The following is a 112,408-nucleotide window of genomic DNA, read 5'->3' as shown; positions in this document are numbered from 1 at the left end:
TCCCATCGGCCTGGAACAAGTGCTGATGGACGTACCCCTGGGCCGCTACGAGCTCGAGAGCGGGCAGAACTTCAATCGCCGGTTCGTCGACCTGAGCGAAGAAATCGGCAACGAGATCGAAGAGCTGCTGACCCAGGATCCACAACACAACCTGATGCTGATCCGCACCAGCCTGCGCGACGCCCTGGCCCGACAGACCGCCAGTACGCAACTGCAATCCCTGCGCCTGGTGCTGCAACGGCTGGCCTGCGACGCCGACATGGTGCTGGACCTGCATTGCGACTTCGAAGCCGTGGCCCACCTCTACACCACGCCCGAGGCCTGGCCCCAGGTCGAGCCGCTGGCCCGCTACATCGGCGCCGAGGCCTGCCTGCTGGCTACCGACTCGGGGGGCCAATCGTTCGACGAGTGCTTCACCCTGCTCTGGTGGCAGCTCAAGGAGCGCTTCGGCGACCGGTTCGAGATTCCCCTGGGCAGTTTTTCGGTCACCGTCGAATTGCGCGGCCAGGGCGACGTCAACCACGGCCTCGCGAGCCTGGACTGCCAGGCCCTGATCGAATACCTGATCCGCTACGGCGCCATCGAGGGCGAGCCGATGCCTTTGCCCGACCTGCCTTACCCGGCCACGCCCCTGGCCGGCGTCGAGCCGGTGGCGACGCCTGTCGGCGGGCTGCTGGTGTACAGCGCGCTGCCCGGCGAATACCTGGAGGCCGGGCAACTGGTGGCGCAAATCATCGACCCGGTCAACGACACCGTCACCCCCGTCCACTGCCGCAATGCCGGGCTGATGTATGCCCGCTCCCTGCGTCGCATGGCCACCGCCGGCATGGTGATCGCCCATGTCGCCGGCACCGAGGCCTACCGCAGCGGTTACCTACTTTCGCCTTGAGGATGCATGCTCCATGTACAAACTGACCATCGAAGGCCTGCACAAAAGCTATGGCCAACATCAGGTGCTCAAAGGCGTTTCCCTCAAGGCCAGGACCGGCGACGTCATCAGCCTGATCGGCGCCAGCGGTTCGGGGAAAAGCACCTTCCTGCGCTGCATCAACTTCCTGGAACAACCCAACGACGGCGCCATGAGCCTGGACGGCCAATCGATCCGCATGGTCAAGGATCACCACGGCATGCACGTGGCCGACCCGAACGAACTGCAACGCATCCGCACGCGCCTGGCCATGGTGTTCCAGCACTTCAACCTGTGGAGCCACATGACCGTACTGGAAAACATCACCATGGCGCCACGCCGGGTGCTGGGGGTCGACAAGCAGGAGGCCGAGGCCCGTGCCCGTCGCTACCTCGACAAGGTTGGCCTGCCGGCGCGGGTCGCCGAGCAATACCCGGCGTTTCTTTCCGGCGGCCAGCAACAGCGGGTGGCCATCGCCCGGGCCCTGGCGATGGAGCCGGAGGTGATGCTGTTCGACGAACCCACTTCCGCCCTGGACCCCGAGTTGGTGGGTGAAGTGCTGAAGGTCATCCAGGGCCTGGCCGAAGAAGGTCGGACCATGATCATGGTGACCCATGAAATGAGCTTCGCCCGCAAGGTCTCGAACCAGGTGCTGTTCCTGCATCAGGGGCTGGTGGAAGAAGAAGGCGCGCCGGAAGACGTGCTGGGCAATCCCAGGAGCGAACGACTCAAGCAGTTCCTCAGTGGCAACCTGAAATAACCCTCGGCGTAGCTGAATCGAGGGGCCAGCTACCGCTCTTGTGGCGAGGGGATTCATCCCCGTTGGGCTGCGCAGCTGCTCCTCAGTCGATCGCCTCGGTGCGTCTGGCAAATCATTCCTGAGCTTTCGGGCTGCTTCGCAGTCCAGCGGGGATGAATCCCTCGCCACAGGGTTCTTTAAAACCTTTCATAGCCCGCCGTGGTCTCTGAAGAAGGACTTTCAGGACGCGCGCGGCAGGCATGGCGACATCCAACAATTTCGCAAACCAGTGGTTCGGCGCCCGCGGCTGGAAGCCGTTCGCCTTTCAGAAACAGGTATGGGCCGCGGTAAAACGAGGCGACTGCGGGCTGCTGCACGCCAGCACCGGCGCGGGCAAGACCTACGCGGTATGGTTTGCCGCCCTCGATCGTTTTGCCCATCCGGCACCGCCGCCGGATAAACCTCGCAAACGCAAGCCACCGGCCGAACCGCTGACCGTCCTGTGGATCACGCCCATGCGGGCGCTGGCCGCCGACACCGGCAAGGCACTCGAAGCACCGCTGGCGCCGCTGCAGATCAACTGGAGCGTCGGACTGCGCACCGGGGACACCAGCGCCAGCGAACGGGCCCGCCAGGGCAGGCGCCTGCCTACCGCGCTGATCACCACGCCTGAAAGCCTGACCCTGCTGCTTGCCCGGGCCGATGCGCAAGCCGCCGTCTCGACCTTGCGCATGGTCGTAGTGGACGAATGGCACGAGCTGCTCGGCAACAAGCGCGGCGTGCAGCTGCAGCTGGCTTTGGCGCGCTTGCGGCACTGGCACCCCGGACTCATCGTCTGGGGGGTGTCCGCCACCCTCGGCAACCAGGCCCACGCCGAGCAGGTATTGATTCCCCAAGGCAACGGGGTCAGCGTGCAAGGAGCCAACGCCAAGGCATTGCAAGTCGACACGCTGATCCCTCCCGCCCTCGAACGGTTCCCCTGGGCCGGACACATCGGCCTGAAGATGCTGCCCCAGGTCGTCGCCGAAATCGAGGCCAGCAGCAGTTGCCTGGTCTTCACCAACACCCGGGCCCAATCGGAGATCTGGTACCAGGCCTTGCTGGAAGCCAGGCCCGACTGGGCCGGCCTGATCGCATTGCATCACAGCTCGCTGTCCCGCGAGACCCGGGATTGGGTCGAACGGGCCCTGAAGGACGGCCAGCTCAGGGCCGTGGTATGCACCTCGAGCCTGGATCTGGGGGTGGATTTCCTGCCGGTGGAGCGGGCGCTGCAGATCGGCTCGGCCAAGGGCGTGGCACGGCTGATGCAGCGAGCCGGACGCTCCGGCCACGCGCCGGGCCGGACCTCGCGGGTCACCCTGGTGCCGACCCACAGCCTGGAACTGATCGAGGCGGCCGCCGCCCAGGATGCCGTGGCGCAACGGCGCATCGAACCTCGGGAATCGCCCCACAAGCCTCTGGATGTCCTGGTGCAACATCTGGTCAGCATGGCCCTGGGCGGCGGCTTCATTCCCGAGGCGTTGTTCGAGGAAGTACGGGGTGCCTGGGCCTATCGCGACCTGAACGCAGCCGAATGGGCCTGGGCCCTGGCGTTCGTGCGCCATGGCGGCCTGTCGTTGACAGCCTACCCCGACTACCGAAGGGTAGAGCCCGACGAACAGGGCGTCTGGCGGGTACCCGACGCACGCCTGGCCCGGCGCCATCGCATGAGCATCGGCACCATCGTCAGCGACGCCAGCCTGCAGCTGAAATTCTGGAGCAAGGGTGGAGGCGGCAAGACCCTGGGCAGCGTGGAGGAAGGCTTCATCGCCCGCCTGCGTCCCGGTGACGGTTTTCTCTTCGCCGGGCGCTTGCTGGAGTTGGTGCGAGTCGAAGACATGACCGCCTATGTACGTCGCAGCCAGGCGAAAAAGGCCGCCGTGCCACGCTGGAACGGCGGGCGGATGCCACTTTCCAGCGAACTGGCCGCCGCCGTGGTGGCACGCCTGAGCGAAGCCGCCGCGGGGCGTTTCCAGGGGCCGGAAATGCAGGCAGTGCAACCGCTGCTGTCGACCCAGCAGCGCTGGTCCGGCTTGCCCACGCAGCAGACGCTGCTGGCCGAGACCCTGAAATCCCGTGAAGGCTGGCATCTGTTCCTGTATCCGTTCGCCGGACGCCAGGTGCACCTGGGGCTTGCCAGCCTGCTGGCGTGGCGCATCAGCCAGCGGCAGCCCCTGACGTTTTCCATCGCGGTCAACGATTACGGCCTGGAACTGCTCAGCGCCACGGCGGTGGATTGGTCGCGACAGCTCGATGGCGCGCTCCTGAGCACGGACAACCTGCTGGCCGACGTGCTTGCCAGTCTCAATGCCGGGGAACTGGCCCTGCGGCGCTTTCGTGAAATCGCCCGGATCGCCGGACTGGTATTCGCCGGTTACCCCGGCGCGCCCAAAAGTACCCGGCAGGTCCAGGCGTCCAGCGGGTTGTTCTTTCAGGTGTTCAAGCAATACGACGCCGATAACCTCTTGCTGGCCCAGGCCGGGGAAGAGGTCCTGCGTGAAGAACTGGATATACGTCGACTGGAGCAGACCTTGGAACGCCTCGATACCCTGACACTGGACCTGCATGCCATCCAGCGCCCCACTCCCCTGGGGTTCCCGTTGCTGGTGGAGCGGTTCAGGGAGAGCATGAGTTCGGAAAAACTGGCCGATCGGATCCGCCGGATGGTCAGCGAGCTGGAAGAAACCGCCGATCGGGGTGATCGCTGATGCCCGCCCCGTATCCTGTCCATCTGGCCGGCGAAGAACTCTGGCTGTTGCCCCAGAAAGCCCTGTACTGGCCCGCCCAGGAAACCCTGATGGTGGCGGATGCCCATTTCGGCAAGGCCGCCGCCTACCGCAGCCTCGGCCAGCCAGTGCCACACGGCACCACCGCCAGCAACATCGAGGCCCTGGACTCGCTGCTGGCAAGCCTGCCGTGCCGGCAACTGATCTTCCTTGGGGATTTTCTCCACGGCCCGGGATCCCATGCGCCGGGCACCCTGAAGGCGCTTTCCCAATGGCGTGAACGACATCCGCACCTGGCGATCACGCTGATTCGCGGCAACCACGACAAGCGCGCCGGCGACCCACCGCCCGCGCTGAACATTCGCGTCGTACCGGAGCCTTTGCTGCTGGGCCCTTTCGCTGTGCAGCACGAGCCCGAGCCACACCCGAGCCGTCATGTCCTGGCCGGGCACGTGCACCCGGTCTACCACCTCAGTGGAAAGGGGCGCCAGCGCCTTCGCCTGGCCTGTTTTCGCCTGGGCAGCGAGATCAGCCTCCTGCCCGCCTTTGGCGCGTTCACAGGGGGTTATCGGATCGAGCAGGGCAACGACTGCCGGATATTCGTGATCGGCGACAACGAAATCTGGCCCATCGACTGAAACACTGCCGGTGTTCGATCGATGGGCCAGCCTTTCGTCAGGCTACAGGGGCGGGAGGCGGCTCGTCCGGCAAGGTCGGCTCGCCGGGTTCGGTGGGTTGCTCGTTGGGGGTGTCGGGATCGGGTTGGCCGGGTATGCCTCCCGCTGCTTCGACAGGGTGGGCCAGCAAGGACCAAGCCAGGACGCCGATCTGGTTGGGCTCAAGCCTTGCCAGTTCGGCACTGATGCGCGGATCGATCTTCATAGAGCTACTCCTGAGCGAAGGCCCGTCGCGCTGAGGCAAAAACGGGCAGTACATCTGGATAGAGTGTCTGCCCGCTCAGGAATTCCAACAACTCGTCAGAATCAGGTACGCGGCAATGTCACACCGCGTTGACCCTGGTATTTGCCGCCACGGTCCTTGTAGGACACTTCGCACTCTTCATCGGACTCGAGGAACAGCATCTGCGCCACGCCTTCGTTGGCGTAGATTTTCGCCGGCAGGGTGGTGGTGTTGGAAAACTCCAGGGTCACGTGCCCTTCCCACTCCGGTTCCAGCGGCGTGACGTTGACGATGATGCCGCAACGGGCATAGGTGCTCTTGCCCAGGCAGATGGTCAACACGTTGCGCGGGATGCGGAAGTACTCGACCGTGCGTGCCAGGGCGAAGGAGTTCGGTGGGATGATGCAGACGTCGCTCTTGATGTCGACGAAACTCTTCTCGTCGAAGTTCTTCGGGTCGACAGTGGCCGAATTGATGTTGGTGAACACCTTGAACTCATCGGCGCAGCGTACGTCGTAGCCGTAGCTGGAGACACCGAAGGAAATCAGCCGGTCGGCGCCTTCGCCACGCATCTGGCGCTCCACGAAAGGCTCGATCATGCCGTGCTCTTGCGCCATGCGGCGAATCCACTTGTCCGATTTGATGCTCATGGCGGGTGTCCTGATAGCGAGGTGGAGAAAAACTGTCCGGCATCTTACCGGGGCGCGGGACGGGTTCAAAGTGCAGCGAGCAAATCTCGCCGATCCGCCTTGATTTACGGGGCCTGCCGGCAATCGCGCGCGCCGTCAGTCACTAAAACCGAGAAACCTTCGCAAAGACCATTGGCACGTTACGGAAAAAGGGTTAAGGTGGCGTCACTGTGCTGCTTGTGTCACTGAGAATCTCTACACGATATGTTGAATTTCGATCCAACCATCTACAAGAATTTTTCCTGCTCTTTGCACTCAGTCTCGGCCAGGGTTCTTCCTGAGTCGCAGTTATCTTTGTCCAAGGAGTTACACCATGTCTAATCGCCAAACCGGTACCGTCAAGTGGTTCAACGATGAAAAAGGCTTCGGCTTCATCACCCCACAATCCGGTGACGATCTGTTCGTACACTTCAAAGCCATCCAATCTGACGGCTTCAAAAGCCTGAAAGAAGGCCAGCAGGTTTCTTTCGTCGCTACCCGCGGCCAGAAAGGCATGCAAGCTGAAGAAGTAACAGTTATCTAACTGTTCCTGATCCAGCAAAAGCCCCGCCCTCAAAAGCGGGGCTTTTTTATGCCTGCCTGCTTTAACCAGGCACAAAAAAACTGTGGGAGCGAGCCTGCTCGCGATAGCCATTTGTCAGTCAGCCTGGGTATGGCTGATCTGCCGCTATCGCGAGCAGGCTCGCTCCCACAGGGTTTATCCCTGGCCCGGGATTACCAGGTCACGCCAAACCCGGCCGTGTAGCGGGTCTTGCTCAGGTCGCTGTCCTCGGTGCCCTCGATGACATCCTTCTCGGCCTTGAGGTTGAGCGATGCCCAGTCGGTGACCTTGTAGCGCAGCCCCACCTCGGCGTCATAGGCATACTCCGCGACCCCGGACAGCGGCTTGCCCACTTCGCCGTTGGTAAAGAACTCGACGCGCTTGCCTATGAGATAGCGGTTGTAGTCCCACTTCATGGCAACGGAATAGAAATTGTCCTTGCCGCCGTCCCGGTACTCGTAGTCCGTGCGGTTCAACAGCGAGCCCAGCGAGAACGCCCCGAGTTCGTCATCCCAGAACTGATAGCCCGGACCGGTACCCACCACGCGCTGGCGGGCCAGGTCTTCGACCTTGTCGCGCTTGTAATTGAGGCGACCCTGCCAGAACCACTTGTCCGTCAGGAACCGGTCCAGGGAATATTCCAGCCTCCAGTTATCGGCCGAAACCACGTCATCCTGGAATTCACGGTTGTATTCGCCCTCGGCGGTATGCCGCCATCGGCCATGGCGCGCCGAAGTCTTGAAATCGATGTCGTAATCGTCGGTATCGTTTTCCGCGCGTTGATAATCCAGCGCGGCATCGATGTTGCCCTTCCACACCAGGTCTTCGACCACCGGCTTGGGCTTGAGAATCTGCTGGATACTCGCCAATTCCACCGTCTTGGGTTCGTCACCGTTGGCCAGGGTGACCTTGCCGTCGTCGGCCGCTTGCAGGGCCTTGGCTTTTTCACCGGAGTAGGCGTCCTGCTTGACCAGTAGCTGCTGGTCGCTCTCAAGGGTCTTGACCTGGTTCCAGTCGATGGGGACCGCACCCGCATACTCGGTCTGGATCAGCAATTTGCCGCCATCGAAAACGGTGATCTTTCCGCTAAGCTTGTCGCCGTTCTTCAGCCAGACGGTATCGGCAAGCAAGGGCATGGAGGCGCTGGTGACAGCTAGGCATAACAGGGTTCTGGACAACATAAGCGATAATGGGCTCAAGTTTTCGGTGAAAAGGCGGCATTATCCCCCGGGATGACACCTCAGCAACGACTGACCCGCGTATGGGGAATGAGTTCATTTCTCAACCGGTCCTGTAGGAATTAATCTACGGACGGACACTTCTTTCAGGAAAACCCAATGTGACTGATCTTCCAGCGGCCACCGAAGACGCCGCGCAAATCCGCCGCACCACTCTTTACCTGACCCTGGCGCAGGTGCCGGCCGGCAAGGTGGTCACCTATGGTCAGCTCGCCGAAATGGCCGGCCTGGGCCGTGCGGCCCGCTGGGTCGGCCGAACCCTCAGCCAGTTGCCCGAGGACACCCGACTGCCCTGGCACCGGGTGCTGGGTGCCGGCGGTCGGATCAGCCTGCCGGCGGGCAGCGCTTCAGGGGACGAACAGCGGGCACGCCTGCGCCTGGAGGGCATCAGTGTCCTGAACAATCGTGTTGATATTCGGCGTCATGGCTGGCGCCCGGTAGAGCACAGCGGTTAGAGTGCGCGCTTTGTTTTCGCAATTTTTGAGGCAGACTTCAGCCCATGCCCCGTAAAACCTGGCGCGCCGCCCTCGCCGCCTATGCCAGTCCCTCGACGCTCGTGCTGTTGCTGCTTGGCTTCGCCGCCGGCTTGCCCTACATGCTGGTGTTTTCCACGCTTTCGGTCTGGTTGCGCGAGGCTGGCGTGGCCCGCGAAACCATCGGCTACGCGAGCCTGATCGGCCTGGCATACGCCTTCAAGTGGGTCTGGTCGCCGCTGCTCGACCAGTGGCGCCTGCCACTGCTGGGCAAACTGGGGCGACGCCGTTCCTGGCTGGTGCTCTCCCAGGGCCTGGTGATCCTGGGCCTGATCGGCATGGGTTTCTGCGACCCGCAAAAACACCTCTCCTGGTTGATCGCCATCGCGGTGATCGTGGCCTTCGCCTCGGCCACCCAGGACATCGCCGTCGACGCCTATCGCCTGGAGATCGTCGACGACACCCGCCAGGCAGCCCTGGCCGCCAGCTACATGTCCGGCTATCGGGTCGCCGCGTTGCTGGCCACTGCGGGCGCCCTGTTCTTCGCCGAAGGATTTGGCTCCACCGGCTTCAGCTACAAGCACTCGGCCTGGGCCGGCACCTACCTGTTGTTCGGCGTGCTGATGGTGCCGGCCCTGCTCACCTCGCTGTTCATGCGCGAACCGCCTGTGCCGTTGCGCACGCAACTGCAGGCCGGACGCTACACCTTCGTCCACCAGCTGGCGTCGGTGTTCGTGCTCATCGTGCTGCTGGTGTCGGTCCCGGCCATGTTCACCCAGCTCTACAACACCGATTTCGCCAGCGTGCTGTTCGAAGGGGTGAGCCTGCTGGACCTGCTGCTCGAAGATCGCGCCTTCCTGCGGGCCATCCTCTACATCATCCTGACCGCCATGTGCCTGTCGGCCATGGGGCGCCGCGGGTTGGCGCCGGTGCTGACGCCCATCAACGATTTCATCCTGCGCTATCGCTGGCAGGCGCTGCTGCTGCTCGGACTGATCGCCACGTACCGGATGTCCGACACCGTGATGGGCGTCATGGCCAACGTGTTCTACATCGACCAGGGCTTCACCAAGGACCAGATCGCCAGCGTCAGCAAGATCTTCGGGTTGATCATGACCCTCGTCGGCGCCGGCATGGGCGGCCTGCTGATCGTGCGCTTCGGCATCCTGCCGATCCTGCTCATCGGTGGCATCGCCTCGGCCGCCACCAATATCCTGTTCCTGATCCTCACCGACATGGGCCCCAACCTGAACATGCTGGTGGTGACCATCTCGCTGGACAACTTCAGCTCGGGCCTCGCCACCTCGGCATTCGTGGCGTACCTGTCGAGCCTGACCAACCTGAAATTCTCTGCCACCCAGTACGCCTTGCTCAGCTCGATCATGCTGTTGCTGCCACGCTTGATCGGCGGCTATTCCGGGGTGATGGTGGAAAAGTTCGGCTACCATAACTTCTTCCTGATCACCGCCCTGCTGGGTGTGCCGACCCTGCTGCTGATCGGCCTGCACTGGTTCCAGGAGAACCGTCGCCAGGGCGAAACCACGCCTGTGGAGCCGGCACCCACCCGACCCGCGGAAGATTCGTAGGAAACTTCAGTAACCGCCGGGGAAACCGGCGTTCGCACCCGGGGAGCAGCCACGCGCCTGTACGCCAGGGCATCTCGCCCGTACAATGCTCCGTCACTTCCAGTCATCAGCAACCGACAACGGCCAACCATGCGCACCAGTCAATTTTTGCTCGCCACACAGAAAGAAACGCCTTCCGACGCCGTCGTGATCAGCCATCAACTGATGCTGCGTGCCGGCATGATCCGCAAACTCGCTTCGGGCCTGTACACCTGGCTGCCGATGGGCCTGCGAGTCATGCGCAAGGTGGAAGCCATCGTGCGTGAAGAAATGAACGCCGCCGGCTCTCTGGAAGTGTTGATGCCGGGCACCCAACCGGCCGAGTTGTGGCAGGAGTCCGGGCGCTGGGAAGAGTACGGCCCCGAGTTGCTGCGCATCAAGGACCGCCACGGTCGCGACTTTTGCGCCGGCCCGACTCACGAGGAAGTGATCACCGACCTGATGCGCAACGAGTTGAGCAGCTACAAGCAGCTGCCCATCAACCTGTATCAGATCCAGACCAAGTTCCGTGACGAGATCCGTCCACGTTTCGGCCTGATGCGCGGGCGCGAATTCATCATGAAGGACGCCTACTCGTTCCATACCGACCTGGCATCGCTGCAGGTCACCTACGACCGCATGCACCAGGCGTACTGCAACGTATTCACCCGCCTGGGCCTGAAGTTCCGGCCGGTCGAGGCCGACAACGGCTCCATCGGCGGCGCGGGCTCCCACGAGTTCCACGTACTGGCCGAATCCGGCGAAGACGACATCGTCTTCAGCAACGGCTCGGACTACGCCGCCAACATCGAGAAAGCCGAAGCCGTGCCACGGGAAACCTTCCGTCCCGCGCCGAGCGAAGAGCTGCGCCTGGTGGACACCCCGAACACCAAGACCATCGCCCAACTGGTGGAAGGCTACAACCTGCCCATCGAGCGCACCATCAAGACCCTGATCGTCCGCGCCGAAGAAGAGGGCAAGCTGATCGCCCTGATCATCCGTGGCGACCATGAGCTGAACGAAATCAAGGCCGCCAACCAGCCAGGCGTCGCCAGCCCGCTGGTCATGGCCACCGACGCCGAGCTGCGCGATGCCATCGGCGCCGGTGCCGGCTCCCTTGGCCCGCTGAACCTGCCGCTGCCGATCATCATCGACCGCTCGGTGGCATTGATGAGCGACTTCGCCATCGGCGCCAACATCGACGACAAGCACTATTTCGGCGTGAACTGGGAACGTGACCTGCCCGTTCCTACCGTCGCCGACCTGCGCAACGTCGTGGCGGGCGACCCGAGCCCGGACGGCAAGGGCGTGCTGGAAATCAAGCGCGGCATCGAAGTCGGGCACATCTTCCAGCTGGGCAACAAGTACAGCAAGGCGATGAAGTGCGAAGTGCTGGGCGAGAATGGCAAGCCGGTCACCCTGGAAATGGGTTGCTACGGTATCGGCGTCTCCCGTGTCGTGGCGGCGGCCATCGAGCAGAACAACGACGAGAAAGGCATCATCTGGAGCGACGCCCTGGCGCCGTTCCAGATCGCCCTGGTGCCGTTGCGCTACGAGACCGACCTGGTACGCGAAGCCACCGACAAGCTCTACGCCGAACTGACGGCCGCCGGCTTCGAAGTGCTGCTGGACGATCGCGACAAGAAAACCAGCCCCGGCATCAAGTTCGCGGACATGGAACTGATCGGCATCCCGCACCGGATCGTCGTCAGTGATCGCGGCCTGGCCGAAGGCAACCTGGAATACAAGAGCCGTACCGAGGCCGAGCCGCAAGCGCTGCCGGTCGCCGACGTGCTCTCTTTCCTCCAGGCTCGTATCCGCCGCTGACACCAGATAGAGACGTCATGTTCAAGCGAAACACCTTAGGCCTCGGTGGCGCCGCATTGTGCGGCGCCCTGTTGGTCAGCGGCTGCGCCAACCAGATGTCGCAACGCAGCGAGCACGAAGAGCGGGTCGAGCGCAAACTGCTCGATCACAGCCTGCAGATCGACGTGGGCGAACCCAAGGTGCTCGACCTGCCGCAGCGCCGGGTACGCATCAACGAGCAGAAGACCTTCGAGGTCACCGAGTTCGAGGTCACGCGCCATTACGACCGCTACACGCCCTACCAGCCCTGGCGGGAGATCTACGAGATCCCCCTCGGCGCCGTGGCGGTAGTGGCCGGCATCGGCGCGAACGTGGCCAATGTGCTCACCCTGGGCAACGTGCCTGACAGCGCGACCCACGACTGGATCAGCTACGGTGTCGCCGGGCTCAATCCGTTCATGAACGCGCCATCCCATGGCCGCGCCCAACAGAACCTTGCCGGCATCGACGAAGTCCAGCGCGACAAGCGTACCGAATATTCGAGCCTGCCCTGGAGCGAACGCCCCGTGCAGGTCAAGGCTGCGCGGCAGACCTTCGAGCTGAGCACCGACCGCAACGGTGTGCTGCGCTTGAACCTGCTGGAAAGCCCGTTCGCCGAGCATGACCCGAGCCATCTGGGCAAGTTGCAGATCAGCGTGACGGACACCCTGGACGAAGTGCATACCGATTCGTCCCTGAGCATCAGCAGCAACCTGCGCAGCAAGCTGGTGGAAGCCCATGCCTTGATCTATGACGACCTGGAAGACGACGAAGTGAGCCAGTGGGTCCACCGGGTCAAGCGCCTGTCGGAGCTGGGCCTGGAAGAAGAAGCCAGCGAGCTGGAGCAGAGCCTGATCGAGCTGACCCGCAATGATCCGGAATTGCAGACTGAATTCCTCAAAGCCCTGACCAAGGACGGCGGGCGGCTGGTGGCGGATCCGGGCGCCAATTGAAGCCAAAGCACCAAGAATCCGAAGCAGTCCCTGTGGCGAGGGGATTAAGCAAACCGTCGCAACGCCCCGCTGGGCTGCGAAGCAGCCCTAAAACCTGACAGCCCTGTATATCAGACGGATTGCATGCATTACTCGGGGGCTGCTTCGCAGCCCAACGGGGATGAATCCCCTTACCACAGGGAACGCCTGGCGAGCCCTCACCGCTCGAACAACTCCAACTGTTCGTACCCGCCCCGCAAGTCCTCCAGCCGCACCCCGATCCCCAACAGCCGTACCGGCTTGCCACCGCGATTGAATGCCTGGGTCATGAGCGATTGATAACTGCCCAGGTCCCGCCCTGCCCCCGCCTGTTCGAGGGTGGTCTGGGTGAAGTCATGGAATTTCACTTTGACGAACGGCTTGCCGGGACGATAGCTGCTGTCGATGCGAGCCATGCGCCCACTCAGGGTCTGCATCAGCTCCGGCAGCTTGTCGAGGCAGCTGGCCAGATCGGGCAGGTCCACATCGTAGGTGTTCTCCACGCTGATGGACTGTCGCCGACTGTCGTTGTGCACCAGGCGCTCATCGATTCCACGGGCCAGGTTCCAGAGCCGCTCTCCGAAACTGCCGAACTCACGCACCAACGCCAACTTGTCCCACTGACGCAACTGCAGGCAATCGACGATCCCGAGACGGTTCAGTTTGTCGGCGGTGACCTTGCCGACGCCGTGAAGCTTGCTGACCGGCAGGGCCGAGACGAAGTCCTCCACCTGATCCGGCGTGATGACGAACAGGCCATTGGGTTTCTTCCAGTCGCTGGCGATCTTGGCGAGGAATTTGTTTGGCGCAACACCGGCCGACACCGTGATGTGCAATTGATTGGAGACCCTGCGACGAATGTCCTGAGCGATACGGGTGGCACTGCCGCCGAAATGGGCACTGGCGGAAACGTCCAGGTAGGCCTCATCCAGGGACAGGGGCTCGATCAGGTCCGTGTAATCGCTGAAGATCGTGTGGATTTCCTTCGACGCCTCCCGATAGGCGTCCATCCGAGGCTTGACGATGGTCAGGTCGGGACAGAGTTTCAAGGCATGGCCGGACGACATAGCCGAACGCACACCATAGGCCCGTGCTTCATAGTTGCAGGTCGCAATCACGCCGCGTCGATCCGCCGAGCCGCCGACTGCCATGGGCTTGCCGGCCAGTCGCGGGTCATCGCGCATCTCGATGGCGGCATAGAAGCAGTCACAGTCGACGTGGATGATTTTGCGTTGCGTCATAGCGAAACGAGATGTGGAATAGATCGGACCGCCAGTATCGCATCGGAACCTGTATATAGCACCAGTAGTTTGCAAGATCTTTCATAAGCGAAAAGAACGTCGCAGAAATTCATTTCTTCAATCGTGGCGAAGCGCGCGATAGAGCGCAAGCCCTTGCCACGCCTGCGTCACAGCTCGGTCACATGGCTTTCCTACAGGGCTAAGCGCTTGAAGCTGAACAGTTTTTTCAGGGCAAGGGGTTGACAGACCATCGTTCCTCTGTAGAATGCCGCCTCACAGACGCGGGATGGAGCAGCCTGGTAGCTCGTCGGGCTCATAACCCGAAGGTCGTCGGTTCAAATCCGGCTCCCGCAACCAAACGTCTGAAAAAGGCCATTCGAAAGAATGGCCTTTTTTGTGCCCGATCGTTTCGTCTTCCCCTGGCAGCGGGCTCGCCTGCTATAAGCCCTTCACCTTTAGACGGCAGCAGGCCGTGACATTGCCCTGTGGCCAAGCCCGCCCCGTCGGGAATGGGCTGACCCGGACCTTCAGGCTTGTAGGACAATTCTTTTTGATTTCGCGCATTTAGTCGCGTCGACGGCGGATTGGCCGTTAATTTGACCTCGCGACCTTTTAACGGTTGACACCTAAGCTTTCGCCTGTAGAATGCCGCCTCACAGACGCGGGATGGAGCAGCCTGGTAGCTCGTCGGGCTCATAACCCGAAGGTCGTCGGTTCAAATCCGGCTCCCGCAACCAAACGTCTGAAAAAGGCCATTCGAAAGAGTGGCCTTTTTTGTGCCTGCTGTTTTTAGGTCTGGTAAAAATCGGCTTCATTACAAAAGTTTTGTAATTATTTTCTGCCGCAGGGATTGGTAACCTGGCTGGATACCCCCATCCTGTCGCGCATAGCTCAAGAGGTGATTGATGCGCGCCCACTCTGACCCACAAGATACAGTTTCCGCGACACAACCGATCAAGGCCGAACGATTGCGCTGGCTGGATCGGATCAGTCAGTACCGACAGCCTATCGGCCTCGCCGTCACGCTGCTGCTGTTTGCGATCGCCCTGATCGCCTGTCGTCATCTCCTGAGCGAACTCGACCTTTACGCACTGCACGATTCGATTCTCGACGTGCCTCGCCCCGCCCTGCTTGGCGCCGTGGCAGCAACGGTCGCAGGCTTCATCATCCTCTTGGGCTACGAATGGTCCGCCAGCCGTTATGCCGGCGTGACGCTGCCGCCGCAGACATTGATCCTGGGCGGCTTCACCGCATTCGCCATTGGCAATGCCATCGGCCTGTCGCTGCTGTCGGGGGGCTCGGTGCGCTACCGACTTTACGCCCGCCATGGCCTCGGAGCGGCGGATGTCGCCCATATGACGTTGTTCGCCAGCCTGTCCCTGGGTTGTGCACTACCGCCACTGGCGGCACTGGCCACCCTCAGCAACCTGCCCGCCGCCTCCGCTGCGCTGCATCTTCCGGCTCCCCTGTTGGCGGCGATCTCCGTGGCGGTACTGTTGCTCATGGGCATCCTGGCGGTGGGTATCTATCGCCGGCGCCTGCCGGAGCAACCTCATCGGGACAGCCTGCTGGTCAGGGCCGGACGCCGCACCTTGCGCTTGCCGGGCCGACGCCTGACATTCCTGCAATTGGTGATCACGGCACTGGACGTCGCGGCCGCGGCCACGGTGCTGTACCTGTTGCTTCCCGAAGCGCCACCCTTCGGCGCGTTCCTGCTGGTGTACCTGCTGGCATTGGCGGCCGGGGTGCTGAGCCATGTGCCGGGCGGCGTCGGGGTGTTCGAAGCGATCCTGCTGGCCGCGTTTGCCGACAAGCTGGGAGCCGCACCGCTGGCCGCCGCCCTGCTGCTGTATCGCCTGATCTACGTGCTACTGCCCATGCTGGTGGCCTGCGTATTGTTGCTGATCAACGAAGCACAACGACTGTTCCAGACCCGCCAGACCCTGCGGGCGGCCTCGGGCCTGGCGGCGCCGGTCCTGGCGGTGCTGGTGTTCCTGTCTGGCGTGGTGCTGCTGTTTTCCGGCGTGACGCCGGAGATCGATACGCGCCTGGAGCATATCGGGTTCCTGATCCCGCACCGACTGGTGGACGCGTCCCACTTCGGCGCCAGCCTGGTGGGCGTGTTGTGCCTGTTGCTCGCCCAAGGCTTGCGTCGTCGCCTGTCGGCCGCCTGGATGCTGACCACCGTCTTGCTGCTGGTGGGTGCCCTGCTCTCGCTGCTCAAGGGGTTCGACTGGGAAGAAGCGACGCTGTTGACCTTGACGGCCGCCTTGCTGGCGGTGTTCCGGCGCTCCTTCTACCGTCCGAGCCGGCTCACCGAGCTGCCCTTTTCGCCGTTGTTCCTGATCGCCAGTCTCTGCGTGCTCGGCGCGTCGATCTGGCTGCTGCTGTTCGCCTACCAGGACGTTCCCTACAGTCATCAGCTGTGGTGGCAGTTCACCCTGGATGCCGACGCGCCTCGCGGCCTGCGCTCGCTGTTGGGGGCAGCGGTGCTGTTGGTGGTGGTCTCGCTGACCTGGCTGCTGCGCACCGCGCGGCCAGTGATCCACTTGCCGACGGCGCAAGAACTGGAGCGCGCCAAGACCATCCTGATGGCCTCTTCACAACCCGACGGCGGCCTGGCCCTGACCGGCGACAAGGCGCTGCTGTTCCATCCCAACGACGAAGCCTTCCTGATGTATGCCCGTCGTGGCCGCAGCCTGGTGGCGCTGTATGACCCGATCGGGCCGCCCCAGCAGCGGGCCGAAATGATCTGGCAGTTCCGTGACCTGTGCGATGTCCACCACGCCCGCCCGGTGTTCTACCAGGTACGGGTCGAGAACCTGCCGTACTACATGGATATCGGCCTGACGGCGATCAAGCTGGGTGAAGAAGCCCGGATCGACCTCAAGCGTTTCGACCTCGAGGCCAAGGGCAAGGAAATGAAGGACCTGCGCTACACCTGGAACCGTGGCACCCGGGACGGCCTGTCCCTGGAAATCCACGAACCGGGCCAGGCGCCGATGGATGAACTCAAGGTCATTTCCGATGCCTGGCTGACCGGCAAGAACGTGCGCGAGAAAGGGTTCTCCCTGGGCCGCTTCAGCGACGAGTACCTCAAGCACTTCCGCATCGCTGTGATTCGCTTCGAGGGCCGTCCGGTGGCGTTCGCCAACCTGCTGGAAACCCACAGTCACGAGCTGGCCAGCCTCGACCTGATGCGTGCCCATCCCGACGCGCCGAAGCTGACTATGGAGTTCATGATGGTCGGTCTGATCCAGCATTACAAAAACCATGGCTACGCCCGCTTCAGCCTCGGCATGGTCCCGCTGTCGGGCCTGCAGCCACGTCGCGGCGCGCCGCTGACCCAGCGCCTGGGCTCGATGGTGTTCCGCCGTGGCGAGCAGCTCTACAATTTCCAGGGGCTGCGCCGATTCAAAGACAAGTTCCAGCCTGACTGGGAACCTCGTTACATGGCCATGCCCGCCGGACTCGATCCGCTGGTGGCGCTGGCCGATACCGCCGCCCTGATCGCGGGCGGCCTGACTGGACTGGTGAAACGCTGATGATGCAACGCTCCTGGCGATATGTAGTGGCCGCCCTGCTGGTGCTGGCGGTGATCCTGGGGGGTGGTTACTGGTACTGGAACCGCCCCGCCCCGCAACCTACCCTTGAACAACTGACGCCTGCCGACGGCGTGCCCATGACCCGGGTCGTTCCCGGCACCAAGCCGCGTGCCCAGGTCCTGGTGGCGGTCAATGAAGAGCAGAAGCTGAGTGATACTCAGCTGAGCACACTCAGCCGCAGCGGCTCGGCACTGATCGTCCAGGTGATCCTGCCCAAGGACTGCATGTTGCAGGGACGCGCCCTGCAAGCCGGCCTGAGGCAGCTCCAGGGACCGGCGACGCTGGTCAGCGGCATCGGCCCTGGCGCCGTGCTGGCCTGGCGCTGGCTGGCCGAGCAGAAGGATGACAAGGCCAAGGCCGTCTCGGTGGACCTGGCCCTGGAAAAACCCGGCTGCACCCACCTGCTGCCCAAGAGCGCGGCCCACGGCCACTGGCTGGTGGCCTGGAACGATAACCCCGATGACACCAGCGCCGGGTTCGTGCGGGACCAACCGAATGCCGAAACCAGCATCAGCGACTATGACATCGCCTTGCCACAAGTGCTGAACAACGAGCTGCGCAAGATCCTGGTGGGCGCCGAGAAGGGCAAGGGGGGCCTGGCCATTCCGGTGGTGGAAGTGCCCGCCAGCCAGGCCCGGGACACCGTGACCCTGTTCCTCTCCGGGGATGGCGGCTGGCGTGACCTGGATCGTGACGTGGCCGATGAAATGGCCAGGATCGGCTATCCGGTGGTCGGTATCGACACCCTGCGCTACTACTGGCAGCGCAAGAGCCCGGAACAGAGCGCACTGGACCTGACCGAACTGATGCAGCACTACCGCCAGATCTGGGGCACCAAGCGCTTCATCCTGACTGGCTACTCCTTCGGAGCCGACGTGCTGCCGGCGATCTACAATCGCTTGCCGGCCACCGAACAGCAACGGGTCGACGCGATCATCCTGCTGGCCTTCGCCCGCACCGGCAGCTTCGAGATCGAAGTCGAGGGCTGGCTGGGCAACGCCGGCACCGAAGCCGCCACCGGCCCGGAAATGGCCAAGTTGCCTGCCGGCAAAGTGGTGTGCATCTATGGCGCCGAAGAAGCCGGCGAAAGTGGCTGCACCGACAAGACAGCGGTAGGTGAAGCCATCCAGCTGCCGGGCGGGCATCACTTCGACGAAAACTACCCGGCCCTGGCCAAGCGCCTAGTGGACGAGATCAACAAGCGCCAGCAGGCCGCTGCGCAATGATCTGACACTGCGGCGGGAATTCACTTCCTTGCCCACAAAAAAGGCCCCTGCCGCTACACGCGACAGGGGCCTTTGTCCAGACAGGCGACTGGAATACGCGCCTACATCTCCACCTGCGTTCCCAACTCGATCACCCGGTTCAACGGCAGGTTGAAGAACCGCAGGTTGCCGTTGGCGTTCTTCAGCATGAAGGCGAACAGCAACTCGCGCCAGCGAGCCATGCCTTCGAGCTTGGAAGCGATGACCGTTTCCCGGCTGAGGAAATACGTCGTACGCATCGGACTGAAATCCAGCTCGTCGAGGTGGCAGAGCTTGAGCGCCTGCGGCACGTCCGGCTCATCGGTGAAACCGAAATGCAGGATCACCCGGAAGAAACCCTCGCCGTAGGAATCGACCTCGAAGCGCCGCTGCGGCGGTACTCGCGGGATGTCTTCGTAGACCACCGTCAACAATACCACTTGCTCGTGCAGCACCTGGTTGTGCAGCAGATTGTGCAACAGCGCATGGGGCACGGCGTCGGAGCGCGCCGTCAGGAACACGGCGGTACCCTGCACGCGATGCGGTGGCTGCACACGGATGCTGCTGATGAAGATCGGCAACGGCAGCGCACCTTCGTCCAGGCGCTCCACCAGCAACTGCTTGCCGCGCTTCCAGGTGGTCATCAGCACGAACAAGGCGATGCCGGCGATGACGGGGAAAGCCCCGCCCTGGATGATCTTCGGCACGTTGGCCGCGAAATACAGGCCATCCACCAGCAGGAAACCGAGCAGTACCGGTATCGCCAGCACAGGCGGCCATTTCCATAGCAACAGGATCACGGCCGAGACCAGGATGGTGGTCATCAGCATGGTGCCGGTCACCGCCACGCCGTAGGCCGAGGCCAGCGCGCCGGACGATTCGAATCCCAGCACCAGCAGCACCACACCCACCATCAACGACCAGTTCACCGCGCCGATGTAGATCTGGCCCTGTTCGGCGCTGGAAGTGTGCTGGATATACATGCGCGGGATATAGCCCAGCTGGATGGCCTGACGGGTCAGGGAGAACGCGCCGGAAATCACCGCTTGCGAAGCGATCACCGTGGCCAGGGTGGCCAGGCCCACCAGCGGCAGCAACGCCCAGCTCGGCGCCAGCAGATAGAACGGGTTGCGCGCCGCCTCGGGATCACCCAGCAACAACGCGCCCTGGCCGAAATAGTTGAGCATCAAGCCCGGCAACACCAGGAGAAACCAGGCGCGGGCAATCGGCTTGCGGCCGAAATGGCCCATATCGGCGTAAAGCGCTTCGGCACCGGTCAACGCCAGTACCACGGCACCGAGGATCGCCACGCCCATGCCTGGATGGACCACGAAGAAACGCACTGCCCAGGCCGGGTTCACCGCCAGCAGCACTTCCGGTTGCTGGCTGATGCCGTAGACGCCCAGCGCACCGAGCACCACGAACCAGATGACCATGATCGGGCCGAACAGGATGCCGATCCGCGCGGTGCCATGGCGCTGGATCAGAAACAGCGCGACCAACACCACCAGCGACAGCGGCACGACCCAATGGTCGATGCCCTCGAACGCCAGCCCGAGGCCTTCGATGGCCGAGAGCACGGAAATCGCCGGGGTGATCATGCTGTCGCCGTAGAACAGCGCGGCGCCGATCAGACCGCAAACCACCAGCAACGTGCGCAGCCGGGCCCGGCTTCCCGCCGCCCGCCGTGCCAGGGCGGTGAGCGCCATGATGCCGCCCTCGCCCTGGTTGTCGGCACGCAGGACGAACATCATGTACTTGATCGACACGACCCAGATCAGCGACCAGAAGATCAGCGACAGGATCCCCAGCACCCCGTCATGGTTGACGGGTACGCCATAGGCACCGGAAAACACTTCCTTGAGGGTGTACAACGGGCTCGTGCCGATGTCGCCATAAACCACTCCGACCGCCGCGACCAGCATGCTAAGCGGGTTTGCGGCCGAATGCCCGGCCTCCACCGCCTGACTACTTGCCTGCCCCATCCAATACTCCTGATTCCCAAGACCGCCTTCTTATACGCAACATGTTTTGTCACGCCCATGCGTCGCTCAACATCTAGTTACAGGTATTCAGTTGACTGTAAAAAGCAGCAAAGCGCAAAGGCGCGAAGCATAGCGCAGCACTCGTCGTTTTTCCCCGCATAAAGCTGGTCAAGTGACGCGTCCATCGCTAGAATTGCGCACTTTTTGATCAGAGGCGCGCCAGGCGCCCTGTCTCCCAAGAGACGATCCCCCTACACCGAGGTTAGACATGTCCACCACTACCACGCCAGCCAATCCCAAGGTCGGCTTCGTTTCCCTGGGTTGCCCGAAGGCTCTGGTCGACTCCGAGCGCATCCTGACCCAGCTGCGCATGGAAGGCTATGACGTCGTTTCCACGTATCAGGACGCGGACGTGGTAGTGGTCAACACCTGCGGTTTCATCGATTCGGCCAAGGCCGAGTCCCTGGAAGTGATCGGCGAAGCCATCAAGGAAAACGGCAAGGTCATCGTCACCGGCTGCATGGGCGTCGAAGAAGGCAACATCCGCGACGTGCACCCCAGCGTACTGGCGGTGACCGGCCCGCAGCAGTACGAGCAGGTGGTCAACGCGGTGCATGAGGTGGTGCCCCCCAAGCAGGACCACAACCCGCTCATCGACCTGGTGCCGCCACAAGGCATCAAGTTGACCCCACGCCACTATGCCTACCTGAAGATTTCCGAAGGCTGCAACCACAGCTGCAGCTTCTGCATCATCCCGTCGATGCGCGGCAAGCTGGTGAGTCGCCCGGTGGGCGATGTGCTCGATGAGGCCCAGCGCCTGGTCAAGGCCGGCGTCAAGGAACTGCTGGTGATCTCCCAGGACACCAGTGCCTACGGCGTCGACGTGAAATACCGCACCGGCTTCTGGAACGGCGCGCCAGTGAAGACCCGCATGACCGAACTGTGCGAAGCCCTCGGCACCCTCGGCGTCTGGGTCCGCCTGCACTACGTCTACCCTTACCCGCACGTGGACGAACTGATCCCACTGATGGCCGCCGGCAAGATCCTGCCGTACCTGGACATCCCGTTCCAACACGCCAGCCCGAAGGTCCTCAAGGCCATGAAACGCCCGGCGTTCGAAGACAAGACCCTGGCTCGCATCAAGAACTGGCGCGAAATCTGCCCGGACCTGATCATCCGCTCCACCTTCATCGTCGGCTTCCCCGGCGAAACCGAAGAAGACTTCCAGTACCTGCTGGACTGGCTGACCGAAGCCCAGCTCGATCGCGTCGGCTGCTTCCAGTATTCCCCGGTGGAAGGTGCTCCGGCCAACGACCTGGCCCTGGACGTCGTGCCGGACGACGTCAAGCAGGACCGCTGGGAGCGCTTCATGGCGCATCAGCAGGCAATCAGCTCGGCGCGCCTGCAAATGCGCATCGGCCGTGAAATCGAGGTCCTGGTGGATGAAGTGGACGAGCAAGGCGCCGTGGGCCGCTGCTTCTTCGATGCCCCGGAAATCGATGGCAACGTCTTCATCGACAACGGCAGCCATCTCAAGCCGGGCGACAAGGTCTGGTGCAAGGTGACCGATGCCGATGAGTACGATCTGTGGGCTGAGCAGATCGCCTGATCCTGGCGTGGACCCAGGCCCAGGTGACTTTTGTGGCCAGGGCCACAGGTCCGTGCCTGCTGCCATTGATTCGTCAGCCTCGAAAAAACCAAAAAGCCCTGCCTTGCGACAAGATGCGGGGCTTTTTTACGGCTATCGTATGGAGAAACCCGGGACATTCAGCACAAGGAACAGGCGGGCATGCGCCAGCACTCGGTCATCCATACCCCGAAATCCAGCGATTACCAGGAACTGACCCAGGTCTGGGAAGCTTCGGTGCGGGCAACCCATGATTTTCTTCCGGACAGCTACATCGAGCTGCTGAAGAACCTGGTGCTCACCCGCTACCTGGATGCGGTAATGCTCATCTGCACCCGGGACGCGCACCAGCGCATTACCGGTTTCGCTGGCGTCGCGGCGGGCAAGATCGAAATGCTGTTCATCGACCCACAGCACCGGGGCCAGGGCCTGGGCAAGCAACTCTTGCACTACGCCATGGAACACATGAACGCCGATCAGCTGGATGTCAACGAACAGAACCCGCAGGCCCTGGGCTTTTATCTCAAGCAGGGATTCGAAGTGGTCGGCCGCTCGGCGCGGGACGGCATGGGCCAGCCATACCCGTTGCTGCATATGCGCTACAGGCAGCCCGGCCTGAAGGCCGTGCGCGGCTAAAAGCCACACGAGGCAAATGGAACCGCGATTAACCGGCGCCACGCAGGTACAATGCCCACCCTCTTTTTGCTACGGCCTTGTCATGACTGACCCGATACGCCTCTCCAAACGCCTCATCGAACTTGTCGGCTGCTCCCGCCGGGAGGCTGAGCTGTTCATCGAGGGCGGCTGGGTCACCGTGGATGGCGAGGTCGTCGACGAACCGCAGTTCAAGGTCACCACCCAGAAGGTCGAACTCGACCCACAAGCCAAGGCCACCGCGCCGGAGCCGGTGACCCTGCTGCTGAACGTTCCGGCGGGCATGGACGTGGACACCGCCATGGCGAGCCTGGCCCCGCAGACCCTGAGCGAAGAGCACCGCTTCGGCAAACGTCCGCTCAAGGGCCATTTCCTGAGACTGACCGCCAGCGCCGACCTGCAGGCCAACGCCAGCGGCCTCCTGGTGTTCACCCAGGACTGGAAGATCCTGCGCAAGCTCACCGCCGACGCCGCGAAGATCGAGCAGGAATACGTCGTGGACGTCGAGGGAGAGATGCTTGCCCACGGCCTCAACCGCCTGAACCATGGCCTGACCTACAAGGGCAAGGAGTTACCCGCGGTCAAGGCCAGCTGGCAGAACGAGAACCGCCTGCGCTTCGCGCTGAAGAACCCGCAGCCGGGCATCATCGCGTTGCTCTGCCAGGCGGTCGGCCTAAAGGCCGTCGCCATCCGCCGGATCCGCATCGGCGGCGTGTCCATCGGCAAGGTGCCGCTGGGCCAGTGGCGCTACCTGTCCGCCAAAGAGAAATTCTAAAGTCACTTCTTCCGGTGCCGCACCTCGCTGGGCACCCACCGCCGATTGATCAGGATTGCACACATGATTCACAACGACGTACTGCGCAGCGTGCGCTACATGCTCGATATCAGCGACAAGAAAGTCATCGAGATCATCAAGCTGGGCGGCCTGGACGTGTCCCTGGCGGACCTGGCGGGCTATCTCAAGAAGGATGAAGAAGAAGGCTTCGTGTTCTGCCCCGACGAAGTCATGGCGCATTTCCTCGACGGCCTGGTGATCTTCAAACGGGGCAAGGACGAGAGCCGCCCACCGCTGCCCATCGAAGTGCCGGTGACCAACAACATCATCCTCAAGAAGCTGCGAGTGGCCTTCGAACTGAAGGAAGACGACATGCACGCCATCCTCAAGTCTGCGGACTTCCCGGTGTCCAAACCGGAACTGAGCGCGCTGTTCCGCAAGTTCGGCCACACCAACTACCGCCCGTGCGGCGACCAGTTGCTGCGCAACTTCCTCAAGGGGCTGACGCTGCGCGTTCGCGGCTGACTTCCCAGGGCCGCGGTGGCGAGGGGACGCTGCACGTCCAGTGGGGATAAATCCCCTCACCACAGAGGACAGTGCCGATTGCAGCTCCCGCGTTATCATGCCCTCTCCATCTGGCGTCGATTTCATCCCATGACTTACAACGTCTCCCCCGTCGGCTTCGTCCACTCCTGTTTCAAGGAAAAGTTCGCCATCCCACGGCAACCTCACCTGGCGCCTGCCGCTCGCGGCGTGCTGGAGCTGGTGGCGCCGTTCGACCAGGGCGACGCCGTGCAGGGCCTGGAGCAGGTCAGCCATGTCTGGTTGCTGTTCCTGTTCCACCAGGCCCTGGAAAAAAAACCTCGGCTGAAAGTGCGTCCGCCTCGCCTGGGCGGCAACAAATCCATGGGGGTATTCGCCACCCGGGCAACCCATCGCCCCAACGGCATCGGCCAATCCGTGGTCAAGCTGGAACGGATCGAAGCCGCTCGTCTGTGGATCTCGGGCATCGACTTGCTGGACGGTACACCGGTACTGGACATCAAGCCCTACGTGCCCTACGCCGACATCATTGGCACGGCTTCGAACAGCATCGCCAGCGCAGCGCCCGAGCCGGTCCCCGTGCAATGGGCGCCCCCTGCCCTGCACCAAGCCCGCGACCACGCCATGCGCCTGCAGGAGCCGCTGGTGGAACTGATCGAACAGTGCCTGGCCCAGGACCCCCGCCCGGCGTACCAGGTGCCGACAGCGGAACGGGAATATGGCGCGCAATTCTGGGATGTGGACGTTCGCTGGCATTATCCGCGGCTGGGGTTGATCCGCGTGCTGGAAGTGATTCCGGCGAAACAATGATCCTGGAACGAAAAAGCCCGCGCCGCCTTATCCAGGCGACGCGGGCTATTTCAATGGCGATCGGTTGGACCGAGTCGTCTTCTTCGCGGGCTTACTTCTCTACGAAGGCCCGTTCGATCAGGTAATCCCCCGGCTCGCGCATACGCGGCGAAACGGTCAGGCCGAAGCTGTTGAGCACTTCGCTGGTTTCTTCCAGCATGCTCGGGCTACCGCACAGCATGGCGCGGTCGTCCTGGGGGTTGATCGGTGGCAGGCCGATGTCGCGGAACAGCTTGCCGCTGCGCATCAGGTCGGTCAGGCGGCCTTCGTTCTCGAACGGCTCGCGGGTCACGGTCGGGTAGTAGATCAGTTTTTCACGCAGCGCTTCGCCGAAAAACTCGTTCTGCGGCAAGTGCTCGGTGATGAACTCGCGATAGGCGACTTCGTTGACGTAACGTACGCCGTGGCACAGGATCACTTTTTCGAAACGCTCATAGGTTTCCGGATCCTGGATGACGCTCATGAACGGCGCCAGGCCGGTGCCGGTGCTGAGCAGGTACAGGTGCTTGCCCGGCTTGAGGTCGTCCAGCACCAGGGTGCCGGTGGGTTTCTTGCTGATGATGATCTCGTCGCCTTCCTTCAGGTGCTGCAATTGGGAAGTCAGCGGACCATCAGGCACCTTGATGCTGAAGAACTCGAGATGCTCTTCCCAGTTCGGGCTGGCAATCGAGTAAGCGCGCATAAGCGGGCGGCCGTTGGGCTGCTGCAGGCCGATCATCACGAACTGACCGTTCTCGAAGCGCAGGCCCGGATCGCGGGTGCACTTGAAGCTGAACAGAGTGTCGTTCCAGTGATGAACACTGAGGACACGCTCGTGGTTCATGTTGCTCATGTACGGGGGACTCCTGGAAATGATGCCTGCGCCGGGAAGGAGCGCAATTGCATCGCATTCTAATAGCGGCGACAATATCTGTTAAATGGATTATTAAGATAAGGGTTATCGGTTATATCGATATGCGATTTACTCTACGTCAACTTCAGGTCTTCGTCGCCGTCGCCCAGCAGGAGAGCGTGTCCCGTGCTGCGGGCCAGCTCAATCTGTCGCAATCGGCTGCCAGCACCTCCATCACCGAATTGGAGCGCCAGTCCAGCTGCCAGTTGTTCGACCGCGCCGGTAAGCGCCTGAGCCTCAACGCCCTGGGCAAACAGTTGCTACCCCAGGCGGTGGCGTTGCTGGACCAGGCCAAGGAGATCGAAGACCTGCTCAACGGCAAGTCCGGCTTCGGCTCACTGGCGGTTGGCGCCACCCTGACCATCGGCAATTACCTGGCCACCCTGCTGATCGGCGGTTTCATGCAGCGCCATCCGGAAAGCCAGGTGAAGCTGCATGTACAGAACACTGCCAATATCGTGCATCAGGTCGCCCACTATGAAATTGATCTGGGTCTAATCGAAGGCGATTGCAGCCATCCGGATATCGAAGTGCAGAGTTGGGTCGAGGACGAGCTGGTGGTGTTTTGCGCGCCCCAGCATCCACTGGCCAGGCGCGGCCAGGCGACCATGGAGGAACTGACCCATGAAGCGTGGATTCTGCGGGAACAGGGCTCCGGCACTCGCCTGACCTTCGACCAAGCCATGCGCCATCATCGCAGCGCGCTGAACATCCGCCTGGAACTGGAACACACCGAAGCCATCAAGCGCGCCGTGGAGTCCGGCCTGGGGATCGGCTGCATTTCACGCCTGGCCCTGCGCGATGCGTTCCGTCGGGGCAGCCTGGTCCCCGTGGAAACCCCGGACATGGACCTGGCGCGGCAGTTCTACTTCATCTGGCACAAACAGAAATACCAGACATCGGCGATGCGCGAGTTTCTCGAGCTGTGCCGGGCGTTCACCGCCGGCGCGCAACGCAGCGACGAAATCGTCCTGCCGGCCATTGCCTGAAGCGCTACTGCAGCAGGATCACGCCCCATACCAGCGTAATCATCGTCAGGGCGACGAGCTGGGCGGCACTGCCCATGTCCTTGGCATTCTTCGACAGCGGGTGCAGTTCCAGGGAAATGCGGTCGATGGCCGCCTCCACCGCCGAATTGAGCAGTTCGACGATCAGCGCCAGCAGGCAGACCGCAATCAACAGCGCCTGCTCGACACGGCTGACGTTCAGGAAGAACGACAGCGGGATCAGGATGACGTTGAGCAGGACCAGTTGACGGAACGCCGCTTCGCCGACAAAGGCCGCGCGCAGGCCATCCAGGGAATAGCCGGAGGCGTTGAGGATGCGTTTCAGGCCGGTTTGGCCTTTAAAAGGTGACATAGGATGGGCAACTGATCGAAAGGAGTGGAGAAGCTAATTCAAACCCGGTCAAAAAAGCGTGAACAGACACACTAGGGCTGCGGTGAAATTGACTCAAGCTGTTGCAACAACAAGGCCGCCTGGGTCCGGGTGCGCACGTTCAGCTTTCGGAAGATCGCCGTCACATGGGCCTTGATGGTGGCCTCCGAGACGTTCAATTCATAAGCGATCTGCTTGTTCAGCAAACCTTCGCAGACCATGGTCAGTACCCGGAACTGTTGCGGCGTGAGACTGGCCAGGCCTTCGCTGGCGGCCTTGGCCTCTTCCGACACGCTCACTGCCTCGAATGCCTGGGGCGGCCAGGCAGCATCACCATCCAGGACCGCCTTCACCGCCTTCTGGATCATTTCAAGCGAACTGGACTTGGGGATGAACCCGCTGGCACCGAACTCCCGGGCCTTGACCATCACCGACGCTTCCTCCTGGGCCGAAACCATCACCACGGGAATCTGCGGATACTGACCGCGCAACAGTACCAATCCGGAAAATCCATACGCTCCCGGCATGTTCAGGTCCAGCAGCACCAGGTCCCAGTCAGCCTTTTCGGTCAACCGGCTCTCCAGTTCCGCAATACTGGCCACCTCCGTCAGCCGGACATCCGGGCCCAGGCCCAGGGTCACTGCCTGATGCAACGCGCTACGAAAGAGCGGATGGTCATCGGCAATCAGGATTTCGTATGTGGCCATTGTTCAAATGATCCTGTTCTTATGGCAGGCCGATATGATCGCACCTCGCCAGAGCCACTCGGGACACCCACCATGGCGGCGGCATCCAGAGGGAACTGTTCACGCCAGCACGGTATGGCGTTTCAAACCTTGGCCATGCCCCGGTCGGCGCCAAGCATGCCCAGCGAAGCCGGGGTGGTCAAGCAGCACGGCCACCACTGTCTCCAGTATGGGCCACTATCCGGCCACTGCCCCTTGAGCCGTATCAATAAAGGGCAACAGCTCAGCGTGAGCCGGGGTCGATACATCCACTTCCCGTTGCCCCTTGGCGCCCAGGTAATGCTGGCTGAACACATCGAAATAAGCGTCCAGGGCAGAGGCCGCATCATGATCCCCGGCCAGCTCCAGGCACAGCGCCGCCACTTCGGCAGTGCACAGGTGCTCGCTGCGGGTGGAACGGCGCAAGCGGTAGCGCGACAGTTTGTCAGGCAGCAGGCTCAGGATCGGCAACTGGTCGAAATAGGGACTCTTGCGGAAAATCTTGCGCGCCTCCGTCCAGGTCGCGTCCAACAGAATGAACAACGGTCGCCTGGAACGATCCAGGTCTACGGTGTGGGTGACCCGCAACGGCTCGACGTATTCACCCGGAAACACCAGGTAGGGTTGCCATTGAGGGTCATTCAGCAACGCCAGCAATTGTCCGTCGACCTCGGTGCGCGACCAGATGAAGGCATGATTGTCGCGTACCACGTCGGCAATCAGCCACCCGGTGTTGCTGGGCTTGAACACTTCCTTGTTGGTCATGATCAGGCAAACCCCGGAACGGGCTTCGACCTTCGGTCGCCAGGCACACAGGCAATGGCTCTGGATCACCCGGCAGGCACTGCAACGGGGTGCGCGCCAGCCACGGGCCTGAAGCGGCTTGATCCCCTCATCGATGCGCTGATCGCGCAGGCGGGCTACGGCGTTAGGGGCATGAAGCCGACAGGCGGGAGAACTCGACACGAACGACACTCGACAGCGCAATGAAGGCCGGCAGTCTACCAGAGCGCACGAGCCTGTACCGTCCACCTCGCCTCCCCTATAATTCGCCGCCAATGAACGCACAGTCACGTGACCGGTCGAACCACCAGTCACTGAACCAGGAGAGTTTCATGCTGCGCCTTACCGTCCCTACCGTTGCCGTTCTGTTGGCGACGTCCTTCAGCGCCCAGGCTGCCTCGCTGAAAGAACTCGAACTGAACAAGATGTTGCAGAACGTGGCCAGGGAGAGCAGCGTTGGCACCCCCCGGGCGATCAATGAAGACATTCTCGATCAGGGCTACACGGTGGAAGGCACCGAGTTGATCAACCACCTCAGCGTGCAGAGCAGCCATGCCGAAAAGATGCGCGCCGACCCCAAGGCCGTGTATTTCCAGCTGGGCTCCAAGGTGTGCACCAATCCGGGCTTTCGCAAGCTGATGGCCAAGGGCGCCACCATGCGCTACGAGTTTACCGAGGTCAAAACCAACCGCCCGGTCGCGACCGAACGCTTCCAGGAGTCGGATTGCCCAAAACCGGCCAAGACCAAGAAGTAATCAGCCCGAGCGTGCGCGTCGCTGTTCATCGTCGGCGCGCAGTTCCGCCACCAGCGCCTGCAGGTATCGCGAGCGCCAGGTCCTGCCCTCCAAGCGACGACAACACTCTTCCTCGAGGCTGATTCGATTGGCCTGGGCCGCTTCCAACAGCGTCAGATACAACTGCCTGTCGAGTTCCAGGGTTACCCTGCTCATTTCTCCCGCCTCCTTGCCCGATTCGCTTCAATCCATCGCGTGCCCAGCCATGGGCATCGAACTGCATTGACACGCCTGTTATCAGTAAATCAGAGCGGCATGCGTGCAACTGGCAATCGGACGAGCGGTGCGCTACTCCAAAGCTTTCATCCAGCGGTTGCCAACGGTCACTTTTGAGCGCCATGATCATGGCAACGCAAGATCGACTCACTTCATGAATATGTTTTGGGCAGAACGAGGCTGCCACCCTACCTTGCCGTGTGATTGTTCTTAAATCCAAGGGACATACGGAACCCGGTGGATGGCCTGATCGATGATATGTAAACAGGTTCAGGCCAAATCGAACGCCCAGGCGAGCGCCTGGATTGACGGCGACACACGGAGTGTCGCGGCCCCGGCGAACCTTTCGCCCGGGTCGGGGTTCCGTCAAGAAGGAGAAGCTTGATGCCTTACAAACCAAATGACCTGCTCAATCGTCATTTTGAGAACCATGGCCACGACCTTATCCGCAAGGTCGAAGAGCAACTCAACCTGGTGTCACCCAACAGCCCCAACCTCCCCATCTACCGAGACATGATCCTGACCGTGCTGCGCATGGCCCAGGAAGACCACAACCGCTGGAACGCCAAGATCACGTTGCAGGCCCTGCGGGAACTGGAACAGGCATTCCGCACGCTGGAACAGTTCAAGGGGCGCCGCAAGGTCACTGTCTTCGGCTCCGCACGAACGCCTATCGAACATCCCCTGTATGGCCTGGCGAGGGAGCTGGGAGCGGCGCTGGCCCGCTCGGACATGATGGTCATCACTGGCGCAGGCGGAGGCATCATGGCCGCCGCTCATGAAGGCGCCGGCCGCGAGCACAGCCTCGGGTTCAATATCACCCTGCCTTTCGAACAACATGCAAACCCGACCGTCGAAGGCACGCCGAACCTGTTGCCCTTCCACTTCTTCTTCACTCGCAAACTGTTCTTCGTCAAGGAGGCCGACGCGCTGGTGCTCTGCCCGGGTGGTTTCGGCACCCTTGATGAAGCACTGGAAGTGCTGACGCTGGTGCAGACCGGTAAAAGCCCACTGGTACCGGTAGTATTACTGGACGTTCCCGGAGGAAAGTTCTGGCAAAGCGCCCTGGATTTCATCCGCGAACAATTGGAGGAAAACCGCTACATCCTGCCCACCGACCTGAAGCTGATGCGCCTGGTATACACCGCCGAAGATGCCGTGGAGGAAATCAACCAGTTCTATCGTAACTTCCATTCCAGCCGCTGGCTCAAGCATCAGTTCGTGATCCGCATGAACCACAAGCTCAACGAGCAGGCCCTGGAACAGATGCAAGTGGAGTTTGCCGACCTGTGCCTGAACGATCGCTTTCATCAGCTGGCCTACAACGGCGACGAGCCTGATGAAGCACGGTTCAGCCACCTGACGCGATTGGCATTCAACTTCAACGCCCGTGACCATGGTCGGTTGAGGGCGCTGGTGGACTTCATCAACTTGTCGGAAAACTGGGCCCAACCCTACCCCAAGGCCCATCCGCTTGCCTGGGAGACGATCAAGGTCACCTGAACCCATAAAAAAACGGCCCGCTATCGAAATAGCGGGCCGTTTTTCAATCATCCAGTCCTCGACCGCTGAACAAGCGGTTGATCATTTCCATGGAGTAGCCTCTGTACGCCAGGAACCGACCTTGTTTGGCCCGTTCCCGTGCATCGACGGGTAGATGCCCAGAGAACTTGCGACGCCAGGTTTCCATCAACTGATCCTGCCAATCGATACCGCTTTCACGTAGGGCTTGTTCGATATCCGAACGCTGCAGGCCGCGTTGACCCAGTTCCTCCCGAATCCTCAACGGTCCATAACCGGAGCGGGCCCGATAGGAAACGAAGCTTTCCAGATAACGGGCCTCTGACAACAGGCCCTCTTGCGTCAAGCGATCCAATGTCGTTTCGATCAACTCATCGCAGGCACCACGCTGACGCAGTTTTCGCGTCAGTTCGACTCGACCGTGCTCGCGTCTGGCGAGCAGGTCCATCGCAGTTCGCCGCACCGCGACGAGGGTATCGAGTACGGCGGTCATCGATTTGATCAGATATCAGCGTCAACCAGATCGTCAGCGGTCTCACGGTTAGCCAACGCCTTGACGTCCGCAACCGGGCTCAACAGCTTGTCGCGCAATTGCTTCTCGAGGGCCGCAGCCACTTCCGGGTTGTCCGCCAGGAACTTGGCCGAGTTGGCCTTGCCCTGACCGATCTTGGTGCCGTTGTAGGCGTACCAGGCACCGGACTTTTCAACGAAGCCGTGCAACACGCCCAGGTCGATCATCTCGCCATTGAGGTAGATGCCCTTGCCGTAAAGAATCTGGAACTCGGCCTGACGGAATGGCGAAGCCACCTTGTTCTTCACAACCTTGACGCGGGTTTCGCTGCCGACAACCTCGTCGCCTTCCTTCACTGCGCCGGTACGACGGATGTCCAGGCGGACCGAGGCGTAGAACTTCAGGGCGTTACCACCAGTGGTGGTTTCCGGGCTGCCGAACATCACGCCGATCTTCATGCGGATCTGGTTGATGAAGATCACCAGGCAGTTGGCATTCTTGATGTTACCGGTGATCTTGCGAAGGGCCTGGGACATCAGGCGAGCCTGGAGGCCCACGTGCATGTCGCCCATTTCACCTTCGATTTCGGCTTTAGGTACCAGTGCCGCCACGGAGTCGACGATGATCACGTCAACCGCGTTGGAACGCACCAGCATGTCGGTGATTTCCAGTGCCTGCTCACCAGTGTCAGGTTGGGAGACCAGCAGGTCGTCGACATTGACGCCCAATTTGCCGGCATATTCCGGGTCCAGGGCGTGCTCGGCATCGACGAAGGCGCAGGTCGCGCCGGCCTTCTGGGCCTGGGCAATCACGGACAGGGTCAGCGTGGTTTTACCGGAGGACTCAGGACCGTAGATTTCAACGATACGACCTTTTGGCAAGCCGCCGATGCCAAGCGCGATGTCCAGGCCCAGGGAGCCGGTGGAGATGGAAGGAATAGCCTGACGGTCCTGATCGCCCATACGCATTACGGCACCCTTGCCGAATTGACGTTCGATCTGACCCAAGGCCGCAGCCAAGGCTTTCTTCTTGTTGTCGTCCATTAAAGTCCTCACGTAATCAATAAGGCCTGACGGCCAACACCTGTATAAGTAGCCAGTATTATTCCACAGGGATCGTGGATCGCCTACCCCCGATTTGAGATTTCTGCGGCGGCATGTTGCAGCAGCCCCTCTAGCGCGGCCTTCACCGTTTGTCGGCGGACCTCGTCGCGGTTGCCCGCAAAGAACCGCTGCTCGCTGAAGACCGTCTCGCCAACGCCCCAGGCCAGCCACACGGTGCCCACCGGCTTGCCCGGGGAACCGCCGTCCGGCCCGGCGATACCGCTGACCGCCACGGCGAACCGCGCCTGGCCCTGTCGCTGGGCGCCCCGGACCATGGCCTCGACCACCTCGCGACTGACCGCTCCCACCGTGCCGAACAGTTCGTCCGGCACATTCAGTTGCCGGGTCTTCTGGCGATTGGAATAAGTGACGAAACCGGCTTCGAACCAAGCCGAACTGCCTGGAATTCGCGTGATCGCCTCGGCAATCCCGCCACCGGTACAGGACTCGGCGGTGGTCACATGGACATTGAGCAACTGCAGGCGCCGGCCCAGTTCGGCGGCCAGCTCGGTAATCTCATCCATGACGCTCTCCTGATTCGACGCAATGACGCCTACCGTACACGAGCGTTGGAACCTTGCAAGGCTGGGGCCCCGGAGAGCGTCCTGTTTTTCGGGACACGTCCAGACCACGCTATGGACATCGAAAAAACATCGCTATATTCAGTTGCCCATGACAGTCGGAACGATGGAATGAAAACCAAGGATCTCAGCCGCCTTTCGGTTGATGGCGTACTCTGCATCAGCCTCAAGGATCGGAAGGATCGCAGGCTGCTACTGCTTGAAACCATGAAACGCTCAGGTTTGGACATAGAGTTCGTACTGGTCGATCCTGATAGAGAGAATCCGGCAAGAGGCTGCTTCAATTCGCATTTGAAGTGCGCAGAGATTGCATTGCAGCGCAACTATTCAAACGTCCTGATCCTGGAAGACGATGCACTGCAGTATTTCTTCTCAAAACAGACAGTCCGCAACATCAATCGCTTTATTTCGACGGAAAATTTTTCCATTCTCCATCTCGGTTACACGATGGGGAAAATATGGCTGACCTGGAATTTTTCCATCGCTCGCGGCCGGGTAACCGCACTGCACGCTTATATACTCAGCAAACGAGGCTGCTCGGAGTTTGTAAAGCTTGAATACCGTTCAGAGCCCATCGACAGAGTCGTAAGGGCCCAGATCAAACAACATTGCGTTTTCCCCATGATGTTCGGCCAGCAACCCGCTCATCTCGTTTCAAGCGACATAGAAGACATTGCTCCTAACGATGATTCGTTCTGGAGAAACAATTGGTATAGGCACGTCTGGTCGGCAGTAAAGAACTTCTACATGACAGTTCTGGGCGTGAACCGGTAAACCAGGCAAGATTCTTTCCGGTCGACAACGACTCGACGGATTACTGACCCAACGCCCTGACATACGCCTGGCAAGCCCGCAAGGCGATCAATCCACGGTCGCCTTCATCGGTGATGGCGATAATTCGTTGAGCATGCGTCGGGTCAAGTCGGGCGCGTAGGGGGCCATGATCCATGCCGCCGGAGCCGGTGGCGGCAGGCACCGCACAACCGGGGGAGGCATCGTGGGCGTCGAGGAGGACTGACAGCCGGACATCGGCAGTAGCAAGGCGATCGCGCAGGCGATCCTGGTCACGTTGGGCATCGCTCAAGGCTCGGTAGTGGGTGTGTTCGCTGGCAGAAAGTTGCTGTTCCAGGGCCAGTCGCTTCTCTTGCTCGGCCTTTTGTTGCGCTGTCGCCGCCTGGCTCAACTGACTCAGGGTCTCGGCTTGGGACTGGGCCATTTGCGCCAGTTGACGACCATAGCGCCAATCCTGGAGTCGCCACACCAGCGTAGCTGGACCAGCGACCAGCAGCGCCAGCAAGAGAACAATCCCGAGAGTACGGAAGGAAAAAGGCATCAGGTCGAAGACTGGCATAACACCGCCCTCGCCCGCGCCCAAAGTTGCAGACGATCTTCCAGGCCGTTCAAGCCGCCGTTGATACGCCGAGTGATACTGTTGAACTGGTCACGGTCGGCCAGTTCGTTCAAGCCGTTCTGCTCCCAGAACCAGGCAGCCGATTCGGATGCCCACTGTGGTTGTTCCAGCAGTTCCGGCAAGGCCAGCAGACGTTCATCGCCAAACAAACCGAGACTGCACCGCAGATAATTGTCGCGGCCCGTAATCTGGATCAGCCCACGCCCCCGATATTTCTGGCCGTCGCCGTCGGCCTGGGGAGTATTTCCCAGGCGAACGGCCAACGCGCCGGTGTCGTACTTGCTTAGATACATTTCACTGCCAAGCTCCCGCACATATCGCAACTGCCCCGACTCGTGGCCGATCTGCGCCAGAAACGCAGCAACGCGTTTGGGCGTATCGATCCGGTGACGGCTCATCGCATGGTTGAGCGCAGGAACGAAAACGCCCGCTTGAGAGCGGGCGTCGGGCATGATCTTGATGAGTTGCTGCTGGGTAACGTCCATAATCCGACCATCGAAAAAAACATCACTGAAGTTGCGCTTTCAACCAGGGCGGCGCGACGGGGCGGTGCTCAGCCGCGGGAAACAGCTCGTCCTGGGGCCAATCTCTAAGGGCTCGCCGATAGGCCTGGAGTTGCGTGTACTGCGCCTGATCCAGCGTCGTACCGCCGCCGTCGTCCATCTCGTCGCGATCCCGGGCTACGAGGCGATCGGTGGCGGTGAGCTGAGCGTCACGCCAATGTGTTTCGTTGAGTATCTGCGTCTCGATCCTGTCGACCTCAAGCTCCGAAAGCACCGGATACCCCATGGCGTCCGACGTGATACACCTATTTAAAAAAGGGGCTGCGAACAATGCACTGTATGCGTGCTCCGAAATCTCAACAGCATCTTTGGGAATTTCATTTGCATGATCGATGGAGTTGTAGAACCCACCCGTGGTTGGAGCATAAAAAATCAGCATAACGGCATCCTTTCAATAACCAATTGCACGCCAGAGCCCAGTCCAGTTCGCGTAGACACCATTGTGATCCCGACCATAAAGCCTGAACTGACTCAGGGAACCAAATGAGACGCCGAACGACGCACAGGTCGGTCCTCCATCGGTCACGTTGATATTCCTGACCGCATTCGGAAACGACATGGGAAACGTCACCAGCACGCCATTGGCATCCGTGCCGCTCGATGAAATTCCCCACTGTTCGATGACATAGCCCGTCGGACTGGTGGTATCGGGAATACGTTTCCATCCATTGGGCTGTAACGACGAAGAGAACATGGCCGAATACTTCGAGGTGGCCGTTCCACCAATCAGACGCCATTGGGCATTGAGCTTGATGAACTCCGCAGTCTCCCCTAACCCGATGCTAACGGTACCCTCTGCTCCGTTCGATCCCGACAACTTATCAGTCGCCAAGGTCGTCGATATAGTTACTACGCCATTGCCTGCGTTGATAATCCTGACAGTGGCGCCATGCAGGACGCCCGTCGTGGCGGGCAGTTTGGCGGTAACCGGGGTTTCACTGGCAAAACTGGCGACTCCACCAATATCCCTGGATGTCAAAGCCGCATGTGTGGAATACACGTCAAAGCCGGCGTACTGCAATCCGTTGCGGACTACGAACTCTGTTGTAGCAACGGTCTTATCGTTATCGAACTGAGGAGCGGTAAGAAACAATCCAGTGCCGCGCAATGCCGCCAGTAACTGATTGTAAGTTTCTTCCGAGGGGGTAATACCGGCGGCTTGAATGACGTTGATTATTTCCTGTGTGACGCCATTCCCCCAACTGGCGGGGATCAATGATCCTGGCGTCCCAGCCAAGGCGTTCTCGTCTACAAACCTGCCATTCACCAAGCCCGCACTCGGAACACTTTTTGGATAATCCACTTTTTTCTCCCTTGGTATTCAAATGACAGAAAAACAGGCAGCCGAGAGCTCGAGCTGTTGAAGTCTCAACACCTTTTGAAGCATTCGAACAACTTTGGTACCGTACCGGTTGCTTTAAACAACAGAGGCCGGCATCACCGGCCAATTGATCTCGGTTGGATAACCGGATTGATTCTGGATTCGATTCAACTCAACGCTGTAGAGTTTCCATTCCATCAGCGCCAGTTGCTCCTGATCGTTGGCTTCGCCGAGGTCTTCGGCATACTGAAAGGGAGCAATTTTCTGAACAGCTTCTCGCAGTAGTTTGTCACGCTTTACCAACGCTTCGCGCTTGAGATCCGCAAGCTGTAGCGTCTGGTCAAATACCCAGGCAGTGTCGCGCCAGACGTGGTAGCTACCGGGCCACGGCTCCGCCGTATACGGGTTCGGCAACTCACCGAATTCGCTCCATTGCAGCACGGCACCGTTATCCTTGCGATAAACCGGACCTCGCCGGTCCACCATCTCCCGCGGAACGCCATTGACCATGACCCAGGAGTGATGCTCCTGAGCGGGCGGAAGCTCAAAGGAAAGCTGGATGCCATTGCTGGGTATTTGAATGCCCAGGCCAGGCGTGACAAAAAGCTCTACCGGACCAGATAGAACACCGGTTTCGTCAAACAGATAAATGAACATGATCACCTCAGATCAATTTGATTCGGGCGGGGTAGGCGATGTTTCTGGGCCGGGTTTCCGTGCTGAAGACTCCGATATTGCCAACGGCGTCTCCACTGGAGAAAAAAAGCGGATTCGGATAGGTCGTACCCACTATCCCCGTCGCGGGTGCAGCATTGACGTCCCGTGTCACGTCCCAAGAAGCATCGGCAATAGCAGGCCCAGGACGATTGGCGCTACCTGAGCTGGTAGGTAAATAGTGGTTGTGGCTTTCCAACGCGTACATTTGTCTACTGCCCGACGCACGATCGGCATCTACCCCTCGAGCCTCATCCAGCACACGCAGGAACTCGCCCCGAATATCAGGCAGTCGAAAGGTCGTGGCGCCATCTCCGCTGGTCCAGGCGCCTTCGTTTCCTCCCCTGTTACCCTCGGTCACTAACGCACCGGACAGCTGGGCGTAATCCCACAACCAGGGCCACTCGCTACGCAACAGCAGGTTCCCGTTGAGCACCGCATATCCACCGGGTATCACCTGGCGTGTGCTTTCGAAGGAAATGCGTCCCAACGCGGTCGCATCGAAGCGACTCACCGGCCACCAGGCACCCGCTTCGTCACTGCGCAAATGCCACCAGTCGCCGCTGCCCATCAATACCAGAAACGGGTAGCCACTGGCCGCCAGATGGGTATGAAACCGAATCCTGTCGCTACCGGAGGCCCGTACCATCAGGCGATTCCCACTGTTATCCACTCGCCGGACAATCACATCACGAATACCCAGCGCCGTATTAGCCGCAGGTAGCGTCACCGTGTTCGCACCGGCACTGGCATCGATCAACACCAACCCCAACTCTTCGGCAACAAGCGTCTTTGATGCCGTCAACCGAGTCACCACCGAGCGCATCGGACTGCTGCGTCCAAGAATGGCTTGCAACGCCTTGATCAATTGCCCGGTGTCCGCTTCTGAAGGCGTCATGCCGGCCGCCGAGATCACATTGAGGATCTCTTGGGTAACCCCATTGCCCCAGACCGCCGGAATCAATGAGCCGGGTGTACCTGCCAGCGGATCTTCGTCCACGAACCGTCCGTTCACCAGCCCGACGCTGGGAACGCTTTTTGGATAATCCATATGTTATTTCTCTACAGATAAATGAAAGGATCAGGCGCCGGAGCGCAATACCTCGATGCTGGCGAACGCCTCATCGAAAACCGCTTTCGCCAGGTCCGATTTTCCCTTCGCCATGTGTGCGCGGATGTGCGCCTTGGCCTTGAGTCGTATCTGGCGAAGCGCCAACAGGTTCGAATCGAACTCGGCGGCCTTGGCGAGGATCTGGTCTGCCGCCTGCCTGGCTGTGCGCCCCTTGATGACCCACGCGGAAACGGACGACGGCACGGCTTTTTTCGGGTAGCCCTGATCCTTGAATGCCTGAGCCTCAAGGGCCGCCTGCTGGTATTCCAGGGCACGTAATGGATCGCCTGCCAAGGCCCGACGTGCGCTGTCCGCAGCACCGTCCAGCCTGTCGCACAGGCGTTCGCCGTCAAGATGCAGCAGCTGGGCAGCATGCTCGTCGGCAATCACCCATTCACCCTCCTCCCAGATGTGGGCTGGGGAGGGTGGAGGCGGACGGAGTCCCTCTTCGTATTGATGCAGTTCCTGAATGACCTTCATCGGATCAGCTCCCAGGACAGATGGACGTTGACGGCGTTGGTAAAATTGACGGCGATGCCCACGCTGTAATCGGTCAGCGCCTGGTGCCCCTTGATCCCCATGCTCAGGAGCAGTTCGTCGCTGTCGGCATTGTTCGCGCCCAGCGTGTGCTCAGCCTGAAAACACTGCCACAGCGAACGTAGCTGGGAATGGTCAAAACTGGCTGTGACCGTTGCGACCGTCACGTCATTGACCACATTGTTGGAAAACAGCACACACATCGTCGGGCTCGCGAGATTGCTCCAGCCCACTGAATTGCTTGTCGGCGAAGTTGCAACCGGAGATAAGTAGCTGTAGTTACCGCCGAGCCACCCAGCCTGGGCGAATGCCAGCGAAGTGATAGAGCTGGAGGACGGCGTAGGATTGCCCGCGATAAGTTGTGCCGAACGCGCATGAGGGTCCAGTGGCAGATACACCACGCCGGTGCCGTTCACGGTTTGAGTCCAGCTCAATCGGGTCCGGTTGTAGATCGAGCGTACCGTAGGCAACGAGCCCGGCGCCCCGGTCATTACCCAAGCCAGGCACATGTCCAGCGATGTGGATGGAAACCCACCACCGGAAGCTCCATTGAAAGAGCCCTTGAGCGTTTCCGGCGTCGCGTCGTACAGACTTCCACGCTGCAGGTAAAACGCTAGTGAATTACCGGAAGCCTGCACTCTCAGGAAATAGCTGGAGCTGGGCAGCAAGTCGGCGCTGCTCCACGCCGTCGTGACGTAGGTACGCGAACGACCCAACTGTCCGCTTACCAACTCTTGTCCAATGCTGATATAGACGCCTCCAGGAATCGAAACGCGTCCCCCGCTGGTCGATATCGCCACCGGAGTGACTGTCATCCGGGAATCAACTGTGGCGATCGCAGGCAAGGGTAAAGCGGCAAGCGGCAGCGCCTGATCCTGATTCCAGCCCTTGGCCGCCACGGACTGGATCGCCTGGAGCAACTGATCGTTTCGGGTCTCATCCGGCGTCAATTCACCCGCGTTGATGACATTCAAGATTTCCTGGGTCACGCCATTTCCCCAAGCTGCCGGAATCAGGGAGCCCGGCGTACCCGTCAGGGGATTTTCATCCACGAACTTGCCATTCACCAAGCCGGCGCTGGGCACACTTTTTGGGTAATCCATCGCTCTATTTCCTAGTCATAATTGATGTGAACCTTCGTATGCGCCGGAGCGCTGCGATGAATCAGGCACTCCAGGGCCGACCCCGGATTGACCCCAAACCGCTCCCCCCAATAGCTCGCACCAAAACGCCGCCCCAGCAGCAGGCGGCCGCCGGTGTTGAGGGTCCACATGAATTGGGCCTGCCAGGTGCCGAAGTGGTCTTCGCCGAACCGGGCGCGGCCCATGCGGGGCGCCTTGTGCTCGGTGATGGTGGCGTTGGGGTAACCCTGGCTCCTGGCGATTTCCACGTAGTACGCAATGGCCTGGCTGCCCACCGCCAACAAGCGTCGGCGTACCGCCAGGCGGCGATCGTCATACAGAGGCGAGGCACCCAGGCAGGGGTCGGGCAGGTTCATCACCCGCTCCCAATCCGGCACCAGTTCGCTCACACCCGCCGGGTCCATTTCATGCAGCAGGTCAGCGGCGCGGGCGTCGAGGCGCGCCAGTTCCTGGGCGATGCCTTCCAACACCTGCTCCAGCTCCGGCACCCGCTCCGGGTCCCATGCGGGGCCGCTGGGGAGCAGGCTGCGCAATTGGGTCTGGTACTGCTCGGCGCTTCTTATTCCAGCCATACGCACCCCCCGAAGGTCAGCAGTTGATTGCTGGCAGCGGTCACATCGGCGCTGGGCGCGGTCAGCTTGTGGTCGGTTTCGCCGTTGGCGCTGCTGATGGCTTCGGCGATATGGGTGAGTAACAGCGTCTCGCCGAGACCGGCTTCGCGGTTATGCAGGTCGCGCAGTTGAGCTTCGATCGCCGCGCGAACCGCGCTGGTGTCCGGGGTGATGCGCAGCCGGTAGGTCACCGGTACCTGCGTCGGGGCCAGCACGTGCACTTCGGCAGTCACCGGGCGCAGCGGTTCGATGTAGGCTCGGACTTCCTCCAGTTGCTCGGCATTGGGGATCGGCTGCAGATCGTCGTCGCGCATCACGAACAGGCCGACGGTACCAGGCCCCAGGTAACTGCCCCGGCACCAGGCGCGGGTAATGCCGGGGCATTCCAGGGCCCAGGTTTCATAATCCTGCGCCGAACCGCCATGGGGAATGATGCGGTAGGAACGGATCACCCGTGCCCGCAGGGACTCGAGGCTTTCCCGGGCGACACCACCGCTCAGCCCCGGTGACAGGACGGTGAAATCGCTGCCAATACCGAGGATCGGCTGGACCGGCGCAAGGACCAGGCCGGCATCGGCATTGCCCAGGCTGCCGGCCTCCAGTGCGGCGACGGTGGTGGTGTTCATGCCATTGCTGGCGGTACGGGCGGCCGTCACCTTGTAGGTGCGGCCATCGGTGGATTGCAGCAGCGTGTCGACATCCAGCACCGCTCCCGCGGTGGCCGTGAAACTGACACTGCCGCTGGCCGCCTGGGCCGCTTTGCGCGCCTGGTTCAGGCGCAGGGCGGCGATGCGCTCCAGGGTGGATTCGTCGGCTTTATCCGGCAGGATCTGCTCGGCGATCCAGTCCAGGTAGCCGTACAGGCCGTAGGCCGCGCCGCCGAGGGTGCGGGCCAGAACCTGAGCATCGGACTGGCGCAGCGAATCGCTGGCCAGGTCGCTTTGGGCGCGCTTGATCAGCACCGGCAGCGAAGGGGTTTCAAACGGCATAGGTCACCTGCCAACTGTTATCGGGGTTGATGTCCAGTCGCTCGCCGTCGGCCAGGGTCAGGACCGTGCGCAGGTTCAGGCGCTGGGCGTCGAGGCGTTCGCTGATGATGTCGATGGCGCTGCAGTGGCCGTCATCGATCAGCCATTGCAAGGCTTCACGGGCATAGAACTCGGCATCGAGCTGGGTCTGGCGGGTCAGCTTGACCCGGCGCAACAGCCACAGCCGCGAGCCGATGCGGTCGTCTGCAACGGTGGGAAAAGTGTCGCCCCACCAGCCGAAACGTTCGTCATCATCGACGGCATCGTCGTCAGCGGCACGACGCCAGGTGAACAGGCTGATCAACACCGAGCGGGTCAGCGCGGCGTGCAGGTTCTGGCTGATGAACATCATTGGCCTCCCGCCGGCGCGCCGGTCTGGCCGTTGCCGGCCTGTACGCCGACATGCACATGTTTGATCTGGCTGATGCCGCCGGCGATCTGGTCGCCTTGGGAAACGATCCTGCCGGTGTGGTTGATGACCGGGCTGTCGATGTTCACCGCGCTGCTGGCGCGGATGTTCAGGGTTGCCGTCTCGATGTCGATGACACGACCGCGCTTGAAGTGCAGCTTGTCGCCTTCGTCGGTGTAGAGCGCCACTTCGCCGGGGGCCAGGGCCTGGAGACGGAAGCGGCGATCGGCGACCACCAGGACCACGGCATGGGAACGGTCGCCCCCCAGGAACGTGGCAATGCCCTCGGCACCGGCCAGCGGGTTGCTGGTGAAGCCATAGGGCTCGAAGTGTTCCATGTCATCGTTCACTTCGCCGGCGGTAAGGCGCATTTGCAGCGACTGCAGCTTGGTGGCCGAATTGGCGAGCACGACAGTGCCGCGCGCCAGGAGACGGGTCAGTAGGCTCATTGAGATTTCCTTGAGAATCGGGGACTTGAACGCGGTGTTCGGATCAACATCTCTGTAGGCTGCACTGCCGCCATCGCGAGCAGGCTCGCTCCCACAGGGGATGTGTGGGGCGCAGGCATCGGCGTGGGGCTCAGGGTTTTGGCGGCACCGGGTTGGCGTCGAAGGTATGAGGCGGCGCGACTTGCAGGGTGGTGACGGAGCCCTGGTTCGACAACGAATACGTCACCTTGGAAACCAGCATGTCGCCATCGAACCCCAGCACCGGGTCGATCACCCGTACCAAGGTGTTGTGCCGCCACAAGTCGCCATTGGCCTGGCGCCAGCCCTGCACGCGGTAGGTGGTGGTCAGGGCGCGACCGGTGCGGATGGCGCTTTCCCAGTCGGCCCTTTGCTGGGCCAGCTCGAAGGTCAATTGGGCGCTCTCGCTGATCACCGTCACCCGCTTTCGCTTGAAAGTCAGGTCGGTGGCGGTGCCGACCACTTCGCTGACCGCCGTTCCACTCTGCTGGTCGTTCCCCTTGTGCTGGCCTATGACCCGGTATTCGGAAAACACCTGGCTGTAGTCCATCGGTGCATTGCCCGAAAGAATGTTCTTGCCCAGCTCCAGCACATCACTGGCCCGTCCGCCGCTGCCGGGTCTGGCCAGCAGCACGCGCCCTTGGGCGTCATCGGTGGAGAACACCCGGAACAACGTCAGCAAGCGGTCGATGGACTGGAAAACGGTTTCCCCGGGCACGATGCTGTGGGTGCTCAACCGAGCGGTCTCGGGGATTTCGCTGACCACCCCCACCCCATACTGCGACGCCAGGGCCTGGACGATGCTCAGCACCGTTTGCCCGCGCCATTGGCTGGGGCGGTTGATCGCCGCGCAATCCACCAGGTCCTGGGTCTTGGAGCCGCCCTCGATGCTCAGGCTGATCTGGCGCCCGTCGTAGCTCACTGGCGCCTTGAACACATGACCGCTGAGCACCAGGTCGGAGCCGATGCGCACCTGGCATTCATCACCGGGGCGAATGGGTACCGCTTGGGTCTGTCCCGGCCATTGCCAGGTGATGTCGAGTTTGAACGTGCGAAACTGCCGCTCCAGGTCCGCACTGATTTCCACGCTTTTCCAGCCGCCGTAATCCAGACCGCCGACGGTGAGCGTGACCGCATTGTCGAGCTCGTTCATGGCTCACTCCCCCGCGACTTTCAGGTCATTGGGCGGCAGGAAACCCGGATGGGCCACGCCGTTGCGCTGGGTCACTTCGGTCACCCGGGTGGCATCGGCGAACTGCTGGTAGGCCACCACCAGCGCCGGCAGGCTCTGCTTGAACGACAGGCTGATCAGCCTGACGCCCGACGAGGCCACCGCCGTTAGGTGTGCCGCCATTTGCTGGCGCAGATGGTTCAACGCCTGGTAGTGATCCGGATCGGCCTTGAGGGACGCCTGCCAAATGGCGTCGTTGAGGGCATCGCGCAGGGCCAGCACATCGTCGGCCACCGGCACGTCCCGGCGCTGGACCGGCTGCACGGCCTGCTGCGCCACCGATGGGGTGGCGCCCAGTTTCACCGCGGGCGCAGCCACAGGCATCGCCGCAATCCATTGCGCCGCCTGTACCAGGAGCGTGTCCTGCACCAGATCGGCCACGGCCTGGGCCGCCGCCATGGTGTCCTTGCCGGTGGTGAGCTTGGGCGCATCCGCCTGGCGAATGGCTTGCACCTGTTGCGACACGCTGGCGATCACGCCGCGATAGCCGTCCCGGGCAAAGTCCTTCAACTCGCGAATATCTCCCAGCAGTCCCTTGAACTCGGCCGCCACTTCCCTGGGCAACTCCTTGACCGCCTTGACCAGATCGCTGAGTTGCCGATAGGTCTCGATCAACGGCTTGAGTTCCTGCTCGATGACGCCGTACACCTCCTTGAGGCTGTTGCGCAGGTCCGCGATGCCGATCCGGGCCGCCTTGATCAACGTCATGGCTTGCTCGAAGCGCCGCACCGCCGAGCCCAGCAGGCTGTCGGCCGATACCAGCAGCAGTTTCTGGCTGTTGATCGCGGCCGAGGGGAACTGCAGCGGCTGGTCAGGGTAGAACTTCAGGGCGAAGGTCACCAGCCCGCCGTCCTGGCGGGTCTGGGTCATGTCACATTCACCGACCTTGACCTGCAGGCGCCCCAGCCACGGATGCACCAGTTCGCCGCTGCCCTGCTCCAGCGCCTTGAGCAGCCTGTCGCGCTGCTCCAGGCAATCGGGACCGACGATGAACGCCGTCAGCTCATGAATTCTTGCCTGCTGACCCAGCCCTTCGAAAAACGGCTGGTCCCGCTGGGGATACTCATGCAACTGGCCCTTGTGGCCGACCGGGGTTTTCGCCTGGTCGACCCAGAACCCGACGCCACGAAACGACGCCGGCAACAAACGATCACGCCAGCTCATTGGAGCCTCCTGTGGAAAGTGAGCGATAGCCGATGCGCGAGCTCACCGCCAGGGCCGGTTGATTGGTCCGGGGCGGATCGGCGCGCAGCCCGGCCGGTGCGTTTTCGAAGCGCACGGTCAGGCCGCCTTCGAGTTGCGTGCGGTTATTGGCGGCGCTTTGTTGCACCAGGGCGCTGGAGGTGTGTGGCAACGTACCCGGCGCCAGCGGGATTTTCGCTGGAATGTTGGTGGACGCTGGCGCCAGGCTGGACGACAGGCCCGGAGACTGCTCGCTGGCCCCGCCAAAAAACGCCGGCGCCAGCTCACCTTTGCCTTCGGCGTTGGTGGCGCGCTGCGCCTCGGTCAATCCCTCGACCTTAGCGGTGAACGAAGTGATCATCTCGCCGAAGCCGCCGTTGAAAAACGCCTTGATCGGCGCAATCACCGCCTGCAACTCGTTCCACCACTGGCTGAACCACTCGCCCACCGGCCCCCACTGCTTGACGAGGCCCTCGATGGGTGACCAGTCGAACAGACCGCTGAAAACCGCCAGCATGATCGACACCTGGTTGCGCACGCCTTCCCAGATCCCGGCGAAGACTTCACCGATCGTGCCCCAGTTGGCCATGATCAGCCCCAACGGCGTCCAGTCGAACAGCCCTTTCAAGGCGTCCATCACCGGCACGGTCAAGGCCTTGAGCAGGTCCCAGATCGCCGCGAACAACCCGGTCAGGGGCGTCCAATTGGCAACGATCAAGCCCAAGGGTGACCAGGCGAACAGCGTCTGCATGAAACCGATGACCGGCGTTGCCGCCGCCACGATCACATTCCAGAGGGCACCAAAAAAGCTGCTGATCGGCCCCCAGTTGCTGATCACCTGCCCCATCGGGGTAAAGGCGAACATCGTCTTGAAGAACTCGACCATCGGCAGGACGATCGGCGCGAGCCTCTGCCAGAGCCCGGCGAAGAACGCTGAAATCGGCGTCCAGTGGGCGATGATCATCCCTGCCGCCAAGGCGATGCCCATGGCAATCAAGCCGATGGGGTTCATCTTCAAGGCCAGGTTCACCACTTCGAACGCCTGGCTCGCGCCGCTGACCGCCATCTGGATCGCGTTGAACGCCACGACGCCATTCGCCAGGCCCTGTACCAGTTGCGGGTTGTCCTGCAGTACTTGGGCCACGCCGCTGACCATGGGCTGCAAACTGAGCGCCACCGCGTTGACCGCAGGCCCCAGGGCCGAGCCGAACTGCACCGACACATTGCTGATGGAAGTCTTCAATCCATCCAGGCTCTGTGCCGCCATGCGGGGCGCTTCAGGGGCCTGGACGGCGCTGGCCGCCGCGCTCGCTGCACCCGCTTGGTCCTTGAAGGCCAGGGCCGACTTGAGCCCGTCCATAAAGGGCTGGGCCAGGCCGCCGCTGGGCAGCAGGCCGGAAATATCCAGGTTGCCCAGGCCCGTGGCGTCGAGGTTCTGCTTGAAACTCGCAACCTTCGCACGAAGGCCGGCGAGCTTGGGTGACAGCTCATCGATGCCGGTCAGCAGCACCGCTCTTTTCTCTACGCTTTGTGTGTCTGCCATCACTGCACCTGCTGCATCGCATTGATCCGTTGCGCGTGCTCCAGTGATTCGCGGAGCACGTCCAGTGGCCTGGCCATCATCTGTTCGGGGTCAACCTTCCAGAACCAGGCCAGGTCATAGGCGGCGGCGATCAGGTCGCCGATGGCTGCGACGCCGCACTCATGAAAAAACTCGCGACGGCCCAGCTCAGGGCATTGAGGTCAGCCAGGTCCAACTGGTTGACCGACGACGGCGGGATGCCGGCGCACACCGCGATGTATTTGGCCGCGACGTCCATGTCCAGGCTCACCTCCTCGCTCTTGTCGATCTTGTACGGCAGCGCCTTGATCGCCCGGACCTCCTGCACCGTCGGACGGCGCAAGGTCAGTTCGTTCAGCGACTCGCCGTGGGCCTCGATGGCCACGCGCAACGTCACGACATCGGTCATTGCCAGGTCCCCTTGATGCCTTCGAATTTCAATTCGATGGTGGCGTCGTCGCCCTTGGACACCGGCTCCTCCACCAGGTAGGCGCCGGCCAGCACGTAGACCTTGCCGTTGTTGAATTCACAGGTAACGGTCATGTCGGTGCCGGCCACCAGTTGCTTGAGCGGGAAGTCCGCGGTGTGCAGGGCCGTCACCTTGAAGGACGGGGCGATGTCGGTTTCCTTGTAGAAACCCGGTACGACGGTTTCGCGTTTGGTGAACATCAGGGGCGCTTCGCAGCCGCCATTGATGGTCAGTTGAGCGCCGTCCACTTTGACGTAGCAGGTGCCCGCAATCAGTTGACCCATGGTGTTTCTCCTCGCAATAAAAAGCCCACGCGCGGTGGGCTGGATTCAGATGTTCGAACGGAACGGTCAGGCCGCGTCGTCGTACTGCAGGCGGAACTGGTTGAGCAACGCGAACACCCGCAGGCCGTTGATGTAATCCGGCGGGAACAGCACGTTGACCCGGCTCGGGTCCTGGGTGTCGCGCTCGACGATCAGGTGCTCGGCGAACAGCTCGGCATTTTCCACGTGGCCTTCCAGTTCGAGCTTGGCGTATTGCGCGATCAGTTCGCCGCGGATGGTGCTCGGGGTCACGATGGGCTGGCCGGCGCCGAAACGGGTGCCGTCGGAGGCCAGTTTGTGGCGACCGTACTTGCTGGTGATCACGCTTTGCAGGCGGCGCACGATGAACGCCGACTGGTGCATGGTTTCGCTGTCCAGGTAGGAGTTGTCGGCCTGGCCGAAGGCATTCTTCTGATACGTGGTGATGGAACGCTGGATGCGCACGTAGCCACCTTCGTAGTACGCCGTGGCGATGCCGTAGTTGAGCAGCGACTGGCGTTCGGTCAGGGTGAAGCGTTCGCTGGCCGGTGCCGGATCCAGGCCCGGCAGGCTGCCGCTCTGGGTCGGGCGGCTGGCATCCGCCGAGATGAACACCGCGGTGCGGGCGGCCAATGCGGCGGCCTGGACCCAGAACGGTTGTGGTACGCCCGGCTCCAGGGCCTGGATCGTCATGTGCTGGTCGTTGCGCGCCTGACCGGCCGCCACCAGGGCACCCAGGGTGCCGCGCTTGGCACTGTAGACATGACCGAACAATTGCTTGGCCCAGGACCAGCGGCCAGTGCTGTCGTCCATCACCGCTTGCCAGGTGTCGAGGCTGGCCACGTCCGACCAGGGCATGGCGATGAATTCGAATGGCTCGTCGCCCAAGGCTGCAACGGCCGCGGTCTGGTCCGGCATACCGGCGCCGCCGGTCATGGCGGTGACGGCGGTGGTCAGCCCCGCCGGGGTGTCTTCGCCGTTGCTCTTGCCCAGGCGATTGAATTGCAGGCTGATGTCATTGCCGCTGTCGCCGGTCCATTTGGCGCTGAGGGTCACGACGCCTTCGGCGGCCGCAGCGCTCACCGGCAGGTCGGCGGCGGCGTTGATTTTCAAGGCCAACGCCGTGGCGGCCTGGGCGGCAGTGGCGCCGTTGACGATGGCGGCCTGCACGCGCACACCGCCAACGTACAGGTTGAGCACACCGCTTTCTGTCGCGGTGCCGGTAAAAGTCAGCACGCCTTTGGCGACGGCGCCTTCGACGTTGTGCAGCGGCAGGCACCAGATCTCACCGAGCGGGTCGGTCTTGCGCCAGGTTTCGTACATCGAGGCAAGCATCGAGCCTTGCCCGCCGATGTTCTTGGCCAGCGCGACGCTGGACACCAGTACCAGTTTGCCGACATCGGCCGGGACGACACTGTCGTTGACCTGGGCGACGATCAACCGGCGCATGGCCGATGACGCGCTATTGGCGGCCGAGTTGTCCATTTCGGCGTAGAACAGCGGCACACGAATGTCCGCGGGAATATTGCTGAATCCGATCGCCATCATTTGGCTCCCTGTGGTTTGGCCGCTTTCACGGCTTTGGTAGTGATATCGCCATCGGCCAGACGTCGACGCCACCAGGCGTTGTCCGGCACTTCACGGCCCTCGAGGGGCAACAGATCGCCCGCTTCCGGGTCCGGTACGGCACGGCCCGGGGCCGGCAGCACGGTGATGCGTTTGCTCATGGGGTTACGTCTCCAGAGAAAGTCAGTTCCACGCGCCCGTCAGGGCCGGGACGTTTCAGGTTGGGGTCCGCCGGGTCGATGGCATCGACCCGAACGGTGGCCCCGGTGTAGGACGACAAGCCGTCCAGTTCACGCTCGTGCCAGCTTTCGGCAGGCTGGCTCATCAAGTTGCGACCCAGCTGGAACTCGCTGAAAAAGCGCAGCCGGTACACCACACGGCTGCTGTTGAGGGAAACCAGCTCACCGCCGTCGTACTCGATGCCGGTGTAGTCGCCAGCGGGTTTGAACCCCACCAGCGCGCGCCACAGTTCGGCACGCAGGTCGTGCAATTGATCCATTGCTGTTGTCACGTCGGTGGAATCGAGAACCAAGGTCACTTCGAAGCGGTCGCGGATCGCTTGCCGGGTGGCGTTTTGCGCAGTGTTTGCGCTGGCCAGATCGTTGAGCGGCGCTACGTAGGCGCAGGGAGGCTGCAATGTGCCAAGGTCGATACCGGCGGCCACTCGATTGGCCACGGTTGGGCATTGCTCACGCAGTTGCGTGAGGATCGGAGTGATCTTCATGGAGGAACTCCAGGTGTATGGAAAGTGCTGCGTGATATCGCGAGCAAGCTCGCTCCTACTGGGTTCTGCTGTGTTTGCAGAACGGGGGTCAGGCCTTGGCATCCAGGCAGGTCGCGTTAATCAAGCAGCGATAGCTTTTTTCCCGGTCGCCGCTGGCGGTGACCTTGTCGATCGACCAGCGACCACGCATGAAATCCGGCCAGGAAGGATCCAGCAGCACGATGCCTTCGGCGGACAAGGCCGGATTGCCCGGGCATTCGATCGCCACCTTGAGGGCTTCGCGCAGCATCCGACGCACCTCTCCTTCACCGGCGGCGCGGGCATCGTCTGCGCTCTGGAAGCGCTGGCGCAGGGTCTTGAACGGGGCGATGCCACTCTCCTCGACCCGCAGCTTGCCAGCTGCCGCATCCCACCAACTGGTCTTGCAGCCCTGGTACTTCGCTCGGGCGGTTTCATCCAGCCTGGCCGAAATGAAGGCATGGTCGCCGGGTCGATTGTTCGTCGTCACCGACAGTTGTATCTCGGGCAGGACCTTGCCCGACAACGACTTCGCCTGACCGCGCCGCGCCAGTACATATAACTCGTTGACCGGCTTGGCGACCGCGTCGTAACGGTGGGCCAGGCGCGTCAGGAAACCCATGTCGGTTTCGTTGGACTGGTCGATGTGTTCGATCTTGATCAGCGACAAGTCCGGCGCCACGCGCGCAGAAAAGCCGTGCCTGGAGGTCAGTTGACGAAACAGCGCGCCCAAGGTCGTCGGGCCATGGCTGACGGAGCGGCGCTGTTTGAATCCGGTCTGGTCCGCCGCACTGAACGGCGCGGCCATGGCCACCAATGTCAGGCGCAACGGGAATAGCGTCGGCGTGCGCCGGGTAATGACGAACTCGCCCTTGTCCACCAGCCCCGACTCCAGGTAGCCGACCCGCAGGCCGATTTTCCCGCCCAGGCTGGGCAACCCTTCAAGCCCATCCAGACTGATGGTGAGCGTCAGTTGATCGGATTCGAATCCCGCCGCGTCGACGTGGGTCCAATTGAGCAATCGATCGTTGAGCAGCGCGGCGTTCGCACCATAAATTTCCACCGCAGGCGTGAAACCCAATGACATGCCGCCTCCTTAATCCCAGGCCGAAACCGGTGGGGTTGCCACGGGCTTGAGGTCCACTTCCGGCAAGACCACCCCTACGCCCGCCGGCAATACCGGGCCCCATTCCGCCAGTTCCGGATTGAGCAGCCAGAACGCCGCTTCGACCAGATCGTCACAACGCTCCAGCTCTCGATACAGCAACAGATTCACCGAATCACCGGCGATGCTTCGAACCCTACGCATTGGCGAACTCCGTCAATTCGATCACCCACCCCACCACCATCGCGGTGCCGTCATCGATGATCTCGGTCTGGGTTTCCGTCACCTTGTTGATCTGCCAGAGGCCCCAGTTGCGGCCGATGCCGTCCACCAGCGGCAATGGCACACGCTGCGCCTGCAACGCTCGCAACTCATCGAGGCGATCCATGGCGGTGGCGTACATCGACTTGCCCGTGATCGTCAGCCCTTGCGGGCCTTGGCCGGTCTGGCTGGACTTGGGTTTGCTGGTAAGAATGTCGATGCTTTTCCAGCCACCGTCCGAGGTGCGCAGCAGGCTGTGGTAGGCAAAGTTGCGGGACAGGCCGAAGATGAAACTGCCCAATGCCATTTGTTGACGCATCAGCGACCTCCGTCGGTCAGGGCCGCGTCACTGCGCATGGCCAGTGAGTTGGGCACGGTTGTCAGGGCGAACTGGCCGGCAAGCTGCTGCACGACCAGGTTCGCCAACTGGCCGGCACTGGCCTGGTCCTGGCCGTTGATGTAGATGTTCGCGGTCATGGTGTTTTGTTGGGGGCTAGTCATGGTGCTGACCAGGTCTTTGTTGACTTGGTCCGGCGACTTGAGGCGATCAGCCCCGGTGTAGATAGCCTCCCCCAGGGATTCGCCGCCCTTGCTGCCCAAATAGGAACCCAGCGCACCGCCTACCAACGCACCGATCGCGGTGCCGATCACCGGAACGAAACTGCCGAGCATCGCGCCGGTGGCGGCACCGGCATATCCGCCCGCTAGCCCGCCAAGACCGGCTCCGGCCGCCCCCGAAGCCGCCTTGTAATCACCGGCTTGCAGGGCCTTGACGCCGTCATAGCCAGCGCTGGCCAGCACCAGGGGGGCGCCCAGCCTGCCGGTGAAAGTTCTCGCTCGAGCGGCGGAGATCCCCAGCCGGCTGCGCATATCAGGACGGGAAGTCTCGGCTGTTCCTGCGCCCGGTTGCTTCTGCCCGCCGTCCTTGGCTTGAGTTCCGGACGTATCGCTTGCCGCTGGCTGGATCGCCGCATCGGGCTTCAGCAATGCCTCGCGGGTAGAGGCGACACCCGACGTCACTTTGTCCACAATGGCGCCGCGAAACGGTGATGCGAGCGCCGCGCCGAACAAGGCCAACGCCGCAGTGATTTTCGGCAGCGACTCGGCCGCGACACTCAACCCCGTCGCCAGCGCGTCCACGCCAAGCATCGCCAGATCGGTGATGGGCGTGACAGCGCTGCCGATCGCCGTATCGAGACGGGTCACGCTGGCATCCAGTGCATTCCAGCGTGCTTGCGAGGTGTTTCCCCGGGTATCGGCGGTCTGGGCCATCGACCCCTTGTCACCTTCGCCCTTATCGGATGCCACGGTGAGCGCGGTTTTCAAGTCCTCGGGCGACTTCAGCAACTTGCCGATGCCCTCGTCGCCATCGAACAGCGTCTTGAGCAATGAGGCCTGCTGCTCGGCAGGCTTGCTTTGCAGCGTCGCCAGAACATCCTTGATCGCACCCGATGCATCCGTGCGCAGCCTGCTGGCCAGTGCTCCCGGTTCGATGTCCAATCGAGCCCAGGCCGTTCGCTGTTCCGGCGTGACCTTGTCGCCCTTGCCCAACGCGGTTCCCAGGATTTTCAGCGAGGCGCTCGCTTCGTCCTTGCCGACAGAGGCGTTCAACAGCGCGGCCGCGATGGCGGCGATCTGCTCGGGCGTCATGCCCGCTTCGATGCCGGCCTTGCCACCGCGCTGGGCAACCGAGCCGATGTCCGCCGCCGAGGTCTGCAAACTGGCACTGGCGCCAAGACGGTTGGCCGCGTTGCCCAATTCGAGACTCTTCCCTCGATCCAGGTTCAATGAAGTGCGCAAGCCAGCCATAAGCGCGCCGGCGTCCTTCAGCTCGATTTTGTAGGCCGACGCCATCACCGCACTGTCGCGGGCGAAATCCGTCAGCACTTGCTGGCGGTCTTCGGGCTTGACGTTCTTGACCAGCCCCGCATTGACCGCCGCCAGCTGGATCTGTGCCAGCTGCACAGCGGTCGCCCCGCTGGATGCGGTTTGCTTTTCGCCGGCGATCTTCTGGTTTTCGTTGGCCATCACCTGCAGTTGTTCCGGCGACAGCCGCAACTTCTGGTTCAGGTCGACCATGGCCGTTTGCATCGCCATGGCAGGCTTGAGGACGTCGGGGGGCGCCAGCTGATCGACCTCGGCCCTGAGTTTCGACTTCGGCTCCGCATTCGCCGCTGGCGCTGCTGCATTCACCTTGAGCAACTGTTGCCCCAAGAGCGTGGTGTTCAGCGTTGCCAGGGTCTCGCGCAGCTTCACTTGCTCCGATACCAGCAGCCGGATGTCGAGGCTGGCGGTGCTCAACGCCAGATTCAGCCCCGACGCATCAGCCACACTGCCGAGTGTCGGCATATCGACGCTCGCCGCAAAGGAGAGCGAATATTTACTGTCTGCCATCGCGCTTTACTCCTGTTTCACGCCAAGGCGAGCGATCGCGATGTCAAAGCGGCGCAAGGCCTTGCCGGCGTCCCACTCCAGGATTTCCGCCTCACTTACCGAGTAAATGAGCGGCACCACATCGAGGATCACTTCGATGTCGCGCTCCGAAAGAAGTCCGCCGGTTTGTTTAAAAAATCGTCGATGCGCACCTGAAGCTGAGTCCAGTCAGGCACGGTCAACAGGTCCAGGTCGGGAATCATCAGCCCGGTGCAATGGGCGGTGATGAACTCGGCGCGCTCCTTGGCCGTCTTCAGTTTTTTCATCACCTTGGTCGCTCGCAGCACGGGCATTTCCAGGGTCAGCGAGATCAGGCTGCGGCCAGCGACGTTGAGCGGTTGCAGCAGTTGCACTTGGTCGGGGTCGGCGGGCGCTGTTTGAGCGTCAGCGACTTGCCCCAAGAAGTACGACGCCGGGCGGGTCGACATCTCGTGCACGTACTGCGCAATGCTCACGTAGTCCGGGCGTTTGAGCTGGTCCAGCTCCTTGACCGAAAGGCCGGTGGCCAGTTTGGCCAGTTCGAAGAATTGATCGTCCTCGTCATCGCCGGCACGGGCCAGGGCCTCTTTTTGCGCGGCATAGAACAAGGGTTTGAGTTGAAGCTGCTCGATCTGCGAACCGTCGTCACCGGTGATCGGCGACAGCAAGACATGAACGGGAGGCGTCCAGGACATGGAATCAGTTCCTTGGTGAATCAGAGGACACCCTGTGAGAGCGAGCTTGCTCGCGATGACGTCGGGCTAGTCAGCATCGATGTTGGCTGACACACCGCTATCGCGAGCAGGCTCGCTGCCACAGGGATTGGGTGCAACTGACGGGCATCCGTTTAAGGCAGCAACACCGCACGGCGAGCATCGCCGAGGATGTCGACGCCGTTGAGCACGAACTTCTGGGTGCGCACGTCGATGTCGATCACCGGAACGCCGTTTTCCAGGCGGTTGTACGTGCGGCAGGACAGCTCCAGATTGGTCCTGGGCTTCTCGTTCATCTTCAGGGCGGTTTCCTCGAGGGATTTCAACTTGCCGCCCACGGTGTGATAGGTGAACCAGGTGTTGCCGTCCTGGTCCTGACCGGCCTCGCGCACGTTCAGCAGAATGTCGTCCCCTACGCTCACACCCAATGCCAGCATGATTTGCGGGCCGACGCCTTGCAGCGACAACTTGGCCGTCAGCGCCTTGCCGCTCTTGGCCATTTCCTCGGCGATGAAGCGACCGCCAGTCATCGACTCCATTTCGAATTCGATCTTCGGCGGGGTGAATTCCTCGACGGTCGCCGACAACGGCAGGCCTTGCAGGGTGGCCGCGATGGCCTGTCTTACGCGGTTGGTAAACATTAGAGAACGTCCTCCAGGAACTGCTCGATGATTTCATCGCGGGCGTTGAGTTGATAAATCATGTGTTCGTTCGGCGCGTAGCGGCCGTAGTCGATGACCACGTACCAGGTGCCGTTCTTGTACTTCTCGACGCTGTTCAGTTCCGGATGCAGGTAAACGCTGCCGCCCGGAATGGTTTCATCGGCCACCAGGGTTTGCAGCCAGTCGTTGATGCGCTTGACCTCCTGGTCCATGAAGGACTTGGTCAGGTTCTTGGCCATGGCCTTCTGGCCGGCCTTCACCAGCTTGCGGCTGATGGCATCTTCCAGGCCGACGTAGCTGATGAACTTGCCGGTGATGGAACGGTTGCCCAGCAACGAGAAGCCGCCGAGGATGGTCCGGGCGTAGTAGCTGACGCCGTAGCGGTTGAGCAGATCGCCTTCGGTGGAGGTGTCGAGGATGTTGTATTCGACGGTGCGCGAGACGTCTTCGGCATAGGTCACCTGGTTACCCGGGCTCTCCCATTGCTTGACCTTGGCGAGGGCGGCGATGGCCAGGCTCGACGGGGCCAGGAAAACGTTTTTCTTCGCGGCCTTGGAGTACACCGCCGGCATGTTGTGCACCACCAGGCAACGGTCGAAACCCAGGTCCGCGCCGCCCAGTTCCTGGCTGTAGGTCACTTGATCGGCGACCGAGGCGTCCTTGCCGTCGAGCACCACACGCGCCTTGATGCGCTTGCCGAACGAAGCGAACTCGCTGGCCACGGCCTTAGTGCCGGTAAAGCCTGGCGCGCCGATGATGGTCAGGTCCTCGGCCACCCCGCTCAACGCCGCCAGGCCCAACTTGCGCCCGGTCTGTGCTTCGATGCCGCCGATCACGTTATTCTGCGTGTCGGCCAGTGTGGCGCCCTCTTCGACGATGACCACGTACACCGGCACCTTGACCACTTTGAGGATCTGGTAGACGGCATGGAACAGCGTGCCCGCCTCCGCACCGGTCGGGTCCAACTGAGCTTGGGTGGTGAAGCTGTTGATGCGGAACGGGGTGTTTTTCGGAATCAGCGGGTTGGCATTCGGCGCGGTACCGACCAGGCCGATGACGTTGTCACCCAGGCCACCCATGGCCTCGGGAGATTCGGTGGCATTGACGGTAATGCCGTTGTGCTCGAAGTTCAAAACCTCAGCCATAGTTATTCAGCCTTCTTGGTGGCGGCCTTTTTGGCCGGGGTGGATGCGGAGACCGATTCGCCGGCCTCGTTTTTTTTCAGCTCCAGGCGACCGGCACTGCGCAAGGCGTTGGCCTCGACGTCGAGCAGGTCGAGTTCCTGGCCGGTGGTCGACCAGTGGCCGCCGCCGGTGGGGAATGGGAGAAGTACGGTGTAGGTTTGGCGTGGTGCCATTTTGGGGTTCTCCAGATACGAAAAAGCCCCTTGAGGCAGGGGCTGTTGAGTGTTGTTGAAATTTGCCGGTCAAAAAAACGCCCCGTGGTGCGGGGCGATTTATTGGGTTTGACTGGCGAGCCAGGGCAGCACGACGGGGCGGTATTGGCGGTCGGGAAAACTCGGCGACTGCGGCCAATCCCGGAGGGCCTGCCGATAGGTAAGCAATTCGGAAAACTGAGCAGACGTCAGGGTAGTCTCCTGTTTCAAGTCCTGCTCATCTCGATGACGTGTCACGAGCCACTCGCTGGCGTGCATCTCCGCGTCGCGCCAGGCTCGCTCGCGGGCGGCCAGAGAATCGCCCTCCCTCACCGGCTCGACAAATACCTCCCCGTCGTACCGCCATCCGTGTCTGACTTCTTCGCTGCATGGTTTCCACATCAAATCCGGGTGGAAGCGTCCTGCGGGATCGACCTCCGTCACCTCATGCACAACGCTGTCTTGTATCAATGCCCACATGTTGATCACCATCTGATAACTACTTGGCCGGGCGACCCATTGCCGCCGTTGCCGTTTTCATTGCCGCCGCCCCCGCCACTGCCGACAAGCGTACTGGACGTACCGGCCTGGCCAATCGAACCCGCCCCAGCGCCGTAACCCCGGCCGCCGGCGCCATGTCCGCCGCCGTATATGGAAGTCGAAGGAGCCACACCATTATCGTGGCGAGTGGCGTGTCCACCCGGGCCCAGGGTGGTATTGATATCTCCACCTGATCCAAGGCCTGCTAGGCCGCCATACCACTTCGACGCACCGGCGCCGCCCGTGGCACTCATGAAACTGCCGAAAGACGATGCATTGCCAGGCGCTCCGTCGCCATCACTTCCAGCCCAGCCAGCCCCACCAGCGCCGACAGTAACCGTGACAGAGGAAACGCCGGTCAGGTCTACCAATCCTTCGGCAATCCCGCCGCCACCTCCACCGCCACCGCCATGGGAGAAGCGTCCGCCACCGCCACCGCCGCCGAATACGGTGACCCAGACCTTCTTGACGCCAGCTGGCACCGCCCAGGTAAACACCCCGGCGGCCTTGTAAGTCTGAGTTGCCTTGAATGGGCCGTGTCGACCGGTGGTGATTTCCTCCCAGTCTTTCCACTGTCCATCCTCACGCCGTGCGCGAATTGCCATGCCGACCTCATCGCCCGACATGCCCCCGATCAGCATTTGTGTCAGACGCTCGCCAGCATTGGAAAGACCGGAAACCTTGAGGCCGTAACGCCGGGTAGGGCTCCAACCGGGTGGCAGGTTAAGCTGACCTGCCGTGGCTGTCAGGTAATCACCCGGTACCGTGTAGTCATTCAAATCCAGGGCGGTACCGACGATTGCCCGGCCAATTCCGAACGCGCCAGGGGCAAGCATTGCGCCCGGCGTCAGATCGAGTGGATTCGCCTGCTTTGGCGTATTGAGCTCGCCCCAAACCTGGGCCCAGGCCGTCCATACCCCAGCAGAATTGCGAGTACGCATACAGGTAATCGGAATGGTGCTACTCACCAAGGAGTCCCACCACTGCGTCGCCATGTTGGAACTACCACGTTCCATATGGAAAATCGTACCGTTAGGGATAACCGTCGTGGCTCCAGGGCTCATGGGCTTAGTTCCCGTGGTACTAGTAGTCACCATGTAGACGCCGTTCAATGTGATGGCATCGATGTCCCCGGTATAGCTGTACGCGGCAGAACCAAAACCAAACTGCGCCATGATGGAGCGAACCGCTGCCGAAGTAGCGATCTTGGTACTGTTGTCGCTCCCCGACACCGTAGGGGCCGTAGGCGCCCCAATCAAGGCTGGGGAGTTAAGTGGCGCAAAACCCTGCGTCACGTTCTGAAACGTCAACGCCGTGGTACCCAGCACGATCACACCGTCAGTAATCAACTGCCAGATCGTATTGGCAAGCGTCGTCCCTTCCTCAACCGAGACAATCAACCCCGAGGTGACTTCGACACTCGCGTCGGCATCCTTTGCCCGACCCCACATCCCATTGGCAACGATATAAATACCGTTGTCTTTCGCCAAGGTCTGGGCTTTAACAAGCACCCGATCCCCAGCAACCACCGCAACACCATCAATCGTCTGAGCCCCACTCAAAACAATGTTAGCCGTCGTCGCCACCCGCACCGACTGCTTCCTGTCGAGTTTGGCGAGTTCCTCGGCCACATAGCCGGCCACCCAGGCCCGCGTAGCCTTGACGATCGTATCGTCAATCAACAACGTCACCAGCTCAGCATTGCTGGTCTCGAAAATCGACCGAATGTAGAACTCTTTGCCCGAACCAGACGTCGCCAACACCGGCTTGAACGACTCTGGATATTTGACAATCGCATAGAGGATGCCGGTATCGGTCCAGATCCCGGCCTCACGCACATACCAGCCACCCACATCGGACGGGATGGTGACCTCGGCCAGCAACCAGCTCGGATTGCTTTCATCCTGGAACAGCGCATTGAGCGGCCCACGCCAGACTTCGCGCTTGAGCGCGGTCGCCGTTGCGGCCGGGTTGTATTCCGCTCCGCCGCCATCACCGACGGAAATCTGCGACAGCTTGATGGGTGTGCCCGCCGCCTTGCAGGCGGTTTCGTAGGCGATCCCCGCATCGGTGAGCAGGGTGTAGTAGTCGGCCATTTAGGACCCCTGTGGATAAATAGTGGAGGTTTCGACGCTGTAGAGCCCGGCGGCCATGAAGGCCTGGCCCGAGACTTCCAGTCCTTCGATGACGATCGGATAAACCGTGGTCAGTTCGCCGCACAGCGTGGCGGCGCCGATAACGTGACGGCCGAATGCACTCAAGCCGACAGACACCTTCAAGGTGTCGCGTTCGCTTTTGGCATCCGCCAGGCGACGGTCGAGACGGGCGTCGATTTCTTCGCTGTAGGGCTGCTCGGTAAATGCCCTGACGGAAAAACTGTAGGGCGGGCCAGGGGGTGTTTGCTCATACCAGGCGCGCACTTCAGGCATCAGTTGCAAACCCTTGGCAGCATTTTCCAGCGCCTTTCGCGTCCCGGCCTGCCGGGCGGTGGGCCAGGCGAGTTCAACGGTCAGGCGCTTTTCAGCTTCGGGCGCCGTGGAGCTCCACTCGTTGACCCCACGATCCGCCGCGAGATACGGCAGGAACGCCAACGGCGTGGCGGCCGGGTTCATCAGCTCGGGAAACGGCGGATCGATGCGTTCGAGCAGCCGAGCGAACCCCAGGTCCAGTGCCCTTTCCAAGGGTGAACTGTTGGCCGGCAACAGACTCGGGCGAGGTGTGTCGTCACTCATAGTGTTTGCACCTCGACCTCGACGCCCGTGCAATACGGTGCCTGGAAAGCCGTGGTCACGATCGGCTCCAGCGGTTCGAGAATCTCGAGCTGGACCGCGCCGGCGCTGTGCAGCGTGTAGTCGATCCAGCTCGGGTCCACCCGACCTTCCAGTCGATGACACGCCTCGGCGTAGTCCCGCAATTGCTGTTCTGCGGCAACCTGGGTCAAGCCTGAATCCGGGCCGGCATTGATCTTCGCCACGACGCGGATCTTGTAAGGCTTGATCTGCGCGGCCTGCACGATGACCAGATCGGTTTCCGGTCGTACGTCAGGCCGGGCGAAGTGCCGGCGAACACCGTCCAGCAGCGCTTCGGACGGCGTGCCATCACCCTCCCGGGACAACACCGTCACGGTGACTTCACCCGGGGCTGTCCGGCGTCCGTTGCCGTCCTTGACCTGCGCGGCGAGACCGTCCGGATCGAATGTGTAGGTCACGTTCACGACACCGCCAGCCGCACTGTCCACCTTCACCACTGGCCGTTCACCCAAGGTAAAAATCTCCCGCCGATACTGCATGCGCGAGCCGGCCGCTGGCGCATGGGGCGCCAGGTAGTAGCGCAACCGCGCATCGTCATCGCTCTCGTAGACCGGGGGGATGGGCGGGAACGCTGCCGGGTCGCCTGGGTCAAGCAACTGACGCTCAAGGCCCATGTCCGCGAGACGAGCGTCGAGGTTGGTGCCCGTGGCCCACCACGCCAACATCTGCTTGATGCGGGCGTTGTACTTGCGTTCGTGGGTTTGCAGCCGTACGCAGAACGCCTCAAGCGCCAGGGTCAGCAGTTCGCTTTCGTTTTCAAGACTGTCCACCAGCTTCGCCGCGCTGGTGGGAGAGCGTGCGGCAACGTACTCCACCACGAAGGTCTTGAATTCTGCGAGCAGATCCTCGAACGCTTCGACGGTCACGATGGCAGGTTCGGCCAACTGATTCTGGCCGGGGATCAACATGCTCATGTCACCACCTCGAAAGTCTGTTTGCGGTTTTTCCAGATGCCGGCGAAGCGCAGCAGCAGCCCGGCACCATGCCGGCTGGCCACGATGACTTGCGGTTCGAAGTCACCGATGCCGTTGTGCGGGTTGTAGAACGCCTGGGCCGCGTGGCTCTGGGCCAGGATCAGCAGATCGTCGCCGAGGTTCTGTCCCAGCAGTTGCGTCAGTGCGCAGCCGTACAAGGGGCGTTTCTGACGCGTGCCCAGAGGCGTGGTCAACGCCCGGGTGGCGCGCTGCACGAACTGCAGCCAGTCGTCCACCGTCACGCCGGTGTTTCTATCGATTCCGATCATGGGAAGCTCTTTATGCGGTACTGATGACGCGTCCCTGGTGATCCACCAACGGGCCGCTCAGGTGCACACCGGAGGCGTCGAGCCGAATGCCGACGGCGCCCAGTTGCAGTTCTATCGTCTCTGGGCTCATCGCCAGCCGCGCCGGACCGATGCTCAGTTCCAGGGATTCACGGGAACCGGCGAATGCGGTAGGGCCGTTGTTCCAGTGCAGGACATGGCTGGTATGGTCGTAGCCGCTCTCCGTGCCGTCCTGATAGAGCCGACGCGTCAGCGAGGCCTGTGTCGAGACGGGCGGAAACTGACCGCCATTGAGACCGAACAACGCCACCGACTGACCGCCGCCATCGCCACCACCGTGGTTCAATAGCAGGCACTGCTCGCCAATCGAGGGGATCCGCGATTCGCTCTGGGCACCGGCACTCGGATTGAAGAACCGGATCGCCGGGGTCAACAGATCCCCATGGCTGACCCGACACGTGTTGCTGGCCGCATCCACTTCCTGACAGACACCGATTCGGCAGAAGCTGTCGGCGCGTCGATGCAGGTCTTCCAGCTCGGCTTCCACCTCGGCCAGGCGCTCGATGATCGGCCCCAGGTGCAGGCGTACAAGTCCATCGAACATGGTTCAGGCCTCAAGTGAGGTGTATTGATCCGGGTCGTCGATGTTCGACACTTCCCAGGTACGGGCAAATTTCGGGATACCCGAGGGGTCGTCCAGCAGCGTCGGACCCAGGTACAGGGTTTGAGTGAATGAAAGGGTCCAGGCGGTGTAGGACCGGGTCCCGCCGCTAAAGACGGACGCGATACCCTCGACATCCGCTGGCCGACTGCATTGCTCGGCCGACAGACCCCAGCGGTTGTCGACGATCAGGCGTTTCAACTCACTGGCCAGATCGCAGGCCGCCAACCCCGCGCCCGGCGACACGACCTGCATGGACAGCGTCAGGACATGGGCAATGCGTGCGTCGTTGGCACGGTTGCCTGACGCATCGCGCTCGATGGCGATCAAGACCCAAGGCTGATCGCCGGTGTCGTCGAAGTCCTGGAGGCTCCCGACCTTCAGGCCGGGAAACGTGGTACGCAGCGTCTCGGCGATGGCGGAAAACAACTGCGATGGTTTTTCAATGAGAGCGGGCATTGGATGGCCTCTTTGCTGTGGACTGGGGCACCGGGCTCACTGTTGGTCGGAGCGGGAATCCGGTGGTGGCACTTCGCAGATACCAATCCGCTTGGCGACCCAGCGCTCGTACAGCCCGATGGCCACGTCGGCGCCAGCCATGGCGGTCAGGCAACCCAGGGCGCAAGCACTCCAGATCGACATGCCGAGGGCATACAGCAGCATGATTGCCGAGACACCGCAGATCACGCAGGCACCGGAGCGCAAGGCCAGGCGCCGTAACAGGGACCAACCGCGCGCCCCTTCCTTGTCGGCACGCCACATCTCGCCGGACACCCCGCCCACCAGGGCGAGCACGATGACCAGCCAGATCGGCATGTCCAGCAACGCTTGTTGCTCGTTTGTCATGTCTCGTTTCCTGGGGTGATTAAGATTGGGCGGGTAAGTTGTTTGAGTTGAAAGAGATATGGGTCGTTGCAACCCATTGAGTCACTGGAAGCAGCGTTCAAACGTTGGCCAGGTCACTGAAGATTGAAATCACTTTGGCGCAGCGCAGGTCGCGCCTTTGTAAGTCATGGTGTAGGTGTAGTGCCTGTCCCAGGGCAGTGGTAGCGCACTGGGTGCGGCCCATTCCGCGTAGTTACCCGACATAGAACCTGCAGCGACGAACTTGCCCATGGCAATGGTTGCGAGATTGTTGGCGCTCCCTGCACCCGGCATTGGCACACTCCCGTTCCATTGGAGATCGTCCCCGTTCTGGAACCATGCGCCCTTCCAGCCGGCCTGGGAACTCGAGTACCAGGTATTGTCTGCTTTGAAACAGATCGTCTGGTTGGCATAAAAACCACCGCCCGGAACATGGTAGGAAGCGAATTGCCAGGAACCGACGGGTGAGATTTCGGCAAACGCGTGGAGGGCCTGGCTCGACAGGACGGCTGCGAGCAGCATGCTGAGCAATTTTTTCATTAGTTTTCTTCCCTTAGATAAATGGTTTTTTGAGGCGCGTTGATACAACTCTTTTAACTGGATGCCTCCGGAGCCCCTATTGCGTCTACCGAGTAATCAGCATGTCCACACTGGTCGCGTCGCAAGAGTTGTTCGCCTTCCTGTCGATGACCAGATAAAGCAAAGACGTCGGCGTGACTGCGACGTTGTTCAACATGAACGTAGTGCTACCGCCGTTTGCCAGGCTCCCGGACTGGAGCACGGTGTCGCCCAGGTTGAGCGACCAGCCAATACCATCCCCACAGGCGTTATGCAGGTCGTTGACCCGACCCAGCACGTTGATGTTGCCGGTGACAGGACTGGCCCAGCGGAAGATGCTCTGGCTGTTGGTGCCCGGATGCGCAACCACGTCCCCCTGTTTGAATACGAAACTGGTGCCCGAGCCAGTAAAGGTGAAGCTTTTCTTGGGAATAGCGATCCAGGAAGCCGGGACATCGTCTCGCCAGCAAGTCGTTGGATTACCGTTACACACCTCGGCCTGGAACGTAGGAAAGAGCGTGTAGTTGGCCGAGGCATTCACCCCCGATTTGTTTTGCATGAACGACCACGGCGAACCGGCCGGTGCAGCTTCGGTCATCAGGTACATGTCCCGGGCCAGGTTCCACGACATGGCCGTATCAGCCCAAGTGTTCAGGGATACGAAGGACGACAGAAACGCAGTCGCCAGTAGGATTTTTTTGAGCAATTTCATTTTTCTTACCTCGCTGGATGTCATTGAGCACGGAGTGCAGGGTCTATTCCGCACGCTGTTCGCTCGCCGGCGTTCACTCGAGGCTCAACGGCCTTCACATGATTCAACGTCCCACACCGGGAACATTTGATCTGGAGTTCGGTGTTCTCGCCCACGCAGGCCAGAAGTCGTTTGCAGTGACCGCATCTGAAATCCTTCGGCATCGGAAGCCCTCCATTGGCGGCGGTGATGTGTTTGAACGCACCTCACGGTGCAGGCATTCCAAAAAGCCCGGTTGCCCAGGCTTTTCAGTAATGCGCTTGATCTTTCGGCGCGACTGGCGCGGTACGGATCCATTCAAATTGTTCCTCCGGCCGCGGTCCCTGCCCGCCGGATAACTGCTTCTGGTGCTTTACGCTGCACACCTGGGCCAGTTGCCAACCCTCTGAACCGTTGAGGCCGGTTCATCGCTGCCTGTGGGTGAAACTAAAGAGCGGTTGTTGCCAGCCACTTTGTCGAGCGGCTTGGACACAGAATATGCATGTATGCATATACAGTCAATGCGTAAATGCATTTATTTATGCGCGAAGAATGCGTAAATGCATGAACCCCTTGCAGATACGGGGTTGCGGGCTTTCGAGAGGCGAAAAAAAACCCGCACGACGGCGGGTTCTATCTGACAGCGAAAAGGTTAGCGGGCGTACATGCCCCACCAGAAGACGTGACCGAGGATGACGATTTGCTCATCCTGCATTTCCTGGAAGGTGTAGTCCTCGTCTGGGTGTTCTTCGCGATTGAAACTGCGCAGGCGGATACCGGTAGGCAAGCGGTAGAGCTGTTTCACCCGCAACTGGCCGTTGTGATTGATGGCGTAGAGGTCGCCGTCGACAATGTCGCCGATCCCGCATTTGCCTGCGTTCACCCCGACCGTGGCCCCATCGCGCAGTACTGGCAGCATGCTGTTGCCGCGCACCGTCACGCATTTGGCCTGGTCGAACTGCACGCCGTTATGGCGCAGGCTGCGCTTGCCAAAGCGCAGGCTGGAGCGCTCGCTCTCCTCGATGACGAATCTTCCTGATCCAGCAGCCAATTCAACCTCACGCAGAAAGGGAACCGAGACCTCGTCTTCTTCGACAGGGGTATCGTCGTCCCACAGGCTTATGTCCTTGAGTTCGGAATGCGGCTCGTCGCGGCGCCCGCTGCCAACGGGCGAAAGATCGGCGCGCCCGCGCAACTGGTCGGTGCTCACGGCAAAATACTCGGCGATCTTCGAGATATGCTTATCCGAAGGATCGACGATCTTGCCGCTGAGGATCCGCGAGAGGGTGGACTGAGGCACGCCGGTACGCCGGTGAAGCTCCGTGGGGGAGATCCCGTGCTGATCGAGCAATGCTCTTAATACGGTAGAAACGTTGCGTTTTTGCATAACGCGCATGATGCTTGTTCTTTTTGCGGAATACAAATGCTGAATTGCATATATCTGCACATTTCCATGTGGATCCATTGCTCAAGCATATCGACAACTCGGGACGACTTTATAAAGGTGGTGGCGATAAAATTGACTACCCTATCCCTACCGACCTAGAGGCCACGCTCGGGCCACCATCCGGAGCGCACCTATGATCTCGATCAAGCTAGGTTTGACTAAAGGGGCCAAAAGCACTTTGCCGATTTTATTCGCAATGCAAAATCGGACCAAAAGAAGCGTGTTTACAGCGAGGTTTTGATTGAAGCTACCAAGCAGCAGAATCAGTTGATGATGCAAGCCGAGGCGAAACGAACCTAATATCCAGATTTCAAGAGAAGCCCGACCAAGCGTCGGGTTTTTTATTATCTCCAGCCCATGCTCCGTAAGGCGACTGCAGGCACTCCGGCGGCAAGAAATACCCAAGGGTCAGAAATCCTGCTTTACCAAAGCGATGGAAGACGCTCATCCCTGGGTCCCACCAGACCACCCATGTTAACCTTGCGCCCATCGCGGAAAAGCCGGGCCAATGCCCCTCCTTTTGCCCCACACCTTTCAACGAGCTTGCCTGACACCCATGAACACCGCCGTGAACGACCTGTCCTCCCACACGCCGATGATGCAGCAATACTGGCGCCTGAAGAACCAGCATCCCGATCAGTTGATGTTCTACCGCATGGGCGACTTCTACGAAATCTTCTACGAGGATGCGAAGAAGGCCGCCAAGTTGTTGGACATCACCCTGACGGCGCGTGGGCAATCGGCGGGCATGGCGATTCCGATGTGTGGGATTCCTTACCATGCGGCGGAAGGTTACCTGGCGAAGCTGGTCAAGCTCGGCGAATCCGTGGTGATCTGCGAGCAAGTCGGCGACCCGGCCACCAGCAAGGGCCCCGTGGAACGCCAAGTCGTGCGGATCATCACCCCCGGTACGGTCAGTGACGAGGCCTTGCTGGATGAACGCCGGGACAACCTGATCGCCGCAGTGCTGGGGGACGAGCGTCTGTTCGGCCTGGCGGTGCTGGACATCACCAGCGGCAATTTCTCGGTGCTGGAAATCAAGGGTTGGGAAAACCTGCTGGCGGAGCTGGAGCGGGTCAACCCTGTGGAACTGCTGATTCCCGACGACTGGCCCAAGGATCTGCCGGCAGAAAAACGCCGTGGCGTACGTCGCCGCGCGCCGTGGGATTTCGAGCGTGATTCGGCGCTGAAAAGCCTCTGCCAACAGTTCGCCACCCAGGACCTCAAGGGCTTCGGCTGTGAAAACCTGACCCTGGCCATCGGCGCGGCCGGCTGCCTGCTGGCCTACGCCAAGGAAACCCAACGCACCGCCCTGCCCCATTTGCGCAGCCTGCGCCATGAGCGTCTGGACGACACGGTGGTGCTGGACGGTGCCAGCCGCCGCAACCTGGAATTGGACACCAACCTGGCCGGCGGGCGCGACAACACTTTGCAATCGGTGGTCGACCGCTGCCAGACCGCCATGGGCAGCCGCTTGCTCACCCGCTGGCTGAACCGCCCCCTGCGAGACCTGACGGTGTTGCTGGCCCGACAGACGTCGATTACCTGCTTGCTGGACCGGTACCGCTTCGAACAATTGCAGCCACAGCTCAAGGAAATCGGCGACATCGAGCGGATCCTGGCGCGTATCGGCCTGCGCAACGCCCGCCCCCGTGACCTGGCGCGCCTGCGCGACGCCCTGGGCGTCTTGCCCGAACTCCAGGCAGCGATGACCGATCTCGAGGCCCCGCACCTGCAGCATCTGGCGCGCAACACCAGCACCTACCCGGAGCTGGCCGCGCTGCTTGAAAAAGCGATCATCGACAACCCGCCGGCAGTGATCCGTGACGGCGGCGTCCTGAAGACCGGCTACGATGCCGAGCTCGACGAACTGCAAGCCCTGAGCGAAAACGCCGGCCAGTTCCTCATCGACCTGGAAGCCCGGGAAAAAGCTCGCACCGGCCTGACCAACCTCAAGGTCGGCTATAACCGCATCCATGGTTATTTCATCGAGTTGCCGAGCAAGCAGGCCGAACAGGCCCCGGCCGACTACATTCGTCGCCAGACCCTCAAGGGTGCCGAGCGCTTCATCACCCCGGAACTCAAGGCGTTCGAAGACAAGGCCCTGTCGGCCAAGAGCCGCGCCCTGGCACGGGAGAAGATGCTCTATGACGCCCTTCTCGAGGATCTGATCAGCCAACTGCCGCCGCTACAGGACACCGCTGCCGCGCTGGCGGAGCTGGACGTATTGAGCAACCTGGCCGAGCGAGCCTTGAACCTGGACCTGAACTGCCCGCGCTTCGTCAGCGAACCGTGCATGCGCATCAGCCAAGGTCGTCACCCAGTGGTCGAGCAGGTACTGACCACCCCGTTCGTGGCCAACGATCTGAGCCTGGACGACAATACCCGCATGCTGGTAATCACCGGTCCGAACATGGGCGGTAAATCCACCTATATGCGCCAGACCGCCCTGATCGTGCTGCTGGCTCACATCGGCAGTTTCGTACCGGCAGCCAGCTGCGAGTTATCCCTGGTGGACCGCATCTTCACCCGGATCGGCTCCAGCGATGACCTGGCCGGCGGGCGCTCGACCTTCATGGTGGAAATGAGCGAGACCGCCAATATCCTGCACAACGCCACCGAGCGCAGCCTGGTGCTGATGGACGAAGTGGGACGCGGCACCAGCACCTTCGACGGCCTGTCGCTGGCCTGGGCGGCGGCGGAACGACTGGCACAGCTGCGCGCCTATACGTTGTTCGCAACTCACTATTTCGAGTTGACGGTGCTGCCGGAAAGCCAGCCGCTGGTGGCCAACGTCCACCTCAATGCCACCGAGCACAATGATCGAATCGTGTTCCTGCACCATGTACTGCCCGGCCCGGCCAGCCAGAGCTACGGCCTGGCGGTGGCACAGCTGGCCGGCGTGCCTGGCGACGTGATCAGCCGCGCCCGGGAGCACTTGAGCCGCCTGGAAACCACCAGCCTGCCCCACGAAGCACCGCGCCCGGCCAAGGGCAAACCCGCCGCCCCGCAGCAAAGCGACCTGTTCGCCAGCCTGCCGCATCCGGTACTCGATGAACTGGCCAAGCTCGACCTGGACGACCTCACCCCACGCCGGGCATTGGATTTACTCTATACATTGAAGACACGGATCTAACGCACAGGCTTTCAAGCTGTTAGAATCTCGCGCGGTTTGGGATGCTGCAGGCAACTAGCCTGGTCTGCAGACTATCGCTCCCAAACCTGGCGAGCCCACCGTGAAGGGTCTTCGCTGCCGCCGCCTGAGGAGAAAACTAGAAATGACCTTCGTCGTCACCGACAACTGCATCAAGTGCAAGTACACCGACTGCGTAGAAGTCTGTCCGGTGGACTGCTTCTACGAAGGGCCTAACTTCCTGGTCATTCACCCGGACGAGTGCATTGACTGCGCCCTGTGTGAACCGGAATGCCCGGCACAAGCCATCTTCTCGGAGGACGAAGTGCCGGCCGGCATGGAGAACTTCATCGAGCTGAACGCCGAGCTGGCGGATATCTGGCCGAACATCACCGAGAAGAAAGACGCCCTGCCAGACGCTGAAGAGTGGGATGGCAAGCCAGGCAAGATCGCGGACCTCGAACGCTGATCCTTCCTGCGCTCATCGAAAAGGCCCCTTGCGGGCCTTTTTGCTTTTGCGGATTCAAGGAATTACAGGCAAAAAAAAGGGGCGGTTTGACCCGCCCACATTTTTTCCCTAATCCCTTTGATCCTTTTCATCATCCTGATGAATCGCATCCTGCGATGTCCTTCCTTCCCCATCGTCCGTGACGGGTGTGTCTGTCCGTCGACACAGGACTGATATTAGTGTTTTCCCAGGTGAGTGCAACGCGGCTGATACAGGTGGCTTGCTCTGTCACGCCACATTCACAAAATAAAAAACCTTACAAATCATATAAATACAAAAAAATCACAGTGCTTATAGCTGTCTGTCCCGCCAATGAGAAACCGATCACTTACGCAACACTAGGCAAAGGCTTACACGCTGAATCTATAAATAGAGAAGGCGTAGAAATCCCTCGCCACAAGCGTGCATCGCAGAGCGTAGTGCTCGATACATCTGCTCAAAAACGGAAAAACCCCGAACCAGTCGGGGCTTTTCTCGCTGCGCTGCACTCGGGTTACTGAAACAGCGACTCACTCGACAGGCCATTCTTCTCCAGGATCTCCCGCAAGCGCTTGAGGCCTTCCACCTGGATCTGCCTGACCCTTTCCCGGGTCAAGCCGATTTCCAGGCCGACGTCTTCGAGGGTGCTGCTTTCATGGCCGCGCAGGCCAAAACGCCGGATCACCACCTCCCGTTGCTTGTCCGTCAGTTCCGAGAGCCACTGATCGATGCTCTGGGACAAGTCGTCATCCTGGAGCAGTTCGCAAGGGTCGGTGGGGCGTTCGTCAGTGAGGGTGTCCAGCAGGGTCTTGTCCGAATCCGGCCCCAGCGAGACGTCCACGGAGGAAACCCGCTCGTTGAGCCCGAGCATGCGCTTGACCTCGCCCACCGGTTTTTCCAGCAGGTTGGCGATTTCTTCCGGTGAAGGCTCATGGTCGAGCTTCTGGGTCAGCTCGCGGGCGGCCCGCAGGTAGACATTCAGCTCCTTGACCACGTGGATCGGTAGCCGGATCGTACGGGTCTGATTCATGATCGCCCGTTCGATGGTCTGGCGAATCCACCAGGTGGCATAGGTCGAGAAACGGAACCCCCGTTCAGGGTCGAATTTCTCGACGGCGCGGATCAATCCCAGGTTGCCCTCTTCGATCAGGTCCAGCAACGAGAGCCCACGATTGACGTAACGTCGGGCGATTTTCACCACCAGGCGCAGGTTGCTTTCAATCATGCGTTTTCGACCGGCCGGATCGCCACTTTGCGACAGCCGCGCAAAATGAACTTCTTCCTCTGGGGAGAGCAGTGGCGAGAAACCGATTTCGTTGAGGTACAGCTGAGTGGCGTCCAGCGCCCGGGTGTAATCGATGTACTTATGTTGTTTAAGTGAAGCGGAGTGTCTGGATTTGGCACGAACGGAAGGTGGAGATGACGCCCCTTCATCATTCGACATCGAATCCATAGCGATGCCGGTCTCCATAAGGAGAACCTCATCGTCGATGTCAAACTCCGGCACTTCTTTACTGAGAGCCATTGTTATAGTCCTTTGGTGAGTTCGACCTCAAGCTCGAGCGACGCCTTTATCCTTGGCAACGCTGGAGCCTGTTCCCTCTACGTGACGGAACAGGCTGACAACCTATCAACGACGTGGCAGGAATTGCAGCGGATCTACCGGTTTACCTTGTCGGCGAATCTCAAAATGCAGTTTCACCCGGTCTGTACCCGTCGACCCCATTTCGGCAATTGTCTGTCCGACCTTGACCTGCTGCCCCTCCCGAACCAACAGCCTGCGGTTGTGACCGTAGGCACTGACGTAGGTATCGCTGTGTTTGATGATCACGAGTTCGCCGTAGCCCCTCAAACCACTCCCGGCGTACACAACCGTGCCATCAGACGCGGCTAAAACAGGCTGTCCCAAATCTCCGGCGATATCAATTCCTTTATTCAAACTACCGTTTGAAGAGAATTTTCCAATAAGAACGCCATTAGAAGGCCATCCCCAGCCTGTCGGGGCGGGGCCTGCCGGAGGCAGTGGAGCGGGGGCCGGCTTGTTCGCGACGGACGGTACTGTCGCCGTCGCAGCCCCCACTGGCCGGCGTATCACCGTGGTTTTACTCGAAGACGAAGGCGTCGATCCGGACTGGGTGACCACCGCGGTTGGCGTTGAACCGCTGCGACCATCGAAGCGAATCGTCTGACCCGGATGAATGGTATAGGGCGCAGGAATGTTGTTACGCGCCGCGAGAGCCTTGTAGTCCCAGCCATAGCGAAAAGCGATGGAAAACAGCGTATCGCCGCGACGGACTACATACTGACCGGTCGTTACTGTAGGACGTTGCGGCGCAGCATTGTTGCGATCGACGACCCGGACATTACCCGATGGTGTACTGGAACAACCGACCAGCAAGAAGCTGCTCAAGACAAGGCCAGTCAACAGGCGCTGAAAGCTCGTGATACTCATACGCTGCGCAATGACTGTGAGACTCACCCGCCGCTCCCTTTGTGGTGGCTGAAAAAATGGAAACTGCCTGTCCAGGCAGAGGTGGCGCGAGTATAACGGGCCGCGCCCACCCTTCTATCAATGACGCGCGGGACGCTACCGCACACGTTTGCTCGCCGCCGTTGAAGCGTATTCGACAAATCGATGCCGCTGTAAGACACAGCCAGCGTCACGGAATTCAGCCTCTGTTTATAAATGCTCAGGCCAACGGCCCATTGAGTAACGGCACGAACCGCACCGCCCCCAGGACGTGTCGCGAAAAGCCATGTTCTTCCCGCACGATCAGCATCAATTGCTGTACTTCGCCGGCGCCCACCGGGATGACCATGCGTCCACCCGGTGCGAGTTGATCCAACAGGGCCTGGGGCACATCGGTCGCCACGGCCGTGACGATGATTCCGTTATAAGGCGCCAGGGCTGGCCAGCCTTCCCAGCCGTCGCCCCAGCGAAATACCACGTTGCGCAGGTTCAGCTCCACCAGGCGCTCCTTGGCGCGATCCTGCAGCACCTTGATCCGTTCCACGGAAAACACCCGCTCCACCAGTTGCGACAAGACCGCCGTCTGGTAACCCGAACCGGTGCCGATCTCCAGCACCTTGTCCAGCGGGCCCGCCTCCAGCAGCAACTCGCTCATGCGAGCCACCATATAAGGCTGGGAAATGGTCTGGTTATGGCCGATCGGCAACGCCGTGTCTTCATAGGCCCGATGGGCCAGGGCTTCATCGACGAACAGATGCCGCGGCGTACGGCGAATCACTTCCAGCACCTGGGCGTTGGACAGACCTTCTTCGTAGAGCCGCTGGATCAGTCGTTCACGTGTCCGCTGGGAAGTCATGCCGATCCCGCGGCGTAGCATATCGTCTTGCTCACGAGCCATCAGTGCAGCCCCTCCAGCCAGCCATCGAGATGTCGGAAGGCATCATTGAAGGTGCGGTCGAGCTGCAACGGCGTGATCGAGACATAACCTTGCATCACCGCATGGAAATCCGTGCCCGGCCCGCCATCCTCGGCATCACCGGCGGCGGCGATCCAGTAGCCGGCCTTGCCCCGCGGGTCGACCACATGCATGGGCCGGGCGGCGCGGGCGCGGTGGCCCAGGCGGGTCAGCTGGATGCCGCGGATATGGTCCAGAGGCAGGTTCGGGATATTCACGTTCAGCACCGTGCGTGGCGGCAGGTCCAGTTCACCGTGGGCCTGCACCAACTTACGGGCGAAATAGGCGGCAGTGGGCAAATTGTCGACCTGCCGCGAAACGAACGAGAAAGCAAACGACGGATGATCGAGGAAGCGACCTTCCAGGGCAGCGGCGACCGTACCGGAATAAAGCACGTCATCGCCCAGGTTGGCCCCCAGGTTGATACCCGAAACCACCATGTCCGGTTCGCGTTCCAGCAAACCGTTGAGGCCCAGGTGCACGCAGTCGGTGGGGGTGCCGTTGAGACTGATGAAACCGTTATCCAGGTAGCAGGGGTGCAGCGGACGGTCGAGCGTCAGCGAGCTGCTGGCGCCGCTTTTGTCCTGGTCCGGGGCGATGACCACGCACTCGGCAAAATCCGCCAGCGCAGCATAAAGCGCGGCAAGACCGGGTGCTGTCACCCCGTCGTCGTTAGAAATCAGAATACGCATGGGCTGTCCGTCTGCCCTACCGGCACCAGATCGACGAGTTCGCGCACCAAGGCAGTGGCGAAACATCCGGCCGGCAGGACGAATTCCAGTTGCAGAATGTCAGGCTGGGGATAATGCCACGACAGCCCGCCAATGGGCAGTCGCAGGATGCGACGTTCGTGATTCATTCCCGCGTTTATCAACCAGTCCCGCAGATCGGCCTCCCCCTCGGCAACAGCCTGTTCCAGCTCGAAGGTGGCGCCAGCGGCGGGCGAAGGCCCCTCGCCCCACTGCGGTCCGGTCGGGTGCAGGTCGAGGATTGCCAGGCGCGGATCGCTGCATTCGGCTTCGCCGGCAGGGAAAAAACTGCGGCTGTCGGTGAAGGCCAGCAAGTCGCCAACCTGTGCCTTTTGCCAGGTTCCATCGGCTACCCGTGCCGCCAGTACCCGATTGAACAGATAACTGCGCGCGGCGGATAACAGCCTCGAGCGTACATTGCGCTGCTCCGGCAGGGCGCTGCGGGCAGCCCAGGCGCGCGCATCCACGACATTGCCGCCATCGTGCCCGAACCGCTGGGCGCCGAAATAGTTGGGGATGCCCTGGCGAGCGATCGTCTGCAGGCGAGCATCGACCGCCGCGCTGTCGCCCTTGAACCCAGTGAGCCGCAAGGTAAAGCCATTGGCCGAATGCGCGCCACGTTGCAGCTTGCGCCTGTGGCGGGCGGTCTTGAGAATCTTCAGTGTGTCGTTCTGCGCCGCCGAAAGGTCCGGGTCGGCCTTGCCGGGCAACTGGATGCTGAACCATTGCCGGGTCAGGGCCTGGCGGTCCTTGAGTCCCGCGTAGCTGACGGTGCGCAACGGCACGCCGGCAGCCTTGGCAATGCGCCGGGCGGCCTCCTCGGTGTTCAGGTCACGCTTTTCAACCCAGAGCCACAGGTGCTCGCCATCGCCGGTCAGTGGAATATCCAGCACTTCATCGACCTGGAAATCCTCGGCGGTGGCTTTCAGTACCGCACTGCCCAGCGACTCACCATAGACACGCGGCCCCAACAGTTCCAGTTCGGTCATGGGCGCAGCAACAAGGCAACGGAATGGACGGCGATGCCTTCTTCGCGGCCGACGAAGCCCAGCTTCTCGGTGGTGGTGGCCTTCACGTTCACCTGGTCGATGCCGACCTGGAGATCCTCGGCGATCAACTGGCGCATCGTTTCGATGTGCGGTGCCATCTTCGGAGCCTGGGCCACGATGGTGTTGTCGACATTGCCGACCGTCCAGCCCTTGGCGTGGATCAGCGACACCACGTGGCGCAGCAGCGCACGGCTGTCGGCGCCCTTGAATTGCGGATCGGTATCAGGGAAATGCTTGCCGATATCGCCCAACGCGGCGGCGCCGAGCAAGGCATCGCTCAAGGCGTGCAGCAAGACGTCACCATCAGAATGCGCGAGCAGCCCGAAACCATGTGCGATCCGCACACCGCCCAGAGTAATGAAATCGCCTTCAGTGAACCGGTGAACATCATAGCCGTGGCCAATACGCATAAAAAAACGCCCTGATTTCTGTCAGGGCGTGATTCTACCTGCATTAGAGGTAGGGGTGTTCTCAATTAGTCTTCCCGGCGTGGTGGAAAAAACTAACCGATTGCCCTCCCGAGCGCGCGGGCATGATGTTGCAGGTGATCGTCGATGAAACTGGCGATGAAGTAGTAGCTGTGGTCATAGCCCGGTTGCAGGCGCAACTCCAGGGGATGGCCGGCCGCCTTTGCCGCCTGCTGCAAGGCTTCGGGCTTGAGCTGGTTGGCCAGGAAGTCGTCACGGTCGCCCTGGTCCACCAGCAAGGGCAGCTTCTCCTCCGCTTCGGCGATCAGCGCACAGGCATCCCATTCCCGCCATTTGGAACGGTCCTCTCCCAGGTAACGGGAAAAAGCCTTTTGCCCCCAGGGGCAATCCATCGGATTGGTGATCGGCGAAAATGCCGACACCGACTGGTAACGACCCGGATTGCGCAAGGCGCAGACCAGCGCCCCATGCCCACCCATGGAGTGCCCGCTGATACTGCGCTTGTCCGAGGCGGGGAAATGGGTCTCGACGAGCGCAGGCAACTCCTGCACCACGTAGTCATACATCCGATAGTGCCGTGCCCAGGGTTCCTGCGTGGCATTCAGATAAAATCCCGCGCCCAGGCCGAAGTCCCAGGCACCGTCCGGATCCCCCGGTACATCGGCCCCACGGGGGCTGGTGTCCGGCGCGACAATGATCAACCCCAGCTCGGCGGCCATGCGCTGGGCGCCGGCCTTCTGCATGAAGTTCTCGTCGGTGCAGGTCAGCCCCGACAGCCAGTACAGCACAGGCAGCTTGCCGCCCTGCTCGGCCTGGGGTGGCAGGTAGACGGCGAATACCATGTCACAGCCAAGCACTTCGGAACGATGCCGGTAACGCTTGTGCCAGCCGCCGAAGCTTTTCTGGCAAGAGATGTTTTCGAGGTTCATGGACATTCCAGTGGCAAGCGCCAAGCTTCAAGCTGCAAGAGAGTGCCAGGCCTACTTGCAGCTTGTAGCTCGCCGCTTGCCGCTGCTCCTTAGAAATGAATGACGGTGCGGATGCTCTTGCCTTCATGCATCAGGTCGAAAGCCTTGTTGATGTCTTCCAGGCCCATGGTATGAGTGATGAAAGTATCCAGTGGAATCTCGCCCTTCTCGGCCATTTCCACGTAGCTCGGCAGTTCGCTGCGACCACGCACGCCACCAAACGCCGAACCGCGCCAGACGCGCCCCGTCACCAACTGGAATGGACGGGTGGAGATTTCCTGGCCGGCACCGGCCACGCCGATGATTACCGACTCGCCCCAGCCCTTGTGGCAGCACTCCAATGCGGCACGCATCAGCTGGACGTTGCCGATGCATTCGAAGGAAAAGTCCACGCCGCCATCGGTCATGTCCACGATGACCTCCTGGATCGGACGGTCGAAGTCCTTCGGATTGACGAAATCGGTGGCGCCCAGTTGCCGGGCGATTTCGAACTTGGACGGGTTGATGTCGATGGCGATGATGCGCGAGGCCTGGGCTTTCACGGCGCCGATCACAGCCGACAGGCCGATGCCGCCCAGGCCGAAGATCGCCACGGTATCACCCGGCTTGACCTTGGCCGTATTGAGCACCGCGCCGATACCGGTGGTGACGCCACATCCCAACAGGCAGACTTTTTCCAGCGGTGCATCCTTGGCGATCTTGGCGACGGAGATTTCCGGCAACACGGTGTACTCGGAGAAAGTCGAGGTTCCCATGTAGTGGAAGATCGTCTCGCCCTTGTAGGAAAAACGCGAAGTGCCATCCGGCATCAGGCCCTTGCCCTGGGTAGCACGGATGGCCTGGCAGAGGTTGGTCTTGCCCGACTTACAGAATTTGCACTGGCCGCACTCGGGTGTGTACAGCGGAATCACATGGTCGCCCACCGCCACGGAGGTCACGCCTTCGCCAATGGCCTCGACGATGGCGCCGCCTTCATGACCGAGGATCGACGGAAAAATCCCTTCCGGGTCGGCACCCGACAGCGTGTAGGCGTCAGTGTGGCAGACACCGGAAGCCACCACGCGCAGCAACACTTCGCCAGCCTTGGGCATGGCGACGTCGACTTCAACGATTTCCAGGGGTTTCTTGGCCTCGAAGGCAACGGCGGCGCGCGACTTGATCATCCTGTAGCTCCAGCAAATAAAAACGAGACAGGGAGTGTAATCCGCCTGCAGCCAGGGAATAATCCAGCCAAAAGCAAAACATTATTGCCATACAGGGATAATCCTCCATGTCCGATAATCGCTGGGAAGGGATCGACGAGTTCGTCGCCGTGGCCGAATGCAGTCAGTTCACCGCCGCAGCGGAGCGTCTTGGTGTGTCGTCTTCCCACATCAGCCGCCAAATCGTACGGCTTGAGGAGCGTCTTCAGACCCGACTGCTTTATCGCAGCACCCGCCGCGTCACGCTCACCGAGGCCGGGCAGACGTTCCTGCAGCACTGCCAACGCCTGCAGGATGGCCGCGAGGAAGCCCTTCGCGCGGTGGGCGACCTCGCCAGCGAGCCCAAGGGCATGCTGCGAATGACTTGTGCCGTGGCCTATGGCGAACGTTTCATCGTGCCGCTGGTGACACGTTTCATGGGACTTTATCCACAACTGCGGGTGGACATCGAACTGAGCAACCGCCCCCTCGATCTCGTCCATGAAGGACTGGACCTGGCGATCCGCCTGGGCCGCTTGCAGGACTCACGTCTGATTGCCACCCGCCTGGCGCCACGGCGCATGTACTTGTGTGCCTCGCCGTCCTATCTGGAACGGTATGGCCGGCCCCATAGCCTGTCGGAGTTGAGCCGCCACAATTGCCTGATCGGTAGCTCCGATCTTTGGCAACTGGAACAGAACGGGCGGGAATTTTCCCAACGAGTGCAGGGAAACTGGCGCTGCAACAGCGGGCAAGCGGTGCTGGATGCGGCGTTGCAAGGGGTGGGGTTGTGTCAGTTGCCGGATTACTACGTGCTGGAGCATCTGCACAATGGTGCGTTGATCTCGCTGTTGGAAGCCCATCAGCCGCCGAATACGGCAGTATGGGCGTTATATCCACAGCAGCGACATCTGTCGCCCAAGGTGCGCAAGTTGGTGGATTACTTGAAGGAAGGGTTGGCGCAGCGGCCGGAATATCGGGGGTGACCGGGTCTTTGTTGCCTGGGCTGAGGTTATCGCGAGCAAGCTCGCTCCCACAGGGGTTTATCGTCGAATGATGGACAACTGTTCACACCGGTTCATTGTCGGAGCGAGTTTGCTCGCGATGACGTCGGCCCAGATGATGACAATCCAACGAGGGGCAGATCCCGCTTAATGCCGATTCGCCCAACGCTGGCGCAACCACTCCAGGTCTTCGGGTCGAGTGACCTTGATATTGTCGGCCCGCCCTTCGATCAACCGTGGTGCCTGTCCCGCCCATTCCATGGCGGAGGCTTCATCGGTAATCACCGCGTCCGCGACCAGGCTGTCGGCAAGGGCCCGATGCAAGGCACCGAGGCGAAACATCTGCGGTGTATAGGCTTGCCAGATCACGCTGCGGTCGATGGTTTCCAGCACTCGGCCATGCCGGTCGACCCGCTTGAGGGTGTCGCGCGCCGGAACAGCCAGCAGGCCGCCGACCGGATCGCTCGCCAGCTCGCCGAGCAATGTATCGAGATCGTCCCGGGCCAGGTTGGGCCGGGCCGCGTCATGCACCAGCACCCAATCGTGATCGTCGGCACCCTGGGCATGCAGGTGCAACAAGGCATTGAGCACCGAGTCCGAACGCTGCGCGCCGCCGTCCACGCGCTGGATGCGCGGGTCGTTGGCGCAGGCCAGGGTTGGCCAGTAGGGATCGTCGCATGCAACGCTGACCACCACGCCCTTGACGGTCGGATGATCGAGGAAACAGCCAAGGCTGTGTTCAAGAATTGTGCGTCCGCCCAGTTGCAGGTACTGCTTGGGACGGTCCGCGGCCATACGGGCTCCGACGCCCGCGGCAGGAATCACGGCCCAGAAGGCCGGCAAACGAATACTCATTGGGCCAACTGGTAGAGGGTCTCGCCCTCCTTGACCATGCCCAACTCATGGCGAGCCCGCTCTTCGACGGTCTCCATGCCTTTTTTCAGCTCCATCACTTCGGCGTCCATCACCCGGTTGCGCTCCAGCAGTGCCTCGTTCTCGGCACGCTGCTCGGCAATCTGCTGAGTCAGGTCGGCCACTTGCGCCAGGCTGCCATTACCTACCCACAGGCGGTACTGCAGGCCGGCCAGCAACAGGAGCAAGACAAGAAACAACCAATTGGGACTGCGCATCGAATATCGGGTATCCAGTGAAAAAAGACCGCCATGCCAAACTTTGAAGCACCTGATAGCACGAAGCCTGGAAAACCCAGGCTTGTGCTTGATAAGGCATCAGATTAGAGGGAAAGCCACCGTTATGGCGACTTTTCCGACACAATCCGCTGTCTTTTTACCATTTACCGCTTAACCGCGAAACTCGGCACGACCGTTGTACTTGGCCTTGCCATTCAACTGCTCTTCGATACGCAGCAGTTGGTTGTACTTGGAAACGCGGTCGGAACGGCACAGCGAACCGGTCTTGATCTGGCCCGCCGCGGTGCCCACCGCCAGGTCGGCGATGGTCGAATCCTCGGTTTCACCGGAGCGGTGGGAGATCACGGCGGTGTAGCCGGCAGCCTTGGCCATCTGGATGGCTTCCAGGGTCTCGGTCAGGGTGCCGATCTGGTTGAACTTGATCAGGATCGAGTTGGCGATCTGCTTGTCGATGCCCTCTTTCAGGATCTTGGTGTTGGTCACGAACAGATCGTCACCCACCAGCTGGGTCTTGGCACCGATCTTGTCAGTGAGGATCTTCCAGCCAGCCCAGTCGGACTCGTCCAGGCCATCTTCGATGGAGATGATCGGATAACGCTCGGTCAGGCCCTTGAGGTAGTCGGCGAAACCTTCGGCGGTGAACACCTGGCCTTCGCCGGACAGGTTGTACTTGCCGTCTTCGAAGAATTCACTGGCGGCGCAATCCAGGGCCAGGGTCACGTCGGTGCCCAGCTTGTAGCCGGCGTTGGCCACGGCTTCGGAGATGACTTTCAGGGCGTCTTCGTTAGAGGCCAGGTTCGGTGCGAAACCGCCTTCGTCGCCCACCGCGGTGCTCAGGCCGCGTGCCTTCAGCACTGCCTTGAGGTGATGGAAAATCTCGGTGCCCATGCGCAGGCCTTCGGAGAAGGACTTGGCGCCAACCGGCTGCACCATGAACTCCTGGATGTCGACGTTGTTGTCGGCATGCTCGCCGCCGTTGATGATGTTCATCATCGGCACCGGCATCGAGTAGACGCCAGGGGTACCGTTGAGGTTGGCGATGTGCGCGTACAGCGGCAGGTCCTGGTCCTGGGCGGCGGCCTTGGCGGCGGCCAGGGATACGGCGAGGATCGCGTTGGCGCCCAGGGAGGCTTTGTTCTCGGTACCGTCGAGCTTGATCATGGCCTGATCGAGGGCTTTCTGGTCGGCAGGGTCCTTGCCCAGCAACAGGTCGCGGATCGGACCGTTGATGTTGGCGACGGCTTTCAGCACGCCCTTGCCCAGGTAACGGCTCTTGTCGCCATCACGCAGCTCCAGCGCTTCGCGCGAGCCAGTGGAAGCACCGGACGGCGCGCAGGCGCTGCCGATGATACCGTTATCGAGAAGCACGTCCGCTTCGACAGTGGGGTTGCCACGGGAGTCGAGAACTTCACGACCTTTGATGTCGACGATTTTTGCCATTGTTGTAAACACTCCAAAGTTGACGAAAACGACGCAGCGAGAGGAAATCTTTTACCGTCGGCGGGAAGACAGCAGCGGGCAGGCTTGCCGACGATAACGCCCGGCCCGCAGGCCAGAGCGTTTGTCGAGCGGTACTTTACCGGAGAAAACCGGGTTACGCGGTTTCTATCGTCGGAAAACCCTTGACCAGCTCATCCAATGCCTTGAGCTGAGACAGGAATGGTTCCAGCTTGTTCAAGCGCAAGGCGCAAGGACCGTCGCACTTGGCATTGTCAGGGTCCGGGTGGGCCTCCAGGAACAGGCCCGCCAGGGACTGGCTCATGCCGGCCTTGGCCAGGTCGGTCACCTGGGCGCGGCGTCCGCCAGCGGAGTCGGAACGACCGCCAGGCATCTGCAGCGCATGGGTGACGTCGAAGAACACCGGATACTCGAACTGCTTCATGATGCCGAAGCCGAGCATGTCCACCACCAGGTTGTTGTAGCCGAAGCTGGAGCCGCGCTCGCACAGGATCAACTGGTCATTCCCGGCCTCTTCGCACTTGCTCAGGATGTGTTTCATTTCCTGGGGCGCGAGGAACTGGGCTTTCTTGATGTTGATCACCGCGCCGGTCTTGGCCATCGCGACCACCAGGTCGGTCTGGCGCGACAGGAAGGCCGGCAGCTGGATGATGTCGCAGACCTCGGCGACGACCGCAGCCTGATAAGGCTCGTGGACGTCGGTGATGATCGGCACGCCGAAGGCTTGCTTGATGTCCTGGAAGATCCGCATGCCCTCTTCCAGGCCCGGGCCACGGTAGGAAGTCACCGACGAGCGGTTGGCCTTGTCGAAGCTGGCCTTGAAGACGTAGGGGATGCCCAGCTTCTGGGTCACCTTCACGTATTCCTCGCACACCTGCATCGCCATGTCGCGGCTTTCCAGCACGTTCATGCCGCCGAACAGCACCATGGGCTTGTCGTTGGCAATCTCGATGTCGCCGACGCGGATGATCTTCTGGGCCATCGTCTTATGCCTTTTTCCGGTGTTGAGCCAAAGCGGCCTTCACGAAACCGCTGAACAGCGGGTGGCCGTCCCGTGGCGTCGAGGTGAACTCGGGATGGAACTGGCAGGCCACGAACCATGGATGATCCGGGGATTCCACCACTTCCACCAGCGCGCCGTCACCGGAGCGACCGGAAATCTTCAGGCCCGCCTCGATCAGCTGCGGCAGCAGGTTGTTGTTCACTTCGTAGCGATGACGGTGACGCTCGACGATCACGTCCTTGGCATAGCACTGGTGCACCAGGGAGCCTGGCTCGAGCAGGCATTCCTGGGCGCCGAGGCGCATGGTGCCACCCAGGTCGGAGGCTTCGGTACGGACTTCGACGGCGCCGGTGGCATCTTCCCACTCGGTGATCAGGCCCACGACCGGGTGGCCGCTGGCACGATCGAATTCGGTGGAGTTGGCGTCCTTCCAGCCCATCACGTTACGGGCGAACTCGATGACGGCCACTTGCATGCCCAGGCAGATGCCCAGGTATGGCACCTTGTTTTCACGTGCGTATTGGACGGCGGTGATCTTGCCTTCCACGCCCCGCAGGCCGAAACCGCCCGGTACCAGGATCGCATCGGCGCCTTCCAGCAGGCCGGTGCCCTGGTTCTCGATGTCTTCGGAATCGATGTAGCGCAGGTTGACCTTGGTGCGGTTGCTGATGCCGGCGTGACTCATCGCCTCGATCAGCGATTTGTAGGCATCCAGCAATTCCATGTACTTGCCGACCATGGCGATGGTGACTTCGTGCTCCGGGTTGAGCTTGGCATCGACCACGGCGTCCCATTCGGACAGGTCGGCGCCAGCGCATTGCAGGCCGAAACGCTCGACGACGAAATCGTCCAGGCCCTGGGAGTGCAGGATGCCGGGGATCTTGTAGATGGTGTCGGCGTCTTCCAGGCCGATGACCGCGCGCTCTTCAACGTTGGTGAACTGGGCGATCTTGCGGCGCGAAGAGATGTCGATCGGGTGGTCGGAGCGGCAGATCAGCACGTCCGGCTGCAGGCCGATGGACCGCAGTTCCTTGACCGAATGCTGGGTCGGCTTGGTCTTGGTTTCGCCGGCGGTGGCGATGTACGGCACCAGGGTCAGGTGCATGAGCATCGCACGCTTGGCGCCGATTTCGAAACGCAACTGGCGGATAGCCTCGAGGAACGGCTGGGACTCGATGTCGCCCACGGTACCGCCGATCTCCACCATCGCCACGTCGGCATCGCCGGCACCCTTGATGATGCGGCGCTTGATTTCGTCGGTGATGTGCGGAATGACCTGGATGGTCGCACCCAGGTAGTCACCACGACGTTCCTTGCGCAGCACGTGCTCGTAGACGCGGCCGGTGGTGAAGTTGTTGTTCTGGGTCATGGTCGTGCGGATGAACCGCTCGTAGTGGCCCAGGTCCAGGTCGGTCTCGGCGCCGTCGTGGGTGACGAACACTTCGCCGTGCTGGAACGGGCTCATGGTGCCCGGGTCGACGTTGATGTACGGGTCCAGCTTGAGCATGGTGACCTTAAGTCCCCGCGCCTCCAGGATGGCCGCCAATGAAGCCGAGGCAATGCCTTTCCCCAATGAAGAAACAACACCGCCCGTGACGAATATGTAGCGCGTCATGAAAAACCCTAGAAGTCTGCGTTAAAGCGGTCCGAGCCGCCGGGGAAAGCGAAGGAAGGCCGAAGCCCCCGATCACCTGCATTAATCACAGTGCACCTTTCAAAAAAACCGCCGCGTTGGGACAGACCGGAGGTGAAATCACCGGTACGTTGCTCGCTACACATTTTTTGGAATCGCCCAGCAAAGACTGCTTGGTAATCGGCAACTCCTGCAATTCAGGCGAATCCACAGAAGTTGTATCAAGAAGGGAGCGTAGTCTACCGGAAAGCCCCTTTCAGCTCAAACCCAGATCTTGTCCCGATGGTTGCCAGCCCAATCGCCAGGTGCCATCGCGGTCGCCATCCAGCCCTGGCAGGTTGGCCACCGCCAGCAGTTGCCCGCCCCGGTACAGCAGCGGCAATCGGCCGCGAACGAAGGCCGGCACGCCCCTCTCGTTGAGCAAGCGCTTGAGATCCCGATGGCCACGCCCGGGCAGCTCCATGACCTCGCCACCTTGACGATAGCGCAGGCAAAGCGGGCCGGCAGGAGGGCTGCCGACAAGGAACACCCGGCCATTTCCTGGCAACCGCACGAAATCAGCCGCCTCTGGCCACTCGACGGTGCCCGAGACGGGACGCAACCAGTGGTCGGATAACCACCAGGCTCGTCCGCCGGCCCGATGCAGCTCACCTGCGGCCAGTCGCCAGACAGGCCGCGCGTCGTCCGCTGCGTCGCGCAGTGACTCCCAGCCGGCCCAGTGGTCACTGTCGGGCAACGTCGTCTGCGTCGCCAGCCAATGGCTCAAGGCGTTGCGTTGCCGGGCCGGCGACAATGCCTGAAGAGGCGCGAGTTCCAGCGAAGGCAGCCCAAGCCAGTCGAACGCTCCAGGCGTCATGGCCCGGGCCAGGTCGATCCGTGCCAGGTCATCGAGCAACCCCTGGGCCTCACCCAGATGCGCGGCGCTGCGAGCCAGGGTCATCGAAGCCTGGGGCCATTGCTCGACCAGCCGCGGAAAGACCCGTTGGCGCAGGTAATTGCGTGCGTACCGCTGATCGTCGTTGGAGGGGTCTTCGATCCAGCTCAGGCCCTGTTGCGTCGCATAGGCCTGCAGCTCGGCCCGAGACACCTCCAGCAGCGGCCGCAGCAGATGCCCCTGGCCCAGCGGACGCTGCCTCGGCATGGCCGACAGGCCCCTGGCTCCTGCCCCTCGCAGCAAACGAAACAACAGGGTTTCGGCCTGATCGTCGCGGTGCTGGGCAACGAGCAGCGCTTCATTGCCGTGGGTCGCCGCGGCGAAGGCCTCATAACGCGCGTCCCGGGCGGCACGCTCGATGCTGGCGCCGGGCTTGACCTGGACATGAACCACCTGCAACGGGACCTCAAGGGCCTCGCAGACCGAACGACAGTGGTCCGGCCAGGTGTCAGCCACAGCCTGCAGGCCATGATGGACATGGATCGCGCGGAGCGTTGGCAGGGAATGGCTTTTTGAGAGAGACGCGAGCAGGTGCAACAGGACGGTGGAGTCGAGACCGCCGGAGAAGGCGATGCGCCAAGTGGTGGCGTTGCGCCAGGGGGATAACTGTGTGAGGAGCCGGGTTGGCAGATCAATCCTGGACGGGTTCATAGAAACTGACCTTCACACAAATCGAATGTGGGAGCGGGCTTGCTCGCGATAACGGTGTTTCAGTCAACGTATCTGTTGAATGTTAAACCGTTATCGCGAGCAAGCCCGCTCCCACACAGGGTACAGCGCTCGGATCAGAGGCCGTAGCTCATCAACCGCTCATAGCGACGGGCCAGCAACGCGTCGTTGTCGAACTTCTTCAGCATCGCCAACTGCGAGCTCAGCTCGGCACGAATCAATGCCGCGGCTGCGGCCGGATCGCGGTGGGCGCCGCCCACGGGTTCGTTGATGACCTTGTCCACGATTCCAAGGCCTTTGAGGCGCTCGGCGGTGATGCCCATGGCTTCGGCGGCATCCGGCGCTTTCTCGGCGGTTTTCCAGAGGATCGAGGCGCAACCTTCCGGCGAGATCACCGCGTAAGTGGAATATTGAAGCATGTTCAACTGGTCGCAGACACCGATAGCCAATGCACCGCCGGAACCACCCTCACCGATCACGGTGGCGATGATCGGGGTTTTCAGCCGTGCCATTACCCGCAGGTTCCAGGCAATCGCTTCGCTCTGGTTGCGCTCTTCGGCATCGATCCCCGGATAGGCGCCCGGCGTGTCGATGAAGGTCAGGATCGGCATCTTGAAGCGTTCGGCCATTTCCATCAGGCGGCAAGCCTTGCGATAACCTTCAGGACGCGGCATGCCGAAGTTGCGGCGTACTTTCTCGCGAACTTCGCGGCCCTTCTGATGGCCGATCACCATGACTGGCTTGTCTTCCAGACGGGCCACACCACCGACAATCGCGGCGTCGTCGGCAAAGTGACGGTCGCCGTGCAGCTCATCGAATTCGGTGAAGATGTGTTCAATGTAGTCCAGGGTGTATGGACGACGGGGATGACGTGCCAGGCGCGCGATCTGCCAACTGGTCAGCTTGCCGAAGATGTCTTCGGTGAGCGTGCGGCTTTTGTCCTGCAGACGAGAGATTTCATCGCCGATATTCAGCGAATTGTCATTACCGACCAAGCGCAACTCTTCGATCTTGGCTTGCAGGTCGGCGATCGGCTGTTCGAAATCTAGAAAATTCGGGTTCATAGGCGTCCGTCTTGGGTCGACGTCCAAGAGAGCTTGGGCCGGCCGGTTGTCTATTCGCGCCCTACCTTAAGGGAGAGGCGCGTTCAGGTCGAGATTAAAAATTCGGGTTGAGGTCAGGGGTGCTCTGGGTCCAAGAGTGGCCCCTGGCCGTCAACGGTATTGGAGGAAGACGTTGTCTTTGCCGAACTGGTCACGCAAGGCTTGAATCAACGCATCCGCCGGATCGATCCGCCAGCCTTCGCCGAACTGCAGCACGGCCTTGGCGTCGGGGCGCACGTACTCCATGGTGATCGGGCAGGCACCGCGATGGCGAGTGAACAACTCTCCCAGCCAGCGTAGCTGATCGCCCTTGAGGTCCTGGGTCTGCAACTTCAGGCGCAAGCTCTCGGCCAGGTTGGTACGGGCATCCTCCATGCTCATCACCCGCTTGACCCTCAACCGCAGGCCACCGGAGAAGTCGTCATTGCTCACCTCGCCTTCCACCACCACCATGGCGTCGGTCTGCAACAGCGACTGCGCGGAGTGGAACGCATCGGCAAACAGCGAAGCCTCGATGCGCCCGGAACGGTCGTCCAGGGTGATGAACCCCATCTTGTCGCCCTTCTTGTTCTTCATGACCCGCAGGGCAATGATCATACCGGCGACCGTCTGCGTATCGCGGGCCGGCTTCAGGTCGATGATGCGCTGGCGGGCGAAGCGGCGGATCTCGCCTTCGTATTCATCGATCGGGTGGCCGGTGAGGTACAGCCCCAAGGTGTCCTTCTCGCCCTTGAGGCGCTCCTTGAGGGTCAGCTCCTTGGCCTTGCGATGATTGCTGTAGACGTCGGCATCTTCCTCGACGAACAGACCGCCGAACAGGTCGGCATGGCCACTGTCGTGGGTACGGGCCGTCTGCTCGGCCGCCTTGATCGCTTCCTCCATGGCCGCCAGCAATACCGCGCGGTTGCGGTCGATGTTGGCTTGATAGGCCTTGGGCTCATCATGGAAATAAGGCCCCAGGCGATCCAGCGCGCCGCTGCGGATCAAGCCGTCGAGGGTGCGCTTGTTGATGCGCTTGAGATCGACCCGGGCGCAGAAATCGAACAGGTCCTTGAACGGCCCGTCCTGGCGCGCTTCGGTGATGGCTTCCACCGGCCCCTCGCCCACGCCCTTGATCGCACCCAGGCCGTAGATGATGCGGCCTTCGTCGTTCACCGTGAACTTGAACTCCGAAGCGTTCACGTCCGGCGCGTCGAGGCGCAACTTCATGGTCCGCACTTCTTCGATCAAGGTCACGACCTTGTCGGTGTTGTGCATATCCGCCGACAGGACGGCTGCCATGAACGGTGCCGGATAATGCGCTTTGAGCCAGGCAGTCTGGTAGGAAACCAGGCCATAGGCGGCAGAGTGGGATTTGTTGAAGCCGTAGCCGGCGAACTTTTCCACCAGGTCGAAGATGTTGCCGGCCAGGTCCGCATCGATGCCGTTGTTGGCGCAGCCCTCGATGAAGCCACCGCGCTGCTTGGCCATTTCCTCGGGCTTCTTCTTACCCATCGCCCGGCGCAGCATGTCCGCGCCGCCGAGGGTATAGCCCGCCATCACCTGGGCAATCTGCATCACCTGTTCCTGATACAGGATGATGCCGTAGGTCGGAGCCAATACCGGCCTGAGACCGTCGTACTGGTAATCGGGGTGCGGATACGCCAGCTCGGCACGACCGTGCTTACGGTTGATGAAGTCATCCACCATGCCCGATTGCAGCGGGCCCGGACGGAACAGGGCCACCAGAGCGATGAGGTCTTCCAGGCAGTCGGGCTTGAGCTTCTTGATCAGTTCCTTCATGCCACGGGATTCGAGCTGGAACACCGCCGTGGTTTCGGCTTTCTGCAGCAGGTTGTAGGTCGGCTTGTCATCCAGCGGAATGAAGGCGATATCCAGGGGCTCTTCGCCTGCCCTGGCCCGGTCGCGGTTGATGGTTTTCAATGCCCAGTCGATGATCGTCAGGGTCCGCAGCCCCAGGAAGTCGAACTTCACCAGGCCCGCTGCCTCGACGTCGTCCTTGTCGAACTGGGTCACCAGGCCATCGCCCTCTTCGTCGCAGTAGATCGGCGAAAAGTCGGTCAGCTTGGTCGGCGCGATCACCACGCCACCGGCGTGCTTACCGACGTTGCGCACCACGCCTTCGAGCTTGCGGGCCATTTCCCAGATTTCCGCGGCCTCTTCATCGACCTTGATGAAGTCCCGCAGGATTTCTTCCTGCTCATAGGCCTTTTCCAGGGTCATGCCGACTTCGAACGGAATCATCTTCGACAGGCGATCGGCCAGGCCATAGGACTTGCCCTGCACCCGCGCCACGTCCCGCACCACCGCCTTGGCCGCCATGGAACCGAAGGTGATGATCTGGCTTACGGCGTTGCGGCCGTATTTCTCCGCCACGTAGTCGATCACCCGGTCGCGGCCATCCATGCAGAAGTCGACGTCGAAGTCGGGCATGGATACCCGTTCTGGGTTGAGGAAACGTTCGAACAGCAGGTCGTATTCCAGGGGGTCGAGGTCGGTGATCTTCTGCACGTAGGCCACCAGCGACCCCGCACCCGATCCACGGCCCGGGCCTACCGGCACGCCGTTATTCTTGGCCCACTGGATAAAGTCCATCACGATCAGGAAGTAACCGGGGAAGCCCATCTGGATGATGATGTCCAGTTCGAAATTCAACCGGTCGACATAGACCTGGCGCTTGGCTTCGTAATCTTCGGTCGTGTCCTTGGGCAGCAGGACGCTGAGGCGTTCCTCCAGGCCGTCGAAGGAAACCTTGCGGAAATACTCGTCGATGGTCATGCCATCGGGAATCGGGAAGTTGGGCAGGAAGTGCTTGCCCAGCTTCACTTCGATGTTGCAGCGCTTGGCGATCTCGACGGTGTTTTCCAGCGCCTCGGGCAGGTCGCTGAACAACTCGGCCATTTCCTCGGCGCTCTTGAGATACTGCTGGTCGCTGTAGTTCTTGGGCCGGCGCGGGTCGTCGAGGGCGCGGCCTTCGCCGATGCAGACGCGGGTTTCGTGGGCCTCGAAATCCTCCTGCTTGATGAAACGCACGTCGTTGGTGGCCACCAGCGGCGCGCCGATCCGGTCGGCCAAGGCAACGGCGGCATGCAGGTGCTCTTCATCGTTGGGCCGGTTGGTACGCTGAACTTCGATGTAGAAGCGATCCGGGAATACGTCCATCCACTCCCGGGCCAGGGTTTCGGCTTCCTCATTGTTCCCGCTGAGCAGCGCCAGGCCGATTTCGCCCTCCTTCGCCGCCGACAGCATGATCAGGCCTTCGCTCGCCTCGGCCACCCATTCGCGCTCGATGATGATCGAGCCGTTGCGCTGGCCATCGATGAAGCCCCGGGAAATCAACTCGGTGAGGTTGCGATAGCCCACGGCATTCATCACCAGCAGGCTGATACGGCTCAACGGCGCGTCCGGATCCTTGCTCGCCAGCCACAGGTCGGCACCACAGATCGGCTTGATTCCGCCGCCCATGGCCGCCTTGTAGAACTTGACCAGCGAACACATGTTGTTCTGGTCGGTGACCGCCACGGCAGGCATGTTCATGCCCGCGAGGGTCTTGATCAGCGGCTTGATCCGCACCAGACCATCGACCAGGGAGTATTCAGTGTGCAGGCGTAGATGAACGAATGAAGCCGGCATAGTGATCCTGCGTTAAGTCATGAGAACAACAAGGCCCGGATTGTACCGGGCCTTGGGTAAAACATCAGCCATGAGTGTCCAGCCGCGAACACGGCATTTGTGGCGAGGGTTTTGTCCCGGTTGGGCGCGAAGCGGTCCTTGAACCTGAAATCCCGTTACGTTTGACAGACTTTGGGACTGCTTCGCGGTCCAGCGGAAACCAATCCCCTCGCCACAGAAGCAGCGTTTGCATCAGGAAACAGGGCACTGACTGTTCGCGATCACCCCTTCACGGGCCTCATAGGCCAACCGCACCGGGGCGAAGGAACGCCGATGGATAGGCGTCGGCCCCAGGCGTGCCAGGGCCTCCAGATGAACGGGGGTCGGATAGCCCTTGTGGCTGCCGATGCCGTACCCCGGGTAGATCAGTTCGAAGGCGGCCATTTCCCGATCACGGCTGACTTTCGCCAGGATCGACGCCGCCGCGATAGCTGGAACCTTGCCGTCGCCCTGGATGACGGCTTCGGCGCGCATCGACAGTTTCGGGCAGCGGTTGCCATCGATCATCGCCAGTTTCGGCGTGATGTGCAGCCCTTCCACCGCACGCTGCATGGCGAGCATGGTGGCGTGCAGGATGTTCAACTCGTCGATCTCCTCCACCTCGGCCCGAGCGATGCACCAGCTCAGGGCCTTCTCGCAGATTTCATCGTAGAGTTTTTCGCGACGGGCCTCGGTGAGCTTCTTGGAGTCGTCAAGGCCCAGGATTGGCCGGTTCGGGTCGAGAATCACCGCTGCCGTCACCACCGCGCCGCACAGAGGGCCGCGCCCAACCTCGTCGACACCGGCCACCAGTTCTTCCACCTCGGCCACCAGGTTGAAGTCCAGGCCCAGTTGTATCTTCGAATGGCTCATGGTTTTGCGCCGACCAGGGTCAGTACTGCATCCGCCGCCTGGTTGGAGGCGTCGCGACGCAGGGTACGGTGAATTTCATCGAAGCCACGAGTCTGCTCCTCGCCGCCGTCGATCAAGGGTAGCAGTGTACTGGCCAGCGCCTCGGGCGTCGCCTCGTCCTGCAGCAACTCCGGCACCAGCAGACGCTGGGCCAACAGGTTGGGCAGGGAGATGTAAGGGCTCTTGACCATACGCTTGAGAATCCAGAACGTCAGCGGCGCCAGGCGATAGGCGACCACCATGGGGCGTTTGTACAACAACGCTTCAAGGGTAGCAGTCCCGGAGGCAATCAACACGGCATCGCAGGCTGCCAGCGCCTGGTGGGAGCAGCCATCGAGTAACGTGACCGGCAGATCGCGTCCGGCCAGCAAGGCCTCGAGCTGGACCCGCCGTTGCGGGCTGGCACAGGGCAGGACGAAACGCACGTCGGGGCGTATCGCCTGCATGCGTTGGGCAGCGTCGAAGAACACGCTTGCCAGACGACTGACTTCGCCGCCCCGGCTGCCGGGCATCAAGGCCACCAGCGGACCGTCGGGAAGGCCCAGCGCCCGGCGGGCCTGGTCGCGATCAGCCTCCAGGGGAATGGTGTCGGCCAGGGTGTGACCGACAAACCGTACCGGCACGCCTTTCTCTTCGTAGAATCGGGCTTCGAAGGGCAGCAACGTCAGCATCAGGTCGCAGCCTTCGCGAATCTTCAGCACCCGCTTTTGCCGCCAGGCCCAGACCGACGGGCTGACGTAATGCACCGTCTTGATCCCGGCCTGACGCAACTTGAGTTCGATGTTGAGGGTGAAATCCGGCGCATCGATGCCGATGAATACATCCGGCTTTTCATCGATCAGGGTCTGGATGAGCCGCTTGCGCCGGGCCAGCAATTCCCGCAGACGGCCGAGCACTTCTACCAGCCCCATCACCGACAGACGCTCCATCGGAAAATAGGAGGCCAGCCCCTCGGCCTGCATCAACGGTCCGCCAACACCGATGAACTCGACCGCCGGATGCTGCGCCTTGAGCGCACGCATCAGGCCCGCGCCCAGGATATCGCCGGAAGCCTCCCCCGCCACCAGCGCAACACGCAAGGTAGCCATGGTCAGCGGGTGATGCCGCGGGTCGAGGACTGGATGGAGTCGCGGAATATCGCGACTTCCGGGAACTGGGTCGCCGCTTCGGCCAACTCGGCCAACGCCTGCTCGACGGTCAGCCCCTGGCGATAGACGACCTTGTAGGCACGACGCAACGCCGCGATCGCCTCTTCGCTGAAGCCACGACGGCGCATGCCTTCGAAGTTCATGCTGCGGGCTTCGGCCGGATTGCCGAACACCGTGACATAGGCCGGGACGTCCTTGCCAATGGCGGTGCCCATGCCGGAAAAGCTGTGGGCACCGATGTGGCAGTACTGGTGTACCAGGGTGAAGCCGGACAGGATCGCCCAGTCGTCCACGTGTACATGGCCGGCCAGCGCGGTGTTGTTGACCAGGATGCAGTGGTTGCCAATAACGCTGTCGTGGCCGATGTGGGCATAGGCCATGATCAGGTTGTGGTCACCCAGGGTAGTTTCGGAACGATCCTGTACAGTGCCGCGGTGGATCGTCACGCCTTCGCGGATCACGTTGTGATCGCCGATGACCAGGCGGGTCTCCTCGCCTTTGTACTTGAGATCGGGGGTGTCTTCGCCTACCGAGGAAAACTGGTAGATGCGATTGTGCCGGCCGATCCGGGTCGGCCCCTTGAGAACTACGTGGGGCCCGATCACCGTGCCCTCGCCGATTTCCACACCTGCGCCGACAATCGACCACGGGCCGACCTCGACATCGGCGGCCAGAACGGCCGTCGGATCGATGATTGCGCGAGGGTCGATCAAACTCATAGTTTGCGTTCCGCACAAATGATTTCAGCGGAGCAGACCGGCTTGCCATCGACCGAAGCCTGGCATTCGAACTTCCAGATCTGGCGCTTGCAACTGATGAACTTGGCTTCGAGGATCAACTGGTCGCCCGGGGTCACCGGCTGGCGGAAACGCAGTTTGTCGGAGCCTACGAAATAGTAGAGCGTGCCGTCGGCGGGTTTCACGTCCATGATCTTGAAACCGAGGATCCCGGCAGCCTGGGCCATTGCCTCGATGATCAGCACACCCGGCATGATTGGATGCGCGGGGAAATGGCCATTGAAGAACGGCTCGTTGATGCTGACATTCTTGTAGGCGCGAATGCGCTTGCCTTCGACATCCAGCTCCACTACCCGATCCACCAGCAGGAACGGGTAACGGTGAGGCAGGTATTCGCGAATCTCGTTGATGTCCATCATTTCGGGAGGAAGCCTATGTAAAGATTGGGAGCGCGGATTGACGCGCACTCCGCTGGCAAATCAAGGAGGCAGTCTAGCGGCTGTGCACACTTGATATGGAAATGGTATCAGCCATCTGATGAAGCATTACCGTCAGGGGTCACGTCCCCTACACGCTTTTCCAGCTGTCGCAGACGTCGCGCCATGTCGTCGAGCTGACGAATCCGGGCCGCGCTCTTGCGCCATTCGGCCGCCGGCTGCATCGCCGTTCCGGAGGAATAGGCGCCCGGCTCGGTAATCGAGTGGGTCACCATGGTCATGCCGGTCAGGAAAACGTTGTCACAAATGTCGATGTGCCCCACCAGCCCTACGCCACCGGCGAGCATGCAATGCTTGCCGATCTTGGTGCTGCCGGAAATGCCCACGCAGGCGGCCATGGCCGTGTGATCGCCGACCTGGACGTTGTGGGCAATCTGGATCTGGTTGTCGAGCTTGACGCCGTTGCCGATGATCGTGTCTGCCAACGCACCGCGGTCGATGGCCGTATTGACGCCGATCTCCACATCGTCGCCGACGGTCACGCCACCGATCTGGGCGATCTTCTGCCAGACACCCTTCTCGTTGGCAAAGCCGAACCCTTCGCCACCCAGCACCGCGCCGGATTGAATCACTACCCGCTTGCCGATGCGCACATCGTGATACAGGGTGACCCGGGGGGCCAGCCAACCGCCCTCGCCGATCTCGCTACGCGCGCCGACGAAGCAGTGAGCCCCCAGGGTGACCCCCGCACCGATGCGCGCCGCACTCTCGATGACCACGAAAGGCCCGATGCTGGCGGTAGGATCCACCACGGCATCGGCGGCGATCACCGCGCTGGGATGAATGCCGGCAGGCGCCTTGGGCTTGGGGTCGAACAGATGGGAAATCCGTGCATACGCCAGGTACGGGTCGGGCACGATCAGGGCGTCGCCATGAAACCCCTCGGCATCGGCAGCCTTGAGCAACAGCGCGGCAGCGCGGCTGTCTGCAAGGTACTTTCGGTACTGGGGATTTGCCAGGAAGCTCAACTGAGCTGGGCCAGCCTCTTGTAAAGTGGCCAGCCCAGTAATTGCCTTCTCCGGGTCGCCACGCAGGGTGGCGCCGAGGAACTCGGCCAGCTGGCCAAGCTTGATAGTCGCTGTCATGGATTACTTCAGCTGATTCATGCGCTCGATGACCTGGCGCGTGATGTCGTACTGAGGCTTGACATCGATCACTGCGCCACGCTCGAACACCAGGTCAAAACCACCCTTCTTGATGACTTCTTCCACGGCGCTGTCGAGCTTGGGCTTGAGCTGCTTGAGCATTTCACGGTCGGCCACGGCTTTCGCTTCGTTCAGCTCCTTGGACTGGAACTGGAAGTCACGGGCCTTTTGCTTGAACTCGAGCTCCAGGCGCTCACGCTCGCCCTGGGCCATCTTGTCGCCACCGGCCACCAGACGATCCTGGATGCCCTTGGCACTGCTTTCCAGGCTCTTGAGCTTGGTCAGCTGCGGGCCGAACTTTTTCTCGGCATCCACGGCGTATTTCTTCGCCGCGTCGGATTCCAGCAGGGCCATCTGATAGTTCAGCACGGCGATCTTCATGTCGGCAAAAGCCGGACCTGCGACCAGTACGGTCGCCAGGAGAACCAATTGAGTCAACTTACGCACGATGTACTCCTACAAAATCCATTGTCGTTATCTTGGGGCAGACGCTTAGAACGTCTGGCCGAGGGAGAATTGGAACACTTGGGTTTCAGCGTCATCCGGTTTCTTGATCGGCATCGCCAGGGCGAAGCTCAAAGGACCGAGCGCGGTGACCCAGGTCACGCCCACACCAACGGAGCTGGCCATGTTGCTCAGGCTGATGTCGTTGCACTGAGTGTTGGACCTGGTGCCGTTGGCGTTGGTAGTGTCGCTGCACTTGGAGTCGAATACGTTACCCACGTCCCAGAATACCGAGGTACGCAGGGAACGCTGATCCTTGACGAACGGCATCGGGAAGAGGACTTCCAGACCACCCTGGATAAGGACGTTGCCACCGAACGGCAGCGGATCCTGATCCGGGTCTCTGATGGTGCCCGGGTTGTTACCCTGGCTCGGCGTACTACGTGGACCCAGGGTGCTGTCCTTGAAGCCACGTACCGAGTTGAAACCACCGGCGTAGTAGTTCTCGTAGAACGGCAGGCCGTCAGTGGAACCGTAGCCGTCACCATAGCCCAGCTCGGTGTGCAGGCGCATGGTGTAGTTATCGGACAATGGCTGGAACAACTGGCCCCGGTAGTCGAGTTTGAAGAACGACAGGTCGCTGCCAGGGGTGGTGGTTTCGAACACCAGGCTCTGGGAATGACCGCGGGTCGCCAGCACACCTTTGTTCAGGGTCGACTCGGACCAGCCGGCGGACGCCTTGAAGTTCAGGTAGCTGTCGCCTTCCTTGTTAACGAAGTCGAAGATCTCGTCGACGGTGTAGCGACCGGTGTTGATCTTGTCCTGCTGGGCGGTGAGGCCGAAGGTCAGGCGCGAGGTCTCGCTGATCGGGTAGCCGATGTTGGCGCCCACACCGTAGCTGTCCACCGCATAGCTGGAGATATCCGAGTCCAGCTCGTCGTAGTCGGTGGTGCGATAGAAGGCGTTGTAGCCCAGGCTCACCCCGTCGGCGGTCCAGTAGGGGTCCACGAAGCCGAAGTTGTAGCGGGTCTGGTATTCGCTGCGGGTCAGGCCGACGCTGACCCTGTTACCGGTACCCAGGAAGTTGTTCTGGGTGATCGAACCACCCAGGATCAGGCCCGCGCTCTGGGCGAAACCGACGCTGGCGGTGATGGAGCCGGACGCCTGCTCCTCGACGCTGTAGTTCACATCGACCTGGTCATCGACGCCCGGTACCGCCGGGGTCTCGACGTTGACTTCCTTGAAGAAGCCCAGGCGTTCCAGGCGGGTCTTGGACTGGTCGATCAGGTAGGTCGAAGCCCAGCCACCTTCCATCTGGCGCATTTCACGACGCAGTACCTCGTCCTCGGACTTGGTGTTGCCGCGGAAGTTGATGCGGTTGACATAGGCACGCTTGCCCGGGTCAACGGCGAAGGTGATATCGACGGTATGGTCTTCGTCGTGAGGCTGCGGCACGCCGTTGACGTTGGCGAAGGTATAACCTTCGTTACCCAGGCGGCGGGTGATCAGCTCGGACGTGGTGGTCATCAGCTTGCGCGAGAACACCTGGCCCTTCTGCACCAGCAACAGCGACTTGACCTGGTCTTCCGGCACCTTCAGGTCACCACTGAGCTTGACGTCGCGAACGGTGTATTTATCGCCCTCGTTGACGTTGACAGTGATGTAGACGTGTTTCTTGTCCGGCGTGATGGACACCTGGGTCGAGGCGATGTCCATGTTGATGTAGCCCCGGTCCAGGTAATAGGAACGCAGGCGCTCCAGGTCACCGGACAGTTTTTCACGGGCGTACTTGTCGTCGTTCTTGAAGAACGACAGCCAGTTGGTGGTCTTGAGTTCGAACAGGTCGATCAGGTCTTCATCGGGGAAAACCGTATTGCCCACCACGTTGATGTGCTGGATGGCCGCCACGGTGCCTTCGTTGATGTTGACCTTCAGGCCGACACGGTTACGTGGCTGAGGAACCACTTCGGTGTCGACGGTGGCCGAGTAGCGGCCCTGGGCCACGTACTGGCGCTGCAGTTCGTTACGCACGCCTTCGAGGGTCGCGCGCTGGAAGATCTCGCCTTCGGCCAGACCGGATTGCTTGAGACCTTTCATCAGGTCTTCGGTGGAGATCGCCTTGTTGCCTTCGATCTCGATGCTGGCGACCGACGGCCGCTCGACAACCGTAATGACCAGGACATTGCCATCACGGCCCAGCTGGATATCTTGAAAGAAGCCGGTCTTGAACAGCGCACGAGTGGACTCCACCAGGCGCCGATCATCCGCCTGCTCGCCGACGTTCAACGGCAAGGCACCAAAGACGCTACCCGCGGAGACCCGCTGGAGGCCGTTGACGCGAATATCAGAGATAGTGAAGGACTCGGCGTGAACTTCGGCGATCATCAACACGGTAATAACCGCGGTTAGCAGCAGACGTTTCATGAAGTCCTTTCTTATTCCAACTGGCAATAAACAAACTGCCGCAAAATGCGGCAGATTCGCAATTCAGCGAAGCGTTACAGACGACCCAGATCGTTGACCAGGGCAAGCAACATCACCCCGACCACCAAGCTGATCCCGATCTGTATCCCCCAACCTTGAACCCGATCCGACAAGGGACGACCACGCGCCCACTCGATCAGATAGAACAGCAGATGCCCCCCATCCAGCACCGGGATAGGCAGCAAATTCAGAACCCCCAGGCTAATGCTCAGATAAGCAAGGAAATTCAGGAAATCAGCAACGCCCGACTGGGCAGAAGCGCCCGCCACTTTAGCAATGGTTATCGGTCCACTCAAGTTTTTTACCGAGAGCTCGCCGAACAACATTTTCTTGAGCGAATCGAGGGTCAGGACGCTCATGGTCCACGTACGACGCGCACCCTCGCCAATCGCAGCGACAGGACCGAAGCTGACCTCGCGAATCATCTCTGGCGGCCAGTCGACAGCCTTGACGCCAGCGCCCAGGTAGCCGTTCGGCGCCTTGCTCTCGCCCCGCGCGCCCAAGGTGACAGGGACGTCAATTGGAGCACCATCACGCTCGATGCGCAGCACAATCTTGGTATCAGGACGTACACGAACCGCATCCACCACCTGCTGCCAGTCATCGACCGGCTGCCCATCGAGGGCCAGTAGGCGATCACCGGTCTTCAGGCCCGCGGCCTGGGCCGGGCCCTTCGGATCGAGCTCGGCCAATATCGGCGGCAGCGCCGGACGCCAGGGGCGAATACCCAGGGAGCGGATCGGATCCGGCTCATCGGCGCCCTTGAGCCAGTTGTCCAGCACCAGTTCCCGAGGCGAATCCGTGGTCGAGCCCTCGTCGCGCACCATCAACTGCAACGAGCCACTTTCGCCCAGGCGACGCACCAACTGCAGGTTGACGGCGGCCCAGCCGGAAGTGGGCTCTCCATCGATCGCCACGATCTCCTGGCCAGGGCTCAGCCCGGCCCGTGCGGCCACGCTACCGGCCTCTACGCCACCGATGACCGGCCGCACCTGCTCGCTGCCCAGCATGGCCAGCGCCCAGAAAAACACCAGGGCCAACAGGAAGTTGGCGACGGGCCCCGCCGCCACGATGGCGATGCGCTGACGAACGGTCTTGCGATTGAAGGACTGATGCAGCTGATCGGCGGGCACTTCACCTTCGCGCTCGTCCAGCATCTTCACGTAGCCGCCCAGGGGGATAGCCGCCACGACGAACTCGGTGCCGCTCTTGTCATGCCAGCGTAGCAAGGGCATGCCGAAGCCGACGGAAAAACGCAGCACCTTGACGCCACAGCGACGCGCGACCCAGAAATGACCGAATTCGTGAAAAGTGACCAGCACACCCAGTGCAACCAGGGTGCCGACAATCATATAGAGCGCGCTCATCTGCTTTCTCCGCAATCCAGTCCAGGGCAACCCTGGCTAACGTATCGCAACCTCAACGCCCGTGACGCCTCAGCCATTGGCTCGCCAGCTCACGAGCCCTGGCATCGGCAGTGAATACCGCGTCCAGATCATCGAGGCAAACCACAGCCTCCAGGTTCAAGACTTCCTCGATGATACTCGCGATCTCGAGGTAACGGACACGTCCATCGAGAAACGCCGCCACTGCCACTTCATTGGCCGCATTGAGCATGGCCGGCGCGCTGTTGCCTGCCTCGCCAGCCTGGCGAGCCAGGCGCAGGCACGGGAAACGCTGCTCATCGGGCGCCTGGAAGTCCAGGCGAGCGATGGCGAACAGGTCCAGGGGGGCCACGCCGGAGTCGATCCGCTCCGGCCAGGCCAGGGCATTGGCGATAGGGGTGCGCATGTCCGGGTTGCCCAGCTGGGCCAGCACCGAACCGTCCACGTAGTCCACCAGGGAATGGATCACGCTCTGGGGATGGATCACCACCTCGACCTGGGAAGGCTTGGCATCGAACAGCCAGCAGGCCTCGATCAGCTCCAGGCCCTTGTTCATCATGCTGGCCGAATCCACGGAAATCTTGCGCCCCATGGACCAGTTCGGATGAGCGCACGCCTGTTCAGGCGAAACATGTTCCAGCTCGGCCAGGGGAGTCTGGCGGAACGGACCGCCGGAAGCCGTCAGCAGAATCCTCCGAACCCCCACCGCACCCAGGCCTCGGGAAAAGTCCCGGGGCATGCACTGAAAAATCGCGTTGTGTTCGCTGTCGATCGGCAGCAGCACCGAGCCGCTCTGGCCCACCGCCTGCATGAACAGCGCCCCGGACATGACCAGGGCCTCCTTGTTGGCCAGCAGGATCTTCTTGCCCGCCTTCACCGCCGCCAGCGTCGGACGCAAGCCCGCCGCACCGACGATCGCCGCCATCACCGCATCGACTTCGGGATCGGAGGCCACCTCGCACAGGCCCTCCTCCCCTACCAGCACGCGGGTCTGCAAGCCTGCCGCGCGCAGGTCGTCCTGCAGCGCCCGCGCCACACTGGCTTGCGGCACCACGGCGAACCGCGGGACGTGACGCAAGCACAACGCCAGCAGCTCGTTCAGGCGCGTGAAGCCACTGAGGGCGAAGACCTGGTAACGCTCTGGATGCCGGGCAATGACGTCCAGGGTGCTGAGGCCAATGGAACCGGTGGCGCCCAGTACAGTGATCTGCTGAGGACGACTCACGGTGCAGCCATCCACAACAGCACGGCGAAGATCGGGATCGCGGCAGTCAGGCTGTCAATGCGATCCAGTACGCCGCCATGGCCCGGCAACAGGTTGCTGCTGTCCTTGATCCCGGATTGACGCTTGAACATGCTTTCGGTCAGGTCGCCGACCACCGAGACAAATACGATGAGCGCGGCACCGAACAGGCCGATCAGCAGTTGCCCGGCAGTCCACTCGCGTGTGACACCGACCACTGTCGTGATCACCAGGCTCAAGGCCAGCCCACCATAGACACCTTCCCAACTCTTGCCTGGACTGACCTTTGGCGCCAGCTTGCGTTTGCCAAAGGCCCGACCGGAAAAGTAGGCACCGACGTCGGCCCCCCATACCAGCACCATCACAGCCATGATCTGCCAATTGCCCAACGGCCCCTGCTTGATCCAGATCAGGCCTTGCCAGGCCGGCAACAGGATCAACAGGCCGATGGTCAGCTTGGTCGCTGCGTTGGTCCAGTGATGGGTAGTCCGGGGGTAGGTCAAAACCAGGAACGCTGCCGTTGCCCACCACAGCACCGAAGCACCCAGCACCCAGGGTGCGATGCCCGGCACCACGTACATGACGAACAGCATGGCCGCCACGGCCGCCGCATAGGTCATGCGCGCCGACTGCGCGGCGAAACCCGCCAGCCGGGCCCACTCCCAGGCCCCCAGCGTCACGACCAGCCCGATGAACAGGGCAAAGCCGGCCCCCTCGAGCAGGAAGAAACCACCCAGGGCGATGGGCAACAGGATCAGGGCTGTGATGATTCGTTGTTTAAGCATTAAACCCGGGCTCCAGCTTCGATCTGCTCGCTCGTTTTACCGAAGCGACGCTGACGGGAAGCGAAATCGGCCAGTGCGACGCGCATGGCTTCGTGTTTGAAGTCCGGCCAGAAAAGGTCGGAGAAGTACAGCTCGGCATAAGCCAGCTGCCAGAGAAGGAAATTGCTGATGCGGTGCTCGCCGCCAGTGCGAATGCACAGGTCCGGCAATGGCAGGTCGCCCGTGGCCAGGCAGGCCTGCAACAGGTCCGGGGTGATGTCCTCCGGCCGCAAATGCCCGGCCTGGACCTCCCGCGCGAGGCGCTGGGCAGCCTGGGCGATGTCCCACTGGCCACCATAGTTGGCGGCGATCTGCAGGACAAACCGGTCGGCACCGGCCGTCGCGGCCTCGGCCTCGCGCATCGCCGCCTGCAGCTCCGGATGGAAGCGCGAACGATCACCGATGATGCGCAGGCTGATGCTGTTCTCGTTGAGGCGCTTGGCCTCGCGACGCAGGGCCTTGAGGAACAACTCCATCAAGGCGCTGACCTCGTCGGCCGGACGCTGCCAGTTTTCGCTGGAGAAAGCGAACAGGGTCAGCACCTCGACTCCCGCCTCGGCACACACCTCGATGACCGCACGAACCGCGTCGACACCCGCCTTATGCCCGGCGACGCCGGGCATGAAGCGTTTCTTGGCCCAACGATTGTTGCCGTCCATGATGATCGCCACATGGCGAGGCACCGCGAACGACACGGCCTGCTTGGTCTTTTCCATGAAAACGAGACCCTTATACGGCCATCAGGTCTTTTTCTTTCTGCGCCAAATCCGCGTCGATCTTAGCCACATACTTCTTGGTCAGGTCGTCGATCTCGCCGGCGGCGCGACGCTCTTCGTCTTCGCTGATTTCCTTTTCCTTGACCAGGTCCTTGAGCTGGCTGTTGGCATCACGACGGATGTTGCGCACGGCAACACGAGCGTCTTCAGCCACGTCACGAGCCTGCTTGGTGAAGCCCTTGCGGGTCTCTTCGGTCAGGGCCGGCATGGAGATCAGCAGCAACTCACCCAGGTTGGTCGGGTTCAGGTTCAGGCCGGCACTGCCAATGGCCTTGTCGACCGCCGCGAGCATGTTGCGCTCGAAAGCCACGACCTGCAGGGTACGGGCGTCCTTGACGGTGATGTTGGCCACTTGCTTGATCGGAGTGTCTGCACCGTAGTAAGGCACCATCACGCCCTCGAGAATGCTCGGGTGGGCCTGGCCGGTACGGATGCGGCCGAAGTTGTGCGCCAGAGACTCCACGGACTTCTGCATGCGCTGTTCGGCGTCTTTCTTGATTTCATTGATCATTGTTGAACTTCCTCGATCAGGGTTCCTTCGGCGCCGCCATGCACGATGTTCAGCAGGGCGCCGGGCTTGTTCATGTTAAAGACACGCAGCGGCATCTTGTGATCGCGACACAGGCAGATTGCCGTCAGGTCCATTACACCCAGCTTGCGATCCAGTACTTCATCGTAGGTCAGATGATCGAACTTCTCGGCATGCGGGTCCTTGAACGGGTCGGCGGTGTAGACGCCATCGACCTTGGTTGCCTTGAGCACGACATCGGCATCGATCTCGATCGCTCGCAGGCAGGCAGCCGAATCCGTGGTGAAGAACGGATTACCGGTGCCGGCGGCAAAGATCACCACCTCCTTGGAATTGAGGTGGCGCATGGCTTTGCGGCGGTCGTAGTGATCGGTCACGCCAACCATGGAAATGGCCGACATCACGATGGCCGAGATATTGGCACGCTCGAGCGCGTCGCGCATAGCCAGGGCGTTCATCACAGTGGCCAGCATGCCCATGTGGTCGCCCGTGACCCGATCCATGCCGGCCGCGCTCAGCGCCGCGCCGCGGAACAGGTTGCCGCCGCCGATGACCAGGCCGACCTGGACACCGATGCCGACCAACTGGCCAACTTCCAGGGCCATGCGATCCAGGACCTTCGGATCGATCCCGAACTCTTCCGAGCCCATCAGGGCCTCGCCGCTAAGCTTGAGTAGAATGCGTTTATAGCGAGCCTGATAACCACTGCCCTGCTGAGCCATTGCGAATCTCTCCTGCGGCGTATTTTCAAAAATTCTTCAAGCTGTTTACAGCCTGCGTTCACTCTAGCTTGACGCTGACACAGCGCCATCGGAACACGGCTTTGTAAGCCAGTTCCGACAGGAAACCAATAATAATCGGCCTCCGATCCAAAAAGAGGCTGCGCGCGTGAGCGGGCAGCCTCTTCTGGGCGACAGTTGTAAAACCGTCTTATTGCTTGCTGGCAGCAGCTACCTGAGCGGCAACTTCTTCTGCGAAGTTGTCGACCGGCTTCTCGATGCCTTCACCTACTTTGAAGTAGGTGAACGAAACGATTTCAGCACCGGCTTTCTTCGCCAGGTCGCCGACCTTGATTTCCGGGTTCTTGACGAAGGCCTGCTCAACCAGGCTGGCTTCGGCCAGGAACTTGGAGATACGGCCGCTGACCATTTTCTCTGCGATTTCAGCAGGCTTGCCTTTCAGCTTCTCTTCGTTCAGCTGCAGGAAAACACCCTTCTCGCGCTCGATCGCTTCAGCGGAAACGTCCGAAGGCAGCAGGAACTCAGGGTTGGTAGCAGCCACGTGCATGGCGATGTCTTTGGCCAGCTCGGTGTCGCCGCCCTTCAGGACAACCGCAACACCGATCTTGTTGCCGTGCAGGTAGGTACCGACCACATCACCTTCAACGCGAACCAGGCGACGGATGTTGACGTTTTCGCCGGTCTTGCCAACCAGGACCAGGCGCGCTTCTTCCTGGGCTTCGATCAGCGGAGCTGCGTCGGTCAGTTTGTCAGCGAAGGCTTTTTCGACGCTGGCAGCGACGAAGGCCTTGAAGTCATCCTGCAGAGCCAGGAAGTCGGTCTGGGAGTTGACTTCCAGCAGGACGGCAGCCTTGCCGTCGTCCTTGATGGCGATGGCGCCTTCAGCGGCGACGTTGCCGGCTTTCTTGGCAGCCTTGATGGCGCCCGAAGCACGCATGTCATCAATGGCTTTCTCGATGTCGCCGCCAGCCTTGGTCAAGGCTTTCTTGCAGTCCATCATGCCTTCGCCGGTACGCTCGCGCAGTTCTTTGACCAACGCTGCAGTAATCTCTGCCATTTCAAAATCCTCTTGGATAGGTTTTCAACCATTCCACCCGACCGAACGGGCGATCAATTCTTCCTGGAAAACCACTGCTTATAGGCCGCGGCAGGTTACAAACAAGTCACTGCGCCGGCGACAAATGGTTTTCGAGGTGGCAAAAAGGGGGCCAAGCCCCCTTTTTGCTTACTGAGTCAACGCCAGGGCGTCGATTACTCAGCGGCTGCTGCCGGAGCTTCTTCAGCGAAGACTTCGGTGCCGCCGTTAACATTGTTGCGACCACGGATAACAGCGTCAGCCATCGAACCCATGTACAGCTGGATGGCGCGAATGGCGTCATCGTTGCCTGGGATGATGTAGTCAACGCCTTCCGGGCTGCTGTTGGTATCGACAACGCCGATGACCGGGATACCCAGCTTGTTGGCTTCGGTGATCGCGATGCGCTCGTGGTCAACGTCGATCACGAACAGTGCGTCAGGCAGACCGCCCATGTCCTTGATACCGCCCAGGGAGCGGTCCAGCTTCTCAAGATCGCGAGTGCGCATCAGCGCTTCTTTCTTGGTCAGCTTGGCGAAAGTGCCGTCTTCGGACTGGACTTCGAGATCACGCAGACGCTTGATGGAAGCGCGAATGGTCTTGAAGTTGGTCAGCATGCCGCCCAACCAGCGGTGATCGACGTACGGCGAACCGCAACGTGCTGCTTCTTCAGCAACGATCTTGCCAGCGGAGCGCTTGGTGCCGACGAACAGAATCTTGTTTTTGCCCTGGGCCAGGCGCTCTACGAAGGTCAGTGCCTCGTTGAACATCGGCAGGGTTTTTTCAAGGTTGATGATGTGGATCTTGTTGCGCGCGCCGAAAATGTACTTGCCCATTTTCGGGTTCCAGTAACGGGTCTGGTGGCCGAAGTGCACACCGGCCTTCAGCATATCGCGCATGTTGACTTGGGACATGATAGTTCCTTGATAAGTCGGGTTTGGCCTCCACGTATCCCAATGACCAACCAGCGGCCTATATAAGCCGAAGGCACCCAGGTCATCGTGTCGACACGTGTGTGGATTTAAGCTCTCGGGGTCATCCCCGGAAAGCGGCGCATTTTATACCACAGCGAGGGCGAAAACGAAACCCGGATTCTTAAAACCTATTGTGGCAAGGGGATTTATCCCCGCTGGGGCGCGTAGAGGTCCCATACCAGGCGATTCAATCGACTTGATCCACCATGCTGCCTGATTTGGCACTGCTACGCAGCCCAACGGGGATAACCCCCCTCAGCACAGAGTTCCGGCCTGGAGAGCTCATTGTACTGATCGTCTGTTAGAATCGCGTTTTCGGGGCCGCAGGGAACCTCTTGCGCCGCCCATTTCGTTTCGAACAGCGCCACCAGGCGCAGAGAGAGCCTGTATGACCGTCACCCTCAAGACTCCCGAGGACATCGCAAAGATGCGTGTCGCCGGCAAGCTCGCCGCCGACGTGCTGGAAATGATCGCCGACTACGTCAAGCCGGGCGTGACCACCGAAGAGCTGGACCGGATCTGCCACGATTATATCGTCAACGAGCAGAAGGCCATTCCCGCACCGCTCAACTACAAAGGCTTTCCGAAGTCGATCTGCACTTCGATCAATCACGTGGTCTGCCACGGCATCCCCAACGAGAAGCCGCTGAAGGATGGCGACACCCTGAACATCGACGTCACCGTCATCAAGGATGGCTATCACGGCGATACCAGCCGCATGTTCCACGTCGGCAACGTGCCGGAGTGGGCCCAGCGCCTGTCGAAAGTGACCCAGGAATGCATGTACATGGCCATCGAGCTGGTGAAGCCGGGCTGCCGACTGGGTGACATCGGCGAGGTGATCCAGAAGCACGCGCAGAAGAACGGCTTCTCGGTGGTACGTGAATTCTGTGGCCACGGCATCGGCAAGGTCTTCCACGAAGAGCCACAGATCCTGCACTACGGCCGCGCCGGCACCGGCATGGAGCTCCAGGCGGGCATGACCTTCACCATCGAGCCGATGATCAACCAGGGTCGCGCCGAAACCAAGGTACTGGGCGACGGCTGGACCGCCATCACCAAGGACCGCAAGCTGTCGGCCCAGTGGGAACACACCCTGCTGGTGACCGAGACCGGGTACGAAATATTTACCCTGCGCAGCGACGACACCATCCCTCGCGTTTCCGCCTGAACCGACCCCAGCTATAGATAGAAAGGAAAGCCATTCGATGCCGCAGGTGGATCCCGAACTCTTCGACCGCGGCCAGTTCCAGGCTGAACTGGCCCTGAAGGCAAGCCCCATCCCGGCCTTCAAGAAGGCGATCCGCCAGGCCCACGAAGTGCTCGACCAGCGCTTTCGCAATGGCCGGGATATTCGTCGGCTGATCGAGGATCGCGCCTGGTTCGTCGATAACATCCTGCAAAGGGCCTGGGAGCAGTTCAGCTGGAACCCCGACACCCACATCGCCCTGGTGGCGGTGGGCGGTTACGGCCGGGGGGAGCTGCACCCCTACTCCGACATCGACTTGCTGATCCTGCTGGACGGCGACGATCACGAAGTCTTTCGCGACTCCATCGAACGCTTCCTGACGCTGCTGTGGGACATCGGCCTGGAAGTCGGCCAGAGCGTGCGGTCAGTACAGGAATGCGCCGATGAAGCCCGCGCCGACCTGACGGTGATCACCAACCTGATGGAAAGCCGCACCATCGCCGGCCCTGAGCGCTTGCGCCAGCGCATGCTTGACGTTACCAGCACGGCGCACATGTGGCCCAGCAAGGATTTTTTCCTGGCCAAGCATGCCGAGCAAAAGGCCCGTCACCACAAGTACAACGACACCGAGTACAACCTGGAACCCAACGTGAAGGGCTCCCCCGGCGGTTTGCGGGACATTCAGACGATCCTGTGGGTTGCCCGCCGCCAGTACGGCACCCTGAACCTGCGAGCCCTGGCCGGCGAAGGGTTCCTGGTCGAGAGCGAGAACGCCCTGCTGGCATCCTCCCAGGAGTTCCTGTGGAAGGTACGCTACGCCCTGCACATGCTCGCCGGGCGCGCCGAAGATCGCCTGCTGTTCGACCATCAGCGCTCCATCGCCGGCCTGCTGGGCTTCGAAGGGAGCGATGCCAAGCAGGCCATCGAAAACTTCATGCAGCAGTACTACCGGGTGGTGATGAGCATCGCGCAGCTCAGCGAGCTGATCATCCAGCATTTCGAGGAAGTCATCCTCGCGCCGGAAGACGCCGAGCCGCCCCAGCCCATCAACGCCCGCTTCCAGTTGCACGACGGTTACATCGAGGCACGCAACGACAACGTATTCCGGCGTACGCCCTTCGCCATGATCGAGATTTTCGTGCTCATGGCCCAGCAGCCGGAAATCAAGGGCGTGCGCGCCGACACCATTCGCCTGCTGCGGGAAAACCGCCACCTGATCGATGACGATTTCCGTCACGACATCCGCAACACCAGCCTGTTCATCGAGTTGTTCAAGTGCAAGATCGGCGTGCACCGCAACCTGCGACGCATGAACCGCTACGGGATCCTGGGGCGCTACCTGCCGGAGTTCGGCTTCATCGTCGGGCAGATGCAGCATGACCTGTTCCACATCTACACGGTCGATGCCCACACGCTGAACCTGATCAAGCACCTGCGCAAGCTGCAATACACCCAGGTATCGGAGAAATTCCCACTGGCCAGCAAGCTCATGGGCAAGCTGCCCAAGCCTGAGCTGATCTACATGGCCGGGCTGTACCACGACATCGGCAAGGGCCGCCAGGGCGACCATTCGGAAATCGGCGCAGTGGATGCCGAAGCGTTCTGCCAGCGCCATCAGTTGCCAGCATGGGACAGCCGGCTGATCGTCTGGCTGGTGCAGAACCACCTGGTGATGTCCACCACCGCCCAGCGCAAGGACCTGTCCGACCCGCAGGTGATCCATGACTTCGCCCAGGTCGTCGGCGACGAAACGCGGCTGGACTACCTCTACGTGCTCACCGTGGCCGACATCAACGCCACCAACCCGACCCTGTGGAATTCCTGGCGGGCCAGCCTGTTGCGCCAGCTCTACACCGAGACCAAGCGTGCCTTGCGTCGCGGCCTGGAAAACCCGGTGGATCGCGAAGAGCAGATCCGCCGCACTCAGAGTGCCGCCCTGGATATCCTGGTACGCGGCGGTACCGACCCGGACGATGTCGAACAGCTCTGGTCGCAGCTGGGCGATGACTACTTCCTGCGCCACACCGCCGGCGACGTGGCCTGGCACAGCGATGCAATCCTTCAGCAACCGGCCGATGGCGGGCCCCTGGTGCTGATCAAGGAAACCACGCAACGCGAGTTCGAAGGCGGTACGCAAATCTTCATCTACGCCCCGGACCAGCATGATTTCTTCGCCGTGACCGTGGCCGCGATGGACCAGCTCAACCTCAACATCCATGACGCACGGATCATCACCTCCAGCAGCCAGTTCACCCTCGACACCTACATCGTGCTCGACACCGACGGCGATTCGATTGGCGACAACCCGGCACGGGTCAAGCAGATTCGCGACGGGCTCACCGAGGCCCTGCGCAATCCGGCGGACTACCCCACCATCATCCAGCGCCGGGTGCCACGCCAGCTCAAGCATTTTGCCTTTGCGCCCCAGGTGACGATCCACAACGATGCCCAGCGCCAGATCACGGTGCTGGAACTCAGCGCCCCGGACCGTCCCGGCCTGCTGGCGCGGATCGGCCATATTTTCCTGGAATTCGACCTGTCGCTACAGAACGCCAAGATCGCCACCCTCGGCGAGCGGGTGGAAGACGTGTTCTTCATCACCGATGCCCACAACCAGCCGTTGTCCGATCCGCAACTGTGCAGCCGTCTGCAGGACGCGATCGTCCGGCACCTGAGCGTCAACCAGGAACCCGATGCTCACCCGACACGCATCAGCATCTGAACGAACAATCCCCCTCTGTGGGAGCGAGCCAGCTTCCACAAGGACCGCGCCCACATTGACGAGGCCCTCGATGAACAACGCTTTGAACCAGTTGCAGCCCTACCCGTTCGAAAAGCTCCGTGCCCTGCTGGGCAGCGTCACGCCCAACCCCGACAAACGCCCCATCGCGCTGTCCATCGGCGAACCCAAGCATCGCTCGCCCAGCTTCGTGGCTGAAGCCCTGGCCAGTAATCTGGAAAAGATGGCTGTGTACCCGACCACCCTCGGCATCCCGGAACTGCGTGAAGCAATCACCGGCTGGTGCGAGCGTCGCTTCAATATACCCAACGGCTGGCTCGACCCGGCGCGTCATGTCTTGCCAGTCAACGGCACCCGCGAAGCGCTGTTCGCCTTCACCCAGACCGTGGTCAACCGTGGCGACGACGCCCTGGTCGTCAGCCCGAACCCCTTCTACCAGATCTACGAAGGCGCCGCGTTCCTGGCCGGGGCCAAGCCGCACTACCTGCCATGCCTGGACGCAAATGGCTTCAACCCGGATTTCGACGCCGTGTCGCCAGACATCTGGAAACGCTGCCAGATCCTGTTCCTGTGCTCCCCTGGCAACCCGACCGGTGCCCTGATTCCGGTGGATGTGCTGAAGAAGCTCATCGCCTTGGCCGACGAGCACGATTTCGTGATCGCTGCGGACGAGTGCTACAGCGAACTGTATTTCGACGAACAGAGCCCGCCGCCGGGCCTGCTCAACGCCTGCGTCGAACTGGGTCGCAAGGACTTCAAGCGCTGCGTGGTGTTCCACAGCCTGTCCAAGCGCTCCAACCTGCCAGGCCTGCGCTCCGGCTTCGTCGCCGGCGATGCGGACGTTCTCAAAGGCTTTTTGCTGTACCGCACCTATCATGGCTGCGCGATGCCGGTCCAGACCCAACTGGCGAGCATCGCTGCATGGAACGACGAAGAGCACGTGCGGGCCAACCGCGCGCTGTACCGGGAGAAATTCGACGCCGTGCTGGAAATCCTCAGCCCGGTGCTGGACGTGCAACGCCCCGACGGCAGCTTCTACCTGTGGCCGAATGTGGCCGGCGATGATGCAGCGTTCTGCCGCGACCTGTTCGAACAGGAACATGTGACCGTGGTACCGGGCTCCTACCTGTCCCGCGATGTGGACGGCGTCAACCCAGGGGCCGGGCGCGTGCGCATGGCCCTGGTGGCGCCACTGGCAGAATGCGTGGAAGCGGCGGAACGGATCCGCGCGTTTATCCAGCGTCGGGGTTGAAGCGTACCGCCGTTGTGGTGAGGGGTCTTATCCCCTCACCACAATGAGTGCTGCGCAAAATTACTATTTACCCAACCCCAAATTCGCCTCTGCCAGATCCAACTCCCCCAGCACCTCACGCAGTACATCATCCCCGATCTGGTGATGACGACTGAGGCGATACAACTCCAGCCGTTGCGCCCGATAAGCCTTCAAGCGCAGCCGGCGCTCCAGCAGGTCCATTTCGAATGCCAACGCCTGGGCCTCGGCGGAATCGTTGAACACGTCGAGCTGATGACGATACTCGGACATCAACCGCGCCTTGACCTCAGTGGCCAGCGCCGCCTGGGCCGCATCCGGCGTACTTGTCGCCTCACTCGGCTCCTCCACTTCCAGCGCGCGGATCGCCGCTTCAGCAGTCTTGCGCCAGGCATCGCGGACTTCGTTGCGGCGCTTGTCATCGGGGCTTTTCTCGATGCCCTTCAGTAACAGCGGCAAGGCAATGCAGGCCGCGATCAATGACAACAGGATCACCCCGGCGGCAATGAAGATCAGCAGGTCCCGCTCGGGAAAGGGCTCGCCCGCGCCCAATAGCAACGGCACAGAGAGCACGCCCGCCAGGGTCACCGCGCCTCTCACCCCACCGAACGTCAGCAGCCAGCAGGAGCGCGCGGTGGGCACCAGTGTCAGTTCCCCCTTGCCGCGCCAGCGCCGCAACAACCCGGACAGGCGCCAGATGCTCTGCACCCAGACGAACCGCAGCACCAGCAGCACCAGGAAAATCACCACGACATCCAGGCAGCGGTAGAACAGGGTTGGCCACAGCGTGGTTTCGTGGCTGGTCACGGCCTTGATGATGTCCGGTAACTGCAAGCCCAACAGCAGGAAGATCAAACCGTTGAAGGCGAACTCCAGCAGCGCCCAGACACTGCGATTGAGCAGCCGCGTACCGGTCTGGCGTGGCAACAGGTCGAGCCAGCTCTGCATCATCCCCGCCGCCACCGCCGAGAGAATGCCCGAGGCGCCCAGTCGCTCAGCCACCACGTAGGCGGCGAAGGGTAGCAACAACATGAACACCACGTGGGTGGCCGGGTCGTCCCAGCCCCGGGCGACCATCCAGGCTCGCAGGCGTCCCATCAACCAGCTCAAGGCGACCCCGACGAGCAGCCCACCTACCGCCACCAGCACGAACGTCACGCTGGCGTTGGCCAGGGAAAACACGCCAGTGACAGCCGCCGCCAAGGCAAACTTGAACGTCACCAGGCCCGAGGCATCGTTCATCAGCGCCTCGCCCTGGAGCATGTGCATCAGGGGCCCAGGCAAGCGGTCGCGGGCAATCGCCGAGACCGCCACCGCGTCGGTGGGCGACAGCACTGCCGCCAGGGCGAAAGCCATCGGCAGTGGAATATCCGGCAACAACCAGTGAATGAAATACCCGGCACCCACCACGGTGAACAACACCAGCCCCACCGCCAGGGTCAGGATCGGCCCGCGCAAGCGCCACAGTTCACGCTTGGGCATGCGCCAGCCATCGGAGAACAGCAGTGGCGGCAGGAAGAGAAACAGGAACAGTTCCGGGTCGAGGGTGACATGCAGGCCCAGGGACGGCCAGGCCAGCACGGCACCGGCGCCGATCTGGACCAGGGGCAACGGCAGGGGGATCAACCGTCCGATCAGGCGTGAGACGCCCACCAGCGTCAGCAGGATCAGGACGGTGTAGGCGCTTTGCATAGCGGTTACCAATGACAGCGATACACATCCGGCAACAGCTTGCCGTTGAAGTGCCATATTAACCGCTTAGCATGAACCTGGCCGTTACACCTATGTCGCAGCCCCACTATTGTGGGAGCGAGCTTGTTCGCGATAGCGATGTATCAATCGATTCATTGCTGGCTGATCGGACGCCATCGCGAGCAAGCTCGCTCCCACAGGTTTTGGTGTCCATCAACCTGGGCCGTCGCGAAACCGTCCGGTCATGGCATAATCCTTCACCTTTTATTTCCAGCACCTGCAAAGGGGGCAGTTCCTTGACCGATTCAAGCAAAACGTTGCACCTTTTCGGCATCAAAGCCTGTGACACGATGAAAAAAGCGCGCACCTGGCTCGATGAACACGCAGTACGCTACGAATTTCACGACTACAAGAGCGCCGGCATCGACCGTGAGCACCTGACCCAATGGTGCAACGAGCATGGCTGGCAAGTGGTGTTGAACCGTGCCGGTACGACCTTTCGCAAGCTCGATGACGAACGCAAAGCCGATCTCGACCAGACGAAAGCCATCGAACTGATGCTCGCCCAACCCTCGATGATCAAGCGCCCGGTGCTCGATCTCGGTGACCGAACCCTGATTGGCTTCAAGCCAGATATTTATGCGGCAGAGATCAAGTAAGCCTGCCCAGTCCATTTTGTTGAGGTAACGTTCATGTCCACTACCCTGTTCAGCCTGGCCTTCGGTGTCGGCACCCAAAACCGCCAAGGCGCCTGGCTGGAAGTGTTCTACGCACAGCCACTGCTCAATCCTTCGGCCGACATCGTCAAGGCCATCGCGCCGATCCTGGGCTACAGCGAAGGCAACCAGGCCATCAGCTTCACCACCGCCCAGGCCTCGCAACTGGCCGATGCCCTCAAGGGTGTCGATGCCGCCCAAGCCGCGCTGCTGACCCGTCTGGCCGAGAGCCACAAGCCGTTGGTCGCCACCCTGCTGGCCGAAGATGCACAACTGAGTTCCACCCCCGAGGCGTACCTCAAGCTGCACCTGTTGTCCCATCGCCTGGTCAAGCCCCACGGCCTGAACCTGGCCGGTATCTTCCCGCTGCTGCCGAACGTGGCCTGGACCAGCCAGGG

At 61.4% G+C, this 112,408-nt stretch carries 113 protein-coding genes and 2 tRNA genes (2 of these 115 only partly in view); 30 read left to right on the top strand and 85 right to left on the bottom strand.

Translation table 11 applies throughout. The annotated features are described in order from the left end of the window. The 4 genes from AC1M7R_RS17300 to pdeM all read left to right on the top strand — a co-directional run. Positions 1-889, top strand: the 3' portion of a protein-coding gene (locus AC1M7R_RS17300; RefSeq protein WP_072387777.1) for a succinylglutamate desuccinylase/aspartoacylase family protein. Its footprint begins 230 nt before the window's first position; only the last 889 of its 1,119 coding nucleotides appear in the window; its start codon lies beyond the left edge, outside the window; its stop codon occupies positions 887-889. Positions 890-902: 13 nt separating this feature from the next. Beyond that, on the top strand, positions 903-1,667 hold the full coding sequence (locus AC1M7R_RS17295) for an ABC transporter ATP-binding protein (RefSeq protein ID WP_072387779.1): 765 nt from the start codon (positions 903-905) through the stop codon (positions 1,665-1,667). Positions 1,668-1,906: 239 nt separating this feature from the next. Continuing rightward, entirely contained in the window at positions 1,907-4,393 is a 2,487-nt protein-coding gene (locus tag AC1M7R_RS17290) for a ligase-associated DNA damage response DEXH box helicase (protein ID WP_490609770.1), read from the top strand. Continuing rightward, positions 4,393-5,049, top strand: coding sequence for a ligase-associated DNA damage response endonuclease PdeM (pdeM, locus tag AC1M7R_RS17285; protein ID WP_490609769.1), 657 nt, complete (start codon positions 4,393-4,395; stop codon positions 5,047-5,049). The genes AC1M7R_RS17290 and pdeM overlap by 1 nt, the downstream gene beginning before the upstream one ends. A 37-nt stretch (positions 5,050-5,086) precedes the next feature. On the opposite strand, the gene AC1M7R_RS17280 is transcribed toward pdeM, so the two are convergent. Both AC1M7R_RS17280 and dcd read right to left on the bottom strand, forming a co-directional pair. Further along, positions 5,087-5,293, bottom strand: a complete 207-nt coding sequence (locus AC1M7R_RS17280) for a hypothetical protein (protein ID WP_072387785.1) — start codon at positions 5,291-5,293, stop codon at positions 5,087-5,089. Between the two features lie 101 nt (positions 5,294-5,394). Then, positions 5,395-5,961, bottom strand: coding sequence for a dCTP deaminase (dcd, locus tag AC1M7R_RS17275; RefSeq protein WP_017126297.1), 567 nt, complete (start codon positions 5,959-5,961; stop codon positions 5,395-5,397). Between the two features lie 352 nt (positions 5,962-6,313). Between dcd and AC1M7R_RS17270 the strand changes: the two genes are divergently transcribed. Beyond that, the gene (locus tag AC1M7R_RS17270; protein ID WP_024780123.1) at positions 6,314-6,523 is read left to right on the top strand and encodes a cold-shock protein; all 210 of its coding nucleotides are present in this window, start codon (positions 6,314-6,316) and stop codon (positions 6,521-6,523) included. Positions 6,524-6,714: 191 nt separating this feature from the next. Here AC1M7R_RS17270 and AC1M7R_RS17265 read toward each other — a convergent pair whose 3' ends face one another. Further along, a complete protein-coding gene (locus AC1M7R_RS17265; RefSeq protein WP_072387787.1) occupies positions 6,715-7,722 on the bottom strand; it encodes a DUF481 domain-containing protein in 1,008 nt (335 codons plus the stop codon). Positions 7,723-7,880: 158 nt separating this feature from the next. Here AC1M7R_RS17265 and AC1M7R_RS17260 point away from each other — a divergent pair, with 158 nt between their 5' ends. The 4 genes from AC1M7R_RS17260 to AC1M7R_RS17245 all read left to right on the top strand — a co-directional run bounded on the left by AC1M7R_RS17260 (position 7,881) and on the right by AC1M7R_RS17245 (position 12,654). Continuing rightward, complete coding sequence (locus AC1M7R_RS17260; protein WP_072387788.1) at positions 7,881-8,234, top strand: MGMT family protein; 354 nt, start codon at positions 7,881-7,883, stop codon at positions 8,232-8,234. A gap of 44 nt (positions 8,235-8,278) precedes the next feature. After that, positions 8,279-9,838 (top strand): AmpG family muropeptide MFS transporter, encoded by a 1,560-nt coding sequence (locus tag AC1M7R_RS17255; protein WP_072387789.1) that lies wholly within the window; start codon positions 8,279-8,281, stop codon positions 9,836-9,838. 129 nt (positions 9,839-9,967) lie between these two features. After that, positions 9,968-11,683 carry a proline--tRNA ligase gene (locus tag AC1M7R_RS17250; RefSeq protein ID WP_072387790.1) on the top strand — a complete coding sequence of 572 codons (1,716 nt, stop codon included), beginning with the start codon at positions 9,968-9,970 and terminating at the stop codon, positions 11,681-11,683. A 17-nt stretch (positions 11,684-11,700) separates the two neighbouring features. Then, positions 11,701-12,654: a hypothetical protein gene (locus AC1M7R_RS17245; protein ID WP_072387791.1), complete on the top strand. Its 954-nt coding sequence runs from the start codon at positions 11,701-11,703 to the stop codon at positions 12,652-12,654. Positions 12,655-12,851: 197 nt separating this feature from the next. Here AC1M7R_RS17245 and dinB read toward each other — a convergent pair whose 3' ends face one another. After that, positions 12,852-13,913: a DNA polymerase IV gene (gene dinB, locus AC1M7R_RS17240; protein WP_072387793.1), complete on the bottom strand. Its 1,062-nt coding sequence runs from the start codon at positions 13,911-13,913 to the stop codon at positions 12,852-12,854. A gap of 280 nt (positions 13,914-14,193) precedes the next feature. Here dinB and AC1M7R_RS17235 point away from each other — a divergent pair. From AC1M7R_RS17235 to AC1M7R_RS17220, 4 genes are all read left to right on the top strand, one after another. Next, positions 14,194-14,270, top strand: a tRNA-Met gene (locus tag AC1M7R_RS17235). Between the two features lie 303 nt (positions 14,271-14,573). Then, positions 14,574-14,650 (top strand) — tRNA-Met (locus tag AC1M7R_RS17230). A gap of 168 nt (positions 14,651-14,818) precedes the next feature. Beyond that, on the top strand, positions 14,819-17,458 hold the full coding sequence (gene mprF / locus AC1M7R_RS17225) for a bifunctional lysylphosphatidylglycerol flippase/synthetase MprF (protein WP_072387794.1): 2,640 nt from the start codon (positions 14,819-14,821) through the stop codon (positions 17,456-17,458). Further along, complete coding sequence (locus AC1M7R_RS17220; protein ID WP_072387795.1) at positions 17,458-18,744, top strand: virulence factor family protein; 1,287 nt, start codon at positions 17,458-17,460, stop codon at positions 18,742-18,744. Before mprF ends, AC1M7R_RS17220 begins: the two co-directional genes overlap by 1 nt. A gap of 101 nt (positions 18,745-18,845) precedes the next feature. On the opposite strand, the gene AC1M7R_RS17215 is transcribed toward AC1M7R_RS17220, so the two are convergent. Next, positions 18,846-20,747, bottom strand: coding sequence for a potassium transporter Kup (locus AC1M7R_RS17215; protein WP_072387796.1), 1,902 nt, complete (start codon positions 20,745-20,747; stop codon positions 18,846-18,848). A 268-nt stretch (positions 20,748-21,015) separates the two neighbouring features. Between AC1M7R_RS17215 and rimO the strand changes: the two genes are divergently transcribed. The 5 genes from rimO (at position 21,016) to tsaA (ending at position 25,156) form a co-directional block, all read left to right on the top strand. Then, on the top strand, positions 21,016-22,356 hold the full coding sequence (gene rimO / locus AC1M7R_RS17210) for a 30S ribosomal protein S12 methylthiotransferase RimO (RefSeq protein WP_072387798.1): 1,341 nt from the start codon (positions 21,016-21,018) through the stop codon (positions 22,354-22,356). A 180-nt stretch (positions 22,357-22,536) separates the two neighbouring features. Next, positions 22,537-23,010: a GNAT family N-acetyltransferase gene (locus tag AC1M7R_RS17205; protein ID WP_072387800.1), complete on the top strand. Its 474-nt coding sequence runs from the start codon at positions 22,537-22,539 to the stop codon at positions 23,008-23,010. 82 nt (positions 23,011-23,092) lie between these two features. Continuing rightward, the gene (locus AC1M7R_RS17200) at positions 23,093-23,803 is read left to right on the top strand and encodes an rRNA pseudouridine synthase (RefSeq protein ID WP_072387802.1); all 711 of its coding nucleotides are present in this window, start codon (positions 23,093-23,095) and stop codon (positions 23,801-23,803) included. 63 nt (positions 23,804-23,866) lie between these two features. Further along, the gene (locus AC1M7R_RS17195; protein WP_072387804.1) at positions 23,867-24,328 is read left to right on the top strand and encodes a YehS family protein; all 462 of its coding nucleotides are present in this window, start codon (positions 23,867-23,869) and stop codon (positions 24,326-24,328) included. Between the two features lie 129 nt (positions 24,329-24,457). Next, entirely contained in the window at positions 24,458-25,156 is a 699-nt protein-coding gene (gene tsaA / locus AC1M7R_RS17190; protein WP_490609768.1) for a tRNA (N6-threonylcarbamoyladenosine(37)-N6)-methyltransferase TrmO, read from the top strand. Positions 25,157-25,247: 91 nt separating this feature from the next. Here tsaA and fpr read toward each other — a convergent pair whose 3' ends face one another. Beyond that, entirely contained in the window at positions 25,248-26,027 is a 780-nt protein-coding gene (gene fpr / locus AC1M7R_RS17185; RefSeq protein ID WP_016966062.1) for a ferredoxin-NADP reductase, read from the bottom strand. A 122-nt stretch (positions 26,028-26,149) separates the two neighbouring features. On the opposite strand from fpr, the gene AC1M7R_RS17180 reads away from it, so the two are divergent. Continuing rightward, entirely contained in the window at positions 26,150-27,076 is a 927-nt protein-coding gene (locus AC1M7R_RS17180) for a LysR family transcriptional regulator (protein ID WP_165887761.1), read from the top strand. 4 nt (positions 27,077-27,080) lie between these two features. Here the strand turns inward: AC1M7R_RS17180 and AC1M7R_RS17175 are convergent, their stop codons facing one another. From AC1M7R_RS17175 to AC1M7R_RS17165, 3 genes are all read right to left on the bottom strand, one after another. Next, entirely contained in the window at positions 27,081-27,446 is a 366-nt protein-coding gene (locus AC1M7R_RS17175; RefSeq protein WP_072387808.1) for a diacylglycerol kinase, read from the bottom strand. A 71-nt stretch (positions 27,447-27,517) separates the two neighbouring features. Then, positions 27,518-28,171, bottom strand: a complete 654-nt coding sequence (gene erdR / locus AC1M7R_RS17170) for a response regulator transcription factor ErdR (RefSeq protein WP_072387810.1) — start codon at positions 28,169-28,171, stop codon at positions 27,518-27,520. A 216-nt stretch (positions 28,172-28,387) separates the two neighbouring features. Beyond that, the gene (locus AC1M7R_RS17165) at positions 28,388-29,155 is read right to left on the bottom strand and encodes a tRNA-uridine aminocarboxypropyltransferase (RefSeq protein ID WP_072388725.1); all 768 of its coding nucleotides are present in this window, start codon (positions 29,153-29,155) and stop codon (positions 28,388-28,390) included. A 149-nt stretch (positions 29,156-29,304) separates the two neighbouring features. Between AC1M7R_RS17165 and AC1M7R_RS17160 the strand changes: the two genes are divergently transcribed. Further along, positions 29,305-29,727 carry a quorum-sensing-regulated virulence factor family protein gene (locus tag AC1M7R_RS17160; protein ID WP_072387813.1) on the top strand — a complete coding sequence of 141 codons (423 nt, stop codon included), beginning with the start codon at positions 29,305-29,307 and terminating at the stop codon, positions 29,725-29,727. On the opposite strand, the gene AC1M7R_RS17155 is transcribed toward AC1M7R_RS17160, so the two are convergent. Continuing rightward, positions 29,728-29,922 carry a hypothetical protein gene (locus tag AC1M7R_RS17155; protein WP_072387815.1) on the bottom strand — a complete coding sequence of 65 codons (195 nt, stop codon included), beginning with the start codon at positions 29,920-29,922 and terminating at the stop codon, positions 29,728-29,730. It abuts the gene before it with no gap. A 444-nt stretch (positions 29,923-30,366) separates the two neighbouring features. On the opposite strand from AC1M7R_RS17155, the gene AC1M7R_RS17150 reads away from it, so the two are divergent. After that, positions 30,367-31,485, top strand: coding sequence for an LOG family protein (locus AC1M7R_RS17150; protein WP_490609767.1), 1,119 nt, complete (start codon positions 30,367-30,369; stop codon positions 31,483-31,485). Positions 31,486-31,528: 43 nt separating this feature from the next. Here the strand turns inward: AC1M7R_RS17150 and recX are convergent, their stop codons facing one another. From recX to AC1M7R_RS17135, 3 genes are all read right to left on the bottom strand, one after another. Beyond that, positions 31,529-31,996, bottom strand: a complete 468-nt coding sequence (gene recX, locus AC1M7R_RS17145) for a recombination regulator RecX (RefSeq protein ID WP_072387819.1) — start codon at positions 31,994-31,996, stop codon at positions 31,529-31,531. Between the two features lie 8 nt (positions 31,997-32,004). Beyond that, positions 32,005-33,057: a recombinase RecA gene (gene recA / locus AC1M7R_RS17140; protein WP_072387821.1), complete on the bottom strand. Its 1,053-nt coding sequence runs from the start codon at positions 33,055-33,057 to the stop codon at positions 32,005-32,007. Between the two features lie 83 nt (positions 33,058-33,140). Then, positions 33,141-33,641, bottom strand: coding sequence for a CinA family protein (locus AC1M7R_RS17135; protein ID WP_490609766.1), 501 nt, complete (start codon positions 33,639-33,641; stop codon positions 33,141-33,143). Positions 33,642-33,809: 168 nt separating this feature from the next. Here AC1M7R_RS17135 and AC1M7R_RS17130 point away from each other — a divergent pair, with 168 nt between their 5' ends. After that, positions 33,810-34,472 carry a glycosyltransferase family 25 protein gene (locus AC1M7R_RS17130; protein ID WP_072459425.1) on the top strand — a complete coding sequence of 221 codons (663 nt, stop codon included), beginning with the start codon at positions 33,810-33,812 and terminating at the stop codon, positions 34,470-34,472. Between the two features lie 40 nt (positions 34,473-34,512). On the opposite strand, the gene AC1M7R_RS17125 is transcribed toward AC1M7R_RS17130, so the two are convergent. From AC1M7R_RS17125 to AC1M7R_RS16930, 40 genes are all read right to left on the bottom strand, one after another. Next, entirely contained in the window at positions 34,513-35,049 is a 537-nt protein-coding gene (locus AC1M7R_RS17125; protein WP_177305133.1) for a lysis system i-spanin subunit Rz, read from the bottom strand. Then, positions 35,031-35,594 carry a glycoside hydrolase family 19 protein gene (locus tag AC1M7R_RS17120; protein WP_072387825.1) on the bottom strand — a complete coding sequence of 188 codons (564 nt, stop codon included), beginning with the start codon at positions 35,592-35,594 and terminating at the stop codon, positions 35,031-35,033. The genes AC1M7R_RS17125 and AC1M7R_RS17120 overlap by 19 nt, the downstream gene beginning before the upstream one ends. Before the next feature lie 22 nt (positions 35,595-35,616). After that, positions 35,617-36,051, bottom strand: a complete 435-nt coding sequence (locus tag AC1M7R_RS17115; RefSeq protein WP_072387827.1) for a phage tail assembly chaperone — start codon at positions 36,049-36,051, stop codon at positions 35,617-35,619. A 12-nt stretch (positions 36,052-36,063) separates the two neighbouring features. After that, entirely contained in the window at positions 36,064-36,975 is a 912-nt protein-coding gene (locus tag AC1M7R_RS17110) for a gp53-like domain-containing protein (RefSeq protein WP_490609765.1), read from the bottom strand. 114 nt (positions 36,976-37,089) lie between these two features. Then, a complete protein-coding gene (locus AC1M7R_RS17105; RefSeq protein ID WP_072432291.1) occupies positions 37,090-37,650 on the bottom strand; it encodes a tail fiber assembly protein in 561 nt (186 codons plus the stop codon). 7 nt (positions 37,651-37,657) lie between these two features. Beyond that, positions 37,658-38,758: a phage tail protein gene (locus AC1M7R_RS17100; RefSeq protein WP_072432280.1), complete on the bottom strand. Its 1,101-nt coding sequence runs from the start codon at positions 38,756-38,758 to the stop codon at positions 37,658-37,660. Between the two features lie 30 nt (positions 38,759-38,788). After that, positions 38,789-39,298, bottom strand: a complete 510-nt coding sequence (locus tag AC1M7R_RS17095) for a phage tail protein (protein ID WP_072432279.1) — start codon at positions 39,296-39,298, stop codon at positions 38,789-38,791. Next, positions 39,295-40,458, bottom strand: a complete 1,164-nt coding sequence (locus AC1M7R_RS17090) for a phage tail protein (RefSeq protein ID WP_072432278.1) — start codon at positions 40,456-40,458, stop codon at positions 39,295-39,297. The genes AC1M7R_RS17095 and AC1M7R_RS17090 overlap by 4 nt, the downstream gene beginning before the upstream one ends. An 11-nt stretch (positions 40,459-40,469) precedes the next feature. Continuing rightward, positions 40,470-41,069 carry a YmfQ family protein gene (locus tag AC1M7R_RS17085; RefSeq protein ID WP_072432277.1) on the bottom strand — a complete coding sequence of 200 codons (600 nt, stop codon included), beginning with the start codon at positions 41,067-41,069 and terminating at the stop codon, positions 40,470-40,472. Then, a complete protein-coding gene (locus AC1M7R_RS17080) occupies positions 41,057-42,097 on the bottom strand; it encodes a baseplate J/gp47 family protein (protein WP_490609764.1) in 1,041 nt (346 codons plus the stop codon). Before AC1M7R_RS17080 ends, AC1M7R_RS17085 begins: the two co-directional genes overlap by 13 nt. Beyond that, the gene (locus AC1M7R_RS17075) at positions 42,087-42,485 is read right to left on the bottom strand and encodes a phage GP46 family protein (protein WP_072387841.1); all 399 of its coding nucleotides are present in this window, start codon (positions 42,483-42,485) and stop codon (positions 42,087-42,089) included. Before AC1M7R_RS17075 ends, AC1M7R_RS17080 begins: the two co-directional genes overlap by 11 nt. Beyond that, on the bottom strand, positions 42,485-42,994 hold the full coding sequence (locus AC1M7R_RS17070) for a phage baseplate assembly protein V (protein ID WP_072387843.1): 510 nt from the start codon (positions 42,992-42,994) through the stop codon (positions 42,485-42,487). The genes AC1M7R_RS17075 and AC1M7R_RS17070 overlap by 1 nt, the downstream gene beginning before the upstream one ends. A 130-nt stretch (positions 42,995-43,124) precedes the next feature. Beyond that, complete coding sequence (locus AC1M7R_RS17065; protein WP_072387845.1) at positions 43,125-44,165, bottom strand: phage baseplate assembly protein; 1,041 nt, start codon at positions 44,163-44,165, stop codon at positions 43,125-43,127. A gap of 3 nt (positions 44,166-44,168) precedes the next feature. Next, entirely contained in the window at positions 44,169-45,407 is a 1,239-nt protein-coding gene (locus AC1M7R_RS17060; RefSeq protein ID WP_072432273.1) for a DNA circularization protein, read from the bottom strand. Further along, positions 45,394-46,968, bottom strand: a complete 1,575-nt coding sequence (locus AC1M7R_RS17055) for a phage tail protein (RefSeq protein ID WP_490609763.1) — start codon at positions 46,966-46,968, stop codon at positions 45,394-45,396. Before AC1M7R_RS17055 ends, AC1M7R_RS17060 begins: the two co-directional genes overlap by 14 nt. 130 nt (positions 46,969-47,098) lie before the next feature. Further along, the gene (locus AC1M7R_RS17050) at positions 47,099-47,395 is read right to left on the bottom strand and encodes a phage tail assembly protein (protein ID WP_072432271.1); all 297 of its coding nucleotides are present in this window, start codon (positions 47,393-47,395) and stop codon (positions 47,099-47,101) included. Then, positions 47,392-47,739, bottom strand: a complete 348-nt coding sequence (locus tag AC1M7R_RS17045; RefSeq protein ID WP_003198314.1) for a phage tail tube protein — start codon at positions 47,737-47,739, stop codon at positions 47,392-47,394. The genes AC1M7R_RS17050 and AC1M7R_RS17045 overlap by 4 nt, the downstream gene beginning before the upstream one ends. A 66-nt stretch (positions 47,740-47,805) precedes the next feature. Next, entirely contained in the window at positions 47,806-49,302 is a 1,497-nt protein-coding gene (locus AC1M7R_RS17040; RefSeq protein ID WP_490609762.1) for a phage tail sheath subtilisin-like domain-containing protein, read from the bottom strand. Further along, entirely contained in the window at positions 49,302-49,484 is a 183-nt protein-coding gene (locus AC1M7R_RS17035) for a DUF2635 domain-containing protein (protein ID WP_003198311.1), read from the bottom strand. The genes AC1M7R_RS17040 and AC1M7R_RS17035 overlap by 1 nt, the downstream gene beginning before the upstream one ends. Next, a complete protein-coding gene (locus tag AC1M7R_RS17030; protein ID WP_490609761.1) occupies positions 49,481-50,047 on the bottom strand; it encodes a phage tail terminator protein in 567 nt (188 codons plus the stop codon). Before AC1M7R_RS17030 ends, AC1M7R_RS17035 begins: the two co-directional genes overlap by 4 nt. An 88-nt stretch (positions 50,048-50,135) precedes the next feature. After that, complete coding sequence (locus tag AC1M7R_RS17025) at positions 50,136-51,152, bottom strand: contractile injection system protein, VgrG/Pvc8 family (protein WP_072387857.1); 1,017 nt, start codon at positions 51,150-51,152, stop codon at positions 50,136-50,138. Between the two features lie 9 nt (positions 51,153-51,161). Beyond that, positions 51,162-51,374 (bottom strand): tail protein X, encoded by a 213-nt coding sequence (locus AC1M7R_RS17020; RefSeq protein ID WP_072387859.1) that lies wholly within the window; start codon positions 51,372-51,374, stop codon positions 51,162-51,164. Further along, complete coding sequence (locus AC1M7R_RS17015) at positions 51,367-51,750, bottom strand: phage tail protein (RefSeq protein ID WP_072387861.1); 384 nt, start codon at positions 51,748-51,750, stop codon at positions 51,367-51,369. The genes AC1M7R_RS17020 and AC1M7R_RS17015 overlap by 8 nt, the downstream gene beginning before the upstream one ends. Beyond that, positions 51,750-53,825, bottom strand: coding sequence for a phage tail tape measure protein (locus AC1M7R_RS17010; RefSeq protein ID WP_490609760.1), 2,076 nt, complete (start codon positions 53,823-53,825; stop codon positions 51,750-51,752). Before AC1M7R_RS17010 ends, AC1M7R_RS17015 begins: the two co-directional genes overlap by 1 nt. A gap of 128 nt (positions 53,826-53,953) precedes the next feature. Further along, positions 53,954-54,538, bottom strand: a complete 585-nt coding sequence (locus AC1M7R_RS17005) for a phage tail assembly protein (RefSeq protein WP_072432265.1) — start codon at positions 54,536-54,538, stop codon at positions 53,954-53,956. 152 nt (positions 54,539-54,690) lie between these two features. Beyond that, positions 54,691-55,197 (bottom strand): phage major tail tube protein, encoded by a 507-nt coding sequence (locus AC1M7R_RS17000; RefSeq protein ID WP_072387867.1) that lies wholly within the window; start codon positions 55,195-55,197, stop codon positions 54,691-54,693. After that, positions 55,197-56,363 (bottom strand): phage tail sheath protein, encoded by a 1,167-nt coding sequence (locus tag AC1M7R_RS16995; RefSeq protein ID WP_063322735.1) that lies wholly within the window; start codon positions 56,361-56,363, stop codon positions 55,197-55,199. Before AC1M7R_RS16995 ends, AC1M7R_RS17000 begins: the two co-directional genes overlap by 1 nt. 2 nt (positions 56,364-56,365) lie before the next feature. Then, positions 56,366-56,575 (bottom strand): hypothetical protein, encoded by a 210-nt coding sequence (locus tag AC1M7R_RS16990; RefSeq protein ID WP_072432264.1) that lies wholly within the window; start codon positions 56,573-56,575, stop codon positions 56,366-56,368. Between the two features lie 99 nt (positions 56,576-56,674). Further along, positions 56,675-57,085 (bottom strand): phage tail assembly chaperone, encoded by a 411-nt coding sequence (locus tag AC1M7R_RS16985; RefSeq protein ID WP_143148724.1) that lies wholly within the window; start codon positions 57,083-57,085, stop codon positions 56,675-56,677. Beyond that, complete coding sequence (locus AC1M7R_RS16980; RefSeq protein WP_243750413.1) at positions 57,079-59,229, bottom strand: phage tail protein; 2,151 nt, start codon at positions 59,227-59,229, stop codon at positions 57,079-57,081. Before AC1M7R_RS16980 ends, AC1M7R_RS16985 begins: the two co-directional genes overlap by 7 nt. Continuing rightward, on the bottom strand, positions 59,230-59,865 hold the full coding sequence (locus AC1M7R_RS16975; protein WP_165887768.1) for a phage tail protein I: 636 nt from the start codon (positions 59,863-59,865) through the stop codon (positions 59,230-59,232). Further along, positions 59,862-60,857, bottom strand: coding sequence for a baseplate J/gp47 family protein (locus tag AC1M7R_RS16970; protein WP_165887769.1), 996 nt, complete (start codon positions 60,855-60,857; stop codon positions 59,862-59,864). Before AC1M7R_RS16970 ends, AC1M7R_RS16975 begins: the two co-directional genes overlap by 4 nt. Beyond that, complete coding sequence (locus tag AC1M7R_RS16965) at positions 60,854-61,186, bottom strand: phage baseplate protein (RefSeq protein ID WP_072432261.1); 333 nt, start codon at positions 61,184-61,186, stop codon at positions 60,854-60,856. Before AC1M7R_RS16965 ends, AC1M7R_RS16970 begins: the two co-directional genes overlap by 4 nt. A gap of 10 nt (positions 61,187-61,196) precedes the next feature. Further along, complete coding sequence (locus AC1M7R_RS16960) at positions 61,197-61,808, bottom strand: phage baseplate assembly protein V (protein ID WP_072387883.1); 612 nt, start codon at positions 61,806-61,808, stop codon at positions 61,197-61,199. A gap of 3 nt (positions 61,809-61,811) precedes the next feature. After that, positions 61,812-62,324, bottom strand: a complete 513-nt coding sequence (locus tag AC1M7R_RS16955) for a hypothetical protein (protein ID WP_165887770.1) — start codon at positions 62,322-62,324, stop codon at positions 61,812-61,814. A 36-nt stretch (positions 62,325-62,360) separates the two neighbouring features. Continuing rightward, entirely contained in the window at positions 62,361-62,711 is a 351-nt protein-coding gene (locus AC1M7R_RS16950; RefSeq protein ID WP_072459444.1) for a phage holin family protein, read from the bottom strand. 129 nt (positions 62,712-62,840) lie between these two features. Beyond that, positions 62,841-63,269, bottom strand: coding sequence for a hypothetical protein (locus tag AC1M7R_RS16945; RefSeq protein WP_165887771.1), 429 nt, complete (start codon positions 63,267-63,269; stop codon positions 62,841-62,843). A gap of 85 nt (positions 63,270-63,354) precedes the next feature. Further along, positions 63,355-63,999 (bottom strand): hypothetical protein, encoded by a 645-nt coding sequence (locus AC1M7R_RS16940; RefSeq protein ID WP_072432259.1) that lies wholly within the window; start codon positions 63,997-63,999, stop codon positions 63,355-63,357. A 20-nt stretch (positions 64,000-64,019) separates the two neighbouring features. Then, positions 64,020-64,202, bottom strand: coding sequence for a Com family DNA-binding transcriptional regulator (locus AC1M7R_RS16935; RefSeq protein ID WP_165887772.1), 183 nt, complete (start codon positions 64,200-64,202; stop codon positions 64,020-64,022). A gap of 467 nt (positions 64,203-64,669) precedes the next feature. After that, positions 64,670-65,404, bottom strand: a complete 735-nt coding sequence (locus tag AC1M7R_RS16930; protein WP_072388731.1) for a LexA family transcriptional regulator — start codon at positions 65,402-65,404, stop codon at positions 64,670-64,672. Positions 65,405-66,032: 628 nt separating this feature from the next. On the opposite strand from AC1M7R_RS16930, the gene mutS reads away from it, so the two are divergent. Both mutS and fdxA read left to right on the top strand, forming a co-directional pair. Further along, positions 66,033-68,600, top strand: a complete 2,568-nt coding sequence (gene mutS, locus AC1M7R_RS16925; protein ID WP_490610485.1) for a DNA mismatch repair protein MutS — start codon at positions 66,033-66,035, stop codon at positions 68,598-68,600. Positions 68,601-68,742: 142 nt separating this feature from the next. Then, positions 68,743-69,066 carry a ferredoxin FdxA gene (gene fdxA, locus AC1M7R_RS16920; RefSeq protein ID WP_072387901.1) on the top strand — a complete coding sequence of 108 codons (324 nt, stop codon included), beginning with the start codon at positions 68,743-68,745 and terminating at the stop codon, positions 69,064-69,066. Positions 69,067-69,598: 532 nt separating this feature from the next. Here fdxA and rpoS read toward each other — a convergent pair. From rpoS to AC1M7R_RS16880, 8 genes are all read right to left on the bottom strand, one after another. Next, positions 69,599-70,609, bottom strand: coding sequence for an RNA polymerase sigma factor RpoS (rpoS, locus tag AC1M7R_RS16915; protein ID WP_072387904.1), 1,011 nt, complete (start codon positions 70,607-70,609; stop codon positions 69,599-69,601). A gap of 105 nt (positions 70,610-70,714) precedes the next feature. Continuing rightward, positions 70,715-71,563 (bottom strand): peptidoglycan DD-metalloendopeptidase family protein, encoded by an 849-nt coding sequence (locus tag AC1M7R_RS16910; protein WP_072387907.1) that lies wholly within the window; start codon positions 71,561-71,563, stop codon positions 70,715-70,717. 211 nt (positions 71,564-71,774) lie between these two features. Then, the gene (locus AC1M7R_RS16905) at positions 71,775-72,410 is read right to left on the bottom strand and encodes a protein-L-isoaspartate(D-aspartate) O-methyltransferase (RefSeq protein ID WP_172679635.1); all 636 of its coding nucleotides are present in this window, start codon (positions 72,408-72,410) and stop codon (positions 71,775-71,777) included. A 41-nt stretch (positions 72,411-72,451) separates the two neighbouring features. After that, a complete protein-coding gene (gene surE, locus AC1M7R_RS16900; RefSeq protein ID WP_072387909.1) occupies positions 72,452-73,201 on the bottom strand; it encodes a 5'/3'-nucleotidase SurE in 750 nt (249 codons plus the stop codon). Next, the gene (gene truD, locus AC1M7R_RS16895; RefSeq protein WP_490609759.1) at positions 73,189-74,247 is read right to left on the bottom strand and encodes a tRNA pseudouridine(13) synthase TruD; all 1,059 of its coding nucleotides are present in this window, start codon (positions 74,245-74,247) and stop codon (positions 73,189-73,191) included. Before truD ends, surE begins: the two co-directional genes overlap by 13 nt. Further along, positions 74,244-74,717: a 2-C-methyl-D-erythritol 2,4-cyclodiphosphate synthase gene (gene ispF, locus AC1M7R_RS16890; protein ID WP_072387913.1), complete on the bottom strand. Its 474-nt coding sequence runs from the start codon at positions 74,715-74,717 to the stop codon at positions 74,244-74,246. Before ispF ends, truD begins: the two co-directional genes overlap by 4 nt. Before the next feature lie 92 nt (positions 74,718-74,809). Beyond that, positions 74,810-75,670, bottom strand: coding sequence for an S-formylglutathione hydrolase (fghA, locus tag AC1M7R_RS16885; RefSeq protein ID WP_165887773.1), 861 nt, complete (start codon positions 75,668-75,670; stop codon positions 74,810-74,812). An 83-nt stretch (positions 75,671-75,753) separates the two neighbouring features. Next, positions 75,754-76,866 (bottom strand): S-(hydroxymethyl)glutathione dehydrogenase/class III alcohol dehydrogenase, encoded by a 1,113-nt coding sequence (locus AC1M7R_RS16880; protein WP_072387917.1) that lies wholly within the window; start codon positions 76,864-76,866, stop codon positions 75,754-75,756. Positions 76,867-76,973: 107 nt separating this feature from the next. On the opposite strand from AC1M7R_RS16880, the gene AC1M7R_RS16875 reads away from it, so the two are divergent. After that, a complete protein-coding gene (locus AC1M7R_RS16875) occupies positions 76,974-77,870 on the top strand; it encodes a LysR substrate-binding domain-containing protein (RefSeq protein WP_072387919.1) in 897 nt (298 codons plus the stop codon). A 165-nt stretch (positions 77,871-78,035) separates the two neighbouring features. On the opposite strand, the gene ispD is transcribed toward AC1M7R_RS16875, so the two are convergent. The 23 genes from ispD to rpsB form a co-directional block, all read right to left on the bottom strand. Then, complete coding sequence (gene ispD, locus AC1M7R_RS16870; protein WP_072387921.1) at positions 78,036-78,743, bottom strand: 2-C-methyl-D-erythritol 4-phosphate cytidylyltransferase; 708 nt, start codon at positions 78,741-78,743, stop codon at positions 78,036-78,038. After that, on the bottom strand, positions 78,740-79,018 hold the full coding sequence (gene ftsB, locus AC1M7R_RS16865; RefSeq protein ID WP_072387923.1) for a cell division protein FtsB: 279 nt from the start codon (positions 79,016-79,018) through the stop codon (positions 78,740-78,742). The genes ispD and ftsB overlap by 4 nt, the downstream gene beginning before the upstream one ends. Before the next feature lie 171 nt (positions 79,019-79,189). Next, positions 79,190-80,479 carry a phosphopyruvate hydratase gene (gene eno, locus AC1M7R_RS16860; RefSeq protein WP_072387925.1) on the bottom strand — a complete coding sequence of 430 codons (1,290 nt, stop codon included), beginning with the start codon at positions 80,477-80,479 and terminating at the stop codon, positions 79,190-79,192. 154 nt (positions 80,480-80,633) lie between these two features. Next, the gene (gene kdsA / locus AC1M7R_RS16855; RefSeq protein ID WP_072387927.1) at positions 80,634-81,479 is read right to left on the bottom strand and encodes a 3-deoxy-8-phosphooctulonate synthase; all 846 of its coding nucleotides are present in this window, start codon (positions 81,477-81,479) and stop codon (positions 80,634-80,636) included. 4 nt (positions 81,480-81,483) lie between these two features. Continuing rightward, the gene (gene pyrG, locus AC1M7R_RS16850) at positions 81,484-83,115 is read right to left on the bottom strand and encodes a CTP synthase (protein WP_072387929.1); all 1,632 of its coding nucleotides are present in this window, start codon (positions 83,113-83,115) and stop codon (positions 81,484-81,486) included. Between the two features lie 274 nt (positions 83,116-83,389). Then, on the bottom strand, positions 83,390-84,718 hold the full coding sequence (gene tilS / locus AC1M7R_RS16845) for a tRNA lysidine(34) synthetase TilS (RefSeq protein ID WP_072387931.1): 1,329 nt from the start codon (positions 84,716-84,718) through the stop codon (positions 83,390-83,392). Positions 84,719-84,852: 134 nt separating this feature from the next. After that, a complete protein-coding gene (locus tag AC1M7R_RS16840) occupies positions 84,853-85,800 on the bottom strand; it encodes an acetyl-CoA carboxylase carboxyltransferase subunit alpha (RefSeq protein ID WP_072387933.1) in 948 nt (315 codons plus the stop codon). A gap of 150 nt (positions 85,801-85,950) precedes the next feature. Then, entirely contained in the window at positions 85,951-89,472 is a 3,522-nt protein-coding gene (gene dnaE, locus AC1M7R_RS16835) for a DNA polymerase III subunit alpha (RefSeq protein ID WP_072387936.1), read from the bottom strand. A 231-nt stretch (positions 89,473-89,703) separates the two neighbouring features. Beyond that, positions 89,704-90,348 carry a ribonuclease HII gene (rnhB, locus tag AC1M7R_RS16830; protein ID WP_165887910.1) on the bottom strand — a complete coding sequence of 215 codons (645 nt, stop codon included), beginning with the start codon at positions 90,346-90,348 and terminating at the stop codon, positions 89,704-89,706. A gap of 11 nt (positions 90,349-90,359) precedes the next feature. Then, complete coding sequence (lpxB, locus tag AC1M7R_RS16825; RefSeq protein ID WP_072387940.1) at positions 90,360-91,490, bottom strand: lipid-A-disaccharide synthase; 1,131 nt, start codon at positions 91,488-91,490, stop codon at positions 90,360-90,362. Positions 91,491-91,492: 2 nt separating this feature from the next. After that, positions 91,493-92,269 (bottom strand): acyl-ACP--UDP-N-acetylglucosamine O-acyltransferase, encoded by a 777-nt coding sequence (gene lpxA / locus AC1M7R_RS16820; RefSeq protein WP_072387942.1) that lies wholly within the window; start codon positions 92,267-92,269, stop codon positions 91,493-91,495. Continuing rightward, entirely contained in the window at positions 92,266-92,706 is a 441-nt protein-coding gene (gene fabZ / locus AC1M7R_RS16815; RefSeq protein WP_072387944.1) for a 3-hydroxyacyl-ACP dehydratase FabZ, read from the bottom strand. Before fabZ ends, lpxA begins: the two co-directional genes overlap by 4 nt. A 107-nt stretch (positions 92,707-92,813) precedes the next feature. After that, complete coding sequence (gene lpxD, locus AC1M7R_RS16810) at positions 92,814-93,869, bottom strand: UDP-3-O-(3-hydroxymyristoyl)glucosamine N-acyltransferase (RefSeq protein WP_072387946.1); 1,056 nt, start codon at positions 93,867-93,869, stop codon at positions 92,814-92,816. A 3-nt stretch (positions 93,870-93,872) separates the two neighbouring features. Continuing rightward, entirely contained in the window at positions 93,873-94,376 is a 504-nt protein-coding gene (locus tag AC1M7R_RS16805; protein ID WP_024779019.1) for an OmpH/Skp family outer membrane protein, read from the bottom strand. A 45-nt stretch (positions 94,377-94,421) separates the two neighbouring features. Next, positions 94,422-96,797, bottom strand: coding sequence for an outer membrane protein assembly factor BamA (bamA, locus tag AC1M7R_RS16800; RefSeq protein WP_271901295.1), 2,376 nt, complete (start codon positions 96,795-96,797; stop codon positions 94,422-94,424). Between the two features lie 74 nt (positions 96,798-96,871). After that, a complete protein-coding gene (gene rseP / locus AC1M7R_RS16795; protein WP_337349479.1) occupies positions 96,872-98,224 on the bottom strand; it encodes a sigma E protease regulator RseP in 1,353 nt (450 codons plus the stop codon). Between the two features lie 52 nt (positions 98,225-98,276). Beyond that, positions 98,277-99,467, bottom strand: a complete 1,191-nt coding sequence (gene ispC / locus AC1M7R_RS16790) for a 1-deoxy-D-xylulose-5-phosphate reductoisomerase (protein ID WP_072387953.1) — start codon at positions 99,465-99,467, stop codon at positions 98,277-98,279. After that, positions 99,464-100,270: a phosphatidate cytidylyltransferase gene (locus tag AC1M7R_RS16785; protein ID WP_165887778.1), complete on the bottom strand. Its 807-nt coding sequence runs from the start codon at positions 100,268-100,270 to the stop codon at positions 99,464-99,466. Before AC1M7R_RS16785 ends, ispC begins: the two co-directional genes overlap by 4 nt. After that, on the bottom strand, positions 100,270-101,025 hold the full coding sequence (gene uppS, locus AC1M7R_RS16780) for a polyprenyl diphosphate synthase (protein ID WP_072387957.1): 756 nt from the start codon (positions 101,023-101,025) through the stop codon (positions 100,270-100,272). The genes AC1M7R_RS16785 and uppS overlap by 1 nt, the downstream gene beginning before the upstream one ends. Before the next feature lie 13 nt (positions 101,026-101,038). After that, positions 101,039-101,596 carry a ribosome recycling factor gene (gene frr, locus AC1M7R_RS16775; RefSeq protein ID WP_072387959.1) on the bottom strand — a complete coding sequence of 186 codons (558 nt, stop codon included), beginning with the start codon at positions 101,594-101,596 and terminating at the stop codon, positions 101,039-101,041. Continuing rightward, positions 101,593-102,336, bottom strand: coding sequence for a UMP kinase (gene pyrH / locus AC1M7R_RS16770; protein WP_003198235.1), 744 nt, complete (start codon positions 102,334-102,336; stop codon positions 101,593-101,595). Before pyrH ends, frr begins: the two co-directional genes overlap by 4 nt. A gap of 208 nt (positions 102,337-102,544) precedes the next feature. Beyond that, positions 102,545-103,411: a translation elongation factor Ts gene (gene tsf, locus AC1M7R_RS16765; protein WP_072387961.1), complete on the bottom strand. Its 867-nt coding sequence runs from the start codon at positions 103,409-103,411 to the stop codon at positions 102,545-102,547. A gap of 194 nt (positions 103,412-103,605) precedes the next feature. Continuing rightward, complete coding sequence (gene rpsB, locus AC1M7R_RS16760; RefSeq protein ID WP_003198231.1) at positions 103,606-104,343, bottom strand: 30S ribosomal protein S2; 738 nt, start codon at positions 104,341-104,343, stop codon at positions 103,606-103,608. Between the two features lie 448 nt (positions 104,344-104,791). Here rpsB and map point away from each other — a divergent pair, with 448 nt between their 5' ends. The 3 genes from map (at position 104,792) to dapC (ending at position 109,584) form a co-directional block, all read left to right on the top strand. Next, positions 104,792-105,574 (top strand): type I methionyl aminopeptidase, encoded by a 783-nt coding sequence (map, locus tag AC1M7R_RS16755; protein ID WP_053152730.1) that lies wholly within the window; start codon positions 104,792-104,794, stop codon positions 105,572-105,574. A 37-nt stretch (positions 105,575-105,611) separates the two neighbouring features. Further along, complete coding sequence (locus AC1M7R_RS16750; RefSeq protein ID WP_072387963.1) at positions 105,612-108,314, top strand: [protein-PII] uridylyltransferase; 2,703 nt, start codon at positions 105,612-105,614, stop codon at positions 108,312-108,314. 70 nt (positions 108,315-108,384) lie between these two features. Continuing rightward, positions 108,385-109,584, top strand: a complete 1,200-nt coding sequence (gene dapC, locus AC1M7R_RS16745) for a succinyldiaminopimelate transaminase (protein WP_072387965.1) — start codon at positions 108,385-108,387, stop codon at positions 109,582-109,584. Positions 109,585-109,647: 63 nt separating this feature from the next. Here dapC and AC1M7R_RS16740 read toward each other — a convergent pair whose 3' ends face one another. Further along, on the bottom strand, positions 109,648-111,294 hold the full coding sequence (locus AC1M7R_RS16740; protein WP_072387968.1) for a Na+/H+ antiporter: 1,647 nt from the start codon (positions 111,292-111,294) through the stop codon (positions 109,648-109,650). A 350-nt stretch (positions 111,295-111,644) separates the two neighbouring features. On the opposite strand from AC1M7R_RS16740, the gene AC1M7R_RS16735 reads away from it, so the two are divergent. Both AC1M7R_RS16735 and dapD read left to right on the top strand, forming a co-directional pair. After that, a complete protein-coding gene (locus AC1M7R_RS16735; RefSeq protein ID WP_231991096.1) occupies positions 111,645-111,953 on the top strand; it encodes an arsenate reductase in 309 nt (102 codons plus the stop codon). A 33-nt stretch (positions 111,954-111,986) separates the two neighbouring features. Next, positions 111,987-112,408 carry the start of a 2,3,4,5-tetrahydropyridine-2,6-dicarboxylate N-succinyltransferase gene (gene dapD, locus AC1M7R_RS16730; protein WP_072387973.1) on the top strand. Its footprint extends 613 nt past the window's final position, so 422 of the gene's 1,035 nt are visible here — the first part of the coding sequence; the start codon lies at positions 111,987-111,989; the stop codon falls past the right edge of the window.

This window comes from Pseudomonas sp. MS01C9 (assembly GCF_058202755.1).
This window is presented reverse-complemented; position numbering and strand designations above follow the sequence as displayed.

Excerpts from the sequence above, each read along its gene's own strand:
- AC1M7R_RS17295 (WP_072387779.1), top strand. The coding sequence starts at position 903 with ATGTACAAACTGACCATCGAAGGCCTGCACAAAAGCTATGGCCAACAT.
- AC1M7R_RS17290 (WP_490609770.1), top strand. The coding sequence starts at position 1,907 with ATGGCGACATCCAACAATTTCGCAAACCAGTGGTTCGGCGCCCGCGGC.
- pdeM (WP_490609769.1), top strand. The coding sequence starts at position 4,393 with ATGCCCGCCCCGTATCCTGTCCATCTGGCCGGCGAAGAACTCTGGCTG.
- AC1M7R_RS17280 (WP_072387785.1), bottom strand. The coding sequence starts at position 5,293 with ATGAAGATCGATCCGCGCATCAGTGCCGAACTGGCAAGGCTTGAGCCC.
- dcd (WP_017126297.1), bottom strand. The coding sequence starts at position 5,961 with ATGAGCATCAAATCGGACAAGTGGATTCGCCGCATGGCGCAAGAGCAC.
- AC1M7R_RS17270 (WP_024780123.1), top strand. The coding sequence starts at position 6,314 with ATGTCTAATCGCCAAACCGGTACCGTCAAGTGGTTCAACGATGAAAAA.
- AC1M7R_RS17265 (WP_072387787.1), bottom strand. The coding sequence starts at position 7,722 with ATGTTGTCCAGAACCCTGTTATGCCTAGCTGTCACCAGCGCCTCCATG.
- AC1M7R_RS17255 (WP_072387789.1), top strand. The coding sequence starts at position 8,279 with ATGCCCCGTAAAACCTGGCGCGCCGCCCTCGCCGCCTATGCCAGTCCC.
- AC1M7R_RS17250 (WP_072387790.1), top strand. The coding sequence starts at position 9,968 with ATGCGCACCAGTCAATTTTTGCTCGCCACACAGAAAGAAACGCCTTCC.
- AC1M7R_RS17245 (WP_072387791.1), top strand. The coding sequence starts at position 11,701 with ATGTTCAAGCGAAACACCTTAGGCCTCGGTGGCGCCGCATTGTGCGGC.
- dinB (WP_072387793.1), bottom strand. The coding sequence starts at position 13,913 with ATGACGCAACGCAAAATCATCCACGTCGACTGTGACTGCTTCTATGCC.
- mprF (WP_072387794.1), top strand. The coding sequence starts at position 14,819 with ATGCGCGCCCACTCTGACCCACAAGATACAGTTTCCGCGACACAACCG.
- AC1M7R_RS17220 (WP_072387795.1), top strand. The coding sequence starts at position 17,458 with ATGATGCAACGCTCCTGGCGATATGTAGTGGCCGCCCTGCTGGTGCTG.
- AC1M7R_RS17215 (WP_072387796.1), bottom strand. The coding sequence starts at position 20,747 with ATGGGGCAGGCAAGTAGTCAGGCGGTGGAGGCCGGGCATTCGGCCGCA.
- rimO (WP_072387798.1), top strand. The coding sequence starts at position 21,016 with ATGTCCACCACTACCACGCCAGCCAATCCCAAGGTCGGCTTCGTTTCC.
- AC1M7R_RS17205 (WP_072387800.1), top strand. The coding sequence starts at position 22,537 with ATGCGCCAGCACTCGGTCATCCATACCCCGAAATCCAGCGATTACCAG.
- AC1M7R_RS17200 (WP_072387802.1), top strand. The coding sequence starts at position 23,093 with ATGACTGACCCGATACGCCTCTCCAAACGCCTCATCGAACTTGTCGGC.
- AC1M7R_RS17195 (WP_072387804.1), top strand. The coding sequence starts at position 23,867 with ATGATTCACAACGACGTACTGCGCAGCGTGCGCTACATGCTCGATATC.
- tsaA (WP_490609768.1), top strand. The coding sequence starts at position 24,458 with ATGACTTACAACGTCTCCCCCGTCGGCTTCGTCCACTCCTGTTTCAAG.
- fpr (WP_016966062.1), bottom strand. The coding sequence starts at position 26,027 with ATGAGCAACATGAACCACGAGCGTGTCCTCAGTGTTCATCACTGGAAC.
- AC1M7R_RS17180 (WP_165887761.1), top strand. The coding sequence starts at position 26,150 with ATGCGATTTACTCTACGTCAACTTCAGGTCTTCGTCGCCGTCGCCCAG.
- AC1M7R_RS17175 (WP_072387808.1), bottom strand. The coding sequence starts at position 27,446 with ATGTCACCTTTTAAAGGCCAAACCGGCCTGAAACGCATCCTCAACGCC.
- erdR (WP_072387810.1), bottom strand. The coding sequence starts at position 28,171 with ATGGCCACATACGAAATCCTGATTGCCGATGACCATCCGCTCTTTCGT.
- AC1M7R_RS17160 (WP_072387813.1), top strand. The coding sequence starts at position 29,305 with ATGCTGCGCCTTACCGTCCCTACCGTTGCCGTTCTGTTGGCGACGTCC.
- AC1M7R_RS17155 (WP_072387815.1), bottom strand. The coding sequence starts at position 29,922 with ATGAGCAGGGTAACCCTGGAACTCGACAGGCAGTTGTATCTGACGCTG.
- AC1M7R_RS17150 (WP_490609767.1), top strand. The coding sequence starts at position 30,367 with ATGCCTTACAAACCAAATGACCTGCTCAATCGTCATTTTGAGAACCAT.
- recX (WP_072387819.1), bottom strand. The coding sequence starts at position 31,996 with ATGACCGCCGTACTCGATACCCTCGTCGCGGTGCGGCGAACTGCGATG.
- recA (WP_072387821.1), bottom strand. The coding sequence starts at position 33,057 with ATGGACGACAACAAGAAGAAAGCCTTGGCTGCGGCCTTGGGTCAGATC.
- AC1M7R_RS17135 (WP_490609766.1), bottom strand. The coding sequence starts at position 33,641 with ATGGATGAGATTACCGAGCTGGCCGCCGAACTGGGCCGGCGCCTGCAG.
- AC1M7R_RS17130 (WP_072459425.1), top strand. The coding sequence starts at position 33,810 with ATGAAAACCAAGGATCTCAGCCGCCTTTCGGTTGATGGCGTACTCTGC.
- AC1M7R_RS17125 (WP_177305133.1), bottom strand. The coding sequence starts at position 35,049 with ATGCCAGTCTTCGACCTGATGCCTTTTTCCTTCCGTACTCTCGGGATT.
- AC1M7R_RS17120 (WP_072387825.1), bottom strand. The coding sequence starts at position 35,594 with ATGGACGTTACCCAGCAGCAACTCATCAAGATCATGCCCGACGCCCGC.
- AC1M7R_RS17115 (WP_072387827.1), bottom strand. The coding sequence starts at position 36,051 with ATGCTGATTTTTTATGCTCCAACCACGGGTGGGTTCTACAACTCCATC.
- AC1M7R_RS17105 (WP_072432291.1), bottom strand. The coding sequence starts at position 37,650 with ATGTTCATTTATCTGTTTGACGAAACCGGTGTTCTATCTGGTCCGGTA.
- AC1M7R_RS17100 (WP_072432280.1), bottom strand. The coding sequence starts at position 38,758 with ATGGATTATCCAAAAAGCGTTCCCAGCGTCGGGCTGGTGAACGGACGG.
- AC1M7R_RS17095 (WP_072432279.1), bottom strand. The coding sequence starts at position 39,298 with ATGAAGGTCATTCAGGAACTGCATCAATACGAAGAGGGACTCCGTCCG.
- AC1M7R_RS17090 (WP_072432278.1), bottom strand. The coding sequence starts at position 40,458 with ATGGATTACCCAAAAAGTGTGCCCAGCGCCGGCTTGGTGAATGGCAAG.
- AC1M7R_RS17085 (WP_072432277.1), bottom strand. The coding sequence starts at position 41,069 with ATGGCTGGAATAAGAAGCGCCGAGCAGTACCAGACCCAATTGCGCAGC.
- AC1M7R_RS17080 (WP_490609764.1), bottom strand. The coding sequence starts at position 42,097 with ATGCCGTTTGAAACCCCTTCGCTGCCGGTGCTGATCAAGCGCGCCCAA.
- AC1M7R_RS17075 (WP_072387841.1), bottom strand. The coding sequence starts at position 42,485 with ATGTTCATCAGCCAGAACCTGCACGCCGCGCTGACCCGCTCGGTGTTG.
- AC1M7R_RS17070 (WP_072387843.1), bottom strand. The coding sequence starts at position 42,994 with ATGAGCCTACTGACCCGTCTCCTGGCGCGCGGCACTGTCGTGCTCGCC.
- AC1M7R_RS17065 (WP_072387845.1), bottom strand. The coding sequence starts at position 44,165 with ATGAACGAGCTCGACAATGCGGTCACGCTCACCGTCGGCGGTCTGGAT.
- AC1M7R_RS17060 (WP_072432273.1), bottom strand. The coding sequence starts at position 45,407 with ATGAGCTGGCGTGATCGTTTGTTGCCGGCGTCGTTTCGTGGCGTCGGG.
- AC1M7R_RS17055 (WP_490609763.1), bottom strand. The coding sequence starts at position 46,968 with ATGGCAGACACACAAAGCGTAGAGAAAAGAGCGGTGCTGCTGACCGGC.
- AC1M7R_RS17050 (WP_072432271.1), bottom strand. The coding sequence starts at position 47,395 with ATGACCGATGTCGTGACGTTGCGCGTGGCCATCGAGGCCCACGGCGAG.
- AC1M7R_RS17045 (WP_003198314.1), bottom strand. The coding sequence starts at position 47,739 with ATGGGTCAACTGATTGCGGGCACCTGCTACGTCAAAGTGGACGGCGCT.
- AC1M7R_RS17040 (WP_490609762.1), bottom strand. The coding sequence starts at position 49,302 with ATGGCGATCGGATTCAGCAATATTCCCGCGGACATTCGTGTGCCGCTG.
- AC1M7R_RS17035 (WP_003198311.1), bottom strand. The coding sequence starts at position 49,484 with ATGAGCAAACGCATCACCGTGCTGCCGGCCCCGGGCCGTGCCGTACCG.
- AC1M7R_RS17030 (WP_490609761.1), bottom strand. The coding sequence starts at position 50,047 with ATGAAGATCACTCCGATCCTCACGCAACTGCGTGAGCAATGCCCAACC.
- AC1M7R_RS17025 (WP_072387857.1), bottom strand. The coding sequence starts at position 51,152 with ATGTCATTGGGTTTCACGCCTGCGGTGGAAATTTATGGTGCGAACGCC.
- AC1M7R_RS17020 (WP_072387859.1), bottom strand. The coding sequence starts at position 51,374 with ATGCGTAGGGTTCGAAGCATCGCCGGTGATTCGGTGAATCTGTTGCTG.
- AC1M7R_RS17015 (WP_072387861.1), bottom strand. The coding sequence starts at position 51,750 with ATGCGTCAACAAATGGCATTGGGCAGTTTCATCTTCGGCCTGTCCCGC.
- AC1M7R_RS17010 (WP_490609760.1), bottom strand. The coding sequence starts at position 53,825 with ATGGCAGACAGTAAATATTCGCTCTCCTTTGCGGCGAGCGTCGATATG.
- AC1M7R_RS17005 (WP_072432265.1), bottom strand. The coding sequence starts at position 54,538 with ATGTCCTGGACGCCTCCCGTTCATGTCTTGCTGTCGCCGATCACCGGT.
- AC1M7R_RS17000 (WP_072387867.1), bottom strand. The coding sequence starts at position 55,197 with ATGTTTACCAACCGCGTAAGACAGGCCATCGCGGCCACCCTGCAAGGC.
- AC1M7R_RS16995 (WP_063322735.1), bottom strand. The coding sequence starts at position 56,363 with ATGGCTGAGGTTTTGAACTTCGAGCACAACGGCATTACCGTCAATGCC.
- AC1M7R_RS16990 (WP_072432264.1), bottom strand. The coding sequence starts at position 56,575 with ATGGCACCACGCCAAACCTACACCGTACTTCTCCCATTCCCCACCGGC.
- AC1M7R_RS16985 (WP_143148724.1), bottom strand. The coding sequence starts at position 57,085 with ATGGTGATCAACATGTGGGCATTGATACAAGACAGCGTTGTGCATGAG.
- AC1M7R_RS16980 (WP_243750413.1), bottom strand. The coding sequence starts at position 59,229 with ATGGCCGACTACTACACCCTGCTCACCGATGCGGGGATCGCCTACGAA.
- AC1M7R_RS16975 (WP_165887768.1), bottom strand. The coding sequence starts at position 59,865 with ATGAGTGACGACACACCTCGCCCGAGTCTGTTGCCGGCCAACAGTTCA.
- AC1M7R_RS16970 (WP_165887769.1), bottom strand. The coding sequence starts at position 60,857 with ATGAGCATGTTGATCCCCGGCCAGAATCAGTTGGCCGAACCTGCCATC.
- AC1M7R_RS16965 (WP_072432261.1), bottom strand. The coding sequence starts at position 61,186 with ATGATCGGAATCGATAGAAACACCGGCGTGACGGTGGACGACTGGCTG.
- AC1M7R_RS16960 (WP_072387883.1), bottom strand. The coding sequence starts at position 61,808 with ATGTTCGATGGACTTGTACGCCTGCACCTGGGGCCGATCATCGAGCGC.
- AC1M7R_RS16955 (WP_165887770.1), bottom strand. The coding sequence starts at position 62,324 with ATGCCCGCTCTCATTGAAAAACCATCGCAGTTGTTTTCCGCCATCGCC.
- AC1M7R_RS16950 (WP_072459444.1), bottom strand. The coding sequence starts at position 62,711 with ATGACAAACGAGCAACAAGCGTTGCTGGACATGCCGATCTGGCTGGTC.
- AC1M7R_RS16945 (WP_165887771.1), bottom strand. The coding sequence starts at position 63,269 with ATGAAAAAATTGCTCAGCATGCTGCTCGCAGCCGTCCTGTCGAGCCAG.
- AC1M7R_RS16940 (WP_072432259.1), bottom strand. The coding sequence starts at position 63,999 with ATGAAATTGCTCAAAAAAATCCTACTGGCGACTGCGTTTCTGTCGTCC.
- AC1M7R_RS16935 (WP_165887772.1), bottom strand. The coding sequence starts at position 64,202 with ATGCCGAAGGATTTCAGATGCGGTCACTGCAAACGACTTCTGGCCTGC.
- AC1M7R_RS16930 (WP_072388731.1), bottom strand. The coding sequence starts at position 65,404 with ATGCAAAAACGCAACGTTTCTACCGTATTAAGAGCATTGCTCGATCAG.
- fdxA (WP_072387901.1), top strand. The coding sequence starts at position 68,743 with ATGACCTTCGTCGTCACCGACAACTGCATCAAGTGCAAGTACACCGAC.
- rpoS (WP_072387904.1), bottom strand. The coding sequence starts at position 70,609 with ATGGCTCTCAGTAAAGAAGTGCCGGAGTTTGACATCGACGATGAGGTT.
- AC1M7R_RS16905 (WP_172679635.1), bottom strand. The coding sequence starts at position 72,410 with ATGACTTCCCAGCGGACACGTGAACGACTGATCCAGCGGCTCTACGAA.
- surE (WP_072387909.1), bottom strand. The coding sequence starts at position 73,201 with ATGCGTATTCTGATTTCTAACGACGACGGGGTGACAGCACCCGGTCTT.
- truD (WP_490609759.1), bottom strand. The coding sequence starts at position 74,247 with ATGACCGAACTGGAACTGTTGGGGCCGCGTGTCTATGGTGAGTCGCTG.
- ispF (WP_072387913.1), bottom strand. The coding sequence starts at position 74,717 with ATGCGTATTGGCCACGGCTATGATGTTCACCGGTTCACTGAAGGCGAT.
- fghA (WP_165887773.1), bottom strand. The coding sequence starts at position 75,670 with ATGTCCATGAACCTCGAAAACATCTCTTGCCAGAAAAGCTTCGGCGGC.
- AC1M7R_RS16880 (WP_072387917.1), bottom strand. The coding sequence starts at position 76,866 with ATGATCAAGTCGCGCGCCGCCGTTGCCTTCGAGGCCAAGAAACCCCTG.
- AC1M7R_RS16875 (WP_072387919.1), top strand. The coding sequence starts at position 76,974 with ATGTCCGATAATCGCTGGGAAGGGATCGACGAGTTCGTCGCCGTGGCC.
- ispD (WP_072387921.1), bottom strand. The coding sequence starts at position 78,743 with ATGAGTATTCGTTTGCCGGCCTTCTGGGCCGTGATTCCTGCCGCGGGC.
- ftsB (WP_072387923.1), bottom strand. The coding sequence starts at position 79,018 with ATGCGCAGTCCCAATTGGTTGTTTCTTGTCTTGCTCCTGTTGCTGGCC.
- eno (WP_072387925.1), bottom strand. The coding sequence starts at position 80,479 with ATGGCAAAAATCGTCGACATCAAAGGTCGTGAAGTTCTCGACTCCCGT.
- kdsA (WP_072387927.1), bottom strand. The coding sequence starts at position 81,479 with ATGGCCCAGAAGATCATCCGCGTCGGCGACATCGAGATTGCCAACGAC.
- pyrG (WP_072387929.1), bottom strand. The coding sequence starts at position 83,115 with ATGACGCGCTACATATTCGTCACGGGCGGTGTTGTTTCTTCATTGGGG.
- tilS (WP_072387931.1), bottom strand. The coding sequence starts at position 84,718 with ATGAACCCGTCCAGGATTGATCTGCCAACCCGGCTCCTCACACAGTTA.
- AC1M7R_RS16840 (WP_072387933.1), bottom strand. The coding sequence starts at position 85,800 with ATGAACCCGAATTTTCTAGATTTCGAACAGCCGATCGCCGACCTGCAA.
- dnaE (WP_072387936.1), bottom strand. The coding sequence starts at position 89,472 with ATGCCGGCTTCATTCGTTCATCTACGCCTGCACACTGAATACTCCCTG.
- lpxB (WP_072387940.1), bottom strand. The coding sequence starts at position 91,490 with ATGGCTACCTTGCGTGTTGCGCTGGTGGCGGGGGAGGCTTCCGGCGAT.
- lpxA (WP_072387942.1), bottom strand. The coding sequence starts at position 92,269 with ATGAGTTTGATCGACCCTCGCGCAATCATCGATCCGACGGCCGTTCTG.
- fabZ (WP_072387944.1), bottom strand. The coding sequence starts at position 92,706 with ATGATGGACATCAACGAGATTCGCGAATACCTGCCTCACCGTTACCCG.
- lpxD (WP_072387946.1), bottom strand. The coding sequence starts at position 93,869 with ATGACAGCGACTATCAAGCTTGGCCAGCTGGCCGAGTTCCTCGGCGCC.
- bamA (WP_271901295.1), bottom strand. The coding sequence starts at position 96,797 with ATGAAACGTCTGCTGCTAACCGCGGTTATTACCGTGTTGATGATCGCC.
- rseP (WP_337349479.1), bottom strand. The coding sequence starts at position 98,224 with ATGAGCGCGCTCTATATGATTGTCGGCACCCTGGTTGCACTGGGTGTG.
- AC1M7R_RS16785 (WP_165887778.1), bottom strand. The coding sequence starts at position 100,270 with ATGCTTAAACAACGAATCATCACAGCCCTGATCCTGTTGCCCATCGCC.
- uppS (WP_072387957.1), bottom strand. The coding sequence starts at position 101,025 with ATGGAAAAGACCAAGCAGGCCGTGTCGTTCGCGGTGCCTCGCCATGTG.
- frr (WP_072387959.1), bottom strand. The coding sequence starts at position 101,596 with ATGATCAATGAAATCAAGAAAGACGCCGAACAGCGCATGCAGAAGTCC.
- pyrH (WP_003198235.1), bottom strand. The coding sequence starts at position 102,336 with ATGGCTCAGCAGGGCAGTGGTTATCAGGCTCGCTATAAACGCATTCTA.
- tsf (WP_072387961.1), bottom strand. The coding sequence starts at position 103,411 with ATGGCAGAGATTACTGCAGCGTTGGTCAAAGAACTGCGCGAGCGTACC.
- rpsB (WP_003198231.1), bottom strand. The coding sequence starts at position 104,343 with ATGTCCCAAGTCAACATGCGCGATATGCTGAAGGCCGGTGTGCACTTC.
- map (WP_053152730.1), top strand. The coding sequence starts at position 104,792 with ATGACCGTCACCCTCAAGACTCCCGAGGACATCGCAAAGATGCGTGTC.
- AC1M7R_RS16750 (WP_072387963.1), top strand. The coding sequence starts at position 105,612 with ATGCCGCAGGTGGATCCCGAACTCTTCGACCGCGGCCAGTTCCAGGCT.
- dapC (WP_072387965.1), top strand. The coding sequence starts at position 108,385 with ATGAACAACGCTTTGAACCAGTTGCAGCCCTACCCGTTCGAAAAGCTC.
- AC1M7R_RS16740 (WP_072387968.1), bottom strand. The coding sequence starts at position 111,294 with ATGCAAAGCGCCTACACCGTCCTGATCCTGCTGACGCTGGTGGGCGTC.
- AC1M7R_RS16735 (WP_231991096.1), top strand. The coding sequence starts at position 111,645 with ATGAAAAAAGCGCGCACCTGGCTCGATGAACACGCAGTACGCTACGAA.